The organism is Streptomyces sp. NPDC005898 (assembly GCF_040629635.1).
Lineage (GTDB): Bacteria > Actinomycetota > Actinomycetes > Streptomycetales > Streptomycetaceae > Streptomyces.
Genome location: NZ_JBEXWC010000016.1, coordinates 54,860 through 149,648 on the forward strand (window position 1 = coordinate 54,860; position 94,789 = coordinate 149,648).

The following is a 94,789-nucleotide window of genomic DNA, read 5'->3' on the forward strand; positions in this document are numbered from 1 at the left end:
CACGCCACCATCCGCTACACGCAGTACGGCATTCCGCACATCGTCGCCAAGGACTACGCGGACCTCGGCTTCGGCACCGGCTGGGCGCAGGCCGCCGACCAGGTGTGCACGCTCGCCGACGGCTACGTGACCGTGCGCGGCGAGCGCTCGCGCCACTTCGGGGCCGAGGCCGCGCCCGGCGGGGCCCTCTCGTCGGCGTCCACGAACCTCGCCAGCGACCTGTACTTCCGTGGCGTGCGCGGGGCGGGGACCGTGGAGAAACTCCTGGCGCAGCCCGCCCCCCGGGGTCCGAGCCGCCGGGTGAAGGAGCTCATGCGGGGCTTCGCGGCGGGCTACAACGCCTGGCTGAAGCAGCACCGCGTCACCGACCCGGCCTGCGCGAAGGCCGACTGGGTCCGTCCGATCACCCCCCTCGACGTGGCCCGGCAGGGTTACGCCGTGCAGGTGCTCGGCGGACAGGGGCACGGCGTCGACGGCATCACGGCCGCCCGCCCGCCGGGCACCCGGAGCGCGGAGCGGGCGGCCGATCCGCGCCGCTCGGCGAAGGCGGCCCGGGAGCTGTTCGCCGCGCAGGACGCCGACATGGGCTCGAACGCCGTCGCGTTCAGCGGCCAGGTCACCGCGAGCGGCAAGGGACTGCTGCTCGGCAACCCGCACTACCCCTGGCACGGCGGGCGCCGCTTCTGGCAGTCGCAGCAGACCATCCCGGGCGAACTGAACGTCTCCGGGGCCTCGTTGGTCGGCACCGGCGTGGTCAACATCGGCTTCAACGGCGACGTGGCGTGGAGCCACACCGTGGCGACCGGGGTCACCCTGAACCTGCACCAGCTCACGCTGGACGCCGCCGACCCGACCACCTATGTGATCGACGGCGCACCGCACAAGATGATCAAGCGCACCGTGACGGTGCCCGTCAAGGACGGCGCCCCGGTCACCCGCACGCAGTGGTGGACCCGCTACGGTCCCGTCCTCACCGACCTCGGCCCGCAGCTTCCCCTGCCCTGGTCCTCGACCACGGCGTACGCGCTCAACGACCCCAACGCCGTGAACCTGCGCGGCAGCGACACCGACCTCGGCTTCGGCAGGGCCCGTTCCACCGCGGGCATCCTGCGGGCGTTGCGCGACACGCAGGGGCTGCCCTGGGTGAACACCGTCGCGGCGGACCGGCGCGGCCACTCGCTGCTCACCCAGTCACAGGTGCTGCCCCGCATCACCGACGACCTGGTGCGGCGGTGCGGCACGCCCCTGGGCAAGGTCACCTACCCGGCGTCGGGCGTGGCCGTGCTCGACGGCTCGCGCGGCTCGTGCGCGCTCGGCTCCGACAAGGACGCCCTGCAGCCCGGCATCTTCGGTCCCTCCCGGATGCCGACGCTCAAGAACGCCCCTTACGCGGAGAACTCCAACGACAGCGCCTGGCTGACCAACGCCGACCGCCCGATCACCGGCTACGAACGGGTCTTCGGCACGATCGGCACCCAGCGCTCGCTGCGTACGCGCGGGGCCATCGAGGATGTCGCCGCGATGGCGGAGAAGGGCGGTCTCACGGTCGCCGACCTGCAACGCCGGCAGTTCGCGAACCGTGTGCCCGCGGCGGACCTCGCGGCCGACGACACCGCGCGGGCCTGTGCGGCGCTGCCCGGGGGCACCGCGACCGGCAGCGACGGCAGGGCCGTCGACGTGCGCCAGGCGTGCCGGGTCCTGGCACGCTGGGACCGCACGATGGACACCGGGAGCCGGGGCGCGCTGCTCTTCGACCGCTTCTGGCGCAAGCTGACCGCGCCCGCGGGGTCGCAGAAGCGGATGTGGAAGGTGCCGTTCTCGGCGGCCGACCCCGTGCGCACCCCGAACACCCTCGACACCTCCGCGCCCGGCTTCCCGACGGCGCTGGCGGACGCGGTGAGCGAGCTGAAGGCGGCCGGGATCGCCCTCGACGCCCCGCTGGGCGCGCACCAATACGTCGTACGCCAGGGGCGGCGCGTCCCGGTCCACGGCGGCACGGAGTCCCTCGGCGTCTGGAACAAGATCGAGCCGGTGTGGGACCCGAAGGCCGGCTACACCGAGGTGGCGCACGGGTCGAGCCACATCCAGGCGGTCGGCTGGGACGACGGCCGCTGCCCACGGGCCCGGACGCTGCTGACGTACTCCCAGTCCGTCGACCCCGACTCGCCGCACCACAGCGATCAGACGCGGCTGTACGCGAAGGAGCGCTGGGTGACGGCCCGCTTCTGCGAGAAGGACATTCTCGGCGATCCGGCGCTGAAGGTGGTGCGGGTGCGCGAGCGCCGCTGAGCGCACGGGCCGGGTCGCCGCCGGGTGGCCCGGCCCCGCCCACGCTCACATCGGGCGTTCGCGGCCTTCCCAGTACGGTTCCCGCAGGCGCCGCTTGTACAGCTTGCCGTTCGGGTCGCGGGGCATCGTCGCCACGAAGTCGACGCTCTTGGGACGCTTGTAGCCGGCGAGGCGGCGCGCGCAGTGGGCGAGGATCTCGGCGGCGAGGGCGTCGTCGGCGGCCCGGCCCTCGGCGACCTCCACGACGGCCTTGACCTCCTCGCCCCACCCGTCGTGCGGGATGCCGAAGGCGGCGGCGTCGGCGACCGCGGGGTGGGCGAGCAGCGCCGACTCGATCTCGGCGGGGTAGATGTTGACCCCGCCCGAGATGATCATGTCGATCTTGCGGTCGCGCAGGAACAGATAGCCGTCCTCGTCCAGGAGGCCGAGGTCGCCGACGGTGAAGAAGTCACCGATGCGGTTCTTCCGCGTCTTCGACTCGTCCTTGTGGTACGCGAATCCGCCGGTGGACATCTTCATGTAGACGGTGCCCGGCTCGCCGGGCGCCAGCCGGTTGCCCTCGTCGTCGAAAATCGCCAACTCGCTGATGGGCCAGGCCTTTCCGACCGTGCCCGGCTTCTTGAGCCAGTCCTGGGCGGTGGCGAAGGCCCCGCCGCCCTCGCTGGCCGCGTAGTACTCCTCGACGCACTCGCCCCACCACGCGATCATCGCGCGTTTCACGTGCTCGGGGCAGGGAGCGGCGCCGTGGATGGCGTGCCGCATGGAGGACACGTCATAGGCGGCCCTCGTGGCGTCGGGCAGCGCGAGCAGGCGGTGGAACTGGGTCGGCACCATGTGCGTGTGGGTGCACCGGTGCGCGTCGATGAGGCGCAGCATCTCCTCGGGCGTCCACTTGTCCATGACGACCAGGGGGTGGCCGATGTGCAGGGCGGCGCCGGCGAACTGGAGCACGGCGGTGTGGTAGAGCGGGGAGCAGACCAGGTGGACGTTGCCGTCGAAGGGCCTGATCCCGAAGATGCCGAGGAACCCGCCGAGGTAGGACTCCTCGGGGAGCTTGCCGGACAGCGGGCGGCGGATGCCGCGTGGGCGGCCGGTGGTGCCCGAGGTGTAGTTCATGACCCAGCCCAGGGTGCGGCCCTCCGGCGCCGACTCCGGTCGCCCGTCCAGGAGTTGGCGGTAGGGCAGGAAGCCGGGCACGTCACCGACGGCGTAGCGGTGGGTGGCCGGGAGCGCCGCCTCGTCGGCCGCCGCCGTGGCCGCGTCCGCGTACCTCTCGTGCGCGATCAGCACCTTGGCGCCCGAGTCGGCGACGATCCAGGCGATCTCGGGGCCGACCAGGTGATGGTTGACGGGGACGAGGTAGAAGCCGGCCTGCGCGGCGGCGAGGTAGGCGGTGAGGAACTCGACGCCGTTGGGCAGGACGACGGCGAACGCGTCGCCGCGTTCCAGTCCGGCCGCCCGCAACCCGTGCACCAGCTGGTTCGCGACGCCGTGCAGGCGGCCCGCCGTCCACCGCTCGCCGTCGGGTGCGATGAGCACGGTGCGGCCGGGGTCGGCCGTCGCCTGCGCCCAGAAGCCGTTGGGGGGTGTGCTCTGGGGCGTGCTCCCGGCGGCGCTCACGACTGGCCTCCCCTTCCGGCGATGCGGTTGATCCGGTCGACGGCCTTCTCGAAGCCGCGGGTGAGGTCGTCGAAGACGGCTTGCACGCTGCGTTCGCTGTTCATGCGGCCGACGATCTGCCCGACCGGCGTGCCGAGCAGCTCCCCCACCTCGTACTTCTGGATGCGGGAGACGGCCTCGGCGACGAGGAGCCCCTGGAGCGGCATGGGCAGCGGGCCGGGGCCCCGCGGGTCCTCCCAGGCGTCGGTCCACCGGGTGCGCAGCTGGCGGGCGGGCTTGCCGGTCAGGGCCCGGGAGCGGACCGTGTCACCGGAGCCGGCCGCCAGCAGCTTGCGGGTCAGGGCGGGCGAGTGCAGGTCGGCCTCGGTGGTGGTGAGCCACAGGGAGCCGAGCCACACGCCCTGCGCGCCGAGCGCGAGCGCGGCGGCGATCTGCTCGCCACCGCCGATGCCCCCGGCGGCCAGCACGGGCAGCGGCGCGACCGCCTCGACGACCTCGGGGGTGAGGACCATGGAGGCGATCTCGCCGGTGTGGCCGCCCGCCTCGTACCCCTGGGCGACGACGACGTCGATGCCGGCCTCGGCGTGCTTGCGGGCGTGCCGGGCGCTGCCGGCGAGGGCCGCGACGAGGATGTCGTGGGCGTGGGCGCGCGCGATCACGTCGGCCGGGGGTGAGCCGAGGGCGTTGGCGAGCAGGGCGATCGGGTAGTCGAAGGCGACGTCGAGCTGGTCGCGGGCGACCTGCTCCATCCAGCCGGTGATGCGCCAGCCGGACGCCTCGCCCTCGGCCAGCTCGGGGACGCCGTGCTCGGCGAGGGTGTCCGCGACGAACTGCCGGTGGCCCTCGGGGATCATCGCCTCGACGTCGGCCTCCGTGACTCCTTCGACCTTCTTGGCGGGCATGACGACGTCGAGCCCGTACGGCAGGCCGTCGACGTGCTCCTGGATCCAGTCGAGGTCCCTGGCCAGTTCGTCGGGCGCCGTGTAGCGGACCGCGCCGAGCACCCCGAGCCCGCCCGCCCTGCTGATGGCGGCGGCCACCGCGGGAAAGGGCGTGAAGCCGAAGATGGCGTGCTCGACTCCCAGTTTCCTGCTCAACTCCGTCTGCATGGGCGCAGGATGCCGCAGCGGCCCGGACGACGGAAGGCCTTTTCTGATGCTGCGTCAGTTCAGGGGCGGACCTCGGAGCCGTCGGCCGTCCGGCTCGGGACCACGGGGTGCGCCACCGGGTCACGCTCCCAGGGCGGCCATCGCGGCGTTGTGCCCGGGGATGCCGCTGACTCCCCCGCCGCGCACGGCGCCCGCCCCGCACAGCAGGACGTTCGCGTGCCGGGTCTCCACGCCCCAGCGCCCGCCGGCCTCCTCCGCGTAGGGGAAGGCGAGATCGCGGTGGAAGATGTGGCCGCCGGGCAGGCGCAGGTCGCGCTCCAGGTCGAGCGGGGTCTTCGCCTCGACGCAGGGGCGGCCTTCGGCGTCCGCCGCGAGGCAGTCGGCGATCGGCTCGGCGAGATACGTGTCGAGTCGGGCGAGCGTGGACTTCAGGAGCTCGGCGCGGACCGCGTCGTTGTCCCGGGCGAAGAGCCGGGCGGGCGTGTGCAGCCCGAAGAGGGTGAGGGTCTGGTGGCCGCGCTCGCTCAGTTCGGGGGCGAGGATCGTCGGGTCGGTCAGCGAGTGGCAGTAGATCTCCGAGGGCGGCGCGGCGGGCGGGGCCCCGGCGGCGGCCTCGGCGTACGCCGTCGCCAACTCCTCGTACCCCTCGGCGATGTGGAACGTACCGGCGAAGGCGTCGTGGGGGTCGACGGAGGTGTCGCGCAGTCTCGGCAGCCGCTTGAGCAGCATGTTGACCTTGAATTGGGCGCCTTCGGCGGGCGCGGGCGGCTCGTCGCCGAGAAGCTCGGCGAGGGCCTGCGGGGAGGCGTTGACGAGCACGTGCCGGGCGGCGACGGTCCGCTCGTCGCCCTCGCCCTCGCGGTAGGTGACCTCGCCTCGCTGTCCGTCGGTGACGATCCGCGTCACCTCGCACCCCGTGCGCAGCCGCGCGCCCGCGACGCGCGCGGAGTCGGCGAGGGCCGCGGTGAGGGCGCCCATGCCGCCGACGGGCACGTTCCAGTCGCCGGTGCCGCCGCCGATGACGTGGTAGAGGAAGCAGCGGTTCTGCCGCAGGGAGGGGTCGTGGGCGTCGGCGAAGGTGCCGATGAGGGCGTCGGTGAGGACGACCCCGCGCACCAGGTCGTCGGTGAAGCGCTCCTCGATCGCCACACCGATCGGCTCGTCGAACAGGGTGCGCCAGGCGGTGTCGTCGGCGACGCGGGCCCGCAGTTGTGCCCGGCTGGGCAGGGGTTCGGTGAGGGTGGGGAAGACGCGGCGGGCGACCTGCCCGGTCATGGCGTAGAAGCTCCGCCATGCCTCGTACTCGCCGGGGCCCCCGGTGAGCCGGGCGAAGGCCTGCCGGGTACGGGCCTCGCCGCCGCCGACGAGCAGACCGGTCGGGCGGCCCGCGCGCTCGGTCGGGGTGTAGGAGGAGATGGTGCGGGTGCGCACCCGGAAGTTCAGGTCGAGATCCCGGACGATCTTCTTGGGCAGGAGGCTGACGAGGTAGGAGTAGCGCGAGAGGCGCGCGTCGACCCCGGGGAAGGGCCGACTGGAGACGGCGGCTCCGCCGGTGCGGGTGAGCCGTTCCAGGAGCAGCACGGAGCGCCCGGCGCGGGCGAGGTAGGCGGCGGCGACCAGGCCGTTGTGACCACCGCCGACGATGACGGCGTCGTACGCATCGCGTTCGGTCATGACTCTTCCTAGCATGGGCGGGGGCCGTCTTCCGCTACCTGGTGGGCCGGGAACTGTGGTTCCGGGCGGCGTTTTGAGCGTGCCGTCCTTCGGGCGTCACCGCCGGAAATCTCCGGCTCTCCGCACGCGCGTCAACCTCCTTTTCCGGAAGGCCTTGTAGCGCATGTCCACGGATTCTATGCTGAGCCGGATGATGGTGCCGCCATGGGTTCATGGCGAGCGCGGCAGCAGGGTAGTGCATTCATATCCCACTCGAAAGGAATATTTCGTGCGCACAACCGCACTTGGTTTTCAGGGGCCGCCGGTCGGCCGAATAGGACTGGGTGCCATGGGGATGTCCTTTGCCTACGACCCTCGGCGCCGTGACGACGAGGCTTCCGTGATCGTCGTGCGCCGCGCGCTCGATCTGGGGGTGAATCTGATCGACACGGCGGATGTGTACGGCCCCTTCACCAATGAGGAACTGGTCGGGCGTGCCCTGCGCGGCCGGCGCCACGAGGCGGTGCTGTCGAGCAAGGGCGGCGTCCGGTTCGACGGGGAGGACTTCACCCTCGACGGGCGCCCGGAGTACCTCAGGTCCGCCTTGGAGGGCAGTCTGCGCCGCCTGGGCACCGACCACCTGGACATCTACTTCCTGCACCGTGTGGACCCCCGGGTGCCGGTGGAGGAGAGCTGGGGCGCGCTCGCGGACCTGGCGGCCGAGGGCAAAGTACGCGCCCTCGGCATCTCCGAGGCGTCCGCCGACGAGGTGGAGCGGGCCCGGGGCATCCACCCGGTCGCCGCAGTGCAGTCGGAATTCTCCCTGTTCACACGCGACTTCCAGGGCGACGTCGTGCCGTACTGCCGTGCGCACGGCATCGCGTTCCTGTGCCATTCACCGCTCGGCAGCGGGCTGCTCGGCGGGCGCTACACCGCGCCCACGGATCTGGACGCCGACGACTTCCGTGCCGACATGCCCCGGTTCACCGCTGAGTCGATGGCCGCCAACGCGGAGCTGGTGGAGCGGGTGCGCGCGGTGGGTGAGCGCATCGGCGCCACCTCGGCCCAGGTCGCCCTGGCCTGGCTGCTCGCACAGGGCGAGCACGTCATCCCGATTCCCGGCACCAAGACCCTGCGCTACCTGGAACAGAACGCCGCGGCGGCCGACCTGGTCCTGTCGGCGGCCGACCTCGCCGAACTGGACGCCCTGCCGGCGCCGGTGGGCGCCCGCGAGTAGCGGACGCCGGTGCCGCGCCACCCCCGTACCACAGAGCGATTGACCACTTAGTGATTGGCTGTACGTGAATAAATTCGCCATATTCGATCTCGACGACACCCTGGTGGACAGCGCGGGCGCGGTGGACCGGTGGTTCATCGAATTGACCGAACAGCGAAATCTCGGGGCGGACGGATTGGATTTCCTCCGGGCGGAACAACAGCGTCCCGTCGCCCCGCAGGAAACTTTCCAGGCCATTATCGACCGTTTCGGGTTCACGGAGTCCCCAGATGAACTGCGGAGCATTTTCCTGGAACGGGTACCCCTCCTTTCCCGTACGTTCGACGGCGTGGCGCACAACCTCCAGGAGCTGCGTGCGCGCGGGTGGCGGACCGCGCTCCTGACCAACGGCACGGCGCTGGACCAGCAGCCGAAGATGCGGGACGGCATGGCGGACCTGTTCGACGTGGTGTGCTTCGCCGACGACGAGACGTCGCGCAAGCCGGACCCGGAGATCTTCCGGCTCGTCGCCGATCGCGCGGCCGGCCGGCTGGACGGGGCCTGGGTGATCGGCGACTCCCTGGAGCACGACATCGCGGGCGGGGCCGCTGTGGGCATGTCGACGATCTGGGTCTCGGGCGGGCGCGCGCTGCCCGACGGGGCGCCGACCCCCACCCGGGTCGTGGCCTCGGTCGGAGAGGCGTTCCCCCTGCTGCTGGCCATGGGGTGAGGGGCCCGTGCGGTGCGCGGCCCGGCCGCCCACCGCACGAGTCCGTCACGGCCCGGGCTGCCGGGCGCCCGGCCCTACTGGATGACCCGGTCGTCCGCCGAGAGCCGTCGGGCCCGTGAACGTCGCAGGTCGCGCGTGATGTTCATCCGCTTCAGCCAGCGGTCCGAACCGTCGAAGCGCGCCTTGAACGGCCGACGGCCGTGAATCGCCTTGGCGTTGTCGAGGAAGAGGATGTCGCCGGGCGCGAGGGCGACGTCCTGGATCTTGCGGTTGATCTCGGCGCACAACCGCTCCAGGGCCCCGGCCGCCTCCTCGGTCAGGGGGGTCATGCAGTCGGGGTCGACGCGCAGATAGGGGTCGGCGTCGTCACCGAACAGGACGCTCACGGCCACCGGGTTGCGGTGCAGCTCCTCGATCCGCTCGAAGCTCTCCCGCGCCCGGGCGTGCCTGCTCTGCGGCAGGTGGGTGGTGTAGGCGTTGCGCTCCGCCGAGTGCGAGCCGCTCGGCCTGGTGGCGAAGAGGGGGCGGCGCAGGACAGCGCGGTCCTCGTCCGTGACGTCGAGGTCGGAGATCTCGGCGTACGTGGTCGGCGCGCTGTAAGGATTGCGCAGGCACATCAGCGCGGTGTAGTCCGACCGGTAGGGGTGGAACGCCTCCTCGGTGTGCCACTCCAGCAGTTCCTCCGAACCGGAGGATATCTGCTCCTTCTCGTGGCCCTGGATGGGCACGATGTTGTGCATCAGCAGCCCGTTCTGCAGGGTCGCGTAACCGAACGGGTCTCCGAGGAGCTGGGCGCACAGGGCGAAGAACCCCTCCTCCCTGAGCGCCGGCGAGCGCTCCCCCTCAGGCTGGTGCCAGTGGCCGGGGGTGGGCCCTATCGCCTCGCTGATCTGGATGCCGGACAGCAGGAAGCCGCCGGACGGCTCGGTGAGCCGGAACCCGACGAGCGCTTCCCGCAGATCCCGCGGCAGCTCGTGCGCGAGCACCGCGGCCTTCGCGTGGAACGCCGCTTCGTGCACGCTCGACAGGTCACGGGTCAACTCCCCCACCAGCTCGTCGAGAACGGTGTTGGCCCGGGCGTCCAGGTGGTACTTCTCCATGTCCACGACCTTCGTAGAAGTAGTGCTGTCTCCTGCTCCGGCGGCGCCGGTCACCCTTCCGTGCCGACGAGGGCGTAGGCCCGCACCGGGAAGGTGCCCATTCCGGCGACGGGGATCGGCGCGGCGTGGAAGCGGAACTCCCGGCCCACCACTTGCTCGAGACCCGTCATGTGCTCGACCACCGGGATGCCGGCGGCCAGCAGCCCGGTGTGGGCCGGCCGGGCGAGGTCGGCCATGTCGTCGATGTTGACCGAGTCGATGCCCACCAGTGCCGGGCGCCGGGCCACCAGCCACTCGACGGCCGCTTCGGTGAGGAAGGGGTGCGCCGGATCCCCGTACGCCGGGGTGGCCCAGTGCCGGTCCCAACCGGTGTGGACGAGCACGGCCCGGTCGGTCACCTCCAGCCCCTCGAAGACCTCCGGCCCGATACCGCTCGGCGCGCCGTGGGGCACCGTGACGGCGACGCCCTCCAGGTCGGCGAACCGGGACAGCGGTACCTGCGAGAGGTCGGCGCCGCCGTCGAAGCGGTGGAAGGGGACGTCGGCGTACGTCCCGGTGTTCGCCACGAGGGTGATGCGCCCGATCTGGAACTCGGTCCCCGGGGAATACCGCCCACGCGAGTCCACACGCGACATGTGGTCCTCGATCACCGGTCCGGGCAACCCGGGGTAGGTGGTCATGCCCTCGCGTACCACGTGCGAAAGGTCGACGAGGTCCCTCTTGTTGCCGGTCATCGCGGGTCTCCGAATCGTCGCAGTCGGCTGGGCAACGTGGCCAGCGACAGCCAGGGTGTGTAGGAGTAGTCGGACATCGACGCGTGGAACGTCTCGCCGAAGCGGGTGTAGTAGAGGCCGTTCGCCGAGTTCACGCTGAGCACCGTGATCGAACCCCGGTGCAGGCGCAGCCGCACGGAACCCTCCAGCGGGCGGTCAAGATCCGCCAGGCACCTGGCGAGACTCTCACCGAGGTGGCTGAACCAGCCGCCCTGGACCACGGTGGTGGTCCACTCGCGGGCGATTCCTCCGCGCACCGCGTGCTCCTGGGCGGTGAAGACCGCGTTGGACAGGACCTGGTGCGCCTTGATGATCACGGTCGCGGCGGGCGCCTCGCGGATCTCGTGGTTCTTCACTCCGAACGGGGTGTCCTCCAGACCGGAGGAGCGGCCCACGCCATGCTCGCCCGCCAGCCCGTTGAGATGCTCCACGAGGTCACCGAAGGCGATCGGCCGCTCGTCGAGGGCGACGGGCAGGCCGTGTTCGAAGGTGAGGAGCACCTCGGCGGGGTCGGCGGGGGTGTCGGCGACGTCCCGGGTCCACCGGAACACGCTCTCGTCCAGGCGGTTCTCCGGGCTCTCCAGGGAACCGCACTCGATGACCCGCGCCCAGGGGTTGGCGTCGACGCTGTGGATCCCCTCGGGGAACGAGACGCCGACGTCCCGCAGCGCGGCCAGCTTGCTCTCACGGGGCAGGTCCGAACCGAGGAAGGGCGCCGCCACACCGATCTCGGGGGCGAGGGCGGCGATCGACCCACTGATCCTGATCGAGCTGTTCTGCATGTAGGTGGCCGTGTGGCCGATCACGTCGCAGCCGCGTTCCCGCGCCACCTGGACGGCGGTCTGCGCCATGAGGGGCCGGGTGAGCGTCGAGCCGACCGGGAACTGTTCCTGGTACAGGGCGTCCGCGTGGACGGCCGCGGGAGCGAACCCGTCGAAGAACCGGTCCGTCACGTCGACGTCGACGAAGTCCGCCCCGAACCTCTCGGCCTGCTCGGCCGCGGCGTCGAACGGCTCCCGATCACCGATGCGTAGGTGCAGCGCCGTCACGGTGGTGCCGAGGGCTTGGAGCCGCTGGAGCAGGTAGGTCCCGTCGACCCCACCGGAGTACAGCAGCAGCATGTGCCGCGGGGGCTGCTCGGCGAGTTCGCCCAGGCTGGTCATGAACCGGTGCACACCGGGTCCTCGATTCGTGGGGTGGGAAGAAGTGCTTCGGGGGAGAAGAGGCCGATGTCCCTGAGCGGGCGGCACACGCGCGAGCCGGCGGGGCGGGCCTCGCGCGAGGAGCGCAGGTCCGTGACGGCGAAGCAGCGCCTGAGCCAGCGGTCCGTCCCGTCATGGCGCGCGGCGAACTCCGAACGCCCGTGCAGGGCGGTGCGGTTGTCCACGACGAGGAGATCGCCGGTTTCGAGGACGCCGCCCCGCAGGGTCGCGAGGAACGCGGCCTTGATGTCTTCCAGGGCGGTCCGTGCCTCGTCGTCGATGCCCTCCATGGCGTGGAAGTCGGCGAGGAGGTCCGGAGCGGTGGCGGATCCGGAGAGGACGGGAAGCGGGCCGGTGAGCAGGTCGGTGGAGCCGTTCCCGAACGAGCTGCTCACCCGCAGACGGAAGCGCGACTCCCGCAGGACCGCCGCGGTCCGCGCGGAGAGCAGCGGCAGGGCCCGGGCCGCCGCACCGACGACGGTGCGCGCCGTGCGCCCGTGATCGGGGCGTATGCACATCAGCGTGATGAAGTCCGGCTTGTACGGGTGGAACCCGTCCTCGGTGTGGAGTTCGAGGTAGACCGTTCCGGAGTTCTCCTGACGCTTCTCGGCGCCCTCGACGGGGGCGACGTCCTGGACGATCGCGCCGTGCTTCTCGTCCGCGTAGGCGATGACCGCGCCGACGGTGGACGCCACGGCCAGTTGCGCGAACGTGGCCACCGGCAGCTCGTGCCAGTGCGGCAGGAAGCCGTCGGTCGGCGTCGCGGGGGGCGTGAGATCGACGGGCATGTTGCGCAGGAGAAGGACACCGGCGTCGTTCCCGTGCCGACGGAACCCGCCGAGCGCCTCCAGCACCCGTCTGGGCAGCCGGAGTCCGGCGAGCTCGGCCTCCGTCAGCAGTTCCTCGTCGTCCAGCGACCGGTCCTTCAGGGCACGGGCCGACGAGGCGAACTCGTCGGCGGCCGCCTCGCGTTCGGCGTCGGTCAGCGTGATCGTCACGTCACCGAGTGGCGCGATCGCTTCGTCGGCGGGATCACCGCCGGCGGTGTTCGGCGGTTGTGTTGGTTCACGTACCTGAATCACCAGGCCCCTCCCTTGATGTCAAGACTGATGCGAGCCGAGGCCCGGCCGTTCCGACCGGGCTCGCCGACCGCCCCGCGTGCGCAGGGTGGACGGCTATTTCCAGCCGTGCCGGATTCAGCCATTCCGATTGCGGAGAACAGTGGAAATACGCATGAGGGCAGCACGGAAAAGTCCGGTTCCGGTGGCTGGTGCGGCGATTGCACCAAAGGGTCCGTCAGGCTTCCCCGACGCCTGCGGCCCGAACCCGACTTACTCCCTAATGTTCTCGGCCATGGCCCTATCAGCGGGCGGCCGGGGCACCGACAACCCGTGGGCGCGCGGCGCCTTGGTCATGAATGGCGTGCCCGAGCACGGCCTTGTCCTGTCACTCATCGAAGACGCCCCCGTGTCAAGGCCTTTGCCTCATGCGTTCGCCATCGAAACAGAAAGGACCGGAGGGCGCAAGCACCTTCCTCCGGCTTCGGATCAGCCACGAGATTGCCGCTTGCCACCCCTTCAACCCCAAACTACAGTGCGTCTCGCAGCACACACAGCGAGCCAACATTGGCGCGAACGGGGGTGTAGACGGGGTGTACATGAGGGCCGAGAGCAGATATGGGCGGCCGCCTCTCGGACGCCGCACGGGGATGCCCGGATTCGCCTGATGTAATCGCCGGGGACGTTCTCGACCATTTTCCACGTCCGCTTACGGCATCGCACGTCTTTACGGCTGCTGGTACAGCCTTTCCAGATGAGTGGTGCGCGGTCCGCACCCTCGGGGCCGATGGCCGACCAAGGGGTGAATGCCCCTTTCATTGCACCGGGTGTACACAGCACCCTCTTGCAGTCTTCAACCTGACTTCCGCCGGGCCAACCGCATGTCCGAATCCGGCGGGTTCCATGGGAATGGTGTGCTCAATGCCTGCGCGCCGTTTCTTCCGTTGCGCCCGAAGTCACACGCTTCGTGGCGGACCCATGCACTTGGCAAGGGAAAACTCACCGGGATTTCCGCACATGAGTCACTCCACCATTCATGGCCTCATAGCCGCACGTGCCGCGTCGCAACCCGACCTGCCGGCCGTCGAGTACGGCACCGAGCGCCTCGACTTCCGTGAGCTGGAGCGCCGCTCCGACGCCGTCGCCCGACGGTTGCGGGCACGCGGTGTCGGGCCCGGCGTCTTCGTCGCCGTGGCCCTGGAGCGCTCCGCCGTCATGGTGGTGACGCTGCTGGGCATCCTGAAGGCCGGCGGCAGTTACGTCGCCCTGGACCCGGCCCACCCCGAGGCCCGGCTGCGCTGGATCCTCAAGGACGTCGCCCCACGGCTGGCGGTGGCGAGCCGGGCCCTCCAGGACGCGGTCCCCGTGACCGAAAACCCTCTCCTCGTCGCCGAGGAACTGGCCGGACCGACGGGCCCCGACGAGCCGGTCCGTGACACGGCGGGAGCGCCCCCTGCGGCGGCCCCGGCCGACGCGGCGTTGCCGGAAGGCGACCCCGACCGGCTCGCCTTCATCACCTACACCTCGGGCACCACCGGCCGCCCCAAAGGGGTCATGGCCGTGCACGACTCCATCGCCTACTTCATGGGCATGATCACGCCGTACCTGGCCCTGGGGCCGGGCACCCGGTTCCTCCAGTTCTACCCGCTGACGTGGGAGACCCAGGCGCTCGACATCTACGCGGTGCTGGCCGCCGGCGGGACGGTGATCATCCCGCCCGCCGGGACCGAGACCGCCGGGCCTGGCCTCGTGGAATTCCTCCGGGACTCCCGCGTCACCGGCGCGATGCTGCCCCCGGCGCTGCTCGCCGAGCTGACCGAGGAACCGCCCCTGCCCGACCTGCACACGCTCGCCTACATCGGTGAGCGGTGTCAGCCGCAGGCCGCCGAGCGCTGGGGAAGCGGCCGCCGCCTGGTCAACCTCTACGGCCCCACCGAGGTGACGGTCGCGGCCAGTGCCTCGGACGAGCGTCCGCCCGGTGACGCGCCGCCGATCGGCAAGGCCCTGCCCGGCCGTGAACTGCACGTCCTCGACGCCCGCATGAGGCCGGTCGCCGACGGGCAGCCGGGCGAGCTCTACGTCGGTGGGCGGGGCCTGGCACGCGGCTACTGGGGCCTTCCCGAACTCACGGAACGGCAGTTCCCGCCGGACCCGTTCAGCGACCGGCCGGGCGCCCGTCTCTACCGCACCGGTGACCGGGTGCGGTACCTGCCCGACGGCAACCTGGACTTCCTCGGCCGCGTGGACGACCAGCTCAACGTCCGCGGCCAGCGAGTGGAACGCGGCGAGATCGAGGCGGTGATGGCCGCCCATCCGGGCGTGCACTCCTGCGCGGTCGTCGTTCAGGGCGAGGGCCCGGACGCCAGACTCGTCGGTTTCGTCGTCGGCTCCCCGGGCGTCGAGAAGGAACTCGCCGACCGGCTGGCCGAAGAGCTGCCGCCCGTCATGGTCCCGTCGTTCCTCGTGCCGCTGGAGCGCCTCCCGCTCAATCAGCACGGCAAGTTGGACCTGGCCGCGCTCCGCGCGCACCGCCCGGAGGGGAGCGGCTCCCGCACCGCGCACTCGGCTCCCCGGCCCGGGGCGCAGGCCGAACTGGCCCGCATCTGGGAGGACGTGCTCGGCGTGAGCGGGATCGGCACCGGCGACGGCTTCCGAGCCCTCGGCGGCACCTCGCTCCAGGCCATCCGGGTCCAGAACCGGGTGCGTGAACACTTCGGCGTCGCGCTCACCGTCCGGGAACTGCTGGGCGCGGGCACCTTGGCGGAGCTGGCTCGTCTCCTGACCGGCGACGGAGCCGAACGGCCCGCCCTGCCCCCGCTCACGCGCACGGACACCGGCACGGGCGCCTCCCACCCCGCTTCCCTGCACCAGCGGCGGTTGTGGGCACAGACCCGCATGAGACGAGCCGCGTCCATCGCCTACAACGAGACGTCCGCACTCCACGTGAGCGGCACTCTGGACCTGCCGGCCCTGCGGTGCGCCGTACAGGACCTCGCGGACCGGCACGAGGCCTTCCGGAGCAGTCTGCACCTGGACGGGGCGGACCTCCGCGTCGACGTCGCCCCGCAGGTGACAGTGGCCTTGGCCGAGGAGGACCTGACGGGGGCCGCCGATCCTCTCGCCGAGGCCACCTCCCGGGTCACTGAACTGGGCGCCCGCCCCTTCGAACTGGAGCGGGCGCCCCTGCTCAGGGCGGCGTTGCTGACCGTGGGGGCCGAGGAGCGGGTGCTCGTGCTCGTCACCCACCACACCGTCGCCGACGGCCTCTCCCAGGACGTGCTCGACCGCGACCTGTCCGAGTGCTACGCGGCCCGCCGTGCCGGGCTCGAACCCGCTCCCCGACCGCAAGGCGCGCTGCGCCCGCGCGATCACGCCCTGTGGCAGCGGGCCACGGCAGGACATCCCGTGCTCGCGGTGGGCCTCGATCACTGGCGCTCCGTGCTCGACGGCGCCCCGACCGAGACCCACCTGCCCACCGTCGGGCCGCGGCCCACCTCGTTCAGCCACCTGGGCGGCCGCGTGAACCACCGCACTGGCCCCGAACTGCGTCGGGCGGTCGAGCGGTTGGCCAAGGAAGCGGGCACCACTCCGTATGCGGTGTGCCTCCTGGCGCTCGCGCTCCTGGTGTCGCGCCGCACGGGACGGCGGGACGTGGTGATCGGGTCCCCCTTCTCGGGGCGCCCGAGCCAGGAGGCCGAGGACGTCATCGGCTTCTTCACCAACACCGTCGCGATGCGGGTGACACTCGACGGCGCCGCGGACCCGCTCGGTCTCCTGGGCGCCGTGGACGAGCAGATCCAGGAGGGCCTGGAACACCAGTACGTCGCGTTCAACGACGTGGTGCGGGCGGTCGGCGCCCGGGCCGGCGCGTCCGGCCAGCCCCTGGTCCAGGTGGTCCTCGCCTATCAGGGGCCGCTGCGGCCCCGCGCCGCGCTCGCCGGTGCCCGTGTGGTGCCGTGGCTCGTGGACAACGGCACGGCCAAGGCCGATCTGACGGTGGAGATCAACGAGGTCGGTGACGAGCTGGTGGTGGTGCTCCCCTACAGCGCCGACGTCATGGACCTGCCCACCGCGCGCAGCACGCTCACCGAGTACGTGGATCTGCTGCGTGAACTCACCGCCGTGCGGACGGACGACGTGCGGTCCTGAAGGCACCGGTCGTGCACCGCGCCGACCGATCCGTCCCTCCTGCCTGTCCGCCCGTGCGGAGGGCCCCTCCCAACCCACAAGCCAATCAGAGGGGAAGTCCAGTGGATCTTTCCACGCTCCTAGCCCACCGCCTCGGCGCGCGCGGCGACCAACCGGCCCTGGAGTCGGGTGCGCGGACCTGGTCGTACGCCGACCTGGACCGGGTCACCCGGGACCGCGCCGCACGACTGCGCAGGCGGTATCCCCGGGCCGTACGGGTCGCCACGGCCGGTGAGCACACCGCCGAGTCGCTCCTGTGGGCGCTGGCCGTCATGCGTGCGGGGCTGGTCTACACCCCGCTCAATCCGGGGCTGCCCCCCGAACGCATGCGTGAGGCCATCCGCGTGGCCGGGCCCGACCTGGTGCTCCGCACCACCCCCGACGCCCTGCGCGACCAGGACCTGGACGGGCTCGTGGTCAGCGCGGACGAACTCGCCCGCGAGGTGGTCCCGCGGGCCGACGGGGAGTCCCCGGCCGCCTGGCCCGTGCACGAGACGGCGTACTCCGTGTTCACCTCGGGGTCCAGCGGACTGCCCAAGCTGGTGAACGTCGGCCATCGGGGCATCGAGGACCTGTGTCGGGCCCAGACCCGCCTGTTCGGCATCGAACCGGGCCATCGGGTGCTCCAGTTCTCCTCGCTCGCCTTCGACGCCTCCGTCGCCGAAATCCTCGTGACGCTGTACGCCGGCGGCACCCTGGTCGTCCCCGAGTGGGACGGCGGCTCCTGGGTGAACGCGGTGGGCACCCATCTGGCCGCCCATGGGTGTGACGTGATCACCGTGCCCCCGTCGGTGTACGCGCGGCTGCACGACGAGGCGCGCAAGACGATCGGCACCGTCGTCTTCGCGGGCGAGGCCCTGACGGAGGTGGAGTTCCGGGCGGCGGCCCGGTTCAGCCGGGTGCTCAACGCCTACGGTCCCACCGAGGGCACCGTGTGCTTCTCCGTGGCGGAGCCGAACCGCTTCACCACCTCTGTCGGCCGTCCCATCGACGGTTATCGGGCGCGCGTCCACGACCGGGCGCGGGACCTCTACGCCACTTCGGGGCGCGGTGAACTGGTCATCGTCGGTGACGGTGTCGCCCTCGGCTACGAAGGCGTGGAGCGGGGGGACGGGCCGTTCACGACGGTCGACGGCAGCGCGGCCTACCACACCGGTGACGAAGTCGAGCTGCGCGACGGCGAGGTCTTCTACGTCGGCCGCCTCGACGACCAGGTCAAGCGGCTCGGCCACCGGATCTCCCTCACCGACCTGGAGGGCAGGCTGTCCCGGCTGCTCGGATCGCGCGTCGCGGTCCTCACCCACGACGGCTCCCTGGTCCTCGCGTACACCGCGGCCGGCCGGCCGGAGCCGGAGCTGAAGGCCTGGCTGCGTGAGCTGCTCCCGAAGTGGGAGGTGCCGGACCTCCTCCTGGCCGTGCCCGACATTCCGGTCACGCACACCGGCAAGGCCGACAAGGACGCACTGCGGGCCCTCGTGGAGCGCGACGGCACCACCACGCAGCCACAGCCGGCCGAGCGGGATGCCGGGCAGGACGTCGTGAGCAGCCTGGCGGAGGAGGTCCTCGGCACCCCGCTCGCCCCCGACATGTCCTTCTTCGACGCGGGTGGCGACTCCTTCGCACTGGTCCAGCTCCAGGTCGGTCTCGCCCGGCTCTACGGCGAGGAACGGGTGCAAAAGGCCTTCGACCTGCTCAACTACGACTTCACCGTCGAGGGCTTCCTCGCCGCTCTCGGCGAGCGACCTGAGCCCGTGGCCTCCCCCGTGCCCTCGGTGTTCCGCACGGTCTCGGCCGACCTCGCCGACCTGCCCGCGGCGCTCGCGTCCCTGCGGCACGGGGCGACCGGCGACCCGCGGGCGGTCACCGTCACCGGCGCCGGCGGCTTCATCGGTGGACATGTCCTCGACCGGCTGCTGGGCACCGGCCGTCCGCTGACCGTAGTCGCCACCAGCAATCCCCGACGGGTCGTCGAGCGCCACTGCGCGCGCTTCGGACGGCAGGAAGCCGACTTCGCGGATGTACGGTTCGCGACCTACGACGACTTGGAGGCGGGCGGCGGCGACACCGACGGCTGGGGAGCCGTCGTGCACTGCGGCTACCAGGTCAACCATGTGCTGCCGCTGGAGCGGCACGTCAAGGACAGCATCGCCAACACCCGGACCCTGGTGCGGGCGGCGGCCCGGCGGGGCGCCCATCGCTTCGTGTTCGCCTCGACCGCCTCGGCCGGGCGGGAGTTCGTGCCGTTCACCGAGGACGCGCTCGCGGCCATCGGCGACCCGTACTCCCAGTCGAAGTTCGTGGCCGAGGCCTACGTCGAGGCGTTGGAGGACGACCACTGCGAGGTCGACATCGTCCGCATCGGGCTGGTGTACGGGCACACACCCGCTGACGCCGCCTTCCTGGACGACGACGTCTTCGCGAACCTGCTGCGGATCTCCAAGAAGGAGGGCGCGCTGCCCCGGCTGACCGGCCTGGTCCCGGTCTGCCACGTCGCCGACGTCACCGACTCCCTGCTGGCCGCGGCCGCCGGGCGGGCGGCGGAGCGGCGGTCCCTGCTGTTGCAGCGCACCTACGGCGTCGACGAACTCCGTGCGGAGCTCGGGGGTGTCCCCTTGGCCGACCCGCGGGAGTGGCTCACCACCGTGACCGAGGCGGGTACCGCGGACACCCGCGTACTGGCCGCTCTCCGCCTCTGGCTCAGCGAGCCGGGCTGGACCAGGCCGGTGCACGGTACGTGCCGGCCGATCGTCCGGGAACTCACCAAGACCTTGGAGATCTGACGCATGAGCCCTGATGTGGCTAGCACCACCGTCCCCGAGCAGCGCTGGGACCCGGGTGCCCCCCTGGACACGGCGTTCGTCCAGGACGAGATCGGCATCCGTGAGGAACTGCGCCGCGGCGACTTCACGCGCTGGCGGCGCCCCGGCGGCCACGAGTTGCGCGAACGGCTCACGGACCGCCCCGAGCGGCTGTTCCTCTTCCGTACCGGCGAGCGCTGGTACGCCGGCTGCAAGACGATCTCCGACTACGTGCTCGACCAGGGCATGCCGGGAGTGTTCTGCAGCCAGGTGTACTGGTACAACGTGGTCGGCACGGTGGCCAACGTGCGCACGTCCGACGCCGACGCCCGGATCGTGTTCGAGCCGCTGGACGAGGCCGGGCGCCGCGCCGCCTTCGACGCGATCACTCCGCTCACCGAGATCGTCCACCCCTTCGCCAAGCAGCGCGAGCCGGGCCGGGAGAAGACCAGCCCGCCCGACGGATGGCTGGTCACCGAGGAACGCGCCGCCTTCCTCGGCCTCGGGGAGGAGCACATCCGCAGGTACACCCGGGAGCGTTTCGCGCCGTGGCTTAAGGCCGCGGCGGGCGAGGTCCTCGCGTACGACCCCGCGTGCTCCACGGGCCAGTTCCTCTCCGAGTTCGCCGCCCTGGATCCGGCCAGGATCCGCACGGTGGGCCAGGACCTGAGCCGGCAGATGGCCGACTTCGCCGCCTCCCGCCTGGAGAAGGTGGTCTGCGGCGACGCGGCGGACCCCGCGGTCGAACCGGGCACCGCCGACATCGTGTTCAGCCGGTTCCTCAACTCCGAGGTCGTCTCCACCGCCCAGGCCAGGGAAATCCTGCCGGGCCTCGTCCGCACGCTGCGACCGGGCGGCATCATGGTGCTGCTCGGTCACAGTCCCGTCCTGCTGGACACCGTGGACCTGCTCGGCTGCGGGCTGCGCGTCCAGCAGACCGTCGCACGCCACGACGACGCCCTCTTCCAGTACTACGTGTGCGAACGCGGAGCCTGATGTGACCCAGTCGCTGTCCCTCAAGAAGAACGTCATCGCGGAGCCGGCCGTCGCCGGGTGGTACGCCTGGTCGTACCTGGTCCCTCCGCACACCCTGGCGAAGTACCTGAAGAACCACTACCGGAACATCGTCGAGTCCTACCTCGCCGATCCCGAGACCCATCGCACGGCACTGCGGCAGGCCCGCTTCCTCGGCGGTCCCTTCGTGCACGAGCGCGACGGCTCGTACGACCGGATCCGGGAGTGGTACGACGCCGCGCGGGAACAGCATGCCCCGCTGCTGGAACTCGCTGACGCCATCGATGAGTTGGAGCAGAAGATCCTGCCCGGCCAGACCGGTGCGTCGATGGACCAGGTGTACGGGCAGCTGCCCGGGCCGCTCGCCGGTCGCGTGGAGCTGTTCTACGACCGGGACAACCGCACGCCCGACTACCGGTTCATCGAACCGCTCCTGTACCGCTCCCCGTACTTCGACCCCTCTCTGCAGCAGGTCAGGTTCTCCGAGATCCACCAGGACGCGCGGGAGTTCGCGCTGACCACCCCGGTGCTCGAGTACACGAGCGAGCAGGTACTGGTCACCGTGCCGTTGGACTCCGAACTGCTGGACACGGTCTTCCGCGGCGGCCTCACGCCGCAGGAGCTGGACCGGGTGGCGGCGGACCTCGGCCTGGACGGGGAGCGCGCCGCGACCTTCCGGGGGTTCTTCGAGGAGAGCCCGGCTCCCGCGGCGGCCCCCGGGCAGGTGGACGCCGGCCAGGACGTCATCGAATACGTCGGCCACGCCTGCGTGTTCGTCCGTCACCGGGGCACCACCTTCCTGGTCGACCCGGTGATCAGCTACAGCGGCTACTCGTGCGAGAGCGACGGCAGGTTCACCTTCGACGACCTGCCCGAGCGCGTCGACTACGTGATGATCACGCACAATCACCAGGACCACATGCTCCTGGAGACCCTGATCAAGATCCGCCACCGGGTCGGCAGGGTCGTCATCGCCAAGTCCGCCAATTCCAGCCTGGTGGACCCCGGACTCAAGCAGACGCTGACCCGGCTCGGCTTCCGCGACGTGGTCGAACTCGACGACCTGGACGTGCTCGACACTCCTGGCGGCACCATCACGGCGGTGCCGTTCCTCGGGGAGCACGGCGACGTCCGGATCCGCACCAAGTGCGGCTGGATGCTGGATCTGGACGGCACCCGGGTGCTGTTCGCCGCGGACTCCACCAACGTCTCCCCCGAGCTGTACCCGCAGGTGACGGCCGCGCTCGGCCAGGTGCACACCGTGTTCATCGGGATGGAGAGCGTGGGCGCACCGGTCAGCTGGCTCTACGGTCCCCTCTTCCCGGAGAAGCTGGAGCGCCGCGTCGACGCGGGCCGGCGCCTGAAGGGCAGCAACTTCGAGCAGGCGGCCGCGATCGTCGACGCACTCGGGGCCGACTCCGTCTACGTGTACGCGATGGGCCAGGAGCCCTGGCTCGGCGCGGTGATGTGCGTCGAGTACGACGAGAGGCATCCGGCGATGATCGACAGCGACAAGCTGGTCTCGTACGTGAAGGAGCGGGGGGGCACGTCGAAGCGGCTGTTCCTGCACGAGACGATGGCAGTGCGGCCGTGAACGCCGGCAAGCGGCATGTCGTGCACATCGGGTTCCACGCCTCGGAGGCGCACACCGCGGACTTCGACGCCGACCGGGTGACCGTCGTGATGCCCCGTGCGAGCGCCGCGCGGCTGCCCGACACGCTGGCGTCGCGATTCGCCCGGATCGCGGTCCTCGACCTGCCGGACTCGGACGATCTGGACACCTACGACCGGGCCGTGGACCGTATGCGCGAACTCGTCGCCGAACTCATCGCCGAGTTCGGCCAGCCCGCGGGGATCGTCGGCCTCTACGAGCACACCACGCTGCCCGCGGCCCGGCTGCGCGAGCACTTCGGGGTGCCGGGCACGACCGTGGAGACCGCGCTGCGGTGCCGGGACAAGGTGCCGATGAAACAGGCCCTGTCCGGCACGGGCATCCGCGTCCCGCGGTTCCTCGCGGTGGGGCCGGACACCGGGCGCGCGGAGCTGGCCGAGTTCGCCGGCCGCATGCCCGGCCGGATCGTGCTCAAGCCGCGGAGCCAGGGGGCCAGCATCGGTGTGCGCATCCTCGACGGGGCGGCGGAACTCCTCGCGCTCGCCGAGGCGGGCGGCATCGAGGAGGGGTACGAGGTCGAGGAGTTCGTTGATGGCTCCATCTACCACATCGACGGTGTCGTCCGGGACGCGAAGACGCACTGGTTCTGTGCCTCCCGCTACCTCGACAGCTGCTTCGACTTCCAGCACGGCACCGCCCCGCTGGCGGCGGTGACCCCGGACGACCCCGAACTCGTGGACAGGATGCGGCGGTTCACCGAGACGGTGCTGCGCGCCCTGGATCTCACGGACAGCACCTTCCACATGGAGCTGTTCCACACCCCCGAGGACGAGCTGGTCTTCCTGGAGATCGGCAACCGTTTCGGCGGCGCCGGCATCAGCTGGCACCAGCGCACCGTCTACGGTGTCGACCTCGCCAAGGAGGCGGCGCTGGCCTGCCTGGGCCGGCCCTCGGACCTCGCGACGCCCACGACCATGCTGGACCGTCGGGAGGTGGGGGCCTCCGGCTGGCTGTACATGCCCGCCGTCACCGGGGCCGTGCGGGTCGTCGCCGTCACCGGACTCGACGAACTCCCCTCCTCCGTGGTGGCCGTCGACACCCCGGCGGTCGGTGACGTCCTCGACGCCGACGGCCGGATCTGGCCGACCGCCGGGGGATTTTTGGTCAGTGGGGAGTCCACGGCCGCGGTGGAGCAGGACATGACCCGGATCATCCACACGTACACACTCGAAACGAAGGCAGGGGACTAGTGGCCCGCACGAAGCTCGGCACGCACATCGGAGTGGTCGTCGACGACTACCGCCTGGACCCGGCCGACCCCGGACTCCGCGACTTCGTCACCGAACTGCTGTTGCAGCACAAGGTGGTGTTCTTCAAGAGCCAGCACCTCGACCGCCACACCTTCATGAAGGTCGCGAAGCGGCTCGGCAGGACCGAGGTGCACCCGTTCATCTCCGAGGACGAGCCCGTGGTGCACGGCATCTCGCCCTTCCAGCCCTACCACGAGTACCCGGAGATCACCGGGATCTACCACGACGAGAAGCACACCGGGAACCTCAACGCCTGGCACAGCGACCTCAACTGGCGCGAGGTCCCGACCTTCGGCTCGATGCTGCGGGCCGTGCAGATCCCGCCGCGGGGCGGGGACACGTGCTGGGCGAACATGGCGGCGGCGTACGCCTCGCTCGGTGACGAGGTCAAGGAGCAGTTGGAGGGCCTGCGGGTCGTGCACGACTGGATGCAGATCTACTTCCCCGCGTTCGACGGCAACGACGAGGCGCTGAGCCGCATGCGGGAGAAGTACCCCGCGCAGTCGCATCCCCTCGTCCTCACGCACCCCTTCACCGGCGAGAAGTCCCTCTTCTCCAACAAGGTCTCGGGGGTCCGCATCGAAGGTCTCGACGAGGCGGAGAGCAAGCGAATTCTGGATATGGTGCACCTCTTGGCGTGGCGTCCGGAATTCCAGTGCCGTTTCTCGTGGGAGGAAGGTGACGTGGCGATCTGGGACAACCTGGCCAGCCAGCATTACGCCGTATCCGACTACTGGCCGCACGCCCGCAAAATGGAACGCATCACTCTCGAAGGCGAGCCGATCAAGTGAGTACCCAAGTCATTGTCCTCAACGGTGGATCCAGCTCCGGCAAGAGCGGAATCACCCGCTGTCTGAAGGCGATCCTGCCCGACCCTTGGATCAACCTCGGCGTCGACGACCTCATCGACCGCCTGCCGCCGTCCCTGATCGAGTCCGGCTCCGGCGTGGAGTTCGGCCAGCAGGGCGAGGTCGTGCTGGGCGAGGGCTTCCGAGAGATGGAAGAGGCCTGGACGAAGGGCGTCGCCGCCATGGCGCGTGCCGGGGCCCGGATCATCATCGACGACGTGTTTCTCAGCGGAGCGGCCTCCCAGGACCGTCTGCGCGCCCACCTGGAGGGCCTCGAGGTGCTCTGGGTCGGTGTCCACTGCGACCCCGAGGTGGCGGCCGGCCGAGAGATCGCCCGTGGCGACCGGGTGATCGGCATGGCCGTCTCGCAGGCGGAGGTCGTGCACAAGGGCGTGACCTACGACGTCGAGGTGGACACCAGTCACACCGAGGCCCTGGCCTGCGCGCGGACCATCGCCGCGCGCGTGAACTGACATACCCCCGGTGAGCACGCCCCCGGCGAACGGGCGTGCTCACCGCCGCGGTCCCGGACGGAGTGAAGGAGACGGAGCATGGACAGTGCCGAAGGCAACGGGGCGGGCGCGGCACCGGCCACGTCGCGCCCACCGGGGCGGCCGCCCGCGCAGGAGACGTGGCACAAGTTCTGGCTGCTGACCTCCGCGGCGTCGATCTCCGAACTGGGCAACACATTCCTCCACTTGGCGATGCCGTGGACCATCCTGGCCAGTACGGGTTCCCCCCTGATGGCCGCGCTCAGCCTCGGTGTGCAGTATCTGCCGTTCGTCGCCTCGCCCCTGCTGGGCACCCTGATCGACGGCTATGAGCGCCGCGCGGTCTTCATGGTCTCCGAGCTGGTGCAGGGCCTGCTCGTCGCGCTCACGCCGTTCCTGCTCATGGTGGACCAGGTCGAACTGGTCCTCGTGGTCCTCCTCGTCGCCGGATGCGGCACCGTGACCTCCAACCTCACCAGCGACTTCAGTCTGCTGCCGATGCTCGCGCCACAGGACCGGCTGACCGAGGCGTACAGCCGGTTCGGGGCCGCGACGGAACTGGCCCGCTGTGCCGGGCCCGCCGTCGCCGGTGTCATCCTGGCGGGGGTCGGGGGGTATTGGGCGCTGTGGATCGACGCCGCCACCTTCCTGGTCACCGCCGCCGTCGCGGCCGTGCTCCCGCGCGGGGAGAAGCCGGTCGTCGAGCGCGGCTTCCTGCGCATGCAGAAGGAGGGCTTCCGCAGCTTCCGCAAGATACCGGTCGTACCACGGCTCACCTTGGTCCTCGCGGTGTACAACCTGGGCGCGGGCGCGGTGCCGACCGTTCTGCTGGTTCTCGCCGCCGACACCTGGGGCTGGTCCAGTGGCTGGGCGGGGGCGGTGCTGGCCGTCGGGGCCGCCGGCAGCGCGCTCGGGTCCTGGCTGGGCGGCCGGCTGTGGCGGGGGGCGCCCGCGGAGCGGCGTGTCCGGCTGTGGTTCCTGGTGTGCGCCGCCGCCTCCGCCGCGCTCCTCATGCCGTGGGAGGGAGTCGTGGTGCTGGGGTTCTGCGCCCTGATGGCGGGTGAGGGAGGCATGAACGTCACCACGAACGAGTACCGCTTCCGGGCGATACCCGAGGATGTGTCGGGCCGGGTCAACGCGGTGATGCGGGCCTTCATCCTGGGCGGCGCGGCCCTGTCCTCCGTCCTGCTCGGCTGGTCGGTGACGTTGTCGGAACACGTGCTGCGGTTCGCCCCGGCCCTGATCACCTCGCTCCTCGCGGTCCTGCTGTGGCGGGCCTCGCGGAGCCTGCGCGCCGCCCGGCCGGCCGAACCGGAGCAGACGGCCTAGGGCGCGCCACCGTCACATCAGCACTCGCGAAAGGAATGCGCATGCTCTACATGTTCGCCTTCGACAAGGTCGGCGTCGTGGTCGGGGATCTGTACTTCGTCGACCCCGAGCCGCTCAAGGGCCAGGAGAGCCCCGAGCATGGGGTCCGGCTGGAGTTGCGGCTGGTCGAGCAGGGCGAGCTCGTGGACTCCGTCTACGCCGCCTACCCGGTCTCGGTGGGCCGGCCGGTGTGGCGCGCCGACTTCCTGGAGTCGGTCGACGGCAGGCCGGGAAGCTTCGACCGGACTCACCATCACCCGGCGTTCACCGGCTGGGATCCGGGTGAGCGGGTGTTCGTCCGGGAGCTGTCCGCGGATCCCATGGGCTGGCTCGGGGACCGGCTGGCGGACCTCGACGGCCTGCTGGAAGCGGCCCGGTTCCCCGCCGACACGGCCGGTCCGACCGATGCCGCTCAGCTGCGCGGGGCGGCGCCGGAGATCGTGGACGCGACCCGCAGGCTGCTCGAGCGGGTCCGGGCGGGCGAGCTGGGTAACCGGCCGGAGGGCGAGACGCCCGCCCCTCTCCCGGGGCAGCAGCAGGCTCTGGTCCGCTCCGGCTGGTTGTGAGCCGCGTGGGGGCCGGTCCGGCGGGTCGCGGGGACCGGCCCCCGGGGGACGTCAGTAGCCCGCGGGGCCGATCACGTTGGCGAGCGGTTCACCGGCCGCGTAGCGGATCAGCTGGGCCTTCGCCAGGGCCATGGCCCTGCCCGGCGGTGTCCCGTTGGACCCGGCGGTGTGGGGTGTCAGCAGCAGCCCGGGAGCGGACCACAGAGGGTGGCCGCTCGGCAGCGGTTCCGGGTCGGTCACGTCGAGCGCCGCCAGCAACCGGCCGCCGCGCAGCTCGGTGACCAGCGCGTCGGTCTCCACCAGGCGGCCACGACCGGCGTTCACCAACAGGGAGCCGTCCCGCATCCGGCTCAGGAACGCGGCGTCCACCAGGCCGGTGGTGGCCGGGGTCAGCGGCAGCAGGAGGACCACGATGTCCGCCTCGGGCAGCAGCGCGGGCAGCTCGTCCACCGTGTGCACGCCCGGGCGCGCCCGCCGGGCCACCGCCGTGATGTCGGCGCCGAACGCGGCCAGGGCGGGGGCGAGCGCCGAGCCGAGGGAGCCGTACCCCACGAGCAGCACCCGCTTGCCCTCGAGTGTGTCCGTGTGGGTGTAGTCCCAGCGTTCCTCGCGGCGGGCCTGCTCGAAGCGGGGCAGCCGCAGCAGGTGGGCCAGGACGACGCCGGTGACCCATTCGACGACCGCCCGGTCGTAGGCGCCACTGGCGTTGCACAGGACGACGCCTTCGGGCACGTGGGGCCGTATCCACTCCACGCCGGCGGACTCCAGCTGCACGAGCCGCAGCCGGGGCAGCTCGGCGAGCCGGGAGAGCCGGGCGCCGCCGACGCCGTAGGGCGGCACGACCACCTCCACCGTGTCCGCCGAGGCGGGGAGTTGGTCCTCCCCCGTCCACACGTCGGCCCGAAATCCCTTCGGGAGCCCGCCCATGAGCGCCTCCGATTCCGGGGTCGGCAGCCATACGGTGATCACGACCGGCCTCCCCGAAGGAGTGCCGTCGCTATGTCCGCCGGACGCGGGCGGCGGGGTCCGGTAAAGGGGAACGGAGAATTCTCCGGATGGTTCAGTGCACGAAGATCCATGCGCCGCACATTAGCGTCCTCGGTGCGCGCGCGGCCACGTCACGCGAGCAGCTCGCGTCCGCGAATGTCCGTTTGCTCCGGGCGATTTCGGACTGCGGGGTAATTTCGATGGGCCGGATTTCCTGGCGCTCCCGTAATCCGTTGACATCCGTTCAGAACAAAGGCAAGAATTCGCCTGGCACCAAAATCGTCCGGGCGGTCGGCAGACATTCTCAGCGCATCCGCAGCACCATCCGCCCAGTTGCCGAAATCGGCCTCTTCCGTCCGGCCGGCCCCGGCAGCCGAATCCGTGAACGGCGCGGCTGTTCCTCCCGGCACCTCGGGCCCCGTTCGCCGCCGCGGCCGGCGATCGCCGCCCGGCACCCGGTCACGCGCCGGGCCCGCGCGCACGGCGCGTCCCGCGTTCACAGCTCGTCCCCGCACAGACCGAAGGAACCGTCATGACCGATCTGGCCGTTCAGACCCCGGACCCCGCCGAGCCCAAGGCGCCGGTCCTGCTGCTGGTGGGCAGCGGGTACCGCCCCTACCGCGAGTACATCCTGGCCGCGGTCTCCCGGCACTACCGGCTGTGGCTGCTGGACTCGTCCGAGGCGACCTGGCAGCTGGCGTACTGCGCGGGCGCCACCCGGGTCGACACGCGGAACGCGGACGCGGTGCGCGAGGCGGCGCTGGCCGTCGTCGACAAGCTCCCGGTCGTGGGCGTCTTCACCTACGACGAGACGCAGGTCGTCTTCTGCGCACGGCTCGCGCAGGACCTCGGGCTGCCGGGCAGCCCTCCCGAAGCCATCATCAACTGCCGTGACAAGGCCGCCACTCGCGCCGCGCTCACGAGCGCCGGCGTGCCCCAGCCGGCCTCCTTCACCGTGACCACCGCCGAGGAGGCCCTGGACGCGGCCGAGAAGATCGGCTACCCGGTCATCGTCAAGGCTCGGGCCATGGCGGCCAGTTTCGGTGTCGTCCGCGCCGACGGCCCCGCGGACATCGCCGCCGCCTTCGCCGCGGCCGACGGCGCCGACTTCATGAACCTGCCGCGCTACCCGGCGAACGTCCTGGTGGAGGAGTTCCTGACCGGCCCGGAGATCAGCGTCGACGCCGTCATCCACGACGGCGAGGTCCACCCGACCGTCATCGCCCGCAAGCGCCTCGGTCTCGAACCGTACTTCGAGGAGACCGGACACGACGTCGACGCGGGCGATCCGCTGTTCCGCGACGAGGCGCTCCTCGGCCAGCTCCGCGACATCCACCGCGCCCTGGGCTTCCAGTACGGCGCCACGCACTCCGAGTTCAAGCTGACCCCCGCGGGTCCGCGCCTGGTGGAGGTCAACGCCCGGCTCGGCGGGGACCTCATCCCCTATCTGGGTCTGCTGGCGACGGGCGTCGACCCCACGGTCGCGGCGGCCCACGCGGCGGCCGGCCGCAGAAGCGACCTCACACCCAAGCACCGCAAGGCGGCGGCCGTCCGGTTCCTGCTGCCCCAGGGGCACTGCCGGACCGAGGAGGTCGTCGTCCGGGAAGACCGGTTCGGGCCGACCATCCACGAGACGGGCATCACCGCCGAGCCCGGTGACGAACTCGATCTGCCGCCCGCCGCGTTCCTCACCCGCTACGCCCATGTCGTGGCCGTGGGGGACGACTTGGACCAGGTCCTCGACGACCTGCGGGAGCCCGAGCGTCTGGTGGAGCTTCGGGCCGAGGTGCTGCCCGGCTGAACCCGGCGCACCACCGATCCCTGATCCGCTGACGCGGCTCCCGGATCCGCAGTGCCCGCGCCCCGGACCCGGCGACGAGAACAGGACTCCTCATGACCAGTGTTTCCGAGCGGCTCGGCAGCGCTCCGGTGCCTCCGCCCGCGGTGCTCGGCGGTGTCCGGCTGGACGCCGCCGATCTGCACGCCTCGGTGAGCGACCCGTGCCTGACGTCGATGACGCTGCTCAACGACATCACGGGCAGGCACCCGGACGCCGTCTCCTTCGCCGCGGGGCGCCCGTACGAGGGCTTCTACGAGGTCTCCGCGCTCGGCGACCATCTGGGCGCCTTCGAACGGCACCTGGCGGACGATCTCGGCCTGAGCCCCGAGGCCGTGCGGCGCACCCTCTTCCAGTACGGCCGCACCAAGGGATTCATCCACCACCTGATCGCGCGCCATCTGGCGAACGACGAGCGGATGGCGGTGGACCCCGAGTCCGTGCTGGTGACCACGGGCTGCCAGGAAGCCATGGTCCTGGTGCTGCGGGCGCTGCGCCGCGACCACCGCGACGTCGTCCTCACCGCGTACCCCTCGTACGTCGGCTTCCTCGGGGCGACTAGGCTCGTCGACATGCCGGTCCGGCCGGTCGCGGAAGGGCCCGGCGGCATCGATCTGGACGACTTGGCCGAACAGATCCGCCGCGCCCGCGCCGAGGGGCTGCGCCCGCGCGCCTGCTATGTGGTTCCCGACTTCGCCAACCCCAGCGGCGCCAGCATGTCTCGGGCCGACCGCCGAAGGCTCCTGGAGCTGGCCGACCAGGAGGATTTCCTTGTCCTCGAGGACAACCCGTACTCGATGTTCCACGGAGGCGGGGACCGACTGCCCACCCTGAAGTCCCTGGACACCGGGCACCGGGTGGTCTACTTCGGGTCGTTCGCGAAGACGGCTTTCGCGGGGGCGCGCGTGGGGTACGTGGTCGCGGACCAGCCGATGACCGGCGGCGGTCTCTTCGCCGACGAGCTCGCGAAGCTCAAGAGCATGCTCACGCTCAACACCTCCACGGTCGCCCAGGCCGTCGTGGGCGGATTCCTGCTGCGGAACGGCTGCAGCGTGGAGCGCGCCACCGTGCGGGAGGCCCAGGTCTACCGCGACAACCTGCGGGCCGTCGTCAGCGGCTTGCGCGGGCACTTCGGCGACGACGGTCCGCTGCGCGGGTCCGGGGTCTCGTGGAACGTTCCGGCGGGCGGCATGTTCATCGTCGTCACCCTGCCCTTCCGTGCGGACGACGCGCTGCTGGAGTACTCCGCCGAGCGCTTCGGTGTCCTGTGGACACCCATGTACCACTTCTACGCGGGGGACGGCGGGTCGCATCAGATCCGGCTGTCCTTCAGCGTCCTTTCGCCCGAGCGGATCGACGTGGGGATCGGCCGGCTGGCCGCGCTCGTCGCCGACCGCGCCTGAATCCGACGCGCGCAATCACCCGATCGCCGCACTGTGGGGGAAGACATCGTGGAACCGAGAGCACGCAGATCCGTCCTGCCCGACGCCGGGAGCACGAGCCCGGGAGGGGCGGCATGACGGCCACCGCGACGGGGCCGGGGACCCGGCCGAAGCCGGGCCAGGACGGCAACCTGCGGCGCGAGCTCGGTTTCTGGAGTCTGACGGGGGTGGCTTTCGGCGGCATCATCGGTTCGGGCTGGCTCTTCGCCTCCTTCGCCGGGGCTCAGGCCGCGGGCCCCGCGGCCGTGATCTCCTGGGTGATCGGCGGGGCCTCGCTGACACTGATCGCCCTGGTGCTCATCGAGCTGGGCGCCGGCACGCCGGAGGCCGGCGGCATGGTCCGGTGGCCGCGCCTGGCGAACGGCCCGCTCGCGGGCACGCTCATCGGCTGGACGATGCTCCTCGCGGTCGCCAGCACGATGGCCGCACAGGCCTCCGCCATCGTGCAGTACGCCAACCGGTATCTGCCGGGGATGTACGAGGGTGACGCGCTGACCGTCAAGGGACGGCTCGCCGGAGCGTCGCTGCTGCTGCTCCTCGTGATCCTGAACTGGTTCGGGGTGAAACTCTTCGCCCGGCTGAACCTGCTGGTCACCGTGGTCAAGATATGCGTCCCGCTGCTCACGGTCGTGGCGCTGCTGGTGTCGAGCTTCCATCCCGGGAACGTCTCGGCGGGCGGCGGGTTCGCCCCGTACGGGTGGTCGGCCGCGCTGACCGCGATCGCGAGCGCCGGGATCGTCTACGCCATCGACGGCTTCGCCTCCCCCATCGAACTGTCCGCCGAGGCCAAGAACCCTCGGCGGGACATACCCCGGGCGGTGCTGACCGCCATCGGGCTGTCGGTACTGCTGCACATCGTCCTCCAGCTGACCTTCATCTTCGCCGTCCCGCCGGACGCCCTCGGCTCGGGCTGGCGCGGGCTGACCTTCGCCTCCCCCTTCGGCGAACTGGCGCTGCTTCTCAACCTCAGCTGGCTGGCCGCGGTCATCTACGCCGACGCCGTCTTCTCGCCGGGCGGTTCGACGTATGTGACGGTGGCGGCGGGCAGCCGCGAGACCTACGCGGTGGCGAAGAACGAGGCGCTGCCGCGGCGCTTCGCGGTCGTGTCGCAGCGGGTGGGCGTGCCGCGCAACGCCATGGCACTGAACTACGTCCTGAGCGTCGTCGTCCTGCTGCCGTCCAGCGGGTGGCGCGACATCATCACCGTCGTCGGCGCGCTGGCCCTCCTGAGTTACTCGCTGTGTTCCGTGGCGGCGGGCACCTTCCGGGCCGCCGCTCCCGAGCGGCTGGCGGGCTGGGTCCGCGGTCTGGGCTGGATCGCACCGGCCGGTTTCGTCGTCGCCTCGGAGCTGGTGTACTGGTCCGCCTGGGAGAACCTGCGAATCGCGCTGCCCGAACTGCTGGCCGCGGTAGTGCTGTTCGCCGTCCTGCGCCGCCACCGGCTGAACCTCGGGGCGGAACTGCGCACCGGGGCCTGGCTCCTCGGCTACCTCGCGTGGTTGCTGCTGCTCTCGGCGTTCGGCAGCTTCGGCGGCACGGGTCTGATCCCGGCCCCCTGGGACACGGTGGCGGTGGCCCTGTGCGCCCTGAGCACCTACCGGTGGGGCGTGCGCTCGGGCGCGGCGTACCTGCGGCGCTGAAAACGCCCTCTCAACGGCCACCGGTGGTCCCCGTTGCTCCGCCACCCGGCGATGCGGCTCGCAGCCGTACGGCGGACGGTCGTCGGGGTCCTTGGCGCACGCCGTCACCTCGCCGGCTCGCTGCGCCCTCCCCCGGCTACTCCAGCATGGCGATCTGCCTGTGGAGTCGGCGCGGGGCCGGGCGGCTGCCGGGGCCCAGGCGGGCCATGGCGCGCAGGATGTGTTGGGGCGGGAGTTGCCAGCGTACGCGGGCGGGGACGGCCCGCAGGACGGTGCCCGCCCGGACGAGGCGGCGCGTCACCACGGGGGGCGAGGGGGCGGGTCTGCCGTACAGCTCGTGGGCGTACGGCGGCAGGGAGGAGTACGCCAGCGCGGCCACGCGCCGCCACAGCAGGGCGCGGGCCGCAACGAGCAGCGCGGGCGTCGGCGGGTTCCGCAGGAAGTCGTCGACGGCCCGAGCGTCGGGGCCCGCGGCCAGTTCGGGGCGCATCTGGTCGAAGTACGCGGCGAGTTCGGCCGTCGTGCCGGGTACGTCGGCGGGGTCGAGGCCCACCAGGCGGGCGCTCTGCCGGTGTTCGTGGACGTAGCGGTCGGCGAGGTCGTCCGGCATGCGGATTCCCGACCGGCGTGCGACGTGGAGGTAGGAGTCGATCTCCGCGCAGTGCACCCAGCGCAGCAGTTCGGGCTCGTCGACGCCGTACCGCTCCCCGGTGTCCGGGTCGGTGGCGGTGAGCATCGCGTGGATCTTGCGGACGCGGGCGCCGGCCTTCTCGGCGGCCTCGGTGGTGCCGTACGTGGTGGTCCCGACGAAGGCGGCGGTGCGCATCAGGCGGCCCCAGGCGTCCTTGCGGAAGTCACTGTTGTCCATGACGCCGCGCACCGCGCGGGGGTGCAGGGCCTGGAGGTAGAGGGCGCGGATCCCGGCGATCCACATCATGGGGTCGGAGTGGACCTGCCAGGTCACCGACGCGGGCCCGAAGAGGCCGGGGTCGGGGGCGGCCGCGGGTATGGGTGCGGGCATGGGGTCCGTCCTGACCTTGGGGGTCTCGTCCTGGGTCTCGCTCTGAGTCTCGTTCTACGTTTCGTTCTGGGCCGTGCACCTCAAGTGTGCCCGCCCGGGCGGAAACCGGGGAGAAGAGCCGGGGAGGAGGACCGGGGGGAAGGGAGCGGGTCAGCGTCCGGTCGTGCCGTCGATCAGTTCACGGAGGATGTCCGCGTGGCCCGCGTGGCGGCCGGTCTCCTCGATCAGGTGGGTGAGGGCCCAGCGGACGCTGGGCGCGGGAGTGTCCGGACGGGGGCGGGGCAGGGGCGCGGCGAGATCGGCGCACCCGTCGAGCACGTCGTTCGCGCGCTCGACCGCCTCACGGTAACGGGCGACGACCTCGGCAACGCTGTCGGCCGGCGCGGCGCGGAAGGTCCCCGGCCAGTCGGTGACCTCGGCGCCCAGGAACGTGGCACGTTCGACGTGGGTGAGGTGGTGGAGCAGACCGAGCAGATTGGTGCCGGAGAGCACCGCCGCCGCCCGGACGTGCGGTTCGGGGGCGTCCTCGACCTTCGCGGCGACCGAGGTCCGCAGGTAGTCGAGGAACCCGCGCAGCACGTCGGCCTCGCTGCTGCCGGTGCGGAGCGGCGGAGTGTCACCGCGGCGCGCGCGGCGGGGGGCGGTGGGCATGGGGTCTCCTTGGGGTGGGGGTGGCGCGGGACCTTGTCGTGGCGGGCGAGCCCTTGCCTGCGCCCGCCGCGACGGACGCCGACCGTCGCAGGTCTGCAATAGGTACGCAGGTCGCGCGGCCACCGACGGACCACGCCCCGGCACGCCGTACCGGCCAGACGGCGCCAGTCAGACCACGCCGGTCAAGCCGCCCGACGGATGAGCAGGATGTGGTCGATGACCTCGGCGGTGCGCCCCTGGGGCCCGGTGGCGGTCCGGCGCGCCGCCTCGGCCCGTTCGACGGTCCACCCCGCCGGGTCCAGGCCGATGCCCTCGGCGACCTCCCGGGCGCTCGGGTACCGGATGTCGGGGTCCTGGTCCCACGACCAGGGGGCGGTCGAGCCGTGGTCGACGACCAGCAGCCGTCCGCCGGCCCGCAGCGCCTGCGCGGCCGTGCGCAGAACGGTCGCCCTGTCCAGTTCCAGCGGCGTCTGCAAGTAGTGGGCGCTGATGAGGTCGAACGCGCCCCGCGGGAATGTCTCCTGCAGGTCATGCCGTTCGGCGACGACCCGGTCCGCGAGGCCGAGGGCGCCGGCGAGGGCTTCGAGGCGCTGGACCGCCACGGCCGACACGTCGACGGCGGTGACGTGCCACCCCTGGCGGGCGAGCCACACCGTGTCGCCGCCCCCGCCGCATCCGAGGTCGAGCGCGTCGCCGGGCGCCAGATCCGCGGCCGTCTCGGTGAGCCGTGTGTTCGGCCGGGGCTCGGTGTCCGCCGGGCGGGCCGCGTGGACGCCGTCCCAGAAAGCGACCGCATCGGTGGTGCTCATCGGGGCTCCTTCGGTTGGGGAATGAGCCCCAGCCTTGCCGCCGCACCAGGATTCGGCACGGGAACTTGCCGGTTCGGCAAGGTGCGCGGCCCCATCACCCGTCCCCGCCCAGCCAGCCCTTCGCAACCGCCCGCGCCCCGGCCTGGAAGCGGCTGCGGGCGCCCAGCTCCGTCTCAGCAGCTCCTCGTCCGGCCGGCTGCGCCCGTGGCGAGATCACCGAGGTGTTCGCCCGCGGTACGGCCGCGGTGCTCACCCCGGTCGGCACCGTCCGCGACGGCGAGGGCGGTGACTGGACCGTCGGGGACGGCGAGATGGGCCCGGTCACCCGGAAGCTGCGCCAGGCGCTGGTTGACCTCCAGCACGGCCGCGCCGCCGACCCCGACGGCTGGCTGCACCGCGTACGGTGACGACTCCCCCGCCGATCCGGCGTAGAGCGCCCCGTATCGGACCCAGGGGCAGCCCCCGTACGGCTGCGCCGGGGACGGCGCGTCAGCGGCGCACGCGCGGCATTCCCAGGCCGATCCAGGAGATGATCTCGCGCTGGATCTCGTTGTTGCCGCCGCCGAAGGTGAAGATGACGGCCGAGCGGTAGCCGCGCTCCAGTTCGCCGTGGAGGACCGAGCCCGCCGAGCCCTCCTTCAGGGCGCCCGCCGCACCGACGACCTCCATGAGCGAGGCGTACGCGTCGCGGCGGGCCTCGGAGCCGTAGACCTTGACGGCCGAGGCGTCCTGCGGGGTCAGGGTGCCTTCCTGGACGGCGTTCACCATCTGCCAGTTCAGGAGCTTCATGGCGTCGAGCCTGGCGTGGGTGCGCGCCAGGCAGCGGCGGACCCAGCCGAGGTCGATGACGCGGCGGCCGTCGGCGAGTTCGGTGTCCATGGCCCAGCGCTGCACGTCGTGCAGGGCGCGGATGGCCGTGGTGCCGTGGGCGGCGAGGGTGACGCGCTCGTGGTTGAGCTGGTTGGTGATCAGCCGCCAGCCCTTGTTCTCCTCGCCCACCCGGCGGGAGACGGGGACGCGGATGTTCTCGTAGTGGCTCGCGGTGGTGTCGTGCGAGGCGAGGGTGTTGATGAGGGTGCAGGAGTAGCCGGGGTCGCTCGTCGGGACCAGGAGCATGGTGATGCCCTTGTGGAGCGGGACGCCCTCCTCGGGGGCGGCGGTGCGGACGGCCAGCCACACCCAGTCGGCGGTGTCGCCGTTGGTCGTCCAGATCTTCTGGCCGTTGACCGTGTAGTGGCCGGTGGTCTCGTCGCCCTCCCGTACCGCCTTCGTCCTGAGCGCGGCCAGGTCGGTGCCGGCGTCCGGCTCGCTGTAGCCGATGGCGAAGTCGAGTTCGCCGGAGAGGATCCTCGGCAGGAAGTAGCTCTTCTGCTCCTGCGTGCCGTACCGCATGATCGTGGGGCCGACGGTGTTGAGGGCCATCAGCGGGAGGGGTACGCCGGCCTGGGCAGCCTCGTCGAAGAAGATGAACTGCTCCATGGGAGTGAGCCCGCGCCCGCCGTACTCCTTGGGCCAGCCGACCCCGAGCCAGCCGTCGGCGCCCAGGCGCCGGACGGTCTGCCGGTAGAACCGCTTCCGCGCCGCGGCATCGGCGTGGCGCGCGTAGACGTGGTCCGGCACCAGTTCGGCGAAGTACGCACGCAGCTCGGCGCGCAACTGCTGCTGCTCGGGCGTGTATTCGAGGTGCACGGCCCCTCCAGGCTCTGACTGGCTCGCTCGGCCTCGGACTTGACGGCGCACACAGTAGAACCCGTTGCAGAAATAGGGAATGCCGGTGACGGGGGCGGGCGGCGCTCAGCCCAGGGCCGCGAGGAAGTCCTCGCAGGCCCGCGCGCAGCGTCGGCACGCCTGTGCGCAGGTGTCCGAGGCGGGGCCCGGATCGCACAGCGCGGCGCACTGGAGGCACACGTCGCGGCACCACTCGACCTGGGCGCGGACGTGACGCTCGTCCCGGTCGGCCTGGTCCGTCTGTTCGCCGAGGAAGCGGGAGGTCGCGTCGCACACGTCGGCGCACGCGAGGTAGAGGCGGGCCGCGTCATCCGACCCGGCGGGACCCTGGCGGCGGGCACACGCCCGTACGCAGTCCTCGCAGGCCTCCACGCACGCGAAGCGGTCCTCCAGATAGCGGACGAGGTCCTGGTGGTCGCACTGCGGCGGCCCGTCCGCGGGCGCGCCGGGCCGGATGCGCGGGTCCGGCGCGGGGGCGCGGGGGGGTGGCGGGGCGGGGCACGGCCGGTGAGGAGGGCGTGACGGTCACGGGATTGCTCCCTTCGGTCCCGCACGGGTAGCCGAGCCGCACGGGTAGCCGAGCCGCCGCCGGCCAAACCCATCGGGCGCCCGACTCCTCTACGGCCCCCTGCCGGGCACGAGGGAGCCCCGCCGCGACGGGGGAGACACGGCGGGGCCCAATTGTTCGAGTGCCCGTTCCGGGGCGCGTCACACCCTTCTGCCCGAAACTCATCACCACGAGGCCGGATCCGGGCCGGCCGAGGGGTCCGGCCCACGCCGACGGCTCAGGCGTACGTGCGTCTCCCCCGCCGGTACGCGATCTCGCCCAGCACGATGTCCACGGCGAGGAACGCCACGAGCGGGATGCCGAGCAGCGGCACGAAGTAGCCGAGCACCGCGATCGCCGCCATCAGCGGGACCAGGACGTACGGCGGTACGTCCTGCCAGGCGCCGCGCGGCATCGGCCTGCCGAAGGACGAGGCGCGGCCGCGCTGCCACCACATGCGGTAGCCCCACACGATGAGCAGGATCACGCAGAGGGCGAGCGCGGCGAGCGCGATCTGATTGGCGATGCCGAAGAGCGAACCGGCGTGCGCGTCGATGCCCCAGCGCGACAGCTTGGCCAGCACGGGATAGTCGTCGAACCGCAGGACGTCGGTGACTGCGCCGTTCGCCGGGTCCACGGCGACCGAGTCCTGCTTCTCGGGCCAGCTGCGCTGGATCTGCTTGACGACGTACGCCGTCGGCCCGGACGCGTCACCGGCGGGCGGGACGATCTCCACCGGGTCCGAAAGGCCCTGGCCGCGCGCGGACTTCAGGACGGCGTCGAGACCGACGTCGGCTCCCGCCCCGGCCCGCGCTGTCCCGGCCGCGCCCCCGTGCCCGGCGTGCTCCCCGGCGGCCTGCGCGGTCACCGACGGTGTGCTCTGCCCGAGGGAGTCCCGCAAATCGCTGATGCTCTGCCCCGCGTACGTCGACCACGTCAAGCCCGTCGCGGACAGGAAGAACAGGCCGACCGCCGCCCAGACGCCCACCGAGCCGTGCAGCGACAGCGTGCGGCGCCGCCCCGTCGCGTTCCCCGGCTTGTGCCGCTTCCGTAGTGCCTTGCGGCGCCCGAACCACAGGACGAGGCCGCCGCCCGCGATCACCCACAGCCAGCTGGCGGCGAGTTCGCTGTAGAGCCGGCCCGGCTCGCCGAGGTGCAGATCGCGGTGGAGTCCGTCGATCCAGGTGCGCAGGGGAAGCGCCCCGGACGCGCCGTACTGCGCGAGGGCGCCGCGTATCTCGCCCGTGTACGGGTTCACGAAGACCGCGAGCGTCTGGTCGGAGTCGACGCCCGGCACCCCGGAGAGCAGGACGCGTGTGGTGGCGCCGTCCTCGGGCGCGGGCCGGACCGCGCTGATCGTCCCCTCCGGGTGCGCCTGCCGGGCCGCCGCCACCTGGCGGGTCAGGGGCAGTTCGCTCTTGCCGGCCGGGACGGACACGCGCAGTTCATCGGCGTACAGGATTTTCTCGGCCTGGTACGAGCCCGCGTACAGCAGGCCCGTCGTGGCCGCGACCAGGAGGAAGGGCGCGATCAACAGCCCCGCGTAGAAGTGCAGGCGCAGCACCAGCGGACGCAACGACGCCCAGCCGGATCGCCGGGCCGCCGGCCGGGCCTCCGTATCCCCGGGCGGGCTCAAAGGGTCGGCCGGCTGCTGCCCGTCGCCTTCGGCGAGGACGGTGGGTTCGGCGGGCATGAGGCGTTCTCCTGGATCGACGGGCCACGGCCCGACTGCGACCGGGCCGGTCCAGGAGTCGGCCCGGGGTCCCGCGAAGTTCCCGCGCCCCCGTGTGACGTGCGCCACTGCGGCACGGTCAGGTGTGCGTGTGGTGGGCCAGGGTCAGATGTGGGTCGCGCTCCCCCGCCGCCGGTGCCGGGTCCGCGTGCACGAGGGCGCCGGTCAGGCGGGGGACGGCGTGCAGCAGCGCGTGCTCGGCCTCGACCGCCACCTGGTGGGCCGCGCGCACGGTCAGCGCTCCGTCCACGACGACCGCCACTTCGGCGCGCAGCCGATGGCCGATCCACCGCATCCGCAGCTCGCCCACCTCGTACACACCGGGCACCTCCAGGAGCGCGCGTTCGGCCGCGTCGACGAGCGCCGGGTCCACGGCGTCCAGCACGCGGCGGAAGACCTCGCGGGCGGCGTCCCGCAGGACTAGCAGGATGGCGGCCGTGATCAGGAGGCCGACTAGGGGGTCGGCGAGCCGCAGCCCCAGGGCCGCGCCGCCCGCCCCGAACAGCACGGCCAGTGAGGTGAAGCCGTCCGTACGCGCGTGCAGTCCGTCCGCGATCAGGGCGGCGGAGCCGATCTCGCGGCCGACACGGATGCGGTAGCGGGCCACGCCCTCGTTGCCGAGGAAGCCGATCACCGCGGCGAGGGCCACCACGGGCACATGGCTCATGTCGCGCGGATTCAGGAGCCGTTCGACCGCCGACCACGCCGCGAACGCGGCCGAGGCGGCGATCGTGAGGACGATGACGAGGCCCGCCAGATCCTCGGCGCGGCCGTATCCGTAGGTGAAGCGGCGGGTGGCCGCCCGGCGGCCCAGGACGAAGGCGATGCCGAGGGGTACGGCTGTCAGGGCGTCGGCCGCGTTGTGCACGGTGTCCCCGAGGAGGGCGACGGAGTCGGACATCACCACGACGACGGCTTGCGCACCGGCGGTCAGCCCCAGCACCAGCAGGGACACCCACAGCGCCCGGATGCCGCGCGCCGAACTCTCCAGCGCGGTGTCGACCTTGTCGGCGGAGTCGTGGGAGTGCGGGGTGAAGAGGTGGCGCAGGCGGTGGGCGACCCGGGGACGGTCATGCCCGTGGCCGTGGCCGTGGCCGTCGGGGTGCGGATGCGGGTGCGGGTGCGGGTGGTCATGCCCTGCTCGCGGGAGGTGGGGATGTTCGTGGTGCTCGTCGCTCACGTGGTGCCCCTTCCGGTGGGCGGGGCCACGCCGGCCGGGCTCGGCCGCGACGGACCGTCCGGCCCGGTGGCCCCCGGGCGTGCGGGCCCCCATTATGTGCGTATGAGCGCACGCATGCATCTCTCACCTGCACACTCTGCGCACGAGCACACCCCGGGCGCCCCACTCCCCGCGCACCAGCAGGCCCCGGGGCCCTCGCACCCCGCGCACGAGCCCACCCCGAACCCCTCGCACCCCGCACACGAGCCCACCCCGAGCCCCTCGCACCCCGCACACCAGCAGGCCCCGGACCCTGGGCGGCCTGCGTACCCGCACCCGCACCCGCCGAGCGAGGAGCAATTCGCCCTCGCCGCCGACCTGTTGGCCCTGCTCGCCGACCGCACCCGCCTGGCGCTGCTCCGCCGGTTGAGCGAGGGCGAGGCCGACGTGACCACGTTGACCGAGGTCTGCGGCGCCGCGCGGCCCGCCGTCAGCCAGCATCTGGCGAAGCTCCGCCTCGCCGGTCTCGTCGGCGCGCGCAAGGAGGGCCGCCGTGTCGTCTACGCCCTCCACGACGGCCGGCTGCGGCGGATCGTCGACGAGGCACTGGATCTCGCCACGCACCAGCGCCCGGACGGCTCATCGTCGGCGCCCGCTCAGGACAGCGTGCGGACCACCTCGCGGACCTGACCCGCGACGGAGCGGGGCAGTGGCGCGTAGTGCAGCCGGGACAGCGGCTTCTGGCCCGCCGCGCTCGCGGTGTAGCCGAGGAACGACCTGAGGGCGGGAAGGGTCTCCTTCCGGTTTCCCCTGTCGCACACGATCTCGTAGGTGACCTGGACGATCGGATAGGCGCCGGGCGTCGCGGCGCCGTAGCGGAACTTCAGCGTCATGTCCTTGCCCTCGCCCGCGACCCTGGCCGCCGCGATTCCGGCCGACGCCGTCGTGGGCGTCGGTTCGACGGGGGCGGGCGCGCCGGTGTCGATCCTGACGGTCTTGATGTCCCTGGCCCGCGCGAAGGACAGCTCGAAGTAGCCGATCGCGCCGAAGCCGGAGGTGACCTCGGAGGCGATCCCGCCCGAACCGCTCGCGGACGCGCCGGCCCCGCCCTGCCAGGCCTTGCCCACCGGGTGCCGCCAGACGTCGGGGGCGGCGCCCGCGAGGTAGGCCTGGAAGTTCGCCGTGGTCCCCGAGTCGTCGGAGCGGTGGACGGGGCGGATCGGCAGGGAGGGCAGTTCGACGCCCTGGTTGAGGCGCTGGATCCGCGGATCGCCCCAGGAGGTGATGCGCCGGTCGAAGATCTTGGCGAGCGTCGGGGCGTCCAGGACCAGGCGGTCGACGCCCGGAAGGTCGTAGCCGATCGCGATGGGCCCGCCGACCATGGGCAGGTCGATGGCGCGACCGCCCCGGCAGGCGCCCTTGGACCGTTCGATCTCGTCGGCCTTCAGGGGGCTGTCGGAGCCGCCGAAGGCGGTGGCGCCGCGCAGGAACTGGGCGCTGCCCGCTCCCGAGCCGATCGGGTTGTAGGCGAACCGCACACCGGGGCAGGCGCGCTGGTACTCCGTGATCCAGTGCTTCATCGCGCTCTGCTGGGCGCTCGAACCGGTCCCCGGGACCCTCCCTGCCCGCGCGCACTCGATGCCGGCGACGGCCGCGGGAGCGGCGGACGCGTGAGCGGCGGCGTCCCCCTCCCCCGGCCCCATGAGGCCGCACCCCGCGAGGCCGCATCCCGCGAATGCCAGCGCCACCGCGACCACCAGCGGGCCCGTGAAGAGCGTTCTGCCGCCTCGATACGTACGTCTCGGACGTGGGCGTCGCAACGTGGTCCCCTCGGCTCGATCGCGATCGGGACTCAGATGGTCGCCGGTCGAGGACGACGGCGGGTGACGGCAGGGCGAACATCGGGCGACGGCCGGGTGCGCCGGAGACGTTTGCATGGCCATGCGTTCTGATGCATACTCTTGCCATGTCCAAGGTCCTCACCTCCCTCCCCACCGGCGAGCGTGTCGGCATCGCCTTCTCCGGCGGCCTCGACACCTCCGTAGCCGTCGCCTGGATGCGCGACAAGGGCGCCGTCCCGTGCACGTACACCGCCGACATCGGCCAGTACGACGAGCCCGACATCGCGTCCGTGCCCGGCCGAGCCTCCGCGTACGGCGCCGAGATCACCCGACTCGTCGACTGCCGTGCCGCGCTGGTCGAGGAAGGCCTTGCGGCGCTGGCCTGCGGTGCGTTCCACATCAAGTCCGGTGGGCGCCCCTACTTCAACACCACGCCCCTGGGGCGCGCCGTGACCGGCACGCTCCTGGTGCGGGCCATGCTGGAAGACGGCGTGCAGATCTGGGGCGACGGCTCCACGTTCAAGGGCAACGACATCGAGCGGTTCTACCGCTACGGCCTGCTCGCCAACCCGCACCTGCGGATCTACAAGCCCTGGCTGGACGCGGACTTCGTGACGGAGCTCGGCGGCCGCAAGGAGATGTCCGAGTGGCTGGTCGCGCACGGCCTGCCCTACCGGGACTCCACGGAGAAGGCGTACTCCACGGACGCCAACATCTGGGGCGCCACCCACGAGGCGAAGACCCTGGAGCACCTCGACACCGGCATCGAGACCGTCGACCCCATCATGGGCGTGCGGTTCTGGGACCCGTCGGTGGAGATCGGCACCGAGGACGTCACGGTCGCCTTCGACCAGGGCCGCCCGGTCGCCATCAACGGCAAGGAGTTCGCCACCCCGGTCGACCTGGTCATGGAGGCCAACGCGATCGGCGGCCGCCACGGGCTCGGCATGTCCGACCAGATCGAGAACCGGATCATCGAGGCCAAGAGCCGGGGCATCTACGAGGCGCCCGGCATGGCGCTCCTCCACATCGTCTACGAGCGGCTCGTCAACGCGATCCACAACGAGGACACGATCGCGGCCTACCACAACGAGGGCAGGCGCCTCGGCCGTCTCCTCTACGAGGGCCGCTGGCTCGACCCGCAGGCGCTGATGGTGCGCGAGTCGCTGCAGCGGTGGGTCGGCGCGGCGATCACCGGTGAGGTGACCCTGCGGCTGCGGCGCGGCGAGGACTACTCGGTCCTCGACACGCGGGGCCCGACGCTCAGCTACCACCCGGACAAGCTCTCGATGGAGCGGACCGAGGACTCGGCGTTCGGCCCGGTGGACCGGATCGGCCAGCTCACCATGCGCAACCTCGACATCGCGGATTCGCGCTCCCGGCTGGAGCAGTACGTCGGTCTCGGCCTGGTCGGCACCGCCCACCCGACGCCGATCGGTGCCGCGCAGGCGGCCTCGACGGGCCTGATCGGGGCCATGGACGCGGGTGGCGCCCAGGCGATCGCCTCGCGGGGCGAGACGACGGACGAGGAGACGATGCTGGACCGTGCCGCGATGGAGGCGGGCACGGACTGAGCGCACCGCGAGCACTCCCGACCTGCGGGCCCGGCGGATTCCTTCCGCCGGGCCCGCTGTCATGTGCCCCGACCGCCGCCGCGCGCGCCGCCGTGGACCGCGTGTCCGGATGTGACAGGGAATCGTCATTGCGGCCCTCGGCGGTGGCCGTGAGGATAGCCGCATGCCCCTCTCGCACCGCGTCGTCATCGCGGTCTTCCCCGACGTCGATCTCCTCGACGTGACCGGTCCCGCCGAGGTCTTCGCGCTGGCCAACCGGGTCACACGCGGCCGCGCCGGTTACGAGGTCCACCTGGCGGGGCCGGTCGTCGGCGCGGTCCGCACCTCGGCGGGCGTGCGGCTGCTCACGGACGTGTCCTTCGACGGGACCGATGGCCGGGTGGACACCCTGCTGGTGCCCGGCGCGGTGGACATGACCGAGGACGGCCCGGTCGCCCGCATCGACGCTCAGGTCGTGCGGTGGCTGGAGGAGACCGCGCCCGCGGCCCGCAGGGTGGCGTCGGTGTGTGTCGGCGCTCATCTGCTGGCCGCGGCCGGGCTCCTCGACGGGAAGACCGCGACCACGCACTGGTCGACCGCCGCCCAGCTCGCCGCCGACCATCCCGCCGTCACGGTCGACCCGGACCCCATCTTCGTCCGCGCGGACCGCGGGCGGCTGTGGACCGGTGCCGGGATCAGCGCCTGCCTGGATCTGGCGCTGGCCCTGGTGGCCGAGGACCAGGGCGAGGACGTCGCCCTGGCGGTGGCCCGGCAGCTGGTGATGTACCTCAGGCGCCAGGGCGGGCAGAGCCAGTTCTCGGTGCCGCTCAGCCGGCCCGTCTCCGACCGGCGCGACATCGACGAGCTGCGGCTGTGGATCGCCGAGCACCTCTGCGAGGACCTTTCGGCGGCGGCGCTCGCGGCCCGGATGTGCCTCAGCGAGCGGCACTTCGCGCGGGTGTTCAAGCAGGAGACGGGCACGAGCCCGGCCGACTACGTCGAGGCGGCCCGGGTGGAGACGGCCCGCCGACTCCTGGAGAGCACCGACTGCCCCCTGGAGAAGGTCGCCTCCGCCGCCGGGCTCGGCTCGGTCGAAACCCTGCACCGCGCCTTCCGACGGCAGCTCGCCAGTACGCCGGCCGCCTACCGCCGCCGCTTCCGCACCACCGCCCTCTGATCCTTCTCCGTCCCGTCGGAGCCCCGCCGAAGTCCTCGGCGGCCGCCCGGCACTCCCCGGCACGCGGCCGGCCGTAGGCCCCGCCCTGCCCTTTTCCCGAAAGGCACCCCATGAGCACCCACCCGCACTCCGCCTCCACCACCCTGCGCGACGTGATCGGCCTGGACGGCCGGCCGGCCCGGCTGAGCGAGTCCGCCCTGATCCTGATCGACTTCCAGAACACCTACCGCACGGGCGTCATGGCGCTGGAGGGCGCCGAAGCGGCCCTCGCGGCGGGCGCCAGGCTGCTGGAGCGGGCCCGCGCGGCGGGCGTCCCGGTCGTCCATGTCGTCAACGACGGCGGTGCGGGCACCCCGTACGACATCCGCGCCCACATCGGCGCCATCAGCGACGAGGTCGCCCCGGTGGCCGGCGAGCCGGTCGTGGTCAAGGAGTTCCCCGACTCCTTCCACGCCACCGAGCTGGAGAAGACACTCGCCGGCCTCGGCTTCGCCCCGGGCGGCGGCGGGGACCTGGTCCTCGCCGGGTTCATGACGCACATGTGCGTCAACTACACGGCGCAGGGCGCCTTCAAGCTGGGGTACCGGCCCACCGTGGTCGCGGAGGCGACGGCCACCCGTGCCCTCGCCGCCCCGGACGGCACGGTTCTGACGGCCGACGCGCTCCAGAGGGCCGCCCTGACGACCCTCACCGATCTGTTCGCCACCGTCGTCCCGACCGTCGACGCCCTCCCCGCCTGACCTGCCGCACCCGCCCGGGCCGCCGGGCGAAACGCCCCGTCAGGTGCCCGCGCGGGCGGTGGCCCCGCCGTCGCGGGACACGCTCACGGGGCGTTCCGCTCGGTCTCGCGGCGGCGCAGCTCCCGCAGCGCGATGGTGCGCTTGTGCACCTCGTCGGGGCCGTCGGCCAGGCGCAGGGTGCGCAGATGGGCGTACATGCTCGCGAGCGGGAAGTCGTCGCTGACGCCGGCGCCGCCGTGGACCTGGATCGCCCGGTCGACGACCTTGAGGGCCACCGCGGGCGCGGCGACCTTGATGGCGGCGATCTCCGTGCGGGCCTGTTTGTTGCCGACGGTGTCCATGAGGTGCGCGGCCTTGAGGGTGAGCAGCCGCGCCATGTCGATCTCGACGCGGGACTCGGCGATCCAGTCCTGGATGTTGGCCCGGTCGGCCAGGGGCACGCCGAACGTCGTACGGGACCGGGCGCGGTCGATCATCAGGTCGAGGGCGCGTTCGGCCATGCCGATGGAGCGCATGCAGTGGTGGATGCGGCCGGGGCCGAGCCGGGCCTGGCTGATCATGAAGCCGTCGCCCTCGCCGGCCAGCAGGGCGGTGCGCGGGACGCGGACGTCCTCGAAGAGCACCTCGGCGTGGCCCTCGCGGTCCTGGTAGCCGAAGACGGGCAGGCCGCGCAGGACCGTGACGCCCGGGGTGTCGAGGGGGACGACCATCATGCTCTGCTGCCGGTGGCTCGGCCCCTGCGGGTCGGTCTTGCCCATCACGATGAGCACCCGGCAGTTCTTGTGCAGGGCGTTGGACGTCCACCACTTGCGGCCGTTGAGGACGTAGTCGTCGCCGTCGCGCACCATCCGCGTCTCGATGTTGCGGGCGTCGGAGCTGGCGACGGCCGGTTCGGTCATCGCGAACGCGGAGGCGATCTCCCCGGCGAGGAGCGGCTTCAGCCACTTCTCCTTGTGCTCGTCGGTGCCGAAGAGGGTGAGGACCTCCATGTTGCCGGTGTCCGGGGCGTTGCAGTTGGTGGCCTCGGGGGCGAGGTGCGCGCTGCGGCCCATGATCTCGGCGAGCGGCGCGTACTCCAGGTTGGTCAGGCCGGGACCCCATTGGGGGTGGGGATGGAAGAGGTTCCACAGGCCGCGCTTCTTGGCCTCGGCCTTGAGGTCCTCCAGCACCGGCGGCTGGTGGTGGGGGTCGCCGGATTCGGCCAGCTGCCTCTCGTACACCGCCTCGGCCGGATAGACGCGCTCGTCCATGAAGGCGAGCAGCTTCTCCTGGTACTCCTTGGCCCTGTCGCTCACGTCGAACACGGGTCCTCCCACGGTCGTCTCGCCTCGGCGCCGTCACCGTATTTGAATCCGTATTCAGGTTCAAGGGTCACCTCCCGGCCCCCGGCGGTATGTTTGAATCCAACGTCAAGTTCGATGTGCCCCGATGACAGGAGTGCTGCCTGATGACGACGCATGTGCCTGTCGGCGAGTGGGAGCGCGTCGCGACGCGCCGGGTCGCCTCGGGCGGCATCACGCTGCGGGTCTTCGACCACGGCGAGGCGCGGCCGGGCAGGCCGCCGGTGGTGCTGTGCCACGGCTTCCCGGAGCTGGCGTTCTCCTGGCGGCACCAGCTGTTCGCGCTGGCGGAAGCGGGGCATCGGGTCCTGGTGCCCGACATGCGGGGCTACGGCGGCAGTTCGCGCCCCGCCGACGTCGACGCGTACGACATCCTGACGCTCTGCTCGGACCTGACCGCCATTCTCGACGACGCGGGCGCGGACGACGCGGTGTTCGTGGGGCACGACTGGGGTGCGAACGTGGTGTGGAACATGGCCCTGGTGCATCCCGAGCGGGTGCGGGCGGTGGCCGGGATGAGCGTGCCGGTGACGCCGCGGGCCCCTGCCCCTCCCCTGCCGATCCTGCGCTCGCGGCTCGGGGACGACTTCTACATGGTGTGGTTCCAGGAGCCGGGTGTCGCGGACCGGGCGCTGAGCCGCAATGTGCGCAGGACTCTCGTCACGCGGGAGATCTACTCCGCCGCGTGGGCCGCTCGGCCGGATGAGCAGTTGCCTCCCCCGTCGTGGCTCGGTGAGGAGGAACTCGCCTACTACGTCGCCACGTTCGAGGAGACGGGTTTCACCGGCGGCCTCAACTACTACCGCAATCTGGACCGCAACTGGGCGCTCACCGAGCACCTGGACGGCCGCGTGATCGAGCAGCCCTCGCTGTTCGTCACCGGGTCCAAGGATCCCGTCGCCCGCTTCATGCCCGCCGACGGCCTCGACCGGATGCTCACCGACCCGCGCGGGCACGTCGTGCTCGACGGCGCGGGCCACTGGATCCAGCAGGAGCGGCCCGCCGAGGTGAACGCCGCTCTCCTGGAATTCCTCGCCGTGGTCGGCTGATAGCATCCGCTGCGCCGGTTACGCACAGGTTCGCAGACGACAGTGAATGGATCGCAGTGGCTGCCCAGGCCCCGGCCGCGGACAGCGGCCAGAAGCAACCGATCACGCCCCGCAGCGCACGCGGTGTCAGGACCCGCAACGCGTTGATCGCCGCCGCCCGCGAAGTCTTCGAACGCGACGGGTACCTGGACGCCCGCATCACGGACATCACCAAGGCGGCGCAGGTCGCCTCCGGGTCGTTCTACACGTACTTCAACAGCAAGGAAGAGATCTTCCAGGCGCTCGTCGAGCAGGTGCAGGAGGAGATGCTGCACCCGCAGCTGCGCGAACGCACCGGCATCACCGACACCCGCGATCTCATCGACGCCGCCAACCGCGAGTACTTGCGGGCGTACAAGAAGAACGCGCGCCTGATGGCGCTGTTCGAGCAAGTGGCGCAGGTGGACGAGCAGTTCATGGCGCTGCGCATGGAGCGCGGCAACGCCTTCGTGCGACGCAACGCCAAGCTGATCCGCACCCTCCAGGAGAACGGCGAGGCCGACCGGAGCCTCGACCCGCTGGTGACCGCGCACGCCCTGTCGGTGATGGTGAGCCGCATGGCGTACACGGTGTTCGTACTGGGCCAGCGCATCCCGTACGAGCGGCTGGTCACGACGCTGAACAAGATCTGGGAGAACGGACTGCGGCTCACGGACCCCGAACCACGGCCCTGACCCCCGCGCGGTCACCGACCGGCCCCCACGCGAGGGCGGCGCACGGCGGATCCCGGTCCCAGGGCCGGGGCGCTTGTCCCCGGCTGTGCCGGAACCGGGTGGGCGGTCTGTACCGGAACCGGGTGGGCGGTCGCCGGCCCGTCAGTAGTCGACGCGGTCGGTCTTGGCCAGCCATGCGTCGAAGGGCGCCGTGCGGTTCGCCACGTCCAGCCGCTCGACCGGCATCGGCCACATCGAGGCGGGCTTCTTCTCGAACAGGTCGTAGAACTTCCGGTCGTCGAACCCGGCCACCGCGGCGTCGTCCCGGTCGGCGGCGAAGACGATCCGGTCGACCCGCGCCCACAGCGCCGACGACAGGCACATCGGGCACGGCTCGCACGAGGTGACCAGGACGCAGCCCTCCAGCGCGAAGGTGTCCAGCTTCTTGCAGGCGGCGCGCATCGCGCTCACCTCGGCGTGCGCCGTCGGGTCCAGGGAGGCGGTCACCTGGTTGTTCCCCGTGGCGACGACCTCGCCGCCCCTGGCGACCAGGGCGCCGAACGGCCCGCCGCCGTTCTTGACACTGTCCGTGGCGAGCTTGATCGCCACGTCCATCCAGGCCTTCTCGATCTCCTGGACGGTCGCTTCCTGGGCGTACGCGGTCATGGTGACTCCCTCTTTCGGTGGGGGTGCGGGCGCTACGCGCCGGGGACGCCTCATCCATCGCAACTTGTTGAGCAGTACACAGCCCGGTGGCCGAAACCAGCTAGGCGTGGAAGACCTGAAAGGACCTGTCGGCCTCTCGTAGGTTTCTCCGAAAACCGGCCGGGACCTGCGGCAATGGCAACGAGACGCTCCCCTCAGTCGCAATCCTGTGAGGACGCCAGCAGATGGTCGCGTACGAGGGCGACGTGCGGGTTGTCCGAGGAGCCGGGACGCTGCACGAGGAAGCCCGTGTTGATCGGCGGGTCCTCCGGGTCGTTCAGCAGCACGAGGTCCCCCGAGGCCAGCTCGTCGCGGCACAGATAGCGGGGCAGCACACTGAAGCCGGCGCCGCCGAGCACGGCCGCCTTGACCGCGCGCAGGTCGGGCATGGTGACGGCGGGCTCACAGACCAGGCGCTTGCCGAAGACGTGCCGCCAGTAGCGGCGGACGATGGGCACGTCCTCCGCGTACGCGATCAGGGGCACCCCGCGCAGGGCCGCCGGGCCCTGGCCGGCGATCGCCTCGGCGCCCCCGGTCCGCTGCGCCCAGGCACCCGCCGTGACGAGCACGAACTCCTCGTCGGCGAGGGGTACGGCGGTCAGGTTCCGGCCGCGGGGGCGGGTGGTGGCGACGACGAGGTCATGGCGGCCCGCGCGCAGCTCGTCCAGGAGGTCGTCGGTGAGCCCCGTGGTGATCCGCAGCCGCACTCCCTTCTCCACGAGGGGGGCGAGGCCGGGCAGCACGCAGTGGGAGAGGAATTCGGCCGGTCCCGCGAGATGGACGGGCTCCGCCGAGCCGTCGACGCCGTGGCCCGCGACCTCCGCGAGGGCGTCCAGGGGCTCGACGATGCGGGCCGCCAGTTCGTCGGCGAACGGGGCGGGGGCGGCGCCCCGGGGCAACCGCTGGAAGAGTTCCCGGTCGAGCTGCCGTTCGAGGGAACGGATCTGGGCGGTGACCGTGGGCTGGGACAGACCGAGGAGGCGGGCGGCGGCGGTGAAGGACCCGGAACGGTACACGGCGAGGAACGTCCGCAGCTGATTGAGGTCAAGCGCCCCCGTCCCGGTCCCCGTCCCCGCCTGCGGCCCCGCCGCCTCGCTCCCGGCCCCTCCCCTGCCCGTGGCCTGTGTCTTTCCCATACGGCCGAGCCTAGGCCCGCCGGACGCCCCGGGTCGCGCCGGGGGCGGCGTCCCGGGGTGGCGGGCGGAGGCGGGCGTGGGTCAGGAGGTGCAGGTTCGTGCGCCCGTGTGCAGGGCGAGTGCCGTGTTGGGGGTGAGCGTGGCCGTGAAGCGGCCGGCGGAGTCGACCGTGACGCGCCTGTTGGACTGGACGTCGCAGTAGTCGCCGGCGGCCAGCGCGGTCTGGAAGGTGCGGTTCAGCGAGGAGCCCTCGTGGTTGATCGCGACGTACGCCTTGTCACCGCGGCCGAAGGCGATCTGGTTGCCGCCGTTGTCCCACCAGTGGATGACGTTCTGGCCGCGCGCGGTGTTGCGGAAGGCCACCATGCCCGCTATCTCGCGCCACGCGTGCTGGCACTTCCAGCCGTCGGAGTAGCAGGCCCGCACGGTGCCGCCGTTGGGCGGTCCGGCGTCGCGGTCGGAGAACTCGTAGCCGGAGTGGACGTCGGGCGAGCCGTAGGGCCAGGCGAGCATGAAGACGTTGGCCAGGGTGTAGTTGGCGCCGTCCTTGTAGCTGAGGGTGTCGCCGCCGCGCTCGGTGTCGTGGTTGTCGACGAAGACGGCGGCCTTGTCGGAGGGCAGGTACCCCCAGCCCTCGCCGTAGTTCTTCAGGTAGGCGAGCTTCTCCGCGTTGAAGACGCGCTTGAGGTCGCGGGCGTACCGGAACTCCTGGACGTCGCCGTTGCCCACGTATTCACCCGGTGAGACCGCCTCGCCGGCGCCGTAGATGGTCTCCTGCTTCCAGTACACGCCCGGGTCGCTCAGCCGTGACTTGATGTCGGCGAGGTCACCGGCCGGCATGTGCTTGGCCGCGTCGACACGGAATCCGTCCACGCCGAGGGAGAGCAGGTCGTTGAGGTAGGCGGCGATCCGGCCGCGCACGTAGCCCTCGCCGGTGTCCAGGTCGGCCAGGTCCACGAGTTCGCAGTTCTGTACGTTGCTGCGGTCGCCGTAGTTGGTGACGCGCGAGCGGCAGTCGTCCATGTCGGCGCCCGAGTAGGTGCCGGGGTAGTCGTACTTCGTGTACGAGGAGCCGCCCGTGCCGGTGCCCGAGCCGGCCGCCATGTGGTTGATCACCGCGTCCGCCACCACCTTGACGCCGGAGCCGTGGCAGGTGTCGACCATGTTCTTGAAAGCCGCCCGGTCACCGAGCCGACCGGCGATCTTGTAGCTGACCGGTTGGTACGAGGTCCACCACTGACCGCCCTGGATGTGCTCCTGGGGCGGTGAGACCTGGACGAATCCGTAACCGGCGGGGCCGAGTTGGTTCCTGCACGCCTCGGCGACCGAGTCGAAGCGCCACTCGAAGAGGACGGCGGTGACGTCCTTGCCGCCGGGCGGGGTCGCCCCGGCCTCGGGGGGCGCCGCGAGGAGGCTTCCGAGGACCCCGGCCGCGAGGGCGAGGGCGACGGCGACAGGTCTGCGGGTCGGGTGCGTCGGGCCATTCATGGGGGCCTCCAGGAAGCGCGGGGGCGGGCAGGGATGTGGGGGCGCGGGGGCGTCGCCGAGTCATCGGCAGGATCTTGCAGGTTTAATCTGCAAGAACTTGCGATCGGGACCGTAAGCGCCCCGGCAGGTCCGGTCAACCCTTCGCGCACGACCCATCGCACCGCGCAGGCCGCCCGGGAGCGGCCAGGCGCCGCGTCAGGCCCTGGCCCGGGCGCGGTGCCGGCGTACCGCGTCACGGTTGGCGCATGGGTGGGAGCAGTAGCGCTGCCGCCCGGTGCGGGAGGTGTCCGCGAAGATCGTGGCGCATTCGCCGACCTCGCACCGCCGCAGCCGGTGCATTCCGCGCCCGGCCAGATGCAGGGCGGTGCCGACGGACAGCAGGGAGCCGAGGGGGAGTTCGTCGTCGCGGTAGTGCAGGTGCCAGCCGCCGCCCGCGTGATCGGTCAGCCGGGGGTGGGCGCAGGACGCGGCGAGCATGCGGTTGACCGCCTGCGCCCGCTCCCGCTCGTCGGTGGCGTCGACGACTTCCTCCCACGCGTCCAAGGCGGCCCCGAGGGCGACCAATTCCTGTGCCGTGGCGGGGACTTCCAGGACCAGTCCGGCCGCGCGGCAGCGCTCCGTCAGGTCCGCGGCGTCGACCGGACGCCGGTTGGCCAGGTCCGCCGCCAGGTTCACGGCATCGGCGCCGTAAGGGTTGAGATGCATAAGACCATTACATCAGGGTGATCACATGAGCCACCCCGAGAAACACCCCACGTCTCCCCGACCCGCGACCCACACTCCCGCTCCCGCTCCCGTACACCCGATCAGCAGTCCGGGCCCTGGGGTGCGGCGGGCCGTGAAAGAGGATCTGCCGGAACTCGTGCGTCTGCGCGCGTCGTTGTTCGAGGGCCTCGGCGGGGAGTACTTCAACCCCGCGTCGGCGGGCGACGACTGGCGTCACCGCCTCGCCGAGGTCCTCGGTGACCAGCTCGCCGCCGACTCCGCGCGGATCCTCGTCGTGGACGGCGACGAAGGCCTCGCCGCCTGCGGCATCGGCACCGTCGAGCAGTGGTTTCCCGGCCCGCACAACATCAACGGCCGCGTCGGTCACGTCATCGGCGTGGTCACCGACCCGGCACACCGGCGCCGTGGCCACAGCCGCGCGATCATGCGGGCGCTGCTGGACTGGTTCCGCGAGCGGGAGGCCTCCCGCGTGGACCTGTACGCCTCCCCCGAGGGCGAACCGCTCTACCGCGCCCTGGGCTTCGTCGACCATCCCGACCCCGCGCTGTACTGGCGCCCGTGACCTTCGCACGGGGCGCTCCCCGGGCCCTCGCTTAGCATCACAGGAACGTTCACAGGGAGGAGTCGGGAGTGGCTAGGGATACGCACAGTGGTACGCGCGACGCCGGGGCCGCGGCGGGAGCGGCAGCGGCGGAAGGGGCGGCGGACCAGCTCGCGGCGATGGTCGCGGACCTGCGGGAACTCGTGGAGTGCGAGTCCTTCTCCGCGGACCTGGACGCGCTGGCACGCAGCGCCGATGTCGTGGCGGCGCAGGGCACCCGGCACCTCGGCGTCCCGCCCGAACGCCTCGTCGTCGACGGGGTGACGCATCTGCGGTGGGTGTTCGGCACACCCCGGGTGCTGCTGCTCGGCCATCACGACACCGTGTGGCCGATGGGGTCCTTGGAGACCCATCCCTGGTCGCTGGAGGACGGCATCGCGCGCGGGCCCGGCGTCTTCGACATGAAGACCGGCCTGGTGCAGATGTTCCACGCGCTCGGCTCGCTGCCCTCCCTGGAGGGGGTGTGCGTCCTGGTCACCGGCGACGAGGAGACCGGCTCGGACACCTCGCGGCCGCTCATCGAGGAGATGGCGCGGCAGTGCGCGGCCACCTTCGTACTGGAGGCCTCGGGGGACGGCGGCGCACTGAAGACGGCGCGCAAGGGCACCTCTGCCTACGAGTTGGTGGTCCACGGCAAGGCGGCGCACTCGGGGCTCGAACCGGAGAAGGGTATCAACGCGGCGATCGGGGCCGCCCAGCTCATCCTCGCCATGGAGGGCCTGGCCCGGCAGGCCGACGGCGACGCCCAGGAGGGCTGGCGGACCACGGCGACGCCGACGATGGCGTGGGCCGGGACGACCACCAACACCGTGCCCGCCGAGGCGACGGTCTGTGTGGACGTCCGCGTCCCGAGCCTCGGCGCGCAGGAGCGGGTGGACACCGCGATGCGGGCGCTGGAGATCACCGTGCCGGGAGCACGTCTGGAGGTGCGGGGCGGCCCCAACAGGCCTCCTCTGGAGGAATCCTCGTCCGCCCACCTCTTCGAGCGGGCGTGCGCGGTCGCCCGGCGCCTGGGCCTCCCCCCGCTGCGGTCGGTCGCGGTCGGCGGAGCGTCCGACGGCAACTTCACGGGCGGGATCGGCTGTCCGACGCTGGACGGACTTGGCGCGGTGGGCGGCGGGGCGCACGCCGATCACGAGCATGTGGTCGTCGCCGAGATGGTCCCCCGGGCCCGACTGCTGGCCGGCCTCGTCGAGGCGATCGTCCGGGACGCGTAGGTCTCGCGGGGCGCGCATGTGCGGGGCGGCGCGCATGTGCCGGGCGGTGCGCACGAGCCCCGTCGCGCACGAGCCAGGCGGCGCGCAAGTGCCGGGCGGCGCGCAAGTGCCGGGCGGCACGCAAATCCGCCGGGCAGTGCGGATGTGCCGGGCGGTGGAGGCGTACCGGGGAGCGGCGGCGGACATCCCGTGCCCGGCACAAGCACCCGCCGCCCCGTGCCCTGCGCGGGCGCCCGCCGCCCCGTGCTCGGATCGAGCACCCGGCACCGCGCACCCGGCACCGCACCAAAAGCGTGTGCGCTCCACGTATCCGCTGGGCAGGCTGAGCCCATGAACTCTCGGCACGACCCCGACCCCAACCCCGACCGCGCCGCCGGCCCCGGCTCCCGTACCACTCCCCCGGACCCGGAGTGGATCACGACGCCGATCACCACGTCCCTCGCCGCCGATCTCCTGCGCGGCGCGCTCGACGTGGAGGGCACCGAGCACGGAGTGCTGCCGCACCGGCTGCCCGCCCAGGCCCGTGCCCAGTGTGCCGACGGGCAGTTGGCCATGGCCGAGTCCCAGCCCTCCGGCGTACGGCTGGTGTTCCGCACGCGGGCGACCGCCGTCGAACTCGACACGCTCCGCACCAAGATGGCCTACCGGGGCGCGCCGCCCCGTCCGGACGGCGTGTACGACCTGCTGGTCGACGGCGTCCTCGCCGGTCAGGCCAGTACGACGGGCGGCAACGTCCTGACGCAGGACATGACCACCGGGGCGGCGAAGACCGAGCCCGGGCCGGTCGGCACCGTCCGCTTCCAGGGGTTGCCGGACCGGGTCAAGGACGTGGAGATCTGGCTGCCGTACAACGAGGTCACCCAGCTGGTCGCGCTGCGCACCGACGCCCCCGTCGAGGCGGCCCCGCGAAGCGGCCGCGAGGTGTGGCTGCACCACGGCAGTTCGATCAGCCACGGCTCCAGCGCGGCGAGCCCCACCACGACCTGGCCCGCGCTGGCCGCCTCCCTCGGCGGCGTGGAGCTGATCAATGTCGGCCTGGCCGGGAGCGCCCTGCTCGACCCGTTCACCGCACGCGCCCTGCGCGACACTCCCGCCGACCTGATCAGCGTCAAGATCGGCATCAACCTCGTCAATCTGGACCTGATGCGCCTGCGGGCCTTCGGGCCGGCGGTGCACGGCTTCCTCGACACGATCCGCGAGGGCCACCCCACCGCTCCGCTGCTGGTCGTGTCGCCGCTGCTGTGCCCGATCCACGAGGACACGCCGGGACCGGGCGCGCCGGACTTGAGCGGGCTCGGCGAGGGGCGGTTCCAGTTCCAGGCGATGGGTGATCCGGCGGAGGTGCCCGGCGGGAAGCTGACGCTCACCGTGATCCGGGACGAACTGGCGCGCATCGTGAAGCAGCGCGCCGGCGACGACCCGAACCTCCACCACCTCGACGGCCGTGAGCTGTACGGCCCGGCGGACTTCGAGGAGTTGCCGCTGCCCGACCAGCTCCATCCCGACGCCGCGACCCATCGCCGCATCGGCGAACGCTTCGCGTCCCTGGTCTTCGGCCCGGGCGGCGCGTTCACCCGGGCGACCGCCGGTCGGCCGTCAGGTGTCATTCGGAGTCGATGAAGAACACCTGGTCGGTGCGGTCGGTGCAGGGTTCCTGCTTGGCCGCGGCGCCCTCCGCCGTGGACTTGTCCGTGATGCCCACGCAGAACTTCCGGTCGGGGGTGAAGAGCGTATAGATCCGGAAGGTGTTGGGCACGGGCGTCTCGACCGCCTCGATGTAGAACGAGTTGGCCCCCGCGCAGTCGCTCGTCGTCTCCAGCAGGTCGGGCACCGAGCTGAAGGGGAACACCATGAGGCAGCGGATGCCCGCCTGGGTGTTGTGCCACTGGAGCTTGTAGAGGCCGTTGCCCTGCGGCACCAGGTACGTGCGCGGGGTCGTCGCCTTCGCGCACGGGCGCTGCACGGCGACCGGGACGCTCAGGATTCCGGCGCGCCCCTCGGTCAGGCACTGGCCGGGCGCGCTGGCCGGGCGGATCTTGATCCAGCCCTCCTGGAGGCCCCGGAACGTCCCCTGCGTGAATTTGGCGCCCGGTTGGTTCTCGCAGGTCCACTGGCGCAGCGGTGTGCCGTCGGTGGTGGCGGAGTCGGTGACCTCAAGGCACTTGCGCGGGCTCGCCGTCGCCGTCTGGATCAGCGCGGAGTCCCCGAGGTCCGCGAAGAAGAAGCTGGTGCCGGGCCGGCCGTCGCAGTCCGTCTGCACGACGGCGGCTCCGTTGTCGGCGCTGGAGTTCTCCACCGCCATGCACTTGCCGCTGAGGGCGCTGATGATGTGCACGGCCCCGCTGTGCGCCGAGGATTCCCGCAAGGACCACAGCGCTCCCTCCCGGCCGGCACAGCGCCGCTGCTTGACGCGTTCACCGGCCGTCTGGGTGGCGACTTCCAGACACATGCCGGTGTGGGTCGCGGCGATGTTGAGCTGCTGGCCGGCGGCGGTGCTCGCGGCCCGGGCCTCTTGGCCGGCGCCCGGCAGCAGGGCCGTGGCCAGTGCCAGGACGAGGACGAGCAGCAGGGTCGGGGTGAGCGCGTACGGGCGGGCTGAACGGGAGCTCAGCATGGGCTTCTCCATCCCTGGGGGATCGAGCCCGCCCGGCGGGCCGAGCGCCTCGGCTCGGCCCGCACGACGCGGGCGTGGCGGCGCCAGATGCTGCCCGTCACCGCTGACGCCCGCCTGACACGGCCGAACCCGGGCGCCGGTCCCCAGCAGGGCGGAAACCCACCCGGGTGCGACGATCTTGGCTGATATACGCTGCGGCTACTCTCCCGGCAGCGAGCCGGGACAGGCGTCGAGCCCGGGGGGGCCTTCTCACATGACCAAGCAGTCCGGCATGCCCACACAGACCGCCACGCAAGCGCAGACCCATGTGCAGGCGCAGACCGATGAGCAGGCGCAGGCCGGTGTGCGGGCGCAGACCCATGTGCAGGCGCAGACCGATGAGCAGGCGCAGGCCGGTGTGCGGGCGCAGACCCATGTGCAGGCGCAGACCCATGTGCGGCCGCGGACTCGCGTCACCGCGCCGTCCCGCGGCGCCCGGCAGTCCCACGCCGCCCTGCGGACCCGCACACTCCGGGGAAGCGCGCTCGCGTCCGTGCTCACCCTCGGTGTCCTCGCGCCGTACGCGCAGGCGGCCACGCCCGCGGCGCTCCCCTCGGTCGCCCCGGTCGGCCTCGGCCCGTGGACCGCGCCCGACGAACTGCCCGGCGTCACCGGCGTCGTCGACCTGAAGTCGACCCGCGACGGGACCCTCGCGGGGCTCTTCGTCCGGGACGGCCGGACCGTGCTGTCGGTGCGGCCCGCGGGCAGCACCACCTGGCAGCCGGCCACGCCCGCCCCGGGCCGCAGCCTCCAGCGCACCGACGACGGTGCCGTCTCCCTGCTGTGGTGGACCGACCCCGAGGACGGCGGGGCCGCCACGCTGAAGATGTCGCGGCTCGCACCGGACGGCACCGCTTTCACGCCCGCCGAGGACGTCACGACCGGCACGGTCGCGCGCGCCGGGGACCGCACCCGTACCCGGGCCACCACACTGGCCTCCAACGCGCGGGGCCAGCAGGCCGTGGCGTGGATGGACGAGGAGCGTCGCCTGACCGTGGTCGAGCGGTCGGGCCCGGACGGCGCCTGGTCGGCCCCCGAGACCCTGGACCGGCTGCCGGACCCGATCGTGGGCGACGACCACGTGTACGCCTACGCGCTGTGGGACCTGCGGGTCGCCGTCGACCCGGCGGGCACGGTCGGGGTGATCTGGGGCGGCAACAGTTTCTACGAGGGCGACGGCGTCGACCCGGATCCGTCCGCGCACAAGTGGCACTACAGGTACCTGGAGAAGCCCGCGGGCGCCGCTGCCGCCTGGGCGGCGCCGCGTGAGCTGCCGCAGCTGGGCGAGAAGCCCCGGCAGGTCACGCTGGCCGCCCATCCGCAGGGCGGCTTCCAGCTGCTCTCGCACGGCGGTTACGCCCGCAAGGCGGCCGGTGCGGCGCAGTGGGGCGAGGCCGTGCAGATCGGCGTCGGGGCACGGCCGTCCGCGCCCGCCGACCTCCTGACGGCCCCGAACGGCGACATCACCGCTGTCGGCATGCGGGGGCCGGGCGAGCCCGCCGTCGCCACCCGGCTCGCCTCCCGCGGCGGTTGGGGCGCGGCGCGCAAGCTCGCCTCGAACGTCGACGGGGACTCGCTGGGCGCGGTCGCCGGCGCGGGCGGCGCGGTCGTGGTCACGTACACGCAGAAGCGGTTCGAACTGGGGCGTGTCCTGCGCGAGGACTTCGTCGCGCAGATCGTGGAGGGCGGCGATCCGTCCAAGCCGCGCACGCTCGGCGCGCAGAGCAAGGACACCGTGAGCACGGGCCGGGCGGCCGTCGACGGCAAGGGGCGGCCGGTGGCCGTGTGGACGCGGACGGCCGGTGCGGGCGGCGCGGCCACGGCGTACACGGCGACGACGGGTACCCGCGGCGCGCCCAAGTGGCACGACTACGCCGACGACTCGCGCGGGGACGTCGTGGGCCTGTCGTTCAGCGACTCGATGAAGTTGTACACCGGGGACACCACCAACCCCACCGACACCTTCTACGCGTCGCCGTGGGACGAGAAGACCCGGGTGGTGCCGTTCGGCGACTTCGACGGCGACCGCTGCAACGACCTGATCGTGCGGCTTCCCGACGGCGAGACCCGGCTGTACACGCCGGCGTGCGGCGGCGGCCTGCCGGCGCCCGACTCCGCGTACAAGCGCCTCGCCCGTGACTGGAGCCGCTACGACACGCTGTTCGCGAGCGGCGACCAGACGGGTGACGGCCGCCCGGACCTGCTGGCCCGCGACAAGGCCACCGGCGACGTGTATCTGTACGCGGCCGACGGCTCGGGGGCCTTCGCACCGCGTGTGAAGGTTCGCGCGGCCTGGACCGGCTACCCGCGGGTCATCGGCGCCGGGGACCTCAACGGCGACGGCCTCGGGGACGTACTCGCCCTCGACAAGTCCGGCGAGCTGTGGCGCTACGACGGCCTGCGCACCGGCAGGCTCAAGGACCGCGTCCAGGTGTTCAAGGACTGGGGCGCCTCGTACAAGGACGTCATCGGCGCGGGTGACGTGAACGGCGACGGCCGGCAGGACCTGCTCGCGCGGGACACCTCGCACCGTCTGTGGCTGAACGCGGGCAAGGGCGACGGCTCCTTCGCCGGCCGGGTCGCGTTCGGCGCGGCGGAGTACTGGAAGACCTGGGCCTCGCTCGCCTGAGCGGCGCGACGCAGCGGCCCGGCCGGGGAGAGCCCGGTCGGGCCGCTGTGCCGAAGGAGTTCGTCACTGGGCCTTGCAGTGGTTGCCGGAGGCCGGGTTGAGGAGCGCGATGATGTCGACGGTGTTGCCGCAGACGTTCAGACCGAGGTCGACCGGCACCTGAACGGCGTTGCCGGAGATGATGCCGGGGCTGTTGGAGACCTGGGCGTCGGCGGAGGGGTCGTCGTTGGCGAATGCCTGGCTCGCACCGCCGAGAACGGTGCCGGCGACGAGCAGGGCGGCGGCACTGAGAGTACGGACACGCATGGAGTGATCTCCTCCGTGTAGGGAATGCGATCTCTCTCCAGCAGATAGCGCGAGGGCCGTTCGCGCGAACGCTTGCCTCCATTCGGGTGACACCGGGCCTCTCGACGGCGTGTCGCGCACCGGGCCCCTGGCCCGTCTGCCAGGGGCCACGGGAGGGGTCAGCGCGCCCCGCAGCAGCCGTCGGCGGACTCGTCGGCGGCCGCCGGTCCGTCGAAGAGGCCCGCGCCGCCACAGACGCCGGTCTCGGGGAGGGTCAGCTCGACGCGCGCGGCTGCCTCCTGGTCCCCGGCGAGGGCGGCCGCGACGGAACGGACCTGCTCGTATCCCGTCATGGCGAGGAAGGTCGGGGCGCGGCCGTAGCTCTTCATGCCGACCAGGTGGACGTCCTGCTCGGGGTGGGAAAGCTCCCGCACGCCGTGCGGGCGGACGCTGCCGCAGGAGTGCTGGTTGGGGTCGATCAGCGGGGCGAGCGCGACCGGCGCCTGGAGCCGCTCGTCGAGCGCGAGGCGCAGCTCGCCGAGGAAGGACAGGTCGGGGCGGAAGCCGGTCAGGACGAGGATCTCGTCGACGGGGTCGAGGCGGCGGCCGTCCTCGGCCACCAGCACCAGCCGGTCGCCGCTCCTGTCGACGGAGTCGGTGCGGAAGCCGGTGACGGCGTCGGCGTGGCCGTCGTCCACGGCCGCCTTCGCCGCCAGGCCCAGGGCGCCGCGCGCCGGCAGCTCGTCCGCCGCGCCGCCGCCGAAGGTCGCGCCGCTGATGCCGCGCCGCAGCACCCACACGGCGTGCGTGCCGGGCGCTTCCCGGGCGAGGTCGGCCAGCTGGGCCAGCGCGGTGAACGCGGAGGCCCCGGAACCGATCACCGCGGTGCGCCTGCCCGCGTACCGCGCCCGTACGGCCGGGTCCCGCAGGTCGGGAACGCGGTACGAGACGCGCTCACGCGCGGCGTGCTCACCGAGGGCGGGCAGGCCGTCGCCGCCCATCGGGCCGGGGGTGGCCCAGGTGCCGGAGGCGTCGATGACCGCGCGGGCGAGGACGCGCCGCTCGCCGCCACCGGCGTCGCGGACGTGCACGGTGAAGGGCCGCCGCTCGCGGTCCGCGTCGACCACGCGATCACGGCCCTGGCGCGAGACACCGGTCACCGTCGCCTCGAAGCGGACGCGGTCGCCCAGTGCGCGGCTGGAGGTACTCGCGCACCCAGTCCCCGCCGGTCGGACAGGCCGTCGCGGCCGGTCGCAACCAGCCGGTGGGGGCCAGGAGCTTCTCGGCGGCGGGGTCGACGAGTTCGGCCCACGGGGAGAAGAGGCGTACGTGCGACCACTCGCGCACGGCGCTTCCGGCGGCGGCGCCCGCCTCCAGGACGAGGGGTCGAAGGCCCCGCCCGACGAGGTGGGCGGCCGCGGCGAGGCCGACGGGGCCGGCGCCGATCACCACGGTGGGCAGCTCGGCGGTGGGCAGGTGGTGGTCCGACGCGTTCACGGCGGCTCCCTCTGATTCGACATCCGTCGATGAGTTGTGCGGCCAGCATGGACTCTGTATCGACATGCGTCAACATAGACGTTCATCTAAACAAAGGCCGAGTCGCGGGGCGAGTGGCCGCTACGGCAAGACCCCCTGATTCGACATGTGTCAACATAGACAGATGTCGAATGCCAAGGTGCTGCCCCTCGTGGACGCGGGCGTCGAGCCCTGCTGCCCGCCCCTGACGGAGCGCCCCCTCACGGCCGAGGAGGCCGCGCGGACGGCCGCGATGTTCAAGGTGCTCGGCGATCCGGTGCGGCTGCGGCTGTTCTCCCTGGTCGCCTCGCACGAGGGTGGGGAGGCGTGCGTGTGCGGCATCTCCGACGTGGGCGTCTCCCAGCCGACCGTGTCCCACCACCTGAAGAAGCTCAAGGAGGCCGGCCTGCTCGCCTCCGAGCGGCGCGGCACCTGGGTGTACTACCGCGTCGAGCCGTCCGTGCTCGCGGCGCTGGGACACGTCCTCGGACGCGTCACCGCCTGACGCCACCGCCCGTACACGAGCTGACCTCGCCCGCACACGAGTTGACGCCACGCCTGTACACGAGCGGACCTCGCCCGCACACGAGCTGACGCCACGTCCGTACGCGAGCGGACGACGCCCGCACATGAGTTGACGCCACGCCCGCACACCAGCCGAGAGAGCCCCCGTGTCCGAGAAGCCTTCCGTCCTGTTCGTCTGCGTCCACAACGCCGGCCGGTCCCAGATGGCCGCCGCCTGGCTGACCCACCTGGCGGGCGACCGCGTGGTGGTCCGCTCCGCCGGGTCCGACCCCGGCGACGCGGTGAATCCCGCCGCGGTCGCCGCCATGCGCGAGGTGGGCATCGACATCTCCGCCGAGCGCCCGAAGCTGCTCACCGTCGACGCCGTCGAGGAGTCGGACGTCTGCGTGACGATGGGCTGCGGGGACACCTGCCCGGTCTTTCCCGGCAAGCGCTATCTCGACTGGCGCCTCGATGACCCCGCCGGTCGGGGTGTCGAGGCCGTCCGCCCGATCCGCGACGAGATCAGGGTCCTGGTGGAGGACCTGCTCGCGGAGATCGCTCCCTGGAGGACGGCGTGACGAGGGCGGGGCGCGGCGCGGCCGGGCTCAGAGACCGGCGAGCCAGTCGTGGGCGGCGCGGGCCGTCGTGGCGGCGTGTTCCTCCAGTACGGTGAAGTGGTCGCCCGGCACGGTGACTTCGGTGTGTGCCGGGCCCCAGGGCGGGGCGGGTTCCGCGCCGGGCAGCGGGTCGCGAGCGCGTAGGTACAGGGTCGGGGCGGCGGGCCGCGCGGCTGTCCGGTCGGCGAAGAGTGCGAAGTAGCCGGCCATGGCGGTGAGCCGGTCGGGTCCGGCCGAGGAGGACCTCGCGGCCCGGCGCAGCATGTCGGACGTCATCGCGGAGAACGACTGAGCGGCGGCGTCCGCGTCGTGCGGGTAGGTGTCGATCAGTACGACGGCGACTGGGGCGCAGCCGTCGGCCGCCAGCCGTTCGGCCACCGCCTGGGCCACCCAGCCGCCGGCCGACCGGCCGAGCAGCACCGGTCGCTCCTGCCCCGCGACGGCGCGGACCGCGGCGACATGGGCGGTGACCAGGGCATCCAGCGAGTCCGGCAGCGCCTCTCCCGCCTCGAAGCCCGGGTGCCGCAGCGCCGAGACCGGCCGCTCCCCCTGCAGTTCGGTGCCCAGCCGCCCGTACTCGTGGGGGCCGGAGAGCGCGCTGAGGGACGGGAAGCAGATGAGCGGGGCGCCCGCGCCGCCCGAGGCGAGGGTGACGGGTGCGAGTGCCGCGCGGGCGGCCCCCGCCGGGTCGAAGACCGGTCGCAGGCGTGCCGCGACGGTGAGCAGCACCATGCTGTCCCAGGCGCGGCCCGTCAGGCACGCGTTGCGGAAGAGCGCGCTCACCGAGTCCGGCGTGCCCGCGGCGTCCGGCGTACCTCCCGCTCGTACCGGGGCGGCCGAGGCGCCGGATGCCGCGTCGGTCTCGTACGCCCTGTCAGGCACACCGTCCCGCGCATAGCGCTCCGCCAGTTCGACGGCGACCGCCTGCGCGGTGGGGAAGTCGAACAGCAGCATGGCGGGGAGCGTCAGCCCCGTCGAGGCCGAGAGCTGGTTGCGCAGCTCCACCGCGGCCAGGGAGTCGAGTCCCAGGTCCGCCAACCGGTCGTCCGCGTCGATGGCGCTCGCTCCCTCCGGGTGGCCGAGCACGGCGGCCGCCCGGGACCGCACTTCCCGGAGCAGCAGCTCTGGCCGCTCGCTCGGCGCAGCGGCCGCCCAATGCCGGGCGACCCCGGCGCGGTCGCCGCCCTCCGTGTCCCCGGCGCCGGACACCAGGGGCCCGCTGCCGTCGGGCGCGGGGGGTGTGTCGCGGAGGTCCGTCCGCGTGAGGTGTGCCGCGACCACTTCGGGGGCGTCACCGGCCACGGCGGCGTCGAAGAGGGCCAGGCCCTCTCGCGGGGTGAGCGGGACGAAACCGGAGCGGGCCATTCTGCGCAGGTCCACCTCGGCGAGGTGGGCCGTCATGCCGTCGTCCTGCTGCCAGGGGCCCCAGGCGATGGAGGTCCCCGGCAGGCCGAGTTCCCTCCGGTGGCGCGCGAGCGCGTCCAGTACGTGGTTGGCCGCCGCGTAGTTGGCCTGGCCCGGGGAGCCGAAGACACCGGCCACGGAGGAGAACAGCGCGAACATCGCCAGGTCGTGGCCCTGGGTCAGCTCGTGCAGCGCCAGAGCCGCGTCTGCCTTGGGCCTCAGTGTTCGTGCCAGGCGGTCGGGGGTGAGCGCGGTGACGACGCCGTCGTCGAGCACCGCGGCGGCGTGGACCACCCCGGTCAGCGGATGGGCCGCCGGTACCGAGTCGAGGAGGGCGGCGAGCTGTGTCCGGTCGGTGAGGTCGCACGCCCGCACCGTCACTTCGGCACCGCCCGCCGTCAGTTCGGCCACCAGTTCCTCCGCTCCTGGCGCGCCCTGTCCACGTCGGCCGGCGAGGAGCAGATGCCGTACGCCGTGCTCGGCGACCAGATGCCGGGCGACCAGCATGCCGAGCGAACCGGTCCCGCCGGTGATCAGTACGGTGCCCTCGGGGTCGAGGCGCCGCCGCGGGGCCGCCCGGTCGGCCGGGGCGGCCGCGTCATGCGTGCCGTCCGGGGCGTCCGGGGCGTCCGGGGCGTCCAACCGGGCCAGCTCAGGTACGTACGCTCTTCCGTTCCGTACGGCCGTCTCCGGTGCCGGTGCTGTCAGGAGGGCCGGGATCAGCCGCCAGGAGTCGGGGTGGTCGTCCACGTCGAGCAGGGCCAGGCGGCCCGGATGCTCGCGCAGGGCCGAGCGGACCAGACCCCACACCGCGGCGTGGGCCGGCGCGAAGTCCTGCGTGTCCTCACCGGCAACGGGCTGAACGGCACCCGAAGTGGCGATGACGAGGCAGGACTTGGTCGGCCGTGGCTCGGCGAGCCAGTCCTGGACGAGCCGCAGCGCCCGGCTCGCCACCTCCAGAAGCCGCGCCGCCGGGTCCTGGGTGCCGGACGGCGTTCGCGGCGACGGCGGGCAGGGGGCGACGACCACGGCGGGTGGGCCGTCGGCCGCCGATGCCGGCTCGGCATACACCGGAACGTCGGAGCCCCGGGGAGCGAGGGCATCGACCAGCGGAGTGCCGGCCTGCCCCAGTACGCCCCACGAGGGCGTGGCAGCGGGTGCGGGCGGCGGAGGCGCGGGCGTCCAGTCCATCCGGTGCAGAGACGCCGCGCTCCGGCCCGCCGCATGGGGCACGGGCTCCGGGAGCGGCCGCAGCGTCAGCTCGCGCACCGACGCCACGGACGCTCCTCCCCCGTCGGTCAGTTCCACCTGGGCGCGGCCGTTCGGCCCGGGAGCGACCCGCACCCGCAACAGCCCTCCGCCGGTGGTGGCGTGCAGGGTCACTCCCTGGAAGGCGAACGGCAGCCGCACCCCGGTGCTGTCGACGCTGTTCGTCTCGTCCGTCCCTGCGCGCCCCGGCAAGCAGCTGTCGAGCGCGATGACATGCAGGGCCGCGTCCAGCAGGACGGGGTGCAGCAGGAAGTCCGGGCCGCTGTCCCGCTCGGGCGGCGCCTGTGCGACTTCGGGCAGTACGACTTCGGCGTACAGCTCCTGACCGTGCCGCCAGGCACCCCGCAGGCCCCGGAAAGCGGGGCCGTAGGCCAAGCCGGCGTCGGCCAACGGCCCGTACGGGTCACCGCCGGGCGCACCGTCGGTGAGCAGCGCGACGGCGCCCGACGGCGGCCAGGTTCCGGCGCTCACCGTGTCACCGCCCTGCGAGCCCGGCTCCCGTTGCCGCTCCGCTGTCTGCTCCGGTGCGAGTGTCCCGGAGGCGTACAGGCGCCAGGAGTGGGGTCCGTCCGGCGCGAGTGTCCTTCCGTGGAAGAGGATGGTTCGGCGTCCCGCGCCGTCGGGGCCCGACACCGTCACCTGGAGGTCGACCGTCGCGTCCGGGCCCAGGACCAACGGCGCGGTCAACGTGAGTTCGGCGAGGCCGGGCGCGCCGAGCGACGCGCCGGCGTGCAGGGCCATCTCCACGAAGGCCGTGCCCGGCAGCAGCACCGCCCCCGCCACCGTGTGGTCGGCCAGCCAGGGGTGGTCGCGCACGGCGAGGGGGCCGCCGAGCAGCAGCCCGCCGTCGGCCGTCGCGGTGCGGTGGGCCAGGAACGGATGGGCCGGCCCGCCGGACGCGGGTGCGGGCGCGGGCCGGTGGCGCGCGGGGGCGTCGAGCCAGTACCGGCGACGTTCGAAGGCGTACGTGGGCAGGGGTACGCGCCGAGGACCGTGACCGGCGAAGACCGCTTCCCAGTCGACGGGCACCCCGTGGCTGTGCAGGGCCGCCACGGCGTCGGTCAGCGTCTCCGCCTCCGGCCGAGCCCTGCGCAGCGTCGGCAGGACCAGCGGCGCGGCACGCTGCTCCCCGGGGTCGGGGTCGGGGGCGGTGCCGGCACCAGATTCGGCGAGGCATCCTCGTACCAGGGCGGACAGCGACCCGTCCGGACCCACCTCCAGGAAGTGCGCGGCGCCTCGGTCCCGCAGGTGGGTCACCGTGTCGGCGAAGAGGACCGGGCGCCGGACGTGGTCCACCCAGAACTCCGGTGCGGTCAGCTCCTCGTCGGTGGCCGCCCGTCCCGACACGGCGGTGACCAACGGGAATCGGGGCGCGGCGAGGGCCAGCCCGCGCACCGCCGCCGCGAAGTCGGCCAGCATGGGTTCCATCCGCGCGGAGTGGAAGGCGTGGCTCACCCGCAGGGGTGTCGCGGCCCGGCCCCGCGCCCGGAAGTCCGCGACGACCTGCGCCACGGCCGCCTCGTCGCCGGAGACGACCACCGAGGAGGGGCCGTTGACGGCGGCGATCTCCAGGGCCCGGTCCGTCCCGGCGAGGCGGTCGGCCACCTCCTCCGCGCTCGCGTCGAGGGAGGCCATCGCGCCGCCCGGGGGCAGCGCGTCCATGAGCCGGCCACGGGCCGCCACGAGCGCGCAGGCGTCCGCCAGGGACAGCACGCCGGCGGCATGCGCGGCGGTCACCTCGCCGAGCGAGTGCCCGGCCACCAGGTCCGGGCGCACCCCCCAGGCCGCCAGCAGGCGGAACAGGGCCGTCTCCAGGGTGAAGAGCGCGGGCTGCGCGAACCGGGCCGTCGCGAGGAGCGCGCCCGTCCGGCTGCCGGGAGCGGCGAACACGACGTCCCGCAAGGGCACCGGCAGCCAGGGTTCGAACAGGGAACACGTCTCGTCGAAGGCCCGGGCGAATTCCGGGTGCAGTCGGGGCGAGTCGTACAACTCCTGTCCCATACCGGCGCGTTGACCGCCCTGCCCGGTGAAGACGAAGGCCAGCGGGCCCCGGTGCCGGGACGTGCCGGTCCGCACTCCGGGCGGGCTCTGCCCTTCGGCCACCTGCCGGAGGGAGGTGAGCAGTCGTGCGCGGTCGGCCGCCACCACCACCGCCCGGTGCTCGAAGGCGGTGCGGGTCGTGGCGAGCGCGTATCCGATGTCCCGTGGGCTCGCATCGGGGTCGGCGGCCACCCGTTCGTGCAGCCGCCGCGCCTGCGCCCGCAGCCCGGACGCGCTGCGCGCCGACACCGGGACGGCGAAGGAGGCCGCCGCTGTGCCACCGCCCGCGGCGCGGCCACTCGCGGCTCCCCCGCCCTCCGGTGCCGGGTCCGCCGACGAGGCGTCCGCGTCCACCGGCGCTTCTTCGATCACCACATGGGCGTTGGTGCCGCTGATGCCGAACGAGGAGATTCCGGCCCGGCGCGGACGGTCCGTCCCAGGCCACGGCATCGGCCGGGACAGGATCGCCACGCGCCCCGACGACCAGTCGACCCGATCGGTCGGCACGTCGGCGTGCAGCGTGCGCGGCAGCAGGCCGTGCGCCATCGCCTGCACCGTCTTGATCACCCCGGCGACGCCCGCGGCGGCCTGCGTGTGACCGATGTTCGACTTCACCGAGCCCAGGCGGAGCGGACGCTCCCGGGGCTCGCGGCCGTACGTCGCCAGGAACGCCTCCGCCTCGATGACGTCACCGAGCCGCGTGCCGGTGCCGTGCGCCTCCACCGCGTCGATGTCCCCGGGCGCCAACCGCGCCTGCGCGAGGGCCTGTTGGATCACCCGCCGCTGCGCCGGTCCGTGCGGGGCCGTCAGGCCGTTGCTCGCCCCGTCCTGGTTCACCGCCGAACCGCGCACCACCGCGAGGACCGGAAGCCCGGCGCGGCGCGCCCGCGACGATCGGGTCAGCAGCAGCATGCCGGCGCCCTCGGCCCACCCGGTGCCGTCGGCGCCGGCCCCGAACGCCTTGCAGCGTCCGTCGGGGGCCAGCGCCCGCTGCCGGCTGAACTCCACGAACGACGACGGCCCCGACATCACCGTGACCCCGCCGGCCAGCGTGTACGCGCACTCCCCGCGCTCCAGCGCCTGGGCCGCCAGGTGCAGGGCGACGAGGGACGACGAACACGCCGTGTCCACCGTGAGGGCCGGCCCCTCCAGGCCGAGGGTGTAGGCGATGCGGCCGGAGGCGACACTGCCCGCGTTGCCCAGGCCGAGGTAGCCCTCGAGCTGCTCGGGCGTCTCGGCGAGCCGGCTCGCGTAGTCGCTGTACATCATCCCCACGTACACGCCGGTCGCCGAGCCGCGCAGGGCGCGGGGGACGATCCCGGCGTGCTCGAAGGCCTCCCAGGCCACTTCCAGGAGCAGCCGGTGCTGCGGGTCCATGGCGACCGCCTCGCGGGGCGATATGCCGAAGAAGCCGGGGTCGAAGCGGTCGACGCCGGAGAGGAAACCGCCCTCCCGCACGTACGTGTGTCCGGGGCGCCCGGGGTCGGGGTCGTACAGCGCCTCCGTGTCCCAGCCGCGGTCGGCGGGGAACGGGCCGATGGCGTCCCGCCCTTCGGCCACCAGCTCCCACAGCTCCTCGGGGGAGGTCACGCCACCGGGGTAGCGGCAGGCCATCCCCACGATCACCACGGGGTCGTCGTCCGGCCTCTCCGCGCCCGCGCCCGCGTGTGTGGCGCCGGGGGCGGGACGGGCGGCGGCGCCGCGCGAGCGAAGGTGTGCGGCCAGCGCGGCGGCCGTGGGGAAGTCGAAGGCGACGGCCTCGGAGAGGGGCAGTCCGGTGGCCGCCGACAAGCGCTCCCGGAGCGCCGTCGCCGTCAGCGAGTCCATCCCCAGGTCCCGCAGTGCCGTCTCGGGCTCCACCTCCTCCACGGGGCAGCCGACCAGCGCCGCCACTTCGCCGCGCACCAGAGCCAGCAGGTCGTCCGAGGAGGCGGGCCCCGTGCCGCCGCCCAGCGGTCGCCCGGTCAAGGCCGCCAGGGCGGGGCGCTGGATCTTGCCGGAGGCGGTACGCGGGATGCGTTCCACCTCGTACAGCTCGGCGGGCACCTTGTGGGCCGACAGCCGCGCGCGGCATCCGGCCAGCAGAGCGCCTCTGTCCAGAACGGTGTCCTGGTCACCGGGAACGACGTAGGCGACCGGCACCTCGCCGAGGACGGGGTGCGGCCGTCCGCCCACGGCGGCGTCCGCCACGCCGGGCAGCCGCCGCAGCACCACCTCCACTTCGGAGGGGTGGACGTTCGTGCCGCCGCGGATGATCAGGTCGCTCGCCCGGCCGGTGATGACGACGTGGCCGGACGGTTCGATCCTCGCCAGGTCACCGGTGCGGAACCACCCGTCGCGCAGCACCTCGGCGGTGGCCTCCGGCGCCCCGTGGTAGCCGGTCATGACGCCGGGCCCCGACACCCACAGCTCGCCCTCGCCGGTGTCCCGGCCGTCCGGGCCGCCGCCGACGCGGATCCGGGTGCCCGGCAGCGCACGGCCGCAGGATGCGCCCGGCGACGTCTCGCCGGGTGCCGTCATGGTGACCGGGCCCGCCTCCGTACTGCCGTAGTGCTCCAGGTAGGGGACGCGGCAGATCGCCTCGAAGGCCTGCCGGAACTCGGGTCCGGCGGCCGCGCCGGCGCTGACGCAGCCGCGCAGCGCCGGCGCGCCGAGGCCCCCCTCGACGCGCCCGCCGTCCGCGCCCCGCACCTCGTCGAGCAGGGCCGAGTACGTGGTCGGCACCCCGCCGAGGAGGGTGCAGGGGGCGTCGGCGCGACGCAGTTCGCCGAGGACCTCCCGCACCGAGAACCGGGGCAGCAGCACGGCGCTCGCCCCGGTCGCGGTCACCCCGAGGACGCAGACCACCTGGCTCATGGCGTGGTGGAGCGGCAGCGGCCACAGCAGCCGGTCCCGCTCCGAGAGGCCGAGCACCCCCACCAGGCCCGTCGCCACCGGCGTCAGGCGGTTGCGCTGCGTGGACAGCACGCCCTTGGGAGCGCCGGAGGAACCGGAGGTGTAGAGCAGCCACGCGACCTCGTCCAGGCCCAGATCGTCCCGGGCGGGCGCCGCGGCCTCCGTCGCGGCCAGTTCCTCGTACCGCACGACGACGGCACCCGGGGCGCCTGCCGTGTCCGCCGGTCCGTCGACGTCCCCGGTGGGCCGCCCGGCACCGCTGCTCTCGCCCTCGGCCACCACCACCGTCAGGCCGGCGCGGGAGAGCAGGCCCGGCAGGCGGGTCAGCCGCGCCTCGTCGGTGACGAGCATCCGCGCACCGCAGTGGTCCAGGAGGCGGTCGAGTTCCGCTTCCGGGACGTCCGGGTCCAGCGGTACGCCCACCCCGCTCGCCCGGGTCGCGGCCAGCAGGCTCTCGACCGCCTCGACGCGGTTGCCGAGCAGGACGGCGACCCGGTCGCCGCGGGTCAGGCCGAGTCCGGCCAGGTGGCCGGCCAGCCGTCCGGTCCGCCGCTCCAGCTCCCCGTAGGTCCTGCGGACCCGCCGGTCCTGGAAGGCGGTCCGCTCCCCGCGGTACGAGGCATGGTCCCGCAGGATGTCCGCGATCGGCCTGATGAGGTCCTCGCCTGTACTCACTGGTGCGAACTCTTCTCTGTGGGCGCCTCGTTGCGGGGGCGGCGGGTGCGTGGCACGTACCGGTAGTCAATCCGATCTTCCCGCTATCGCCGGGCCCGGCGTGCCCGGCGCTTTGCGGGGCAGAGGGAAGTGACAAGCACGAACGTCGAAGAAGGAGGGGTGATGGACGAGCAAGTCTCGCTCACCGCCGTGGGCTGGGCGCGATCGCTGCCGGTGAGCAGCGGCGTGAAGGTGGCCCGCGACTGGACCCGTGAGCACCTGCGGTCGCTGGACTGGTCGAGGACGTCGCCCGACCTGGTGGACGCCGTCCTGCTGACCGTGTCGGAGCTGGTCACCAACGCCCATGTGCACGCCCGCAGGGACGCGCAGCTCATCCTCACCTGGGACCACGACTGCCTGCATGTGACCGTGCACGACCCCGACCCCGACCTGCCGCAGCCGCGCGAGGCCGGGGACGAGGCCCTGGGCGGGCGCGGCCTCATGCTGGTCGACGCGATGGCCGACGACTGGCAGGTCAGGCCCTGCGCCAAGGGCAAGGCCGTGATCGCCTGTTTCCAGCCGCCCAAGTCCCCCGATTCCACCGCCCGACCGGCCACGTAGGGCCCGCGCCCTTGCGCCGGACGCCGGCCGTGTAGTCGGCTGAGGCGCATGGGGAAGAGAAGCACGGCCGCACTGACCGCCGCCCTGGTCGCGGGGTCCTTCTTCGGGGTCGCGCCGCACGCGGGCGCGCAAGCCGCCGATCGCGGTGGCGAGCGAGGATCGTCGCCGCACGGGGGCTCTGCCGTGCCCGGGGTCGACCTCGACACGGTGACGATTCCGCAACTGCAGGCACGTATGGCCGACGGGTCGTTGACCTCGTCGGCGTTGACCCGGGCCTACCTCCGGCGGATCGCGGACGTGGACCCCCGGATCCACGCGGTGCTGCGGACCAGTCCGACGGCTCTGCGCCAGGCGGCCGCGAGCGACGCAAGGCATCGGCGCGGCACGGTCCTTGGGCCGCTGGACGGCATCCCCGTCCTGGTCAAGGACAATGTGCACACGCGTGACATGCCGACGACGGCCGGTTCGCTGGCGCTGGCCGGGAAGCCGCCCGGCACGGACGCCCGGCTGGTCACCCGGCTGCGCGAGGCGGGGGCGGTGATCCTCGGCAAGACCAATCTGTCCGAATGGGCCAACTTCCGCGCCGCGAAACCGACATCGGGGTGGTCGGCGGTGGGCGGGCAGACCCACAACCCCTACGTCCTGGACCGGAACCCGTGCGGGTCCTCGTCCGGTTCCGCCGCCGCGCTGGCCGCGTCGTTGTCGCAGGTGGCGATCGGCACCGAGACGGACGGCTCCATCGTGTGCCCGGCCGGGATGAACGGCGTCGTCGGCCACAAGCCCAGCCTCGGCCTGGTCAGCGGGTCGGGCGTGGTGCCGATCTCCGCCGAACAGGACACGGCCGGCCCCATGGCGCGCAACGTGGTCGACACCGCGCTGACCCTCTCGGTGCTGAGCGAGGGCGGGGACGCACGCGGTGACGGGGCCCGCTCGGCCCTGCGAGGTCTCCCGGGCGTCCGGGCCCTCCCGGGAGCGCCCGGTGCCGCCGGGAGCGCGACGGGACAGTACGGCACCGGCCTGCGCGGCAAGCGGATCGGCCTGTGGCGCCTGCCCTCGCTCGGACCGGACGTGGACGCGGTGCTGACCCGTACGGCGAGGAAGCTGCGCGAGGCGGGCGCCGTGGTCGTGGAGGTGACACCGCCCCACCAGGCACGCCTGGCCGAGCTCGAATTCCCGGCGCTGCTGAGCGAGTTCCACCGGGACATCGACGCCTATCTCGGCACGCGCGAAGGGCCGCGGAACCTCGCCGAGTTGATCGAGTTCAACCGCGCCCGGCCCGGGGAGCGGACCTGCTTCGCCGGTCAGGAACTCTTCGAGCAGGCCCTCGCCGCGCCGCCCACCACCGATCCGGCGTACCGGGCGATGCGCGCGGAGCTGAAGGACCTCTCCCGGCGTTCCATCGACGAGACCATGGCCGACCACCGTCTGGACGCCATCGCGGCCCCCACGAACCCGCCCGCCTGGACGACCGACTGCGCGCGCGGCGACAACGACGTCATCCCCTCCTCCACCCCGGCGGCCGTCGCCGGATACCCGTCCCTGTCGGTGCCCGCCGGCAGAGTGGGCGAACTGCCGGTCGGGCTGCTCCTGATGGCCGGCGACCACCAGGACGGCCGGCTGCTGTCGCTGGGGGCATCGGTGGAGCACCGCCTCAACGCCTGGCGCGCACCGCGCTATCTGCCGACGACGGGGTCCGTGGCGCCTCGGTGAACAGCCTGGGGAGCGGCGGCGCTCGGTGAGCGCAGGAGCCAGTCGGGTCTGAAGTCCCGGTGGGGCGAGCCGGGTTGGGGCATGCTGGTGGTGTGCTCGCGCGCTCCACTTCGGCGGCAGGGGGCCGGTCGGTGTTACGCATTCACTTCACGACGCAAGATCTTGCCCGGACCCGGGTGGCCGCGACGATCGGTGTCGCGGCGGAGGTCTATTTCAGCCTGGAGCTGCTGCGGGAGAAGCGGGAGCTGCCCCACTTCCGCTCATGGCGCTCTGCGGTCGCGGGCCGGATGGGGGCGGACACGCGCCCCTTGACGTCGCTGGTCCCGGTGCGCGGTCCCGGGCTCGACCTGCTGGCGCTGGCGGGTGATGTGCCCCTGCTGGACCACGCGGTGGACAACCTGCTGCACGCCCCGGTGTCCCGGCTGCGACGCGAGATCGAGGGCCTCGACTTCCACCCGGCGCACTTGCCGTGGGCCAGGCGGGTCTCCGAGGGCGACCGGGAGGCGGTACGGGAGCTCGCCGAGGGGGTGCGCGCCTGCCATCGGCTGACCGTGGAGCCCTACTGGCAGCAAGGGCGGTCCGAGCTGGTCGCGTTGTCCACCCGGTGCGCGAACCTGGTGCTGGAGGGAGGCATCGACCTGTTGCTCCGTTCGATCTGTCCGCCGTTGGTCCGCTGGTGTCCGCCGGTGCTGGAGGCTCCCTATCCACGCCGGGTCGAGGTGCGTCTGCGGGGAAGAGGGCTGATCATCACGCCCACGATCTTCTCCAAGCGTCCGGTGAGCTTTCTGTGGGACCCGCTCGACACCGCGCAGCCGCCGCGACTGACCGTGCCGGCCCTGCGCCGGTCGCTGACCGGTACCGGGCCGGCGGAGGCGGACGGCGCAACCCCGCGCAACCTGGAGTCCCTGCTGGGCCGCACACGGGCCGCCGCCCTGCGTGTGACGGCGGAAGGCTGCACGACGAGCGAGATGGCCCGCCGCCTGAACGTCACGGCCGCCGCCGCCAGTCAGCACGCGACGGTGCTGCGGAACGCGGACCTCATCACCACCAGCCGCCGGGGCGGCTCCGTGCTGCACCTCATCACCCCGCTCGGCCTTGCCCTGCTGCGGACGGGTGTCCCGACGGAACCGTGAGACCCCGGGGGCCGCGGAGGCCTTAAGCCGTGACTTAAGAGGTGGGCCGCAGACGGCGGGACTCCCAGGATGTGAAGCCGCAACGGACCCATCCCACCTCCACCCTTGGAGAGCGCATGAAGACTCCTCTCGCCGCCGCCCTCGGTTCCGCCGTGCTGACCGCGGGCGCCTTGCTGGGCGCTCCCGCCGTCAGCGCGCAGACCACCGCCTATCCGACCACTCCCGTCGACGTCACCTACGGGGCCAGCTACGTCCGCGGCACTCTGACCTGGTACAACCGATCGGTCGGTTTCAGCGGGACACTCCGGGCCGTCGGCTGCCGCAGGGCGTGGTTCGGCGCTTACGATGCCAACAACGTCAAGCGCGGTGAAGTGAGCACCAGCCCCAAGTGCGACACGACGTATGCGATCAATGTCGGAATCCCCGCGGATGTGGCCGGTGGGGCCGCGTCCGTCATCGTCTGCATCGACGACGCGAACGCGAATCCGCTCAAGTGCGTGCGGTACTACCGGCCCTGACCCGTCCGACCGGTCGGGGAGCGGGGGCCGCACCAACCCCGGGGCGGAGCGGAGCGCGACGCCCCGGGGCTCGTGTCGGGAGGACTGCCATGGTCACACGCCGGGGCTTCATCGACGGGGTGTCGGCGGCGGGTGCCGCGTCCCTCTTCGGCGCCACGCCGCCGGCGTCCGCCGCCGCGCGGGCGAGCGGGGCGGCGGACACCGAGCGGCAGGCGCGCGACGCGATCCGCGCGGCCAACGTCGGCATGCGCGCGAGCTATGCCGCGCTCAAGTCCGAACTGATCCACCGCCTGAGCCCCGTCGTCGTCGTCCAGAACGACGCGACCGGCGGCAGGTTCACCCTCATCCGCGACGGCCACCCGCACGAGTCCGTCACCCCGGTGCCCGAGCTGTTCGAGCTGGCGAAGTCGATCAGTCACGTGCCCCAGGGCATCTTCTCCATCCTCGCCGCGTACTTGAACGACAAGGTGCCCCACCTTCCCGGCACGGGCCGGATCGACCCCCACGACCTGGACATGGTCGCCTTCGAGGGGCCCCGCTCGGCCGGCTGGATCGACCCGCTCCACAGGTACGCCGCCACCCTGACCACCGCGCGCCGGCAGCTCGGCGACGCCCACCTGCCACGACGACTCGAGGACGCCTGCGGGAAGATCCTCGACCTGGCACTGGCGTTCATCCGCGACGCCGTGCGCAGCGGGGGCTTCGACATGGCGTCGTTCGAGGCGTTCTCGGCCCAGGCGTATCCCAGTATCCGCACGAACATGCGGTACGCGGCCGCCGCGCAGATCTCCGGCGTGGAGGGTCTCCTGCGCGGATGGCGGGAGACCCTCGGCGAGAAGGCCTGGAAGGACCTGTACACGGTCGTGCTGTCGATCTGGACGACGTCCGAACGGAACCAGGCGTCGATCATCATCAGACGGTGCATGCATCCGGCGAAGGTCGCCACCCATCTGATCGACCTGCCGACGGCCGAGGTTCCGCGCGACCCGGTCTTCGTCGCCCTGGACAATCTCGCCCGGATCGTTCAGGACAATGTCTCGGCGGAGATGGTCTTCCCCACCGATCCGACGGTCGCGGACGCCTTCAAGGGCAAGGAGGACCTGCTCTCCGTCGAGATTCTCGGCCAGCTCGAAGCGCGGGCCGGGACTCCCGCGGCCTCGCCCTCGCCGGCGTCCGCGTGTCCTGTCCGCAGGGGCTCGTGAGCGCCCCTGCCGACGGTCAGCGGCGCTCGGGCAGGTCCCGCCTCCGCGGGCAGGGTGGTGCGTGCGCGCGGCGCCGTCGGGGACGACGTCGCGGGCGCGGGCTTCTTGCCGCAGAAGGCCGCCTCCAGCGTCCCGCCGAGCGCCGTGTTCGCGGCGCCCCGGTTCGAGGTGTTCGCCATGGCGGAGAGCGAGCGCCGGCCGTCGCGGGTGGCGAAGGCGTACGTGTAGTAGCCCTGGACGGTGCCGGTGTGCCCGTACACCTGGGCGCCGCAGGACAGGTCGTAACGGCGCAGCCCGAGCCCGTAGAAGCGGGTCTGGGTGGTGTCCGTGGGGGTGACGGTGGTCATGGCGTCCAGCATCCGGGGCGAGAGCAGCTTGCCCCGCATCAGCGCGGTCGTGAAGGTGTTGAGGTCGGCGGGGTCGGAGATGACCGCGCCGGCCGACTGGGCCCAGGAGACCGTCTGCTCCGTGGAGTCGACGAGCGGCGCACCCGCCTCGTCCGGGTGGAGGTAGCCGCGTACGTGTACACCCGTGATCTGGGTCTGCGGGTGGACGTACGAGGTGTTGCGCAGGTTCAACGGCTTGAAGACGCGCCGCTCGTACTGCTGGGCGACCGAGGTCCCGGTGGCCTTCTCGATGAGCATGCCGACGACGACGAAGTTGGTGTTGGAGTACTTGTAGGCCGCCCCGGGCTCGGTGGTGCGGGGCTCGGCCAGGGAGAGGGCGACCAGTTCCTTGTAGGTGAAGACGCGGTTGCGCACCGCTTCGAAGCCGGGCACGGTCTTGGCGAACATGGCATCGGTGTAGTCGGCCAGGCCACTGCGGTGGGTGAGCAGGTGGCGGACCGTGATGCGGTCGTCGGGCAGCAGGCCGGGGAGGTAGCGGTTGACCGGCGCGTCGAGTTCCAGCCGCCCCTCGTCGACCAGTTGGAGCAGCACGACGCTGGAGAAGGTCTTGCTGACGCTGCCGATGCGGAAGCGTGCCCGGGTGCTCATGGCCTCGCCGGAGACGCGGTCACGGACGCCGGCCGTGCGCGTGCGGACGCCGTCGGGGCCGGTGAAGCGGGCCATCGCGCCCGGGGCGCCGTTGGCCATGGCGGCCTTCAGGGCCGCGCTCACGCCGTCCATGTCGGGGGCGGGGTCGGCGGGGGCCGTGGTGCGGGCGGGTGCCGTGGGAGCCGCGGGTGCCGCGGAGGCGGCGGTGGCGGGGATGAGGACGCCCGCGAGGGCGGCGATCAGGGTGGCGCTCGTGGCCAGACGTCTGGGTGTCAGCTGGGGCACGTGGGTTCCTCGTTCTCGACTCTGTGGAGAAACGGCACACGCGTGCGGTGTGCCGTGCGGGCCGGGAGAAGCGGGCACTGCGCGCTGCCCCCGTCACCCATGGAGCATGAGTGCCAACGCGTCACGTCGGTTCCTGTCACGGTGACCGAGTCCCCTCCGACCGGGCGCCAGGGCCGTTTTGCGCCGGATGCCCGGCCCCCGCGACGGTTCCGGCGTGCCCGTCGCCGCCCCAAGCGCTCGGCCGACGGTTGGAGTTCGCGTCGCGGGCCCGGAGGTCGTCCGGCGCCGGGGGCGGGCGGTGACGCGGTGGGCGGGCCGGTTCGTCAGCAGCGTGTCAGGTGCGGCGGTCACCATCGGGCCCGTACCGCCGGAATCGGACGGATGTGCCGACCGGCACGAGGTCGACCGAGACGAGGGGTGTGCTCACCATGAGGGGAAGACCCGGGGGCCGGCTGCGTCGACTGCGCGGCGCCATGGGCCCGTTCGCCGCCGCCGCGCTGATGTGCGCGGCGCTGACCGCGCCCGCGTCCGCCGCGACCGACGTGGAACCGGTGTGCTGGCTGCGGCCCGGCGAGGCGCACGTGGACTGGACCAACATGCACTTCACCGGGGACATGTGGTGCGACCTCACCCCCGGCTCGGTGCGCATCCAGTCCCGCTCGACCAGCCCGGTGGTCGGCAAGATGCTGTACAGCCCGCGCTGGTTCGTGTGCTGGAAAGAGGGCTCCGACTACATGGGCAACAACATCTGGTACTACACCCAGGGCGATCAGATCGTGGCCTCCCCCACCGTCAAGGCGTGGGGCTACATGCCGGCGGTGGCGGTGAAGGCGCCCCAGCACCCCTTCCCCGGCCTGACGAAGTGCTCCTGGTCGTGACCGGCGCCGTTTCCGGCCTCACTCCCCTCCCCCCACTCGCTCACCCCCTTCTCCCCCGTTCCCTCCCCTTCCCTTCCGGCACCTGACGATCCTTCAGGAGTACGCCATGAGACGAAGACCGTTCCTGCCACGCACCTCGCCACGGGCCGCCGCCGTCGCCGCGGCAGCCGGTGTGCTGCTGTGCCTTCCCCTGTCGGCCGCGCCCGCGAGCGCCGGTGAGCGGGGCACCTGCGCCCTGCAAGAGGGCCTCAACCTCCGGGACTCCATCGGCAATACCTTCACCAAGGCGCTGTACTGCGACAACCTGCCGTCGGACGTGTACGGCAGACCCACGTTCGACGCGCCGATCACCGGCTGGCTGCGCCTGTCCCCGTCCTGGTTCACCTGCTACACCATCGGCCCCCGGGACACCCAGGGCAACAACGTCTGGTACTACACCCAGGGCGACCGGGTGGGTGAGCTGCCCACCATCAAGGGCTGGGGCAACGTCCCCGCGGAGGTCGTGACGATCCCCGCCGGCATGTCCCACCCCGCCCCCGGGCTGCCCCGCTGCCCCTGGTACTGAGCGCGATCCCCGAACCGTCCCACCCCGACCGGTTTCAGCAGGCGCCGCTCCGGCGCGAGGAGGAGCCACGATGAAGCGCGTACGCACGAGACGAATGACCCGACAGACGATACGGACGACGGCGGGGGCCGCCGTGGTGGCCGCCGCCCTGGCGATGTCGGCGGCCGGCCCCGCCGCCGCGCACACCCCGGCGGCCAGTGGGGCGACCGGCACCGAGTGGCGCCTGTGCATGTATCTGGGTGGGCACACCACCCTCCAGACGGGAAGCACGGGCGAGGGCGTGCGCCACCTCCAGTGCATCCTCAACGAGGTCTACCGCTACGTGAACGTCCCCACGACCGGCGTCTTCGAAGAGGTCACCAGGGCCTCGGTCGAGCATCTGCAACGGCAGTTCTCCCTGCCCGTGACGGGCGTCGTGGACACCGCCACCTGGGCCGCCCTGCACCCCTGAGGGAGCACGGCGTGAGCGGGTAATGTGGGGATCTTCGGCCGGCGGAAGCCGCCTGGAGTCCTGCTGGGGTTGCCCGTGCCGACGACGACCATCTCCGACGACGCCGCCCCGCGCCGGCGGCTCGACCGTGCGCTGGACCGCGTGGAGGTCACCTTCCGCGGCATGACCGCTCATGCCGACGAGGCCCAGTGCACCTGCCATTGGGGCAGCGAGGAAGAGCTGGCCCTGCTGAAGGTCCCGGACGTGGAACTCGACCCGGACCTGCTCCACCGCACGTGGAGCGCCACCGACTGGACCGACCCCGGCGCGGTGACGCGACGCGTCCTGCCGCAGCTGGCCAGGGCGTTGGTCGCCGGTGAGGTGGAGCCCCTGTTCGACATGGCCGACGTCGGGGGCTCGCTCGCCCGCGCCGAGTGGCGCCTGTGGCCGGCGCGGCAGACCGTGGTGGTGTGGGAGTTCCTGCACGCCTGGTGGGCGGCCACCCTCGTGGATCCGGACCCGGTCGTTCCGGCACACGAGGTGTTCGCCCTGTGTGTGGAGGCGTCCGTCTCGCTCGACCCCTGGCTCACGGTGTGGGAAACCGTCGATCACCCCGCCGCCGACCGGCACCTGGCCGAGGCCGCCGCCTCATGGGAGTACGACCTGCTGGGCGACCAACTCCCCTGGCACGCCTCCGAGGACGCCCGGGCCCTGCGCGCCGGGCTCGCGGACTGGCTGGCCCGGCACGCCCCGGCGCGGCTGCGGGCCCATGGCGCCGACGCCGAGCTGCTGCACCGGATACGCCTCGTCGGGCTCAGCGGCCCCGCCCGGTGGGAGGACCCGCACTGGCCGGGCCACCGCTACTGACCTGGCGTCACCGGGGCGGCAGCCGGTGCAGTGTCACGTCGTGCAGGGCGCCGTCCGCGACGGTCAGGGTGAGGAACGTGCAGAAGGGCTGGCGCCTGCGGTCGGTGGGAGAGCCGGGGTTGAGCAGCCGCAGGCCACCGGGCGCGCGCGTGTCCCAGGGAATGTGACTGTGCCCGAACACGAGGACGTCCAGGTCCGGGAAGCGTGCGGCGCACCGGCGCTCCCGACCGGTGGCCGCGCCCGTCTCGTGCACGACACCGAACCGCACTCCCGCCAGCTCCGCGCGGGCGACCTCCGGGAGGCGGCGGCGCAGCGGCGGCCCGTCGTTGTTGCCGAAGACGCCGATCAGGCGGCGGGCGCGGGAGGCGAACAGGTCGAGCGTCGCCTCGTCGATCCAGTCACCGGCGTGGATCACCACGTCCGCCTCGTCCAGGCCGGCCAGCAGGGCGTCCGGCAGGCGTTTGGCCCGGGCGGGCACATGGGTGTCGGAGGTCAGGAGCAGCCGCATGCGAACAGCGTAGGCCGCGAGACCGGGAGGTCGCTGCCCGCACCGGCGCAGGTGGTCCTCGGCGGCCAGCCCCGGTGCGGGCAGCACACTCCGGTCGCCCGTGTCGCCGCTGCCCGCCGAGGCCGCCGCTCTGGGCCGGAGCTGCCGCTTTCCGTCGCGGTGGGGTGGCCGGTGGATGGGCCTCGGCCCACGCCCGTTACTCTGTGTTATCCTTAACCGTTTGCGCGCACGCGGCGTCCGGCGCTTTCGTCCGGTCGGTCCCGGTCGTGCGTCGACGTGTCCTGCCGGGCCTTCCTCGGTATGTCCCCCTCGCGGAAGGCTATTCGTGCATCACCCGGACCGCCCCGACACCTCCTCCGACGCCACTCCCGCCGTCTCCTTCGCCGACATGGAACTGCCGGCCGAGGTGCTGCGGACGCTCACCGCGCTCGATGTGCGCGAGCCGTTCCCGATCCAGGCGGCCACGCTGCCCAGCGCCCTCGCGGGCCGCGACGTCCTGGGGCGCGGGCGCACCGGCTCGGGCAAGACGCTCGCCTTCGGCCTGGCGCTGCTGACGCGGACGGCGCGGCGGCGCGCGGAGCCCAAGCAGCCGCTCGGCCTCGTCCTCGTGCCCACCCGGGAGCTGGCCCAGCAGGTCACCGAGGCGCTCACGCCGTACGCCGACGCGCTGGGGCTGCGGATGGCCGCGGTCGTCGGCGGCATGTCGATCGGCCGGCAGATCGCCGCGCTGCGCGACGGCGCGGAGATCGTCGTCGCCACCCCGGGCCGCCTGCACGACCTGGTCGAGCGCAAGGCCTGCCGCTTGGGCAAGGTCCGGATCACTGTCCTCGACGAGGCCGACCAGATGTGTGACCTGGGCTTTCTGCCGCAGGTCACCGAGGTGCTCGACCAGGTGCACCCGGACGGCCAGCGCATGCTGTTCTCGGCCACCCTGGACCGCGACGTGGACGACCTGGTCGGGCGCTACCTCCACGACCCCGTCGTGCACTCCGTGGACCCCGCCGCGGGCGCGGTGACGACCATGGACCACCATCTGCTGATCGTGCACGGGCCGGACCGGTACGCGGTCACCACGGAGATCGCCGCCCGCGACGGCCGGGTGCTGCTCTTCCTGGACACCAAGCACGCCGTCGACCAGCTCACCCGGCATCTGCGGGCCAACGGGGTGCACGCCGCGGCCCTGCACAGCGGCAAGTCGCAGCCGCAGCGCACGCGGACCCTCGCCCAGTTCAAGAACGGCCAGGTCACCGTCCTGGTGGCGACGAATGTCGCGGCCCGGGGCCTGCACGTCGACGACCTCGACCTCGTGGTCAACGTCGACCCGCCCACCGACCCCAAGGACTACCTGCACCGCGCGGGCCGCACCGCGCGGGCCGGCGAGTCCGGCCGCGTCGTCACCCTGGTCCTGTCGGGCCAGCGCCGCGAGGCCGCCCGGGTGATGGCCGAGGCGGGCATCGAGCCGTCGGTCACCAAGGTGCGCTCGGGCGAGGCGGAGCTGAGCCGGATCACGGGGGCCAAGGCGCCTTCCGGCAATCCGCTCGACGCCGGCCCCGCCACGCCCCGGCCCAAGAACGTCAACGCCCCCTTCCGTGGCCTCGGCACCAGCAAGGACGCCTCCCGCGCCACCGGCGGCAAGTCCCGCAAGGCGGGTGAGGCCCGCAAACTGGCCGAGGCCCGCAAGGCGGCCCAAGTGCGCCGGGGCCGCTGAGCGTCCGGCGCGACTCGGACGCCGACAGCCGACAGCCGACCACCGACCGGCAAGCCCAGGGGGGGACGGTCCGATGACCGAGACCGCGTTCGACACGGCCGAGCGGCAGGCGTGGGCGGGGCAGGCCGCTGCCTACGCGGCGAGCTTCGCCAAGCTATGCGCCTATCCCGTGCCCGCGCTGCTGCGCGCCGCCGGCGTCGGCGAGGGAGTTCGGCTCCTCGACGTGGGGACGGGTACCGGCACCGTCGCCGTGGCGGCGGGTGCCCGGGGCGCGAAGGTCACGGCGGTGGACGCCGAGCCCGGCATGGTCGCCCGGGCGGCGCGGGAGGCGCCGCGGGCGGACGTGCGGTGCGCGGCCCTGCCCCATCTTCCGTTCGCCGACGGCGAGTTCGACGCGGTGGTCGGCAACTTCGTGCTCAACCATGTCGGACGCCCCCGGGCCGCCTTGGCGGAGCTGGCCCGGGTGACGCGTCCCGGTGGCCGGGTCGCGGTCACCGTCTGGGCGGCCCCCGCGGCGCCCGGCCAGGCCCTCCTCGGCAGGGCCGTGCAGGCGGCGGGAGTCACCCGTCCCGCTCACCTGCCTCCCCTCGCCGCCGAGGACGACTTCCCTCGCACCGAGCAGGGCCTGGCCGCGCTGCTGGAGCGCGCCGGACTGCGCGACGGCGGCTGCGAGACGCTGCGCTGGGACCACCGGACGACCCCGGAGGAGTGGTGGAGCGGCCCGGCCGCGGGAGTGGCGACGATCGGGCAGGTCGTGACGGGGCAGACTCCGGCGGTGATCGCGCGGATCAAGGAGCACTTCGTCACGCTGGCGGCGGAGTTCGCCGGTGACGACGGCACGCTGGTGCTGCCGCACGCGGCCCTGCTGGCCCACGGCCGGGCCGCTTCTTAGGGACGTTGATCTTGGGCACACGTAGAGAGGTGATCTTCACTCCGTCCTCGTGAGCCCGTAAGGGAGTCCCATGTCCATACCCACGCGCCCCGTGCGCCGCCCCGACCGCAGGCGGCGTTTCGATCTGCGCGCGACCGCCCTGTTCTTCGTGCTGCTCGCGGTCCTCCTGTGCGTCCTGGTGTTCCTGGCCCGCACCGCCGCGCACCTCGTGGAGAGCCGCCCGCTGTGGGCCGTCGTCCTGGTCATGGTCGCTGTCGCCGCCGCGCTGCTCGGCCGGTCCAGGTGGCGCCGCTTCTCCGCCGCGAGATACGCGCGCCGCGCGGCCGAGGCGCTGGAGGAAGCGGCCGAGAACGCCTCGGAGCACCTCGCCGCCCCACCGGTGGACGAGGAGTTCACCGCCGGGCAGGAGAGGTTCACCACCGTCGTGGAAGAAGAGGTGCGGGCCGCCGCGCCGGTCGACTACGCCCTCCTGGACGCCGACGGTTTCGAGCAGGCCATAGCCGAGCTGTGCGCCCGCGACCAGTGCACGGAGGTGGAAGTGGTGGGCGGCGCCTGCGACTTGGGCGCGGACGTCGTGGCGGTGACCGGCGACGGGCGGCGCGTGGTCATCCAGTGCAAGCGGTACGGCGACACCAACAAGGTCGGCTCGCAGGACCTGCAGCGCTTCGGGGGCACCTGCTTCACCGTCCACGAGGCGGACGTCGCGGCGCTCGTCACGACCAGCGACTTCACCGCCCCGGCCCTGGAGTACGCGCAGCAGTGCGGCATCATCTGCGTGAACGGCGAGGACCTGCGGGCCTGGCACGACGGCACCGGCCCGAGCCCCTGGGACGGCACCCCCCTCACGCCTTCCGCCGACTGCTTCCCGGCGCGGGGGTGAACCGGCGCGCCCCCGCCTCGGCCGCGCCGCCCCGCCCCGCCTACTTCTTCGGTTCCCGGAAGCGGCCGAACGCCTTCGTGAGGGCGCTCAGCGGTGACCCTTCCGTCTTGCCCGGGCCCGGCGCGGCCACCGGCCGGGGCGGGCTGTCGCCGCCCGTCGCCTCGGCCAGCGCGGCCATCGCCGCCTCGGCCGCCTCCTGGTAGAGGTCACGGGACTTCGTCATGGCGTCGAGGGCCTCGGCGTACTTGGTGACCATGCCCTGGGCGTGCACCAACTCCTCTTCCGGCGTGAGCAGGTGCCAGCCCTGGCGCAACCGCGTCAAGGCCCGCTCGGCGTCGGCGGGCAGGGGCCTGGGCAGCGCGACGAACTCCAGGATCTTGTCGAGGAGTTCGGTCGGTTCCGAACCGTCCAGGAAGACGCTGCGCACCGTGAAGCGCTCCGCCTCGTACTCCAGGCCCTGCCCGGCCGTGGGCAGGACGACGCCGCCGCCGCGCGGCATGCGCACGCCCAGCTCCCGCTTCATCGCGAAGTCCGCGATCTGCGCCTGCTCCGGTGTGCCGCGGTGCTCGACCACCCGGTGGCGCAGGCTCGGCGGCAGGAACGTCGAGACCGGCTGCTGGCCCCTCGCGTCCGGCGTCATCGCCTCGTGCACCACGACGTGGACGTACCAGCTCTGCCGGGTGCAGTCCCGCAGGCGGCGGCGCAGTTCGTCGTCGTCCTTGGGGAGGTGGTTCGTCGTCCGCAGGCGGACGCCCGGCACCGTGTCGTGGTCCCAGGCGACTCGGTCGCTGTCGGGCCAGAACATCGTGGCGGGCGAGAGCCAGTGGGCGTCCCAGGGCTGCTCCGCCTCGGCGGCGAGCACCCAGGCGACGCCCTCACCGTCCTTGCGGCGGCTCTCGGGGTCGTACGTGGTCAGCTGGGCGCGCACCGTGACGTCGCCGGCCACGCGCCAGCGGGCCTCGAACAGGCGGCGGGCCGACGGACCGGGGTCGGCGGACTCGTCGCGCGGGTGCAGGACGGTGGAGCGGGCCGCCTCGACGGGGTCGAGGTCCAGGTAGTCGTCGAGCACCCCGGCCGCCTTGAGGGCGATGAGGTTGCGCCGTACGTCCTGCTCGGGCTCGGGCCCGAGGTGGCGCCCGCGCCCCAGCCACGCGGTGTCGGGGACGGTGGTCGAGGAGGTGCTGTTCTTGGCCATGGAGTCGTTCTGTGGGTGATCGGGACCCGACCAGTATGGTCCTTGGTCCCGTCGATGGAAGCGGTACCGGGTTTTCCGTGCCGCGCAGGCCAGGATGCCTGCCCGCCGGTGAGCATCCGACACCCGGAGCGCACAGGAAGCGCACGAAGCACACGAAGCCCGCCCATGGCCGTCCGGCGGGCGCCGCGCCCGTTCCATGATCACCCTTGGATAGGGTGTGCTCATGTCACGCAGTCGCCTCACTCTCGCCGGCACAGCCCTGCTCGCCGCGTTCGCTCTCGCCGCCTGTTCCGCCGACGAGAAGCCGGGCGGTGCCGCGGATCGCGCGGAAGCCAAGGACGGGGGCGGCAAGAAGGCGGGCCCGGCGGCGACGAAGCCGATCACGCGGGACCTGCCCCAGGGCGCGATCACCCAGGCGCTCATGGGCGACGGCGAGGCGCTGCCCGCCTACTCCCTGCACGGCGACAAGGGCGTGATGGAGACGACGTACTGCAACGGTCAAGACGTGGAGGGTGCTCCGAAGGGCTGGGTCCGGGGCGGGGACGCGTCCTACGAGTACCAGGGCTCCACGCTCAACATGGCCGACGTCTACGTCTGCCTGTTCGAAAGCCCCGCCGACGCGCACGCCGTCTACACGGCGATGAAGGGTGTCAAGGACAAGCCGCACAAGCCCTCCAAGCCCATCGGCGACGAGGCCGCCCTGCTCATCAACCCCAACGGCACCGAGGACTACATCAAGGGCATCAGCCGTTCCGGCAAGGCCGTCATCGAGGTGCGTCTGTCGGGCGGCGCCGGCGCGGGCGAGGACCCCACCGGCACCGAGGCGATGCTGGCCGCGACGCTGAAGCGTCTCCAGCAGGTCCAGGACGGGAAGCCGGCCACCGCGACGGCGACGGGGGAACGCGCGGCCGTGACGGCACCGTAGTCCCGCGGACGGCCCGTAACCTCGCGCCCGACCTGTACGCGACCCGTACGCGACCTGCATGGAAGGCTCCCGAAGGGGCATCCGGTTTCCTGGAACTGGGGAGGATGCCATGAGCATGACGGAGAGACCGGACGAGCTGGCCGAGGAGGGCGCCTGCTGCCCGCGCCACCACGGCGAGGGGTCGCGCGCCGGGAGCGGCGAGGGCCCTGAGCCCGCGCGCGAGCGGGTCAACCGCCGCTGGATCGAGATCCTCCAGGAGACCCGCGTCGCCCAGACAGGTGTGCAGATCCTCTTCGGATTCCTGCTCAGTGTGGCGTTCACCCCCCTGTTCCGGGAGTTGGGCACGTTCGACCGGGTCGTCTACGTCGTCACCGTCGTCCTCGGCGCGTCGGCCACCGGAGCGCTGATAGCGCCCGTCTCCCTGCACCGCTTCCTGTCGGGGCAGCGCATGAAGGACGAGGTGGTGGAGACCGCGGGGCGCCTGATGATGTGCGGCATCGTCCTGCTCGCGCTGACCATCGGCTGCACCCTCCTGCTGATCCTGCGCACCGTCATCACCGGCCCCCTCGCCGAGGCCCTGGTCGGCGGGGTCATGCTGTGGTTCGCCATTTGCTGGTACGTGCTGCCGCTGCGCCTCCGGCGCCGCGCGGCCCGGCGCCCCGACACGGACGAGGCGTAGCACCTCCTCGCACCGGCGGCCGGTTCGGCATGAAAGCGCGATACCGGGGAACACGTACCGCAGTCAAGAGCCTGGAAAGGACGTGTGGTCGTGTTGAAGTCGGAGTCCCGCCAAGTGAGGACCCTGCTCTCCCGCTATGCGAACGCCCGTATCGCGCTGGCGGAGAACCCCGGGGCGGCGTGGCAGCGAGAGCTGGCAGAGGTGACCCGCACGCTGTGCGCGGTGACCGGGACACGCACCATCAACCATGCGATCGCGGCCGCCGACGAGATCCTGGCGGCGGCCGAACGGCCCGCCGCGTCCCGCCGCCCCACCCTGGCAGCGGACACTCCCCTCGCCGCCGCCTGAGACCAGCGGCCCCACGCGGCTGCGACGACCCTCGCGACGTCGCGACCGCGTGCCTCTCGGTCACCGCGCCACCGCGATCTCCCCGTCCTCGACGTCCTGCCCGCCTCTGGCAGGCCGGTCCGTTCCGGCTCACCCGGACGGACCGGCCGGGCGGGACGCCCCGCGGGGGCCGTGGCGAACATGGGGTGAGCCGGTAGCAGCTGCCGGCGGCTCCGGCGAGGGCCGGCACGGTCGGCCGGGCCGAACTGGCGACAGGGAGTGAACCGTGGCCGAGGAAGAGCTGCTTGCCCCTGCCCATACCCGCGAGGCGGTGCGCGCCGCCGAACAGGGACACGGCGACGAGGCCCGCGCTCTGCTGCGGAAGGCGCTGCTGGCCGACCGTGCCTACGAACCGGCGTGGCTGTGGCTGGCCTGGCTCGTCACCGACGACGGGCACCGCAAGTACTGCCTGGAGCGGGCGGTGGGGGTGAACCCCGAGAGCCTGGCGCACGCCCGGCCGCACCGGCTGCGCAAGGCGACATCCGCTCCTCCCCCCGAGGTCGAGGACTTCGCGGACCCGGCGCCGCCTCCCGAGCCGGACAGGGAGAGACCCGCCTGGCGCCGCCGCGCCGTGCCCGCGGCACTCGCGCTCACGGCCGTCGCGGTGGTCACGGCGCTCGTCGTGCTGACGCTCCGGGCACTGGAGGACGAGCCGGCGCCCGTGCACGTGGCCGTGGTCGCCGGGCTGCACCGCAATTCCGGTGCGCGACACCGCCGAGACAGCCGGCGATGAACGCGCCTTGGTTGTGGAACCGTGTTCCGCGCAGCACCGCCTGACCGCGCTCGGTCCCGGGCCCGCTCCAGGAAACTCAGGCGACGGACCCGTGCGCGCATCTTCCCTCCTCAGGACGATGTGGCACCCCGGTACGAGGACCCGAAAGGGCATGCGTCGAAATGGAGTGGCGTCCGCCCAGTATCGGTGAGGCCGATGTGCCGCGCTACCCCGACTCGGCGCCGGAGGACCGGTACGCCCCGGCACCGGTGACGGCCTGCCCCGCGTCACGCGGGCAACGGCCCGTCCGCCTCGTGGAGCGGACGGGCCGTGCCGGATCCGTCAGGTGCGGTACGCGAAGTAGCGCGCGTCGGGGTACGACGCGAGGACGCTCGCGAGCGACCTGCGGTAGGTGTCGGTGGAGTGGTAGGTGAGGTACGGCATGCCCCGCCGGTTGTCACGGTACGTCACCAGCATGGAGTGGTCCTTGGAGCCGTCCTTGTTGAAGTCCACCTGGAGGACGTCACCGACGTCCAGCTTGTAGACGCTCGACAGGTTGGGGGCCCGCCGGTTGGACAGCGTGAACCACGCGAACTCGTTCACGCCGACCCAGGAGGTGCTCTGCTTCGTGCCGTCGTACCACCAGTTCCGGTAGTCGGAGGCGGAGCCCGGGACGGACTTCCAGCCGCCCGCCTTCAGCGCCTGGCTGACGAAGTTGGTGCAGTCACCACCGGCTCCGTTGAACTTCCGGTACGCCGGGTTGTAGCTGTACCAGTACCTCTCCGCGTACCGCGCCATGGCGGAGTAGTCGTAGCTGCCGGCCGTCTTGCCCGAGGGCAGCGGCGAGGAGGGGTACTTGGTGGACGCCGGCGTGCCGTCCGGGTACTGGTTGCCGTCGTCGACGGTGTTCACGCGGGCCACCGACGGTTCGGCGACCGCGACGGGGCCGTCGTCGCGGGAGGTGATCGCCGTCAGCTTCCAGCCGCCGTCCTTCGTGCCGGCGAGCTTCAGCTCCTGCCGCGTCGAGAACGCGGTGGTGTCCGGTTCATCCCCGCGCAGCTTCTTGTACGTGAGCGTCGATTCCGCGGTGACCTCGACGGTCGCCGTGCCACCGGTGATCGTGGCGCGCTCCACGACGACGCGGGTGTCCGCCTTGGTGTAGGCCTCGCCGAGCTTCGCCAGCCGCGACTTGCGGGCGCGCAACGACCGCAGCGCGGCGTCCTCGTCCTTCTTCAGCCGGCCGGACATGCGCGTCGCGGCAGCGCCGGTACCGGAGCCGCCGCGTCCCGCGCGCTCCTCCACCAGGGCCCCGGTGCGCCGGGAGAGGACGTCGTCGGCGATGCGGGCGAAGGCGGCGACCGTCTCGCGGTCGGCCTTGCGGGGCTGCTCGCCGGCGGTGTCCGCGTGCGCGGGGGACGTAAGCAGGGAGCCGGATGCCACGGCCGCGGCCAGACTTGCGACGGCGGCGGGTCTGTATCTCTTGGGTATCACTGTGTTTCCTCATTTGTCGCCTGATCACCCCGGTTGGGGGACGGAATCTTCGCACAACTCCGCGCCGTCCCCGCGCCGTTCGTTCCACGCGCGGACAGGAGGGCGGCGAACCGGCCCGCGAGAGCCCCGGCGGCGACGCCCCGCGTACCTCTAGGGTGTGCGGCAGAGCGCAGCAGAGGAGGCATCCGGGGTGGGTGGGCGCAGGATAGCCGCAGGTGAGGGATCCGCGGAACGCCGGGCCGCACCGGGGGGCCGCCGCGCGGCGACCGGCCGGCGCAGGAAGGCCGCGGAGCGGCGCGGGGCATGGCCGGACGGCGCCGTGTCCGGTGCCCTCGCCAGGTGGCGCGGCCGGCTCCGGTGGCTGCGCCCCGCCTACCCGCGGCCGGGCCGCGCCGGATGGCGGCGGTGGATACCGTCGTGGCGTCAGTGGCTGGGCGCCTTCCTCTACTTGGTCCTCGGTCTGACCGGCTTCGTCACGATCGCGTACGCCGCCACGGACATACCGGATGATCTCAACTCGTTCGCCACGCAACAGGACAACGTGTACTACTGGTCCGACGGCACCGTGATGGCCCGCACGGGTTGGGTCATCCGGCAGGAGATACCGCTGGACAAGGTGCCGCCGAAGGTCCGGGGGGCCGTCCTCGCGGCCGAGAACGCGAGCTTCTACTCGGATTCCGGTGTCTCGCCGAGCGGCGTGCTGCGGGCCGCGGGCGCCGCGCTCACCGGAGGGGAGACCCAGGGCGGGTCGACCATCACCCAGCAGTACGTGAAGAACGTCTACCTCAGCCAGGACCGCACGCTGTCCCGGAAGTTCACCGAGGCGCTGATCGCCGTGAAGCTGGACAACCGGACGAGCAAGGACAAGATCTTCCAGGACTACCTGAACACGAGCTGGTTCGGGCGTGGCACCTACGGCATCCAGCGCGCCTCGCACGCCTACTACGGCAAGGACGTCTCGCGGCTCAACGCCAGCGAGGGCGCCTTCCTCGCCTCGCTCCTGAAGGGCGCCGGACTCTACGACCCGGCCCTCGGCAAGGAGAACCACGAGCGGGCCGTCGAGCGGTGGAACTGGATCCTGGACCGCATGGTCGAGACGGGCCATCTCACGCGGGCCGAGCGCGCCACGTACAAGAAGTTCCCGGAGCCCACGAAGTCGGGCTCCGGCACCACCCCCGGCGCGCAGACCGGCTACCTGGTGGAGCTGGCCAAGCGCAACGCGATCAAGGCCGGGCACATCAAGGCCGCCGACTACGACCTCGGCGGCTACCAGATCCGCACGACCTTCGACCGGGGCCGCACGAAGGCGCTGACCGCCGCCGTCCGGAAGGCCGAGAAGGGCTTCGACGCCGAGCGGCGGCCCGAGAACGACAAGTACGCCAGGATCGGCGCGGCGAGCGTGGCCCCGGACGGCCGGCTGCTCGCCGTGTACGGCGGCCACGACTTCCTGAAGCAGGGCTTCAACCAGTCGAACGCGACGACCATTCCGGCCGGCTCGGTCTTCACCCCGTTCGTCTACGCCGCCGCGCTGGAGGACGGTGTGCGGCGCACCCGGGAGGGGGGCCGCACACCGGTCTCCCCGGCCAGCGTCTACGACGGCGACGACGGGGTCGCCGTACGGACGCCGGAGGGGCCGTACTGGGACCGCAGCGGCAAGGTCGTGAAGGGACAGAACGAAGGCGGTCGCGACTGGGGCGAGGTGACGCTGCGGCGGGCCGTCGCCGACTCGGTCAACACGCCTCTGCTCCAACTCGGCCTCGACGTCGGCCTCGACCGGGTGGAGAAGTACGCCCTGCGGTCCGGGCTGCTCAAATCGAGCCTCGGGGAGCGGGTCCCCGGCTTCGCGCTCGGGGAGAACTCGACGCCCAGCGCCATCCGGATGGCCGGCGCCTACCGGACCTTCGCCGACGACGGCATGCACACCGACCCCTACTCGGTGCGCTCGGTCACCCGGGCCGGGGACGCAGTGCCGCTCACCAGGCCGAGGCCCGCCCGCGCGATGTCGAAGGAGACCGCCCGGGCGGTCACGGACGCCCTGCGGGCCACGATGACCGACGGGTCGGCCGAGGCGGCGGGCGGGGCGCACGCCGGCGCCGTGGGCAAGACCGGGACGACCACCGCGAACACGGCGGGCTGGTTCGTGGGGGGCACCGAGGACGAGACGACGGCCGTGGTCGTCTACCGCATGTCGCTGAAGAACCTGGTGCCGCTCCCCCTGACGGGGCTCGGCGGCGACGCCCCGGGGACGCCCGGCAGCGAGCGGGCGGTGCGCCTGTGGGCCGACTACGTCAAGGCGGCGAAGTAGCGTCGGGCGGCCCCGGCGGCCCTACTTGACCAGCGACTTCCAGTCGGGCGCCTGCGCGGGGTCGAGCAGCCGCAGCCGGTCGAGGACCTTCGGGTCCTGGGCGTCGAGCCAGTCCGCCAGCTCCCGGAAGGACACGCACCGCACACCCTTGCGCGGGCACACCTCCCGCATCACGTCCTCGACGGCGTTCATGTAGATGCCGCCGTTCCAGTCCTCGAAGTGGTTGCCGACGAACATCGGCGCCCGGCTGCCGTTGTAGACGCGGTTGAAGCCGTTCAGGTACGACTTGCGGACCTGCGCCTCCCAGGCCGGGTACTTCGCCGGGTCGCCCTGGGTGCTGTCGCCGGACTGGTGGTAGAGGAAGTTGAAGTCCATGGAGAGGACCTGCACCTCTTTGCCCTCCATGGGCAGGAGTTGGAGGGGGAAGTTCCAGATGGAGTCGACCTTGGACGGCCAGATCTGGAAGTCCCCCGAGGAACTCGCGTCGTAGCGCCAGCCGAACGGTTTGATAGCGGCCAGGAGGTTCTTCTGCCCCTCCAGACAGGGCGCGCGGCCACCGACCACTTCCCGGTCGGGGTCGAAGGGCAGGGGCGCCTCCTGGGTGAAGCCGGTGTTGGTCTTCCACTCCTTCATGAACGCGTACGTCTGCTCGATCTCGCTCTTCCACTCCCCGGTGCTCCAGTCACCGCCGCCCTTGGGGCCGCAGAAGTGCCCGTTGAAGTGCGAGCCGATCTCATTGCCGTCCTTCCAGGCGCCGCGCAGTTGCTCCAGCGTGGTCCGGATGTGCGGGACGGTCGGGTACGAGATGGCGGCCGACCCCGGGTTGTGCTGCGGCGGGCGGTAGAGCGACTTCCTGCTCTCCGGCAGGAGGTAGATGCCGGTGAGGAAGAAGGTCATGTGGGCCTTGCTCTCCCGCGCCACCTGGCGGAAGTGGGAGAAGCGGTGGTCGTCGCCCTCCAGCGCGCCGTCCCAGGAGAAGACCACGAACTGCGGCGGCTTCTCACCGGGCTTCAGCTTCTTGGGCTTGAGCTGCCCGGGCTGCGGCCCGGCGTACGAGGTGGAGCCGTCGCCCAGCACCCGGACCTTGCCGTCCCACTTCTCCTCGTCCTTCTTCGCGCGCTTGGCGGCCCGCGCCTTCTGCGCCGCGTCGCCCGAGGAAGTGGTCGCGGTGTGCCGCGCCTCGCCCCGGCTCCCGGAGGAGTCCCCGAAGGCGAGAACGCACGTGGTCGCCACCCCGCCGAGGCCGAGCACGGCCGCCACCACGGCCATGCGCCTGCGCTTGCGCGCCTTCTCGCGCGCCTTGCGGGCGGCGCGGGACTCGGTCCAAGCGGGTTCAGTGCCGGCGGGTTCGCTCACTGCGGTCCTACCCCGTGTTCATCGCAGCAGGGCCGCGCGTGAATTGTTTGTATGAATATAGGACCGACCGAGTGGTCTTCAGTACCCCGATTTGCTCACACCGCCCTCACGGGCCGGTCGCACGGAGGTGAACGCCGGGGACAACGGCGCCAATGAGGCTGGTTTGTTCCGGTATGCACGGCGCATCGGATGTGAGAGCGCACGCCCCATGAGCACGCTGTGCGCCCTTTCGGTTCCCGTGGGTGACGTCAATGCTGAGCACACCGCACATGACTCAGGTGACCCCCGGTCCCCCGGCCCCGGCCGGGCGGACCGGCGGCGGAAGGAGTGCACGGTGTTGCTTCTCATCTCCCCGGACAGCGTCGAGGAGGCCCTCGACTGCGCGAAGGCGGCGGAGCACCTCGACATCGTCGACGTCAAGAAGCCCGACGAGGGCTCGCTCGGCGCCAACTTCCCGTGGGTCATCCGGGAGATACGCGCCACCGTCCCGTGCCCACAAACCGGTGTCCGCCACCGTGGGGGACGTGCCGTACAAGCCGGGCACGGTGGCGCAGGCCGCGCTGGGCGCGGTCGTCTCCGGCGCCACGTACATCAAGGTCGGCCTCTATGGGTGCACGACGCCCGAGCAGGGCATCGACGTCATGCGGGCGGTCGTCAGGGCGGTGAAGGACCACCGGCCCGACGCGCTCGTCGTCGCCTCCGGGTACGCCGACGCGCACCGCGTCGGCTGCGTCAATCCGCTCGCCCTGCCCGACATCGCCGCCCGCTCCGGAGCCGACGCGGCCATGCTGGACACCGCGATCAAGGACGGGACGCGGCTCTTCGACCACGTTCCGCCGGACGCCTGCGCCGAGTTCGTCCGCCGCGCCCACGCGTCGGGCCTGCTCGCCGCCCTCGCGGGCAGCGTCAAGCAGGCCGACCTCGGTCCGCTGACCCGCGCCGGCACGGACATCGTGGGGGTGCGGGGCACGGTCTGCGCGGGCGGTGACCGCAACGCCGGACGGATCCGGCCGCAGCTGATCGCCGCCTTCCGGGCCGAGATGGACCGGCAGGCCAGGGAGTACTCCGCCGACGTCCCGGCCGCGAACTGACCACCGGGATGCGGAGAGCGAAAGGCGGCCGCGGCCGGACCGTACCGTTTGCCCGCCCAGCCGCCCGCACTGTCCTGCCCGCGCGCGTCCCGGCCCTCGTCACCGACCGCGGTCCCCTAGGGCGTGTGGTGAAAGTAGCGTCGTCCGCCCGCAGGGCGGGCCTGGCGGCGTCTGGTGCGTGCGCTCGCAAGGCGGAGGGTCGCCCCGATACTGGTGGTATCGGGG

70 protein-coding genes and 5 pseudogenes (1 of these 75 only partly in view) are annotated in these 94,789 nt (G+C 72.5%); 45 read left to right on the plus strand and 30 right to left on the minus strand.

Going from position 1 to position 94,789, the window contains the following annotated elements; all coding sequences use genetic code 11:
• Positions 1 to 2,289 carry the 3' portion of a penicillin acylase family protein gene (locus ABZ385_RS21775; RefSeq protein ID WP_358912686.1) on the plus strand. It extends 120 nt beyond the left edge of the window, so the window shows 2,289 of its 2,409 coding nt (coding positions 121–2,409); its start codon lies off the left edge, out of view; it ends in the stop codon at positions 2,287 to 2,289.
• Between the two features lie 45 nt (positions 2,290 to 2,334).
• Here ABZ385_RS21775 and ABZ385_RS21780 read toward each other — a convergent pair whose 3' ends face one another.
• From ABZ385_RS21780 to ABZ385_RS21790, 3 genes are all read right to left on the minus strand, one after another.
• A complete protein-coding gene (locus ABZ385_RS21780; RefSeq protein ID WP_358912688.1) occupies positions 2,335 to 3,909 on the minus strand; it encodes an acyl-CoA synthetase in 1,575 nt (524 codons plus the stop codon).
• Positions 3,906 to 5,018 (minus strand): nitronate monooxygenase family protein, encoded by a 1,113-nt coding sequence (locus ABZ385_RS21785; RefSeq protein ID WP_358912690.1) that lies wholly within the window; start codon positions 5,016 to 5,018, stop codon positions 3,906 to 3,908. Before ABZ385_RS21785 ends, ABZ385_RS21780 begins: the two co-directional genes overlap by 4 nt.
• Before the next feature lie 120 nt (positions 5,019 to 5,138).
• On the minus strand, positions 5,139 to 6,692 hold the full coding sequence (locus ABZ385_RS21790; protein WP_358912692.1) for an NAD(P)/FAD-dependent oxidoreductase: 1,554 nt from the start codon (positions 6,690 to 6,692) through the stop codon (positions 5,139 to 5,141).
• Positions 6,693 to 6,960: 268 nt separating this feature from the next.
• On the opposite strand from ABZ385_RS21790, the gene ABZ385_RS21795 reads away from it, so the two are divergent.
• A complete protein-coding gene (locus ABZ385_RS21795) occupies positions 6,961 to 7,908 on the plus strand; it encodes an aldo/keto reductase (RefSeq protein ID WP_358697369.1) in 948 nt (315 codons plus the stop codon).
• Positions 7,909 to 7,972: 64 nt separating this feature from the next.
• On the plus strand, positions 7,973 to 8,617 hold the full coding sequence (locus tag ABZ385_RS21800; RefSeq protein ID WP_358912694.1) for an HAD family hydrolase: 645 nt from the start codon (positions 7,973 to 7,975) through the stop codon (positions 8,615 to 8,617).
• Between the two features lie 74 nt (positions 8,618 to 8,691).
• Here ABZ385_RS21800 and gntD read toward each other — a convergent pair whose 3' ends face one another.
• Genes gntD through ABZ385_RS21820 form a run of 4 tightly spaced genes read right to left on the minus strand, consistent with a single transcriptional unit; the run spans position 8,692 to position 12,690 of the window.
• On the minus strand, positions 8,692 to 9,771 hold the full coding sequence (gene gntD, locus ABZ385_RS21805; protein WP_358697373.1) for a guanitoxin biosynthesis L-enduracididine beta-hydroxylase GntD: 1,080 nt from the start codon (positions 9,769 to 9,771) through the stop codon (positions 8,692 to 8,694).
• On the minus strand, positions 9,768 to 10,451 hold the full coding sequence (locus ABZ385_RS21810) for a cyclase family protein (RefSeq protein ID WP_358697375.1): 684 nt from the start codon (positions 10,449 to 10,451) through the stop codon (positions 9,768 to 9,770). Before ABZ385_RS21810 ends, gntD begins: the two co-directional genes overlap by 4 nt.
• Positions 10,448 to 11,653: an argininosuccinate synthase domain-containing protein gene (locus ABZ385_RS21815; protein ID WP_358697376.1), complete on the minus strand. Its 1,206-nt coding sequence runs from the start codon at positions 11,651 to 11,653 to the stop codon at positions 10,448 to 10,450. The genes ABZ385_RS21810 and ABZ385_RS21815 overlap by 4 nt, the downstream gene beginning before the upstream one ends.
• Entirely contained in the window at positions 11,650 to 12,690 is a 1,041-nt protein-coding gene (locus ABZ385_RS21820; protein ID WP_358912696.1) for a TauD/TfdA family dioxygenase, read from the minus strand. Before ABZ385_RS21820 ends, ABZ385_RS21815 begins: the two co-directional genes overlap by 4 nt.
• Before the next feature lie 1,077 nt (positions 12,691 to 13,767).
• On the opposite strand from ABZ385_RS21820, the gene ABZ385_RS21825 reads away from it, so the two are divergent.
• The 9 genes from ABZ385_RS21825 to ABZ385_RS21865 all read left to right on the plus strand — a co-directional run bounded on the left by ABZ385_RS21825 (position 13,768) and on the right by ABZ385_RS21865 (position 26,945).
• Positions 13,768 to 16,899: an amino acid adenylation domain-containing protein gene (locus ABZ385_RS21825; protein WP_358912698.1), complete on the plus strand. Its 3,132-nt coding sequence runs from the start codon at positions 13,768 to 13,770 to the stop codon at positions 16,897 to 16,899.
• Positions 16,900 to 17,000: 101 nt separating this feature from the next.
• A complete protein-coding gene (locus ABZ385_RS21830; protein WP_358912700.1) occupies positions 17,001 to 19,718 on the plus strand; it encodes an AMP-binding protein in 2,718 nt (905 codons plus the stop codon).
• A gap of 15 nt (positions 19,719 to 19,733) precedes the next feature.
• Positions 19,734 to 20,732: a class I SAM-dependent methyltransferase gene (locus ABZ385_RS21835; RefSeq protein WP_358696722.1), complete on the plus strand. Its 999-nt coding sequence runs from the start codon at positions 19,734 to 19,736 to the stop codon at positions 20,730 to 20,732.
• Between the two features lies 1 nt (position 20,733).
• Complete coding sequence (locus ABZ385_RS21840) at positions 20,734 to 22,344, plus strand: MBL fold metallo-hydrolase (RefSeq protein WP_358912702.1); 1,611 nt, start codon at positions 20,734 to 20,736, stop codon at positions 22,342 to 22,344.
• Positions 22,341 to 23,612 carry a hypothetical protein gene (locus ABZ385_RS21845; protein WP_358912703.1) on the plus strand — a complete coding sequence of 424 codons (1,272 nt, stop codon included), beginning with the start codon at positions 22,341 to 22,343 and terminating at the stop codon, positions 23,610 to 23,612. Before ABZ385_RS21840 ends, ABZ385_RS21845 begins: the two co-directional genes overlap by 4 nt.
• On the plus strand, positions 23,612 to 24,463 hold the full coding sequence (locus ABZ385_RS21850) for a TauD/TfdA family dioxygenase (protein ID WP_358696727.1): 852 nt from the start codon (positions 23,612 to 23,614) through the stop codon (positions 24,461 to 24,463). The genes ABZ385_RS21845 and ABZ385_RS21850 overlap by 1 nt, the downstream gene beginning before the upstream one ends.
• Positions 24,460 to 24,993 (plus strand): chloramphenicol phosphotransferase CPT, encoded by a 534-nt coding sequence (gene cpt, locus ABZ385_RS21855; protein WP_358696728.1) that lies wholly within the window; start codon positions 24,460 to 24,462, stop codon positions 24,991 to 24,993. The genes ABZ385_RS21850 and cpt overlap by 4 nt, the downstream gene beginning before the upstream one ends.
• A gap of 78 nt (positions 24,994 to 25,071) precedes the next feature.
• Entirely contained in the window at positions 25,072 to 26,340 is a 1,269-nt protein-coding gene (locus tag ABZ385_RS21860; protein ID WP_358912705.1) for an MFS transporter, read from the plus strand.
• A gap of 41 nt (positions 26,341 to 26,381) precedes the next feature.
• Positions 26,382 to 26,945, plus strand: a complete 564-nt coding sequence (locus ABZ385_RS21865; protein WP_358912707.1) for a hypothetical protein — start codon at positions 26,382 to 26,384, stop codon at positions 26,943 to 26,945.
• Between the two features lie 51 nt (positions 26,946 to 26,996).
• Here the strand turns inward: ABZ385_RS21865 and ABZ385_RS21870 are convergent, their stop codons facing one another.
• Complete coding sequence (locus ABZ385_RS21870; protein WP_358912708.1) at positions 26,997 to 27,914, minus strand: 2-hydroxyacid dehydrogenase; 918 nt, start codon at positions 27,912 to 27,914, stop codon at positions 26,997 to 26,999.
• Positions 27,915 to 28,464: 550 nt separating this feature from the next.
• On the opposite strand from ABZ385_RS21870, the gene ABZ385_RS21875 reads away from it, so the two are divergent.
• The 3 genes from ABZ385_RS21875 to ABZ385_RS21885 all read left to right on the plus strand — a co-directional run bounded on the left by ABZ385_RS21875 (position 28,465) and on the right by ABZ385_RS21885 (position 32,851).
• Entirely contained in the window at positions 28,465 to 29,733 is a 1,269-nt protein-coding gene (locus ABZ385_RS21875) for an ATP-grasp domain-containing protein (protein ID WP_358696735.1), read from the plus strand.
• Between the two features lie 92 nt (positions 29,734 to 29,825).
• Complete coding sequence (locus tag ABZ385_RS21880) at positions 29,826 to 31,172, plus strand: PLP-dependent aminotransferase family protein (RefSeq protein ID WP_358912710.1); 1,347 nt, start codon at positions 29,826 to 29,828, stop codon at positions 31,170 to 31,172.
• 113 nt (positions 31,173 to 31,285) lie between these two features.
• Positions 31,286 to 32,851 carry an APC family permease gene (locus ABZ385_RS21885; RefSeq protein ID WP_358912712.1) on the plus strand — a complete coding sequence of 522 codons (1,566 nt, stop codon included), beginning with the start codon at positions 31,286 to 31,288 and terminating at the stop codon, positions 32,849 to 32,851.
• 136 nt (positions 32,852 to 32,987) lie between these two features.
• Here ABZ385_RS21885 and ABZ385_RS21890 read toward each other — a convergent pair whose 3' ends face one another.
• From ABZ385_RS21890 to ABZ385_RS21900, 3 genes are all read right to left on the minus strand, one after another.
• Complete coding sequence (locus ABZ385_RS21890; RefSeq protein ID WP_358912714.1) at positions 32,988 to 33,872, minus strand: oxygenase MpaB family protein; 885 nt, start codon at positions 33,870 to 33,872, stop codon at positions 32,988 to 32,990.
• 150 nt (positions 33,873 to 34,022) lie between these two features.
• Positions 34,023 to 34,523, minus strand: a complete 501-nt coding sequence (locus ABZ385_RS21895) for a DUF664 domain-containing protein (RefSeq protein WP_358912716.1) — start codon at positions 34,521 to 34,523, stop codon at positions 34,023 to 34,025.
• 182 nt (positions 34,524 to 34,705) lie between these two features.
• Positions 34,706 to 35,332 carry a methyltransferase domain-containing protein gene (locus ABZ385_RS21900; protein WP_358912718.1) on the minus strand — a complete coding sequence of 209 codons (627 nt, stop codon included), beginning with the start codon at positions 35,330 to 35,332 and terminating at the stop codon, positions 34,706 to 34,708.
• A gap of 200 nt (positions 35,333 to 35,532) precedes the next feature.
• Here ABZ385_RS21900 and ABZ385_RS21905 point away from each other — a divergent pair.
• A pseudogene (locus ABZ385_RS21905) lies at positions 35,533 to 35,739 on the plus strand (branched chain amino acid aminotransferase); the annotation flags it as partial.
• A gap of 82 nt (positions 35,740 to 35,821) precedes the next feature.
• On the opposite strand, the gene ABZ385_RS21910 reads toward ABZ385_RS21905, so the two are convergent.
• The 4 genes from ABZ385_RS21910 to ABZ385_RS21925 all read right to left on the minus strand — a co-directional run bounded on the left by ABZ385_RS21910 (position 35,822) and on the right by ABZ385_RS21925 (position 40,519).
• Positions 35,822 to 37,021: an acyl-CoA dehydrogenase family protein gene (locus tag ABZ385_RS21910; protein WP_358912719.1), complete on the minus strand. Its 1,200-nt coding sequence runs from the start codon at positions 37,019 to 37,021 to the stop codon at positions 35,822 to 35,824.
• 105 nt (positions 37,022 to 37,126) lie between these two features.
• Positions 37,127 to 37,432, minus strand: coding sequence for a ferredoxin (locus tag ABZ385_RS21915; RefSeq protein WP_358912721.1), 306 nt, complete (start codon positions 37,430 to 37,432; stop codon positions 37,127 to 37,129).
• A 413-nt stretch (positions 37,433 to 37,845) separates the two neighbouring features.
• Positions 37,846 to 39,300: a PepSY-associated TM helix domain-containing protein gene (locus tag ABZ385_RS21920; RefSeq protein WP_358912722.1), complete on the minus strand. Its 1,455-nt coding sequence runs from the start codon at positions 39,298 to 39,300 to the stop codon at positions 37,846 to 37,848.
• 118 nt (positions 39,301 to 39,418) lie between these two features.
• Entirely contained in the window at positions 39,419 to 40,519 is a 1,101-nt protein-coding gene (locus ABZ385_RS21925) for a cation diffusion facilitator family transporter (RefSeq protein ID WP_358578586.1), read from the minus strand.
• A 312-nt stretch (positions 40,520 to 40,831) separates the two neighbouring features.
• Between ABZ385_RS21925 and ABZ385_RS21930 the strand changes: the two are divergent.
• A pseudogene (locus ABZ385_RS21930) lies at positions 40,832 to 41,188 on the plus strand (metalloregulator ArsR/SmtB family transcription factor); the annotation flags it as partial.
• Here ABZ385_RS21930 and pstS read toward each other — a convergent pair.
• On the minus strand, positions 41,155 to 42,201 hold the full coding sequence (gene pstS / locus ABZ385_RS21935; RefSeq protein ID WP_358912724.1) for a phosphate ABC transporter substrate-binding protein PstS: 1,047 nt from the start codon (positions 42,199 to 42,201) through the stop codon (positions 41,155 to 41,157). The pseudogene ABZ385_RS21930 and the gene pstS overlap by 34 nt on opposite strands.
• 263 nt (positions 42,202 to 42,464) lie before the next feature.
• On the opposite strand from pstS, the gene argG reads away from it, so the two are divergent.
• The 3 genes from argG to ABZ385_RS21950 all read left to right on the plus strand — a co-directional run bounded on the left by argG (position 42,465) and on the right by ABZ385_RS21950 (position 45,809).
• A complete protein-coding gene (argG, locus tag ABZ385_RS21940) occupies positions 42,465 to 43,913 on the plus strand; it encodes an argininosuccinate synthase (RefSeq protein ID WP_358578590.1) in 1,449 nt (482 codons plus the stop codon).
• A gap of 163 nt (positions 43,914 to 44,076) precedes the next feature.
• Positions 44,077 to 45,069: a helix-turn-helix domain-containing protein gene (locus tag ABZ385_RS21945; protein WP_358698699.1), complete on the plus strand. Its 993-nt coding sequence runs from the start codon at positions 44,077 to 44,079 to the stop codon at positions 45,067 to 45,069.
• Between the two features lie 110 nt (positions 45,070 to 45,179).
• The gene (locus ABZ385_RS21950; protein WP_358912726.1) at positions 45,180 to 45,809 is read left to right on the plus strand and encodes an isochorismatase family protein; all 630 of its coding nucleotides are present in this window, start codon (positions 45,180 to 45,182) and stop codon (positions 45,807 to 45,809) included.
• An 83-nt stretch (positions 45,810 to 45,892) separates the two neighbouring features.
• Here ABZ385_RS21950 and ABZ385_RS21955 read toward each other — a convergent pair whose 3' ends face one another.
• Positions 45,893 to 47,113 carry an acyl-CoA dehydrogenase family protein gene (locus ABZ385_RS21955; protein ID WP_358578595.1) on the minus strand — a complete coding sequence of 407 codons (1,221 nt, stop codon included), beginning with the start codon at positions 47,111 to 47,113 and terminating at the stop codon, positions 45,893 to 45,895.
• A 143-nt stretch (positions 47,114 to 47,256) separates the two neighbouring features.
• Between ABZ385_RS21955 and ABZ385_RS21960 the strand changes: the two genes are divergently transcribed.
• Complete coding sequence (locus ABZ385_RS21960; protein WP_358912728.1) at positions 47,257 to 48,198, plus strand: alpha/beta hydrolase; 942 nt, start codon at positions 47,257 to 47,259, stop codon at positions 48,196 to 48,198.
• A 56-nt stretch (positions 48,199 to 48,254) separates the two neighbouring features.
• Positions 48,255 to 48,911, plus strand: a complete 657-nt coding sequence (locus ABZ385_RS21965) for a TetR/AcrR family transcriptional regulator (protein WP_358912730.1) — start codon at positions 48,255 to 48,257, stop codon at positions 48,909 to 48,911.
• Positions 48,912 to 49,052: 141 nt separating this feature from the next.
• On the opposite strand, the gene ABZ385_RS21970 is transcribed toward ABZ385_RS21965, so the two are convergent.
• The 4 genes and pseudogenes from ABZ385_RS21970 to ABZ385_RS21985 all read right to left on the minus strand — a co-directional run bounded on the left by ABZ385_RS21970 (position 49,053) and on the right by ABZ385_RS21985 (position 52,924).
• Positions 49,053 to 49,556 (minus strand): nucleoside deaminase, encoded by a 504-nt coding sequence (locus ABZ385_RS21970; RefSeq protein ID WP_358912732.1) that lies wholly within the window; start codon positions 49,554 to 49,556, stop codon positions 49,053 to 49,055.
• A gap of 194 nt (positions 49,557 to 49,750) precedes the next feature.
• Positions 49,751 to 50,731: a LysR family transcriptional regulator gene (locus tag ABZ385_RS21975; RefSeq protein WP_358912734.1), complete on the minus strand. Its 981-nt coding sequence runs from the start codon at positions 50,729 to 50,731 to the stop codon at positions 49,751 to 49,753.
• A gap of 90 nt (positions 50,732 to 50,821) precedes the next feature.
• Positions 50,822 to 52,219, minus strand: a pseudogene (locus ABZ385_RS21980) (alpha-amylase family protein); the annotation flags it as partial.
• A 195-nt stretch (positions 52,220 to 52,414) separates the two neighbouring features.
• Entirely contained in the window at positions 52,415 to 52,924 is a 510-nt protein-coding gene (locus ABZ385_RS21985; RefSeq protein ID WP_358912736.1) for a CGNR zinc finger domain-containing protein, read from the minus strand.
• Positions 52,925 to 53,057: 133 nt separating this feature from the next.
• On the opposite strand from ABZ385_RS21985, the gene ABZ385_RS21990 reads away from it, so the two are divergent.
• From ABZ385_RS21990 to ABZ385_RS22000, 3 genes are all read left to right on the plus strand, one after another.
• Positions 53,058 to 53,507, plus strand: a complete 450-nt coding sequence (locus ABZ385_RS21990) for a GNAT family N-acetyltransferase (RefSeq protein ID WP_358912738.1) — start codon at positions 53,058 to 53,060, stop codon at positions 53,505 to 53,507.
• Between the two features lie 158 nt (positions 53,508 to 53,665).
• Positions 53,666 to 54,763 (plus strand): M20 family metallopeptidase, encoded by a 1,098-nt coding sequence (locus ABZ385_RS21995; RefSeq protein WP_358912769.1) that lies wholly within the window; start codon positions 53,666 to 53,668, stop codon positions 54,761 to 54,763.
• A 330-nt stretch (positions 54,764 to 55,093) separates the two neighbouring features.
• Entirely contained in the window at positions 55,094 to 56,383 is a 1,290-nt protein-coding gene (locus tag ABZ385_RS22000) for a GDSL-type esterase/lipase family protein (RefSeq protein WP_358912740.1), read from the plus strand.
• Here ABZ385_RS22000 and ABZ385_RS22005 read toward each other — a convergent pair.
• Positions 56,367 to 57,377: an RICIN domain-containing protein gene (locus ABZ385_RS22005; RefSeq protein ID WP_358912742.1), complete on the minus strand. Its 1,011-nt coding sequence runs from the start codon at positions 57,375 to 57,377 to the stop codon at positions 56,367 to 56,369. The two genes, ABZ385_RS22000 and ABZ385_RS22005, sit on opposite strands and share 17 nt — an antisense overlap.
• A 271-nt stretch (positions 57,378 to 57,648) precedes the next feature.
• Here ABZ385_RS22005 and ABZ385_RS22010 point away from each other — a divergent pair, with 271 nt between their 5' ends.
• Positions 57,649 to 60,045 (plus strand): VCBS repeat-containing protein, encoded by a 2,397-nt coding sequence (locus tag ABZ385_RS22010; protein WP_358912744.1) that lies wholly within the window; start codon positions 57,649 to 57,651, stop codon positions 60,043 to 60,045.
• Positions 60,046 to 60,108: 63 nt separating this feature from the next.
• Here the strand turns inward: ABZ385_RS22010 and ABZ385_RS22015 are convergent, their stop codons facing one another.
• Positions 60,109 to 60,351 (minus strand): chaplin, encoded by a 243-nt coding sequence (locus tag ABZ385_RS22015; protein WP_358578617.1) that lies wholly within the window; start codon positions 60,349 to 60,351, stop codon positions 60,109 to 60,111.
• A 158-nt stretch (positions 60,352 to 60,509) separates the two neighbouring features.
• Positions 60,510 to 61,806, minus strand: a pseudogene (locus ABZ385_RS22020) (NAD(P)-binding domain-containing protein).
• A gap of 184 nt (positions 61,807 to 61,990) precedes the next feature.
• Between ABZ385_RS22020 and ABZ385_RS22025 the strand changes: the two are divergent.
• Together ABZ385_RS22025 and ABZ385_RS22030 are read left to right on the plus strand one after the other, a co-directional pair.
• Entirely contained in the window at positions 61,991 to 62,350 is a 360-nt protein-coding gene (locus ABZ385_RS22025; protein WP_358912746.1) for a metalloregulator ArsR/SmtB family transcription factor, read from the plus strand.
• A 166-nt stretch (positions 62,351 to 62,516) separates the two neighbouring features.
• Positions 62,517 to 62,930, plus strand: coding sequence for an arsenate reductase ArsC (locus ABZ385_RS22030; protein WP_358912747.1), 414 nt, complete (start codon positions 62,517 to 62,519; stop codon positions 62,928 to 62,930).
• Positions 62,931 to 62,957: 27 nt separating this feature from the next.
• Here the strand turns inward: ABZ385_RS22030 and ABZ385_RS22035 are convergent, their stop codons facing one another.
• On the minus strand, positions 62,958 to 71,252 hold the full coding sequence (locus tag ABZ385_RS22035) for a type I polyketide synthase (protein WP_358912749.1): 8,295 nt from the start codon (positions 71,250 to 71,252) through the stop codon (positions 62,958 to 62,960).
• Between the two features lie 162 nt (positions 71,253 to 71,414).
• Here ABZ385_RS22035 and ABZ385_RS22040 point away from each other — a divergent pair, with 162 nt between their 5' ends.
• The 4 genes from ABZ385_RS22040 (at position 71,415) to ABZ385_RS22055 (ending at position 75,213) form a co-directional block, all read left to right on the plus strand.
• On the plus strand, positions 71,415 to 71,852 hold the full coding sequence (locus ABZ385_RS22040) for an ATP-binding protein (RefSeq protein ID WP_358590372.1): 438 nt from the start codon (positions 71,415 to 71,417) through the stop codon (positions 71,850 to 71,852).
• Between the two features lie 48 nt (positions 71,853 to 71,900).
• Positions 71,901 to 73,562: an amidase family protein gene (locus tag ABZ385_RS22045; RefSeq protein ID WP_358912751.1), complete on the plus strand. Its 1,662-nt coding sequence runs from the start codon at positions 71,901 to 71,903 to the stop codon at positions 73,560 to 73,562.
• A 176-nt stretch (positions 73,563 to 73,738) separates the two neighbouring features.
• The gene (locus tag ABZ385_RS22050; RefSeq protein ID WP_358590367.1) at positions 73,739 to 74,695 is read left to right on the plus strand and encodes a winged helix-turn-helix domain-containing protein; all 957 of its coding nucleotides are present in this window, start codon (positions 73,739 to 73,741) and stop codon (positions 74,693 to 74,695) included.
• A gap of 116 nt (positions 74,696 to 74,811) precedes the next feature.
• Complete coding sequence (locus ABZ385_RS22055) at positions 74,812 to 75,213, plus strand: hypothetical protein (protein WP_358590365.1); 402 nt, start codon at positions 74,812 to 74,814, stop codon at positions 75,211 to 75,213.
• A 1,024-nt stretch (positions 75,214 to 76,237) separates the two neighbouring features.
• Here the strand turns inward: ABZ385_RS22055 and ABZ385_RS22060 are convergent.
• Positions 76,238 to 77,695 carry a serine hydrolase domain-containing protein gene (locus ABZ385_RS22060; RefSeq protein WP_358912753.1) on the minus strand — a complete coding sequence of 486 codons (1,458 nt, stop codon included), beginning with the start codon at positions 77,693 to 77,695 and terminating at the stop codon, positions 76,238 to 76,240.
• Positions 77,696 to 78,123: 428 nt separating this feature from the next.
• Here ABZ385_RS22060 and ABZ385_RS22065 point away from each other — a divergent pair, with 428 nt between their 5' ends.
• From ABZ385_RS22065 to ABZ385_RS22080, 4 genes are all read left to right on the plus strand, one after another.
• Entirely contained in the window at positions 78,124 to 78,573 is a 450-nt protein-coding gene (locus ABZ385_RS22065) for a hypothetical protein (RefSeq protein WP_358587548.1), read from the plus strand.
• 106 nt (positions 78,574 to 78,679) lie between these two features.
• Positions 78,680 to 79,138, plus strand: coding sequence for a hypothetical protein (locus tag ABZ385_RS22070; RefSeq protein WP_358912755.1), 459 nt, complete (start codon positions 78,680 to 78,682; stop codon positions 79,136 to 79,138).
• 94 nt (positions 79,139 to 79,232) lie between these two features.
• Positions 79,233 to 79,589, plus strand: coding sequence for a peptidoglycan-binding domain-containing protein (locus ABZ385_RS22075; RefSeq protein ID WP_358912757.1), 357 nt, complete (start codon positions 79,233 to 79,235; stop codon positions 79,587 to 79,589).
• 162 nt (positions 79,590 to 79,751) lie between these two features.
• Positions 79,752 to 80,435: a hypothetical protein gene (locus tag ABZ385_RS22080; protein ID WP_358912770.1), complete on the plus strand. Its 684-nt coding sequence runs from the start codon at positions 79,752 to 79,754 to the stop codon at positions 80,433 to 80,435.
• A 7-nt stretch (positions 80,436 to 80,442) separates the two neighbouring features.
• Here the strand turns inward: ABZ385_RS22080 and ABZ385_RS22085 are convergent, their stop codons facing one another.
• Positions 80,443 to 80,943, minus strand: a complete 501-nt coding sequence (locus ABZ385_RS22085; protein ID WP_358587542.1) for a metallophosphoesterase — start codon at positions 80,941 to 80,943, stop codon at positions 80,443 to 80,445.
• A gap of 388 nt (positions 80,944 to 81,331) precedes the next feature.
• Here ABZ385_RS22085 and ABZ385_RS22090 point away from each other — a divergent pair, with 388 nt between their 5' ends.
• The 3 genes from ABZ385_RS22090 (at position 81,332) to ABZ385_RS22100 (ending at position 84,423) form a co-directional block, all read left to right on the plus strand.
• Positions 81,332 to 82,651, plus strand: coding sequence for a DEAD/DEAH box helicase (locus ABZ385_RS22090; RefSeq protein WP_358587556.1), 1,320 nt, complete (start codon positions 81,332 to 81,334; stop codon positions 82,649 to 82,651).
• A 73-nt stretch (positions 82,652 to 82,724) separates the two neighbouring features.
• The gene (locus tag ABZ385_RS22095) at positions 82,725 to 83,543 is read left to right on the plus strand and encodes a class I SAM-dependent methyltransferase (protein WP_358912759.1); all 819 of its coding nucleotides are present in this window, start codon (positions 82,725 to 82,727) and stop codon (positions 83,541 to 83,543) included.
• A gap of 70 nt (positions 83,544 to 83,613) precedes the next feature.
• Positions 83,614 to 84,423 carry a restriction endonuclease gene (locus ABZ385_RS22100; RefSeq protein WP_358912761.1) on the plus strand — a complete coding sequence of 270 codons (810 nt, stop codon included), beginning with the start codon at positions 83,614 to 83,616 and terminating at the stop codon, positions 84,421 to 84,423.
• Between the two features lie 40 nt (positions 84,424 to 84,463).
• Here ABZ385_RS22100 and ABZ385_RS22105 read toward each other — a convergent pair whose 3' ends face one another.
• Positions 84,464 to 85,618, minus strand: a complete 1,155-nt coding sequence (locus ABZ385_RS22105) for a hypothetical protein (protein WP_358912763.1) — start codon at positions 85,616 to 85,618, stop codon at positions 84,464 to 84,466.
• Positions 85,619 to 85,841: 223 nt separating this feature from the next.
• On the opposite strand from ABZ385_RS22105, the gene ABZ385_RS22110 reads away from it, so the two are divergent.
• From ABZ385_RS22110 to ABZ385_RS22125, 4 genes are all read left to right on the plus strand, one after another.
• Complete coding sequence (locus tag ABZ385_RS22110; RefSeq protein WP_358587534.1) at positions 85,842 to 86,543, plus strand: hypothetical protein; 702 nt, start codon at positions 85,842 to 85,844, stop codon at positions 86,541 to 86,543.
• Between the two features lie 109 nt (positions 86,544 to 86,652).
• The gene (locus tag ABZ385_RS22115) at positions 86,653 to 87,222 is read left to right on the plus strand and encodes a DUF6328 family protein (protein ID WP_358587532.1); all 570 of its coding nucleotides are present in this window, start codon (positions 86,653 to 86,655) and stop codon (positions 87,220 to 87,222) included.
• Positions 87,223 to 87,312: 90 nt separating this feature from the next.
• Positions 87,313 to 87,570, plus strand: coding sequence for a DUF5133 domain-containing protein (locus ABZ385_RS22120; RefSeq protein ID WP_358912765.1), 258 nt, complete (start codon positions 87,313 to 87,315; stop codon positions 87,568 to 87,570).
• 265 nt (positions 87,571 to 87,835) lie between these two features.
• Positions 87,836 to 88,342 carry a hypothetical protein gene (locus ABZ385_RS22125; protein ID WP_358587528.1) on the plus strand — a complete coding sequence of 169 codons (507 nt, stop codon included), beginning with the start codon at positions 87,836 to 87,838 and terminating at the stop codon, positions 88,340 to 88,342.
• 321 nt (positions 88,343 to 88,663) lie between these two features.
• On the opposite strand, the gene ABZ385_RS22130 is transcribed toward ABZ385_RS22125, so the two are convergent.
• A complete protein-coding gene (locus ABZ385_RS22130; RefSeq protein ID WP_358912767.1) occupies positions 88,664 to 89,812 on the minus strand; it encodes an amidase domain-containing protein in 1,149 nt (382 codons plus the stop codon).
• Between the two features lie 319 nt (positions 89,813 to 90,131).
• Between ABZ385_RS22130 and ABZ385_RS22135 the strand changes: the two genes are divergently transcribed.
• Entirely contained in the window at positions 90,132 to 92,117 is a 1,986-nt protein-coding gene (locus ABZ385_RS22135) for a transglycosylase domain-containing protein (RefSeq protein WP_358587524.1), read from the plus strand.
• Positions 92,118 to 92,138: 21 nt separating this feature from the next.
• On the opposite strand, the gene ABZ385_RS22140 is transcribed toward ABZ385_RS22135, so the two are convergent.
• Positions 92,139 to 93,386: a hypothetical protein gene (locus ABZ385_RS22140; protein ID WP_358587554.1), complete on the minus strand. Its 1,248-nt coding sequence runs from the start codon at positions 93,384 to 93,386 to the stop codon at positions 92,139 to 92,141.
• 421 nt (positions 93,387 to 93,807) lie between these two features.
• On the opposite strand from ABZ385_RS22140, the pseudogene ABZ385_RS22145 reads away from it, so the two are divergent.
• Positions 93,808 to 94,564 (plus strand): annotated as a pseudogene (locus tag ABZ385_RS22145) ((5-formylfuran-3-yl)methyl phosphate synthase).
• Positions 94,565 to 94,789: the final 225 nt, after the last annotated feature.

Coding starts and splice junctions, on each gene's coding strand:
- ABZ385_RS21950 (WP_358912726.1), top strand. CDS start 45,180: ATGAGCACCCACCCGCACTCCGCCTCCACCACCCTGCGCGACGTGATC.
- ABZ385_RS22095 (WP_358912759.1), top strand. CDS start 82,725: ATGACCGAGACCGCGTTCGACACGGCCGAGCGGCAGGCGTGGGCGGGG.
- ABZ385_RS21995 (WP_358912769.1), top strand. CDS start 53,666: ATGGTCGCGGACCTGCGGGAACTCGTGGAGTGCGAGTCCTTCTCCGCG.
- ABZ385_RS21895 (WP_358912716.1), bottom strand. CDS start 34,523: ATGCCCACCGCCCCCCGCCGCGCGCGCCGCGGTGACACTCCGCCGCTC.
- ABZ385_RS22070 (WP_358912755.1), top strand. CDS start 78,680: ATGAGACGAAGACCGTTCCTGCCACGCACCTCGCCACGGGCCGCCGCC.
- ABZ385_RS22080 (WP_358912770.1), top strand. CDS start 79,752: ATGACCGCTCATGCCGACGAGGCCCAGTGCACCTGCCATTGGGGCAGC.
- ABZ385_RS21815 (WP_358697376.1), bottom strand. CDS start 11,653: ATGACCAGCCTGGGCGAACTCGCCGAGCAGCCCCCGCGGCACATGCTG.
- ABZ385_RS21880 (WP_358912710.1), top strand. CDS start 29,826: ATGACCAGTGTTTCCGAGCGGCTCGGCAGCGCTCCGGTGCCTCCGCCC.
- ABZ385_RS22045 (WP_358912751.1), top strand. CDS start 71,901: ATGGGGAAGAGAAGCACGGCCGCACTGACCGCCGCCCTGGTCGCGGGG.
- ABZ385_RS21790 (WP_358912692.1), bottom strand. CDS start 6,692: ATGACCGAACGCGATGCGTACGACGCCGTCATCGTCGGCGGTGGTCAC.
- ABZ385_RS21985 (WP_358912736.1), bottom strand. CDS start 52,924: ATGCATCTCAACCCTTACGGCGCCGATGCCGTGAACCTGGCGGCGGAC.
- ABZ385_RS22040 (WP_358590372.1), top strand. CDS start 71,415: ATGGACGAGCAAGTCTCGCTCACCGCCGTGGGCTGGGCGCGATCGCTG.
- ABZ385_RS21785 (WP_358912690.1), bottom strand. CDS start 5,018: ATGCAGACGGAGTTGAGCAGGAAACTGGGAGTCGAGCACGCCATCTTC.
- ABZ385_RS21900 (WP_358912718.1), bottom strand. CDS start 35,332: ATGAGCACCACCGATGCGGTCGCTTTCTGGGACGGCGTCCACGCGGCC.
- ABZ385_RS22140 (WP_358587554.1), bottom strand. CDS start 93,386: ATGGCCGTGGTGGCGGCCGTGCTCGGCCTCGGCGGGGTGGCGACCACG.
- ABZ385_RS22010 (WP_358912744.1), top strand. CDS start 57,649: ATGCCCACACAGACCGCCACGCAAGCGCAGACCCATGTGCAGGCGCAG.
- ABZ385_RS22005 (WP_358912742.1), bottom strand. CDS start 57,377: ATGCTGAGCTCCCGTTCAGCCCGCCCGTACGCGCTCACCCCGACCCTG.
- ABZ385_RS21960 (WP_358912728.1), top strand. CDS start 47,257: ATGACGACGCATGTGCCTGTCGGCGAGTGGGAGCGCGTCGCGACGCGC.
- ABZ385_RS22015 (WP_358578617.1), bottom strand. CDS start 60,351: ATGCGTGTCCGTACTCTCAGTGCCGCCGCCCTGCTCGTCGCCGGCACC.
- ABZ385_RS22065 (WP_358587548.1), top strand. CDS start 78,124: ATGAGGGGAAGACCCGGGGGCCGGCTGCGTCGACTGCGCGGCGCCATG.
- pstS (WP_358912724.1), bottom strand. CDS start 42,201: ATGGGGCCGGGGGAGGGGGACGCCGCCGCTCACGCGTCCGCCGCTCCC.
- ABZ385_RS21975 (WP_358912734.1), bottom strand. CDS start 50,731: ATGGGAAAGACACAGGCCACGGGCAGGGGAGGGGCCGGGAGCGAGGCG.
- ABZ385_RS22000 (WP_358912740.1), top strand. CDS start 55,094: ATGAACTCTCGGCACGACCCCGACCCCAACCCCGACCGCGCCGCCGGC.
- argG (WP_358578590.1), top strand. CDS start 42,465: ATGTCCAAGGTCCTCACCTCCCTCCCCACCGGCGAGCGTGTCGGCATC.
- ABZ385_RS21875 (WP_358696735.1), top strand. CDS start 28,465: ATGACCGATCTGGCCGTTCAGACCCCGGACCCCGCCGAGCCCAAGGCG.
- ABZ385_RS22100 (WP_358912761.1), top strand. CDS start 83,614: ATGTCCATACCCACGCGCCCCGTGCGCCGCCCCGACCGCAGGCGGCGT.
- ABZ385_RS22025 (WP_358912746.1), top strand. CDS start 61,991: ATGTCGAATGCCAAGGTGCTGCCCCTCGTGGACGCGGGCGTCGAGCCC.
- ABZ385_RS21860 (WP_358912705.1), top strand. CDS start 25,072: ATGGACAGTGCCGAAGGCAACGGGGCGGGCGCGGCACCGGCCACGTCG.
- ABZ385_RS21865 (WP_358912707.1), top strand. CDS start 26,382: ATGCTCTACATGTTCGCCTTCGACAAGGTCGGCGTCGTGGTCGGGGAT.
- ABZ385_RS22110 (WP_358587534.1), top strand. CDS start 85,842: ATGTCACGCAGTCGCCTCACTCTCGCCGGCACAGCCCTGCTCGCCGCG.
- ABZ385_RS21810 (WP_358697375.1), bottom strand. CDS start 10,451: ATGACCGGCAACAAGAGGGACCTCGTCGACCTTTCGCACGTGGTACGC.
- ABZ385_RS21945 (WP_358698699.1), top strand. CDS start 44,077: ATGCCCCTCTCGCACCGCGTCGTCATCGCGGTCTTCCCCGACGTCGAT.
- ABZ385_RS21970 (WP_358912732.1), bottom strand. CDS start 49,556: ATGACCGCGTACGCCCAGGAAGCGACCGTCCAGGAGATCGAGAAGGCC.
- ABZ385_RS22085 (WP_358587542.1), bottom strand. CDS start 80,943: ATGCGGCTGCTCCTGACCTCCGACACCCATGTGCCCGCCCGGGCCAAA.
- ABZ385_RS22105 (WP_358912763.1), bottom strand. CDS start 85,618: ATGGCCAAGAACAGCACCTCCTCGACCACCGTCCCCGACACCGCGTGG.
- ABZ385_RS21825 (WP_358912698.1), top strand. CDS start 13,768: ATGAGTCACTCCACCATTCATGGCCTCATAGCCGCACGTGCCGCGTCG.
- ABZ385_RS21885 (WP_358912712.1), top strand. CDS start 31,286: ATGACGGCCACCGCGACGGGGCCGGGGACCCGGCCGAAGCCGGGCCAG.
- ABZ385_RS22075 (WP_358912757.1), top strand. CDS start 79,233: ATGACCCGACAGACGATACGGACGACGGCGGGGGCCGCCGTGGTGGCC.
- ABZ385_RS22115 (WP_358587532.1), top strand. CDS start 86,653: ATGAGCATGACGGAGAGACCGGACGAGCTGGCCGAGGAGGGCGCCTGC.
- ABZ385_RS22090 (WP_358587556.1), top strand. CDS start 81,332: ATGGAACTGCCGGCCGAGGTGCTGCGGACGCTCACCGCGCTCGATGTG.
- ABZ385_RS21920 (WP_358912722.1), bottom strand. CDS start 39,300: ATGCCCGCCGAACCCACCGTCCTCGCCGAAGGCGACGGGCAGCAGCCG.
- ABZ385_RS22055 (WP_358590365.1), top strand. CDS start 74,812: ATGAAGACTCCTCTCGCCGCCGCCCTCGGTTCCGCCGTGCTGACCGCG.
- ABZ385_RS21890 (WP_358912714.1), bottom strand. CDS start 33,872: ATGCCCGCACCCATACCCGCGGCCGCCCCCGACCCCGGCCTCTTCGGG.